Origin of the sequence: Amycolatopsis sp. lyj-84 (genome assembly GCF_046549075.1) — a bacterium.
Lineage (GTDB): Bacteria > Actinomycetota > Actinomycetes > Mycobacteriales > Pseudonocardiaceae > Amycolatopsis.
Genome location: NZ_JAJPWO010000008.1, coordinates 55824 through 167549, shown reverse-complemented (window position 1 = coordinate 167549; position 111726 = coordinate 55824). Strand labels below are relative to the sequence as shown.

Sequence of the window (111726 nt, the reverse complement as noted above, 5' to 3'; positions counted from 1 at the left end):
GCTGAGTCTTCCTCTCCAGAGACGCAATGAAGGGGACTTTCATAGCAAATTTCGCTATGAAAGTCCCCTTCATTGCATTTGAGGGAGCTACTACGCGGCGACGTGGCCGTGGTGGTCGTCAGCGTGGACGGAAGCCGTCAGGCTCCGCTGCTTGGACCGCTCGGCCGCGCGGACGGCCTTGGCCTTCGCGGCCTTGCCACCCGGGACACCGTTGATGTTCTCGGTGCTGGTCGCGTACACGCCCAGCGCCCAGGCGACGGCGTCGGAGTTGCGGTCGAGCGCGACGCGGTCGACGTTGCCGAGGTTGTCGCACTTCTGGTGGTAGCACTTGTCGTAAGGAACGTTGGCGCTACCGCCCCACTTGGCGGCCTGCGCCGCGGTCTTCACGCCTTCGGCACCGGTGAACAGGCCACCGGCCGGGATGCCGACCGCGATGAACTGGCCGTAGTCCGAACGACCGGTGAAGTCGGTGCCCTCGACCGGGACGCCCTTGCCCTTCTCGAGGTAGTCCACGAGGGTCTTCTCGAGCTGCGCGGAACCGTACGGGCCGGGGCCCGCGCCGGTGGCGTCGGAGTCGTCACCGTCGTAGGCGAAGTACGCCGCGTTCGGCGAGCCGATCATGTCGTAGTTCAGGTACAGCGCGACGTCGAGCTGCTGCTCGAAGCTCAGCGAGTTGACGTAGTGGGTCGAGCCGACGAGCCCGAACTCCTCCGCGCTCCACCAGCCGAAGCGGACGGCGTTGTTGGCCTTGGGCTTGCTGCCCAGCTGCAGCGCGGTCTCCAGCAGCGCGGCGGAACCGGTGCCGTTGTCGTTGATCCCGGGGCCCTCGGTGACGCTGTCGAGGTGGGCGCCGAGCATCACGACGTTGTCCTTGCGACCGGTCTTGGTCTCGGCGAGGACGTTGTAGCTGGTCCGCGCCTCCTGGAGGGCACGCAGGTCGAGGGTGACCGAGGCGCCGGCCTTGCCCGCGAGCACCTGGCCGTCGGCCTGGGTGATGCCACCGGTCGGGATCTTGCCCGCGGCCGGGTCGCCCAGGGTGCCGTTGACCGGGCCCGGGACGTTGTTGTAGACGATCGCGCCGACGGCACCGGCCTCGGCGGCGGTCGCCTGCTTCTGCGCGAAGGAGCAGCCACCGCGCTGGATCAGCGCGATCTTGCCGGTGACCCCACCGGCGTAGTCGGCCGCTTCACAACCACTGGTGTCGTCGACCGGGACCACCGCGAGCGGCGCGGTGATTCCACCCGCGGGCGTCGACGGGCTGTAGGACATGATGATGATCGGGACGTCGGCACCCGCGACCGTCAGCTTCTCCGCGAGGGTCTCCGCGTAGGTGAACGGGAACTCCTGGCGCGTGACCGTGAAGCCCGCCTGCTCCAGCTTCGTGGCCACGTACTCCGCGGACTTCTTGTGGCCCTCGGTGCTGGCCGCGCGACGGCCGCCGGTCGAATCCGAGATCCGCTGAAGCGCGATCAGGTGCCGGTTGACGTTGCCCACGTCGACCTTGTTGACGAGCTGCTTGGCCAGTGCGGGACCGTCGAGTTTCGGCGCGGCCGTCGCAGCGGGAGCCATTCCGACCGTGAGCGCGGCGGTCGCCATCACCACGATCGAGGGAACAATGCTTCTTCGCGAATATGACATGAGCGTCACCTTTGTGTGGTTTGCGTCATAGGTCAACCGACGTTCGGCGGACTTCCCATCACCGTTATAGGGTCGGTTGTATGTACGCGATCACCATCCGTGAGCCCGGCGATCCCGACGTTCTCGAATGGACCGAGGTCCCCGATCCGGTGGCGGGCGAAGGCGAAGTGGTTCTCGACGTCGCCGCGAGCGCCGTCAACCGCGCTGACCTGCTGCAACGCCAGGGTCATTACCCTCCTCCGCCGGGTGCGAGCGAAATCCTCGGGCTCGAATGTTCGGGCACGATCGCCGAAATCGGCGAAGGCGTCGAAGGATGGCAAATCGGCGACGAGGTTTGTGCTTTGCTCGCCGGTGGTGGCTATGGGGAAAAGGTCGCCGTCCCGGCGGGACAACTGCTTCCGCTTCCCGCCGAAGTCGAATTACTCGCGGCCGCCGGATTGCCCGAAGTCGCGTGCACGGTCTGGGCGAACGTGGTGATGCACGCCGGATTGTCCGAGGGCGAGGTCCTGCTCGTCCATGGCGGGGCGGGCGGGATCGGCACGCACGCGATCCAGGTCGCCAAGGCGCTCGGCGCGACGGTCGCGGTGACCGCGGGTTCGCCCGCGCGGCTGGAGAGCTGCCGCCAGCTCGGCGCCGACATCACGATCAACTACAAGGAGCAGGACTTCGTCGAGGTCCTGCGCGCCGAGACCGGCGGCGCGAACGTCGTCCTCGACAACATGGGCGCCAAGTACCTCGACCGCAACCTCGACGCGCTGGCCATGGACGGCAGGCTCGTGGTCATCGGCATGATGGGCGGGGTCAAGGGCGAGCTCAACATCGGCAAGCTGATGGGTAAACGCGCCAGCGTGTTCGGCGCCGGCCTGCGGTCGCGGCCGCTGGACCAGAAGGCCGCGATCGTTGCCGACGTCCGCGAGCGGCTGTGGCCGTTGGTGGGGCAGGGTTCGGTGAAGCCGATCGTCGGACAGGTCGTCCCGATGGCCGAGGCGGCCTCGGCGCACCGCGCGCTCGAAGAAGGCACGGTTTTCGGCAAGGTTCTTCTGGCTGCAAAATCCTGACGAGTCAGGCGCAGCCTGTCCGTTGAGGGTGGCGGCGGGGCGGGGTCCGGGCTCAGCGGATCTCTTCCAGCACCCGGACGAGCTGATTGACCTCGAAGACGTTCGAGTAGTGCGCGAGGCCGATCCGGACGGCGCCGCCGACTTCGGCGGCGCCCAGTGATCCGAAGACCCCGCTCGTGCCGTCGTCGGCGAAGGCGCAGAGCCCTTGGGACGCGAGGTACTCCGCGACCTCGGGCGACTTCTTGCCCGCGACGGCGAAGGCCAGCGCGGGGATCCGGCGCATGGCGTCGCCGATCACCATGACGTGCCTCAGCGAACGCAGCTCCGTGGACAGTTGCGCCAGAAGTCCCGCGTGGTACGACTTCGCCGATCCCAGCGACGTCACCAGCTTCTCGCGCCGCGAGCCCATCGCCGCGTCGTCCAACCCGGCCAGATAGTCGATCGACGCGATCAGGCCGGCCAGCAACGGATACGCGTGCGGCCCCAGTTCCATCCGGGCCGGTCCGCGCGCGGCCGGGTCGAGCGAGACCGACGGCAGGCGTTCGAGCAGTTCGGGATCGCGGAAGACCAGCGCCCCCACCGACGGCCCGCCCCAGGCCTGCGCCGAAACCACCATCACGTCGGCGCCGAGCGCATTGAGGTCCAGCGGCACGAACGGCGCCGCGTACGTCGCGTCGACGACGACCAGCGCGCCGACCCGTTTGGCGAACTCGATCACCGTCGGGACGTCGGGCCGGGTGCCGACCGAACCGGACGCCAGCGTGACCGCGACGGCCTTGGTGCGCGCGGAGACGAGGTTCTCGTACTGCCAAGCGGGCAGCTCGCAGGTCTCGATGTCGATCTCGCCCCAGCGCACGACCGCGCCGACCCGTTTCGCGGCGCGGCGCCACGGCGCGAGGTTGGCCTCCTCGTCGAGCCGGGAGACGACGACCTCGTCGCCGATCGTCCAGCGGTCGGCCATCGCGTCGACGAGACGGCGGATGAGGTCGGGCGCGTTGGGTCCGAGCACGACTCCGGCCGGGTCGGCGCCGACCAGGTCGGCGACCGCCCGGCGAGCGGCCGTGACAATGCTTTCCGCACGCTGTGAGGCCGGAAACGCTCCACCCGGCCCGGACACCGGAGCGCGCATGGCCGTGGATACGGCCGAAGCGACCTGTTCAGGTACGAGCATTCCGGCGGCGCCGTCGAAGTGAATCCAGCCGTCACCCAGCGCGGGAAACAACCCACGGATACGAGCGACGTCGAACGCCATGGGGACACCGTACGGACGTGCGGTTTGGCGCTTTACCCGGGGTTGGGTGCCCGACCACGGGGCGCGACGATTCCCGCTACGCTCGGAGACGGCATCGAAAACCGCGCTGCGCTTTGTGCCCGACGTAGGCCAGGATGGAGCACATGACCGACCCAGTTTCCCGCGAATCGACCACCCCCGGTGACGGCGGCGGAGACTCTTCACCGCACGTGGTGGTCGTCGGTCCCGACGGCGTCCCGGTCGGCACCGCGCGCCTCGCCGGCGGCTCCGAGCAGGCCGAAGGCGAGGAGTCGCTCGGCGACCTCGTCGAAGAGCCCGCCAAGGTGATGCGGATCGGCACGATGATCAAGCAGTTGCTGGAGGAGGTCCGCGCCGCACCGCTGGACGACGCCAGCCGCACGCGCGTGCGTGAGATCCACCAGACCTCGATCCGCGAGCTGGAGCAGGCGCTGGCGCCGGAACTGCAGGACGAACTCGAGCGGCTGGTGCGGCCGTTCACCGAGAACTCGACGCCTTCGGACGCCGAACTGCGGATCGCCCAGGCTCAGCTGGTCGGCTGGCTGGAAGGGCTGTTCAGCGGCATCCAGACCGCGCTGTTCGCGCAGCAGATGGCCGCGCGGGTGCAGCTGGAACAGATGCGGCGCGGGCTCCCGGCCGGTCCTTCCGCGGGTGGCGCCCTCGGCGGCCCCGGCGAGGCTCACGGGCCTGGCCAGTACCTCTGACAAGTGCAATGAAGGGGACTTTCCTTGCGAAATTTGCAAGGAAAGTCCCCTTCATTGCGGTCGGAGGGGTCAGCGCAGCGGGCGGAAGAACGCCCGCAGGTCCCCGATGAGCAGGTCCGGCACCTCCAGTCCCGGGAAGTGACCGCCGCGGTCCGGAGTGGACCAGTGCACGATGTTGTCGGTGCGCTCGGCGAGATGCCGGATCGGGAGGCCGGTGTCCTTCGGGAACACGGCCACCCCAGTGGGCACAGTGGACTTCGGCGGCTCCTCGCCCCAGGCCCCGCCCAGCGAGGAATAGATCCGCGAAGACGAGTTCGCCGTGCCGGTGAGCCAGTAGAGCATCACGTTGGTGAGCAGATCGTCGCGATCGATGGCGTCCTCGGGTACATCGCGCGAGTCCGAATAGGACTTGAACTTCTCCACGAGCCACCCGAGCTGCCCGGCCGGTGAGTCGGTGAGCCCGTAGGCAAGCGTTTGCGGCTTGGTCGCCTGGATCATCGCGTAGCCCAGCTCGCCGTACTGGAAGTCCCGCCCGCGCGCCAGCGCCGCCTCACCGCGCGCGAGTCCGTCGCCGGTGAGCCCTTCGAGATCGGCCTCCGACTCGGGCACCGCGCTCGGCAGCATCGTCAGATGCGCGCCGATCACCCGCTCCGGGCACCGGACGCCCACCTGCCGCGACACGATCGCGCCCCAGTCGCCGCCGTGCAGCCCGAACCGCTCGTACCCGAGCCGCGACATCAGCACCGGCCAGGCGTCGGCGATCCGGTCGGATCCCCAGTTCGCCTCGGTCGTCGGCCCGGAGAACCCGAAGCCGGGCAGCGACGGCACGACGACGTGGAACGCGTCCGCCGGGTCGCCGCCGTACGCGCGCGGATCGGACAGGGGCCCGATGACGTCGAGGAACTCCACGATGGACCCGGGCCAGCCGTGCGTCAGCATCAGCGGCTTCGCGTCCGGCTCGGGCGAGCGGGCGTGCAGGAAGTGGATGTCCGCGCCGTCGATACTCGTCATGAAGCCGGGGAAGCCGTTGAGGCGCTCCTCGTGCGCGCGCCAGTCGTAGCGGAGGCGCCAGTACTCGGCGAGCTCCTGGAGGTACCCGAGCGGCGTCCCGAGGCCCCAGCCGACGCCGTCGATCTCGTCCGGCCAGCGGGTGTTCGCGAGGCGGGCGGCTAGGTCGTCGAGGTCACGCTGGGGGACGGCGATCTTGAACGGCGAGATGGTCATACGGACGACGGTAGGGAGGATCGAGGACAGGAACGGTCCTCGATCTCACACCCGGTATTCCGGCGGAACCCAATCGGACATCAGGTCGGCGACGTCCTCGACCCATTCCTCTTCCGCTTCCCGGCTCTCCGCACGGAGGAACAAGATCGTGTCGATCAGCGCCTGATACAGCTTCGCTCGCGAGACACCCCGATCGAGCTCCGCGACGAGCGTGGGCCGAGTTCCCCACGGCTTCTGCTTCTCCGTGTACAACGCGAGGAGCCTGGCGCGAAAGTCCTCGCTGACCTCCACCGAGGGCAGGGAACGCTCCAGCCGGTCAAGCACACGGTCCACACCCTTGCCGTCCACGGCGGACGACGCCGTCTCCGAGAACCGCCGCCGCACCTCTTCGTCGCTCAACAGCGTCCGCAGCGTCTCAACGGCGTCGTCGGCCAGGGCCGCCGCGCTCCCCAGCCCGGCCGCCAGTCCGAGGTCCAAAGCTCCCCGGTAGCCCGTCTCCTGGTTGTCGACCAGCTTCACGACACCGGTCGGCACACCGAGACAGCACAGCTCCAGCAGCGTGACACCGGCCGCGCTCACCGCGACGTCCGTCTCCACCAGCAGGTCGAGCAGTCCCGGTCCTGGCGGCGCGATCCGGAATTCCTGGCCGGGCAGGGCCTCCGGCACGACGGGTTCACCGCGCACGAGGACATCGGCGACGAACGGCAGTCCCGTGTCGCGCAAGGCGTGCAGCAGCGCGCTGACCGTGCCCGCCCATTCGGTCCCGCCGCCGAGCACCACGGTCACGTGCGGCCGCTCGGCACCTTCACGACCGCGGCGCTTCTCGCGCGCGTCCCGGACGACGTCTCGCAGTGGCGCGTAGGCCACGCCCCGGAGCAGCTCGCCGGAACCGTCGTCGGGCCGCGGCGCGGGAGCGAAACCACAGTCGACGACGAGGTCCGCCGCGCGCCTGCCGAACACGTCGTCCTCGATGGACACCAGCAGCGCGCCCGCGGCGTTGACTTCCCGACGCTCCTCGCCGATGCCGTAATGGTCGATGAGCACCACGTCGAAGTCTTCGGCCAGCGCGGCGGTAACGGCGGAGTTGAGCACGGGAACGGACAGCTCGCCGAACCGGGCCGCCAGCCATTCGGCGTTGTCCACGAAACCCGAGAACGCGACTTCCCAGCCCCGCGCGACCGCGCGTTCGGCGTAGGCGACCATGCGCGAAACATGGCCCGCGCCGATCATCCCGGAGGCGTCGGCCCGCAGCACCAGCTTAGTCACCTGGCCACCTTCTTCTGCTCGACGTGCTCGTTGAGCTTCGCGAGGTCGGGCCGGGAGCGCAGCACGGCGACCACTTCGCGCCAGTCACCGACGCGGTCGCCCAGTTCGGCCACGACGCCCTCGATGACCGCCCAGTCCGCGGCGGTGTCCAAGGTCACGCGCAGGTCTTCGGCGGGCGGGCTGACCACGACGCCGGAGCACGAGTAGGTCTCCGGTCGCGAGTAGATGCCCGAAGTCACGTGTTCCCGATCCGCGCCGCGAGCGGTCTCGACCTGCTCGGCCAGCACTCCCGCGCGTACGAGTTCCGCGTCGAAGCCCCGGGGCAAGGTGCGCACCAGGGTCGTACTCAAGTAGTCCAGCGACGGCTGGGCGCGCCACAGCGTGACGAGCTGCCCGATCAGCGCCGGGTCCAGCAGCGGGCAGTCGGCGGTGAGCCGCACCACGGCGTCGGCCGGGTACGACTCGATGGCCACGGCGAAGCGCGCGAGGACGTCGTCGAGCGGCCCTCGGGCGACCAGGGCGCCGTGCCGGGCGGCTTCCTCGGCCACCGCGTCGTCCTCGGCTTCCGTGGAGGTCGCGACCACGACGTCGTCGATTCCCGGCGAACTCGCGGCGGCCCGGACGACCCAGCCCAGGACACTCCGGCCCGCCAACGGCCGGAGCACCTTGCCGGGCAGCCGGGTCGACGACGCGCGCGCCTGGATGACGGCGTTGACCACGTGGGCCCCGGGGTCTGGATCCATGGGTGACATGATGGCCTGCGGCAGTAGCACCGAAACGCGGAGGTCAACGATGTCCGAGCTGGATGGCTCCAGCATCCTGCTCACCGGCGGGACCGGTTCGTTCGGCAAGGCGTTCATCACCCACGCCCTGGCCGAGCTGAACCCGCGACGGCTGGTCGTGCTCTCCCGCGACGAGCTCAAGCAGTACGAAGCCCGGCAGCAGTTCGACAACGACCCGAGGCTGCGCTGGTTCATCGGCGACATCCGCGACCGCCGCCGCCTCGAGCGCGCGATGCACGGGGTCGACTACGTGGTGCACGCCGCCGCGCTCAAGCAGGTCGACACGGGTGAGTACAACCCGTTCGAATTCGTGCAGACCAACGTCGTCGGCTCGCAGAACGTCATCGAGGCCGCGATCGACACCGGGGTGAAGAAGGTCGTCGCGCTCTCGACCGACAAGGCGTCGAGCCCGATCAACCTCTACGGCGCCACCAAGCTGTGCGCCGACCGGATGTTCATCAGCGCGAACCACTACGCCGCGACGCATCCGACCAGGTTCTCCGTGGTCCGCTACGGCAACGTGATGGGCTCGCGCGGCAGCGTGATCCCGTTCTTCCGCGCGCTCGCGGCCAAGGGCGAGTCGCTGCCGATCACGCACAAGGAGATGACCCGCTTCTGGATCACGCTCCCGCAGGCCGTGCAGTTCGTGGTCGATTCCTTCGACCAGATGAACGGCGGCGAGCTGTACGTGCCGCGCATCCCGAGCATGCGGCTGGTCGAGCTCGCGCAGGCCATCGCACCCGGGGCGGCGATGCACGATGTCGGCATCCGGCCCGGCGAGAAGCTGCACGAAGAGATGATCGCCCCCGACGACGCCCGCCGGACCGTGCGGCTGACCGACCGGTACGTCGTCCAGCCGCACATCGCGGGCTGGGGCTACGAGCCGCCGTCGGACGGCCAGGCCGTGCCGGAGAACTTCGCGTACCGCTCGGACACCAACGACCTCTGGCTCGACGCCGACGAGCTGCGCGACCTGGTCGAGCAGTATGGCTGAGCAGTTCCTCCCGTACGGCCGTCAGTCCATTTCGGACGAGGACATCGCCGCGGTCACCGACGTGCTGCGCGGCGACTGGCTGACCACCGGTCCCGCCGTCACGCGCTTCGAGGAAGACCTCGCCGAGCACACCGGCGGCACGCCCGCCGTGGCCGTCACCTCGGGCACGGCGGCGCTGCACGTCGCGTACGCGGCGGCCGGGATCGGTCCCGGTGACGAGGTCGTCACCTCGCCGATGACGTTCGTCGCCACCGCCGCGATGGCCGCGCTGCTCGGCGGCAAGGTCGTCTTCGCCGACGTCGAAGCGGACACCGGCAACCTCGACCCGGCGGCGGCTTCGGCGGCCGTCACCTCGCGGACCAAGGTCGTCGCGGCCGTGGACTACGCCGGCCACCCGGCGGAACTGGGCGAACTCGGCCGGATCGCCCGCGACAACGGCGCACTGCTGCTGGAGGACGCGGCGCATTCGGTCGGCGGGAGCTGGCAGGGCAGGCCCGTCGGCTCGCTCGCCGACCTGACGACGTTCTCCTTTTTCCCGACCAAGAACCTCACCACGGCCGAAGGCGGCGCGGTGATCGCCGGTTCGGACGAGCTGCTGACGCGCGCCCGCGGGTTCCGCAACCACGGTCTGGTGCGGGACAAGGCGGCGCAGCGTTATCCGGACGAGGGCGCGTGGCACCAGGAGGTGCACGAGTTCGGCCTCAACTACCGGCTGCCGGATGTGTTGTGCGCCTTGGGAAGCAGCCAGCTGCGGCGGCTCGCCGAGTTCAAGAAGCGCCGCGCCGAGATCCACGCGCGTTACACCGCCGCACTGTCCTCTTTGGACGGCGTACTGACGCCGGCCGTCCGCGAGGGCGCGGATCCGGTGTGGCACCTGTACCCGCTGCGAGTCCTCGAAGGACGTCGCCGTGCGCTGTTCGATCACTTGCGCGGCAAGGGAATCGGCGTGCAGGTCAACTACATCCCCGTGTACTGGCACCCGGTTTTCGAGGACCTCGGGTACCGGCGGGGGCTGTGCCCGAACGCGGAGCTGTACTACAGCCAGGAACTTTCGCTGCCGCTGTTCCCGGCGTTGACCGACGCCGACGTGGACCGCGTCATCGACGAGGTCCACGCCTTCTTCGGCAGGGGCTGAAGGGGACCATAGCCGCGTAAGGCGCGGTGAAGGGCGCTTTCCTCGCATCGCATGCGGCGAAAGTCCCCTTCAGTCCTCCCTAGATCAGGCCCCAGGTGAGTGCGGTGCCCTTCGGGACATCGGAGGCGAAGGTGCGGCCGAGCACGTTCACGATCTCGGCCGGCGCCAGCCCACCCGCGGGCCGGATCGAGCGGACGTTCTCGCGCGTCACCGTGTCCCCGGCGCGCACGTCCTCGACGACGTAGAGGGAACGCCGGAACCGCAGGCCTTCCTTCTCGCTCTCGCGCGGCCCGATCACCGCCGCGCCCAGCGCCTCCCAGGCGCGGTGCGACTCGGTGACCAGCGCGGCCAGTTCGGCGGGTTCCAGGGAGAACTCCGAGTCGACGCCGCCGTCGGTCCTGGCCAGTGTCACGTGCTTCTCGATCGCGACGGCGCCGAGGGCGACGGCCGCCAGCGGGGCGCCGATACCGGGCGTGTGGTCGGACAGGCCGACGAGCGTTCCGGTCACCCCCGCCAGGACGGGCAGGCCGCGCAGGTTGCTCTCGGCGGGCGACGCCGGATAACTGGCGGTGCAGCCGAGCACGATCAGCTGGTCGTTGCCCGCCTCGCGCGCCGTCCGCACCGCGGCGTCGATCTCGGCGACGCTGGCCATCCCGGTCGAGATGATCAGCGGTTTGCCGGTCTTCGCGCACAGGTCGATCAGCGGCAGGTCGACGATCTCCGACGATGCGATCTTGTACGCGGGCGCGTCCAGCGACTCCAGCAGGTCGACCGCGGTGGGGTCGAACGGGCTGGAGAAGATCTCAAGACCGCGGGCACGGGCGCGCTCGAACAGCGGCTCGTGCCACTCCCACGGCGTGTGGGCGCGCTCGTAGAGCTTGTAGAGGTTCTCGCCGCCCCACAGCGAATGCGAATCGCCGATCCGGAAGTCCGGGGTGTCCACGTCGATGGTGATCGTGTCCGGGCGGTAGGTCTGCAGTTTGACCGCCTGCGCGCCGGTTTCGGCGATCGCGTCGACGATCTCCAGTGCCCGGCCGAGGTCACCGTTGTGGTTACCGGACATTTCGGCGATCACGAACGGCGGGTGCGCCGCCGAGAGGACGTGTGCGCCGATGCGCACCTCGCTGGCGGTCATCGGGGTGGGACTACCTCTTCTTCCTGGTCCGGCGGTCGGCGGCACGCAATTCGGTCCAGACGACCTCACGCGGCTCGCCGTCGACCTCCCGAACATACCTGCGTGTTTCGGTGAAGCCGAATCGCTTGTGCAGCTGCAGGACCTGCCGGTTGTCCGCGAGCGTCGCGCCACCCAGCAGGTTCAGGCCGAGAACGTCGAAGCCGTAGTCGACGGCCGCGCCCTCCAGCTTCAGCCAGGCCGGGAGGACCTCCCTGCCGAGCCCCTCGACATCCAGGTAGAAGTGCCATTCCGCGCTTCCCGCTTCGGCGTCGATGTCGCTGAACAGCACGACACCGGCGGGCAACCCGCCATGCCGGTAGACGAGCACGCGACGGCTCGGGTCCGCGCGAGCGGCCTCGAACCAGCCACGGTGTTCTTCGGCACCGATCTCGTGTGTGGTGAAGCTGACCCGCCGGACCGACGGATGGTTACGCCACCGCCGGATCCGCTCGAGGTCGCCTTCTCCGGCCTCGACCAGCGAGCCGGTCATTCGCCTGCCGGCACGGTGACGGTCTCCTCGATACGGCGCAACCGGTCCTCGTAGCGGGCGATCCCGGCCAGCCGGACGCGGATCTGGGCGTGCTGGCGCTGGATCTCCTGGATCAGGCTGCGCGCCTCGGCCAGTTCGGGCTTGTCGGCGTGCGCCGGCAGCGAGATCGACTCGCGCAGGTCCTCCAGCTGGGCCTCCTGGGCCGCGACGCTCGGGATCAGGCGGTCCAGCTCGGCGCGGGTCCAGCGCAGGTCGCCGCGCGCGTGCTCGAGGCCGCTTTCGGCGCCGTCGAGGCGGCGGCGGTGGTCCGCGGTGGCGTGTTCGAGTTCGTTGACGCGCCCGTTGAGGTCGCGGAGCCGCTCGTCGATCCGGAAGTCGATGAGCCGGGCGATCCGGCCGATCACGCCGCTGCGGAGTTTCTGCACTGCCATGGGTGGTTCCTTCTCGGGGTGGGCTGGTTGGGAGTTCAGCGCAGGAGTTCGGTTTCGCCGGTCTTCGTCCAGGAGTCCAGCAGCCTGCCCTCGGCGGCGATCCGGTGTTCGGGGCCGACGATGCAGGAGTCGCCCGCGGCGTGCTCCCAGTGGGTCTGGTTCGGGTCGTCGATGAACGAGAAACCGGAGATGATCAGGTTGGCGTGCGGGAACGACGTGCGCGCGATCCAGGCGGCCAGCGTCCCGGTGGTCGACCACAGGCCCTCTTCGCGGCTAGGCAGGCCGAGCGCGTCCGAAAGCGGCAGGACCACCTCGCGGTTCGGCACCGGCACGTAGCCGAGGTCACCGGGCCACCAGCCCGGGATGTCTTCGGGCTCCCAGTGCATCCGCCCCGGCTCGACCAGCAGGTACAGCCGCTTGCGGTAGTCGCGGAAGACGTGCTTGGTGGCGCGGACGGCGCGGTTGAAGACGACGACGTGCACCCGGCTGCCGACCGTCTCGGGTCCGCCCGGCTCGTCGACGACGAAGCCGTTGACCCGGATCACGAGGTCGCAGGCGTCGATGGCCTTCGCCCGCCGGGAGTCCGGCGACAGCGGCTGGTTCCCGACCACGGCCACCGAACGCGGCTCCGGCCGGTCGGCGTATGCGGCGAGCAGATTCACCATCAAGCTCGCGTCGCCGAGTGCAGCAGTCATGAGGGGAGAAAGTACCAGCACACGCACCGCATTCGGGTGCGAAGCCGACGGTAGCTTTCCGTGGTCGGACGGGGCGGCCCCGGCAGCGTCGGCCCCATCGGTACCCTCGTTCCCGTGCATGCCACCAGCACGGTTCACGCGGCCGACAGTGCTGCTCCGACCTCGGTTCCGCCGATTTCGGACAGCAAGACCTTCGCGCGCGCGTTCGCCGACATCAAGACCGGGTTCGCCGCCAAGGAGCTGTGGGGACACCTCGGCTGGCAGGACATCAAACAGCGCTATCGCCGCTCGGTGATCGGTCCGTTCTGGATCACCATCAGCCAGGGCGTCATCGCGCTCGGCCTCGGACTCCTGTACTCGCAGTTGTTCCACATGCCGACGGCGACGTTCCTGCCCTACATCAGCACCGGGTTCATCATCTGGGGCTTCATCAGCGGCTGCCTGTCCGAGGGCATGGAGACCTTCATCTCCAACGAGGGGCTGATCAAACAGCTCCCGGCGCCGCTGTCGGTCTATGTACTGCGGACGGTGTGGCGCCAGACTCTGATGCTGGTGCACAACCTGATCGTCTACGTGATCGTGATCGCGGTCTTCTTCACCTCGCTGAACCACCAGTACTCGCTGAACACCGGCAACTGTGACGGGAACTTCTCCGGCATCTGCCACCCGGGTATCGGCTGGTACTCCCTCACCGCGATCCCCGGTTTCTTCCTGCTCGCGCTCAACGCCGGCTGGGTCACCCTGCTGCTGGGCATCATCTCGACCCGCTACCGCGACATCCCGCAGGTGATCAACTCGATCATCCAGCTGCTCTTCTACATGACGCCGATCGTGTGGCCGATCGACCAGCTGATGGCGGGCGGCGCCCGGGTCGACACCTCGTGGGCGCTGCCGTTCGTCTACGGCAACCCGTTGTTCCACTTCATCCAGATCGTGCGCGCACCGATGATCGGACAAGCCGTCAGCCCCTACAGCTGGGTGATCGTCGGTGGCATCACCGTCATCGGCTGGGGTCTCGCGCTGGTCGCGATGCGTAATTACCGTTCCCGCGTCTCTTATTGGGTGTGACAGATGGTCAGCATTGATGTGCACAACGCCTACGTCGACTTCCCCATCTTCGACGCGAAGACCCGCTCGCTGAAGAAGCGGGTGCTGGGCAAGGTCGGCGGCAAGATCGGCACCGAAAGCAAGGTGCCGATCATCGAAGCCCTCCACGACGTGACGCTCTCGCTGAAACAGGGCGACCGCGTCGGCCTGGTCGGCCACAACGGCGCCGGGAAGTCGACGCTGCTGCGGCTGCTGTCCGGGATCTACGAGCCCACCCGCGGCTCGGCGAGGATCTCGGGCAAGATCGCGCCGGTCTTCGACCTCGGCATCGGCATGGACCCGGAGATCTCCGGGCTGGAGAACATCATCGTCCGCGGCCTGTTCCTCGGGATGACCGCGAAGGAGATGGAAGCGCGCGTCGACGACATCGCGGACTTCACCGAACTCGGCGACTACCTCCAGATGCCGCTGCGGACGTACTCCACGGGTATGCGCGTGCGGCTGGCGCTGGGCGTGGTCACCTCCATCGACCCGGAGATCCTGATCCTCGACGAGGGCATCGGCGCGGTCGACGCGGCGTTCCTCAACAAGGCCAAGGACCGGCTGAAGGACCTGGTGAAGCGGTCCGGCATCCTGGTGTTCGCCAGCCACTCGGACGAGTTCCTCTTCGAGCTCTGCGACTCCGCCATCTGGATGGACGAGGGGCACGTCAAGCAGCGCGGTTCGCTGCGCGAGGTGCTCACCGGCTACAAGGGCCGCGACCCGTTCGAGAACATGAGCCAGGAGACCCTGGAGCGGTTCGGCGTCGCACCCGAGCCCGTCTCGACGACGAACGGCGGCCAGGGATGACCAGCGAGACCAGGCAGTTGCCCGAAGGCGCCGTCGTCGGCGTCGTCGTCACGCGCCATCGGCGGGAACTGCTTTCGGACTCGCTCAAGGTGATCGCCGCGCAGACCCGGCCCATCGACCACCTCGTGGTGGTCGACAACGGGCCGGACCAGTCGGCGCGGGACATCGTCGAGGACTACCCGCTCCCCTTCACGTACCTGCCTTCGCACCGCAATCTCGGCGGCGCGGGCGGGTTCGCGCTCGGCATGCTGCACGCGCTTTCGCTGGGCGCGGACTGGATCTGGCTGGCCGACGACGACGGCCGCCCCGCCGACGAGAACGTCCTCGCGATCCTGCTGGACGAGGCCGAAAAGCGGAATCTGGCCGAGATCTCGCCGGTGGTGTCCAACATCGACGCGCCGGACAAGCTCGCGTTCCCGTTGCGGCGCGGGCTGACCTGGAAGCGTTCGTCGTCGGAGCTGGGCGTCGACTTCCTGCCCGGCATCGCCTCGCTGATGAACGGCGCGCTGTTCCGCGCGTCCACTTTGGACGTCGTCGGCGTGCCGGACCTGCGGCTGTTCTTCCGCGGCGACGAGGTCGAACTGCACCGGCGCCTGGTGCGTTCGGGACTGCCGTTCGGCACCTCGCTCAAGACCGCGTACCTGCACCCGGACGGCTCGGACGAGTTCAAGCCGATGCTGGGCGGCCGGTTCCACGCGCAGGATCCGGAGAACGAGGTCAAGCGCTACTACACCTACCGCAACCGCGGGTACCTGCTGTCGCAGCCGGGCATGCGCAAGATCGGCGCGCTCGAAGTGGTGCGGTTCGGGCTGTACTTCGTCGGTGTGAAGCGGGACCCGAAGGCGTTCCTGCAGTGGCTCAAGCTGGTGCGGCAGGGGCGCAAGGAGAAGTTCTTCCGCTTCTGAATCGCTCCCCCCAATGCTATGAAAGGCCCGTTACTTGCAAATTTTGCAAGTAACGGGCCTTTCATAGCGTTTACGGGAGGGGCAGGCGCTACTCGCCGATGACCGGCGGCGCGGTGCGCATGTCGGTCCCGAAGACCTCGTCCGGGTCGCCCTCGACGAGGTACGTCGGACGCTGGTGCTCGGTGTCCTCGTCCCCGTCCGCTTGCTGACCGCGGCCACCCATGCCGCCGCCCATACCCGGTCCGCCGCGGCCGCCGGCGCCACCGCCGAGACCGCCCATACCGCGTCCCGCCGCCGCTTCGGCCGCGCCGACACCGCCGGGGCGGGCCGCGCCGGACGCGGAACCCGAACCGGGCGTGGAGCCCGCGCCGCTGCCGGGGCCGAACCCGCTGCCGCCACCGCCACCGCGGCTGTTCCGGCCGTTGTACTCGGAGTCGCCCATCCCGCCGCCCATCATGGGCGCCATCGGCATGGGGCTCATCGGCATCGAGTTCATGTTCGAGTTGGGACCCGGCGTGGTGATCGGCGCCGGACCGCCCTGCAGGCCGGACGGCGTCGTGCCCGAGGGGATGCTGCCGGACCCCGTACTCGATCCGGGGCCCGGGAGGTTGCCGGAGCCCGGCGGGATGACCGAGCCGCCGCCACCACCGCCGCCCCCGCCACCACCGCCGCCGTTGTTACCGGGCGGAATGTAGGTGTTGCCGGGATTGCCGGGGCCGGGCTGGTTCGATCCCGGGGGCACGTCGTAGCGCAGGTGCCTGTCCCCCGGGGTCTCACTGTCCCCGCCGCCCACGCCGAACTTCGGCGGCTCGGCGAACGCCGGCTGCTTCGACGCGGCCTCGTACAGGGACTTGTCGTAGGCGTGCATGGCGGAGGCCGCCTCGGTGTGCGCGTCCTGGCTGTCCTTCTGCTTCTGGATGGACTTGTCGATGTTGTCGCCGAGGTTGAACGGGTTCGACGTCATCCAGCCGCCGACCTCGTCCTTCCAGTTGAAGGGGATCGGCGTGGGCATCACGTTCTTCACGTGGGAAGCCGCGGTGCCCTGGTCGTAGATCGTCTCGGACGCGAGCTTCGCGTTCTGGGAGTTCGTCTCGGACCACTTGCTGAGGCTCTTGAAGTAGCCCTGCGCGTTGCCCGCCGCGTCGCCTTCCCAGGTGCCCTGGGACGCCGTGACGGCCTTGTCCATCGTCGTCGAGAAGGTGTTGAACGCCTTGTGCAGGTCGTGATACGCCGTGGAGACCTCGGTGACCTGCTCGACGTTCAAGTCGCTCTTGACGAACTGTTCGAGCTTCTCGTGGTCGTAACCCTGGTAGTCCGCGTTCGACGGCTCCAGCCCCTCGACGTACTGGACTTCGCCGTTCTTGGTCAGCTGGTCGACGTTCTTGTCGCCGACCTCCTGGGACTGCTGGTGCGCCTTCCCGGAGGCCATGAACTGCTTGACCGCGCCGAACAGCCAGCCGTCACTGGGATCGACGCCCTCCTGGGCCTTCTGCTGGAAGTACGCGTCGCGTGCCGCGGGCGAAAGGTCGGAGACCTGCTTTTCGCTCAGGTTCGGTGTCTTCGTGGTCATCCTGATTCCCCCTTAGCTCTTCGGAAGCTTCGGTTCGACGATGTCGGCGACCTTCTCGGCGATCCCGCAGGCCTTCTCTGCGTCGTCGGCCGCGACCAAGACGTCGACCCGCGCCGACGCACCGAGTTCGAGCGCCATCAAGCACCCCGCCGGGGGCCTGGGCGCGAGAATCGCCTTGCGCCCGTTGACGTTGCCGGTGGTCTTGCCGGTGCCGGCGTCGCTCACCGTGTCGAGACCCTGTCTGTCACGGACGCCGATACCGATCGAGAGGGTTTCCGAGGCTGTCGCCGCCTCCTTGTTCAGCGTGCAGAGCCGGGCTCCGCCCGCGTTTTCGCTCGTCGGCGGCTTGAACGTCCCATAGGACGCCAGGTCCGTCGCGCCGACGAGTGAACACGGTTCGATCGACGCGGTGTCCGCGCCGGAAGTGGGCGCGGGGCTGGACGCGCTCGACGACCCGGGCGGGGCCGACGGCGCGGGACTGGCGCTCCCCGGCTTCTCGCTGGAGCACGCGGCCAGTACCAGGGCGGCCGCGGCGAGCGGCACCACGCAAAGCTTCTTCATAGTCCTCAGGCCTGAACCTTCTTGGTGGCGTCGATCGCCGACTCTTCGACACCCTTGTACAGTCCGGCGGCCCTGGCCAGCGCCTCGTCGGCGTCCTTGACCACCTGCTCGAACTGCCCGATGACCGCGCTCGCGGAGTTGGCCGACTGGGCGGCGCCCTTGTGGTCGTGAGCCGCGACGGCCTTGCCGTACGGGTGGCCACCCAGCTGCGGCGCGTCGTTCAGCGCCATGGTCTTGATCTTCAGCGCGCTGAGTTCCTCCGACATGTTCGCCAGAGCCTCGCGAAGCGGCTTGACACCCTCTTCGCTGATCTTGAAGCCACCGCTCTTGGCGGCCGAGACCAGCTTCTGGGTTTCGGCGCTGACCTTGGCGATCGCCTCCTGGTTCAGGCCGCCCTTGGCCACATAACCGGCTGCCGCTCCCATGGCGGCGCCGATCGAGTAGTCCGGTGCCGCCTGTCCGCCGTCCGCTTCGAAAGCCATCGTCCGCCCCACTGCATCGTCTGCTCGCCCGTGCGTACCGCCCGGCAGTCTACTAGCCGAACACTCAGCGCAACGAGGATCGAGCCTATTCGCCGATCACCGAAGACCGCGCCGGAACTGTGACGAAACGGGCGCCGACCCGGTTCCCGACGGTTCAGAACTGGCCTTCGAGCTGGGCGTACAGCTGCTGCGCGATCCTCGCGTTGTCGGCGGGAGCGTAGGTCAGCCAGCTTTGCCCGTCGGCCGCCTGCCGCGAGGTCATCATGAACCGGCCCGCTTCGGTGTCGAACCAGGCCAGCGGCGGGAACACGCTCCCGCCGCGGATGAACACGCTGAACTGGCCGACGCGCGTCTTCGCCTTCTCGAAGATCCGCTCCACCTGCCGCTGCTGCGGGTTCGACCCGTGCGCACGAGGTCCGCTCACACCGGCGAAAGGGTCGTAAGCGTCGTCGTTGCGGGGGCGCTTCGGCACGCTGACCGGCTTCGCGATGGTGACGGACTGGCCGGGGCCCGCCGGGGTGAGTGGCAGCAGGTCGACGATCGACGCGACGATCGCGGTCGGCCTGGTCTCCTCGAAGACGAGCAGGTTCTCTTCCTGGCGCGCGACGACCGCGAACTGGCCGTTCGTCGTGGCCCGCGCGAACAGCTGCTTGCCCTTGTCCATCTGCGCGACCGCCCAGACGGCGAGCTGCGGGTTGACGAACGTGGCGAGCGTGAGTTCGACGTCGGCGTCGAGCCTGCCGCCGCGCATCAGGCCTCGGCCTTCGAGATCGCGGAAGACGGCCTCGCGCACCATCGCGCGCTGGTCGGTCGTGGTGCCGATGTGCGGGACGTCGAACGGGACCGGCGCCGGGCCGAACCGGCCGTGTTCGAGCAGGATGTCCACCGCCGCCAGCGACAACGAAAACGAATGCGGCATCGCCATTTCCCCCCGCGGGTGTCTTGTTCGTCGGGTTGAACGTAGTCCACGCACCCGGTACGCCCGCAGCGAACCCGCTTGCCCGGCCGTGATCAAGGCTGGTGCCATGGGTTCATGGCAGACCAGAAACCCGCGCTCGTCCTCCACCTCGTCGCCGGCGGGGAGCCGCTCCTCTTCGCGCTCACGGCGGAAGAAACCGAACGGCTGACCAAGGACCTTTCGCATTTCGTCCGCACCGGTTCGGTCCAGACGATCCAGACCAGGGACGACTCCGAGGTGGCGATCAACTTCACCCACGTCGCCGCCGCCTACATCGACGATCTGAATCGCAAGACCCGGGTGTTCGGCCTGCACTAACGGGAGAAGAGGTCCAGCAGTCCCGCTTTGATCTCCGGGCGGCTGGCGGCGACCAGCAGGAAGGTGGCTTCCCGGACGAGCCGCTGGGGGTGTCGTCCGGCGAGTACCGACGTGCTGCCGTTGGCCGCGACGAGCGCGCCCGCGGCCCGGAACGCGAGTTCCGCGCCCGCCGCCCGGGCCGCGGGCAGTGACGGCGGATCGGCGAGACTCGCGTCGAGCCGTTCGCGGACGGTGTCGATCTCGGCCCTGATCCCGGCGGCGACGTCGGTCTTCCCGAGGTCTTCGAGCAGCCGCGCGGCCCGGGCGGCCAGCCCCAGCGGCGCGCAGCCGTTGAGGCGTGAGACGAAGGTGTTGCCCGCGATGAAGTCGGCGTACGGGACCTTGCCGTAGACCCGGTCGTCGGCGAGGAAGTAGCGGCTGAAGCCGAGATGCACGGTGGACGTGCCCTGCGCCGCGACGAGGTCGAGCGGCTGGACCTCCAGCTGCTCCCCCGCCACCGGGTCGATGATCGCGCTGACGATGGTGTCGCCGTCCCGGGCGCAGAGCTGGAGCAGGTCGATGATGCCCCAACCGCTGACGAACGGGGCCTCGCCGTCGAGGAGGTACCCGCCCTCGACACGTTCCGCACGCAGCCTCGGCGGGGTCGGGATCACCGCGGCGAACGAGGCGCCCGCCTTGAGCTCGCCGCTGATCAGCGCCGGGAGGTAGCGCTCGCGCAGGTCCGCGCGGTCGGTGAGGGACAGCCCGGCGACCAGGCCGTGATGCTGGACCCAGGTGAACATCGTGCTGAGGCAGCCGCCCGCCATGGCTTCGAGGATCTGGATCATCACCGGGAGGTCGAGGCCCGGGCCGCCGGTCTCCCTGGGCGCGGCGAGGCCGTAGAAACCTTCGGCCGCGAGAGCGTCGAAGTGACTCATGGGGACTTCGCCCTTGAGGTCGACTTCGGCGGCTGCGGGGAAGAGGAGTTCGTCGGCGAGGGTGCGGGCTCTAGCGGCCAGATCCGTCATGAAGTAAGGCTACCCTAACTCACGCTTCGGGGGTCCCGAACGCAATGAAAGGCCCGTTACTTGCAAAATTTGCAAGTAACGGGCCTTTCATAGCACTTCTTACAGCTCGTACAGGCGCTTCCAGTTGTCCCGCGAGGTCAGCTCGGGCATGGAGCGCTTGTACTGCTCCTGCACCGCCCCGCCTTCCTTGCGAAGCCGCTGGATGACCTTCGCGCCCTTACGGGCCAGGTCGAACATCTTCGCGCGGTCGTACGAGCGGACCCGCACGCCTTCCTGCGAAGCGTCGGTGACGACGGCCGTGTCGAAGGTCGCGACGTGCCACCAGTGGGCCTCGTCGATCGGGATCGCGCCGAGCGAGTGGCGGCTGCGGCCGAGCACCCGGTCGAGGACGCGCTTGATCAGCACCAGGCGCTGCATGCTGGGCCGCGGCGCGCTGTTGATGATGCCGATGTCGTTCGACGCGATGCCCGGGACGTCGGTGGCCTTGTGCCGCTTGGTCTCGGGGTACTCGTCGCGGATCCGGCGGATCTCCTTCATCGCGGCGACGCCGCCGTCACGCAGGACCTCCGGTCCCTCGAGGAAGTCCTCGACGGCCTTGATCAGCGTGGCGGACAGGCCGTACTGCATGCCGAGCAGGTACCGGACCAGCTGCGCGATGAGCACGCGCGAGAGCAGGTTCAGGTTGAACGGCGAGTGCAGGGCGGCGGTGATGATCGAGTTCCGCAGGTTGAAGTAGCGGTGCCACTCGTCCCAGTCCTTCCAGTGGAAGTCGGCGTGCCAGACGCCGGCGCCCGGAAGGGTGACCGTGGGGAAGCCGTGCGCGCGGGCGCGGTAGCTGTACTCCGCGTCGTCCCACTGGAAGAAGAACGGCAGCGGGTAGCCCGTGGCCTTGACGACCTCGTACGGGATCAAGCACGACCACCAGCCGTTGTACCCGGCGTCGAGGCGGCGTTCCTGGCGGTTCGGCTTGAGGGTCTCCTCGTCGACGCCGAGCAGGTCGGCGGTCGAGAGCGAGTGCGTGACCGGCTGGCCGGGCTCCAGCGTGTTCAGCCGGGCGTATTCGGCGCCGACGTGCAGCTGGTTCGGGTGCAGCAGGTTCAGCATCTGCCCGCCGACGATGACCGGGTTGACCGTGCGGTTGGAGAACGCGGTCATCCGGATCACCAGGTCCGGCTCGAGCAGCACGTCGTCGTCCATGAACAGGACGTTCGCGTGCTCGGTCTCGGTGTGCCCGGCGACCTCGTAGAGGCCGCGGGTGAAGCCGCCGGCGCCGCCGAGGTTCGGCTGCTTGATGTAGTGCAGCTTGTCGCCGAGGTCCTTCGCGACCTGCTCGAAGCCGTCGCGCGACTCGACGAGGTCGGTGCCCTGGTCGGCGACGTAGATCGCGTCGAGCGTCTCCAGCGAGGAGACGTCGGCGGCGAGCGCCTGCAGGTTCGACAGGCAGTCGTCGGCGCGGTTCATCGTGCAGATCGTCACCGCGGTCGGGCGGATCTTCTCCGGCGCTTCGACCGTCCAGCGGACGTTCTCGACACGCAGCGACTGGCCGCCCTCGGTCTCGAGGTCGAGCCAGAGCGCGCCACCGTCGTAGAACTTGTCGAGCTTCGCGGTGAGCGTCACCTTCTTCTGCTTCGCGCCCGCGACGATCTCGGCGGCGACAACGCGAGAGTCACCCTCGATGTCGGAAGCACCGACGGACAGCTGCCCGTCACCGGTGACGACGGCCTCGACCGCGACCTCGGTCACGTCGGTCCAGCGCTGCCAGTAGCTCGCGGGAAAGCGCCCGAAATAGGTGTTGCCGGACACCTTCGACGCCGGCTCGATGGCGATGCCCGCGCGTTCGCGCACGGCACTGCCCCATTCGAGCTCGGCGTAGAGGTCCTTGCTGACGATGGGGGCCGGGCCGGCGTAGAGCCCGCGCTGCGCGGTGAGACGGCCCTGCGGGGTGCGTTCCGCGAAGCGGGTGTCGTCGATAGTGCTCACCATGGCGCTCGGGGCCTCTCCGGTGACGGCGGCTTTACCGGGCATGAATCCTCAGTTCTCCTCTGTGCTTGTCAAGACCGGGCTGGTGGCGGTGCTGCGGGGCTCACGGAAAACGACCCACTTGAGCATGACGAAATTGATCACGGTCGCGGTTGCCTGCGAAACGACCCAACCGAAAGTGGCCTTCCAGGCCGACTCCGGCAGGACGTGCAGCATCGTGCGGTTGACGCCGACGGCGACGAGGAATGTCACGGCGTACAGGAGTACGAAGCTACCGATCTGACGTGCGCCTTCCTGGCGTCCACCGGCGAAGGTGAACTTGCGGTTCAGGAAGAAGGCTGTCGTGGTGCCCACGACGAAACTGAACGCGCGGGCGACGTCCACCCACGGCGTCGCGTCCATTCCCAGGGCACGGAGCCCCTGGTAGACGCCGAAATCGACCAGGGCGCAGAAGCCGCCGACGAGCGCGAAGCGGATGAGCTGCCCGAGCAGCCCAGGGGAGGACGGCGCTGCCGCCGTCGAACCGGCTTGCGGGTCGGTCGCCACCACTGCTCTACCTCATAAACTGCTGGGGCTGGTGCCCAAAGTGTAGAAGCGAGCACTTCAGGGTCACGTTCCGGGCAGTGTTCGGCGTGGTTACCCTGGTCGGCGTGACCCAAGCACCCAAGACACAGCGGCAGTCGCTCATGGGCTGGGCAAGGACGTCGCCGAGTATCGCGGACGTCCTGAGCACCCCCGACGTGGAGACCATCGCCCGCGCGGTGACGCAGGCCGGGGAACGCGGGGTCATCGCGCGCGGTCTCGGCCGGTCGTACGGCGACCCCGCGCAGAACGCGGGCGGCCTGGTCATCGACATGACCGCGCTGGACCGCATCCACTCGATCGACCCGGACTCCGGGATCGTGGACCTCGACGCGGGCGTCAGCCTCGACAAGCTGATGCGCGAGGGCCTCCCGTACGGCCTGTGGGTCCCGGTGCTGCCGGGCACGCGCCAGGTGACCATCGGCGGCGCGATCGCGAACGACATCCACGGCAAGAACCACCACTCGGCGGGCAGCTTCGGCAACCACGTCGTTTCGCTGGACCTCGTCACCGCGGACGGCCAGGTGCGCACGCTCACCCCGGAGGGCCCGGACTCGGAGCTCTTCTGGGCGACCGTCGCCGGCATCGGCCTGACCGGGATCATCGTCCGGGCCAAGATCCAGATGACGAAGACGGAGACGGCCTACTTCAAGGCCGACATCCAGCGCACGGCGAACCTCGACGAGACCCTCGCGCTGGTCACCGACGGCTCCGAGGACAACTACACGTACTCGTCCGGCTGGTTCGACTCGATCTCGCGAGGTGCGAAGCTCGGCCGCGCCGCCTTCCAGCGCGGTTCGCTCGCCAAGCTCGACGAACTGCCGCCCAAGCTGCGGGCCGACCCGCTCAGGTTCAACCCGGGCACCCTCGCGACCCTGCCGGACGTGTTCCCGAACGGGCTGGCGAACAAGCTGTCGTTCTCCATGGTCGGCGAGCTGTACTACCGCAAGACCGCGAAGAACGCGCGCGACCAGATCCAGAGCCTGACGGCGTTCTATCACCCGCTGGACCTGTTCGGCGAGTGGAACCGCGCGTACGGCACCAACGGCTTCCTGCAGTACCAGTTCAGCACGCCGCTGAACGCGCACGAACCGCTGCGCCGCATCATCCAGAAGGTCGCGGACTCCGGCCACGTGTCGTTCCTCAACGTGTTCAAGCAGATGGGCGAGGGCAACGCGGCGCCGCTGTCGTTCCCGCACCCCGGCTGGATGGTCTGCCTCGACTTCCCGATCAAGGCCGGGCTGAGCCGGTTCTGCCAGGAACTCGACGAAGACGTGCTCGCCATCGGCGGGCGTCTGTACACGGCGAAGGACTCGCGGACCTCCGCGGAGAACTTCGCGAAGATGTACCCGCGGCTCGAGGAATGGCGCAAGGTCCGCGCTTCCGTTGACCCCGAAGGCGTTTTCGCCTCTGACATGTCCCGAAGGTTGGAACTGTGATCGACGCTGTGGGCAACCCCCAGTCCCTGCTCCTGCTCGGCGGTACCTCCGACATCGCGCTCGCGATCGCGGAGAAGTACCTGGCCGAGCGCCCCCTCCGGGTCGTGCTGGCCGGACGTCAGTCGTCGCGGCTCGACGCGGCGGCCCAGCGCCTCAAGGACAAGGGCGCCGAAGTATCCACTGTGGATTTCGACGCCAAGGACATGGCCTCGCACCCGGCCGTGCTGGACAAGGCCTTCGAGGGCGGCGACATCGACGTCACCGTCGTCGCGTTCGGCCTGCTCGGCGACCAGGAAGAGCTGTGGCAGGACCACGCGAAGGCCGTCGAGGCCGCGACCGTGAACTACTCGGCCGCGGTGTCGGTGGGTGTCGCGCTGTCGAACAAGCTCAAGAAGCAGGGCCACGGCAAGGTCATCGCGCTGTCGTCGGTCGCCGGTGAGCGTGTCCGCCGCTCGAACTTCGTCTACGGCTCCTCCAAGGCCGGTTTCGACGGCTTCTACCTCGGCCTCGGCGAGGCCCTGTCCGAGTTCGGCGTGCAGATCACCGTCGTCCGCTCCGGCCAGGTCCGGACCAAGATGACCGAAGGCCTCAAGGACGCCCCGCTGACGGTGGACGCCGCACAGGTCGCCGAGACCGCGGTCAACGCCTCGCGCGCGGGCAAGGAACTGGTGTGGTCGCCCGCGCCGTTCCGCCTGGTCATGTCCGCCCTGCGGCACATCCCCCGGCCGATCTTCCGGAAACTGCCGATCTAGGGAACGAGCCCGCTGGTCCATTCGTCTCACCCGGGCACGGAGAAGATCCGTCCCCGGGTTGAGAGGAATCGATGGCTGACCAGGAAGCCAAGCTCGACGCGGCCATCCGGTCGTTTCAGGAGCAGGCCGCCAAAGCCGCGGAGCTGAAGGACAAGATCGCCGGGCTGCGCGGATCCGCGCGCAACGCCGACGGCTCGGTGACGGTCACCGTCGCCCCGTCGGGCGCGCTGCTGGGGCTCCAGCTGTCCCCCAAGGCGATGAACCGCACGCACACCGCGTTGCAGCAGGACATCCTGACCGCGATCAGGGAAGCGACGCAGCAGGCCGCGGCCGCGATGCAGCAGACCGTCCAGCCGATCCTCGGCGACCGCGCGGAACAGTTCAAAGAGGCGTTCAACGCCCACGTCGAACCGCTCGGGCCGAGTGCTCCCCCGCCCGCGGAATCCCTCGCCGGACCGGCGTCTCCCGTCCAGCAGCAGCCCGTCCGCACCCAGCGCCCGTCACGACCGGCGCCCAGTGACGACGAGGACTTCGGCGGCCCGATCCTGCGGAGGGACTCATGACCGGCTTCGGCGTCCAGACGGAAGCGCTCACCGCGCACGCGACGGGGTCCAAAGAGGCTTCGGGGAACTTCGGCAGCCTCGCGAGCCTGCTGGAGCAGGCCAGGGTCTCGGACGACTGCTTCGGCCCGCTCGGCGAGCTGATGGCGTTCAAGTACTTCGAGGGTCTGCAGGAGTGCCAGGACCTCGCCGAGCAGGCGAAGTCCTTCATGGACCAGATCGCCGACAAGACCACCACCGCGGCGAAGACCTACATCGACCACAACCAGGGCACCGCCGAGGTCATCACCGGACTCGGTGCCGGGCTGGACGACGGCGGCAGCGGGCCCGGCAGCCTGAGCGATCTCAACAGCGCCGGGGACTCGGGTCGCAAGGGCTACTGGGAGCAGAACGGCGGCTACGGCAGCTCGTGGATCAGCACGTCTTCGGACGTCGCCAGGGCGAGCAGTCCGCCGGACGTCGCGATCGCGGCCGTGCACGCGCGGATGGAACAGCTCCAGCTCGTGATGAGCCCCGGACAGTCCTTTTTGGACAACGGACTCGGCTTCCTGATCGGGATCGTGATCAGCCCGCTGGTCGAACTGGTGCTGGAGCCCGCGATCGGCGACCCCGAGCAGATGCGCAGCACCGCCAAAGGCTGGGAACAGACGGCGAAGTGGCTCGACGGCGTCGCCGAGCACGAGCAGAAGCGCGCCGAAGGCACCCAGGAGGCGTGGAAAGGCCAGGCGGGTGACGCGTTCCGCGGCCAGATGACCGAGTTCTCGGGCGGCGCCAAGGCGTTCGCGAACGACGTCCGAGGGCTGCAACAGATCCTGGAGATCGCCGCCGACCTGTTCGACGCGTTCGTCGAGATCGTCATCGACATCATCCAGGAACTGGTGATGGGCCTGATCATCGAGTGGCTGGCCGCGCTGGCCGCCTCGTGGATCACGGCGGGTGCCTCGGTCGGCGCGGCGGGCGCGGCCACGGCCGGTCAGGTCGCGGTGACCGGCGGACGGCTCGGGATGAAGGTCAAGCAGCTGCTGGGCAAGCTCAAGCCGCTCATCGAGAAGCTCGAAGACATCCTGAAAATGCTCCGCAACGGGCCGCTGAAGAAGGTCGTCGAGCGCGCCGAGGGCCTTCGTGACGGCAACTGGCTGCAGAAGCGGCTCGCCGACCAGATCGACAAGAACCCGCTGGCCAAGATCGTCACCAAGGCCAACCCGGCGACCGGGGCCTCCAAGACCGCGAACAAGTTCGCGGACCGGTTCGGCGTCGGCGGCGAGGGTTCGGACGCACTCACCACGAACCTCACCGAGGCCGGGCTGCGGGCGATGGGCATGAGCGGGACGACCAGCGTCGGCAAGGCCGCCTTCCGCGGCAGCGCGGGTAACCTGACCGAACTGGGCGTCGAGCAGGGCGTCAAGGCGGGCTACCACGAGTCGCAGGATTCGTCGTCCGAAGAAGAGCGCCGCGCGGCGACCGACAGAGGGTTCACGATCGAAGAATGAATCTCGGCTACCCGCTCGGGGCCGCGTCGCAGGCCCTTCCCTCGCTGCACCCGGGCGAACGGTTGCTGTGGGCCGCGTACGGCCGGACGCTGAACTACGACGTACGCGGCCTCGACCCGTGGGGTGTGCCGAAGAAGAGCGTGCTGGGCAAACTCGGCTCGGGCGCGGCGAACTTCGCGGGCGACATGGTCGGTGCGGCGCTGGGCGGGGGCGACGACGTCGGCAAGTCGAATCCGCCGGCACCCCAGGTCATCGTGGTCGGCGAGCAGGGCTCGCTGGCGCACGCGGCGGTGCGGGAGCTGTCCACCAGCGGCTCGCTTTCGCGGCTGTGGGCGCTGACCAGCGCGCGGCTGCTGGTGCTGGAGAAGTTCGTCCCGCCGGAGCCGCCCGAGCCCGCCGAGAAGTCGTTCATGTCGAAGGCGATCGGGTTCGGCAAGGGCGTGGTCAAGACCGGCAAGGAGATCGCCGCGATCATGACCACGAAGACCTACGGCGAGAACGCCGAGGGTGTCCCGATCGCGAGGCACGAAATGGTGCCGCGCGCCGAAATCCCGCGCGACCGGATCGCCGGATTCGCCGTGGCCGAGCACGGCAAGAAACGGCACCCCTGTCTCCGCGCGTCCTTTGTGGACGGATCGGGGATGGATTTCCTGTTCGACTGCGAGGATCCCCGGCAGTTCGCCTGGCTCCACTCGAGGACGGTGAGCTGATGGAACACACGCTTCCGATGGCGGAATCCGTCGACGAGGTCGTCGAACGGGAATTGCACCAGTACTGGCTCGCACCCGGCGAACGCCTGATCATCGGCTGCCCTCCCGCGCACGGATACGTGGGTCTGCTGCTGGACGGCGAGCTCACGCTGCCTTACGCACCCGCACGCGAAACCCCTGCGGTGACGGGGAAACCGCGCTGGCCGCTGCCCGCGCCGGACGTCCTCGAAGCCGACTGGACCGACGACCCGACGATCGCCTACTGGGCCGTCGCGCGGAGCGCGGACCAGACCGCCGTCCGGATCGCGGACCATCTCGCCGGTGGCCACGGCGAGGCGCGGTTGACGCTGTCCGACCGGCGGCTGGCCGTCGTGTACCCGGCGAAGATGCTGGAGGGCGAGGATGCCGCCGCCCAGCCGTTCCGGACCTTCGAGGAGATGCCGTCGGGCGTGGTGCGTTCGGTGTCCGCGCAGTACGTGGGGCGGAGTTTCCCGGCGCGGCCGGTGCTGCGGTTCGTCTTCGCCGACGGGTCCACGGTCCACCAGCGGGACCTGCTCGCCGTCACGAAGGCGACACGAGCCGACTCGCGCCGCTGACCCCCCGCGTTTAAACCTCTAGTTGCGGGACACTGGAGGTCATGGGGAGAAAGCGGCTCGACACGCATCAGGGCAGGCACCTCTTCGGCCAGGATCCCGAGTCCTACGACGCCGGACGCCCCGGCTACCCGGACCGTGTCTACGAAATCCTGACCGGAGACTGCGGCCTCGGCCCCGGCGCGCGGGTCGTCGAGATCGGACCGGCGACCGGCCTGGTCACGGCCCGGCTGCTCGCGCACCAGGCCACGGTCACCGCCGTCGAACCCAGTGCTCCCCTGGCCGACTTCCTCCGTGCCTCGCACCCGACCGAAGCCCTCGAAGTCGTCACCGCCCCCTTCGAGGACGCCGAACTCCCCGACGACGCCTACGACCTCGCGGTGGCGGCCACGTCCTTCCACTGGGTCGAGCCCGACGTCGGCGCCGCGAAGCTGCGTCGGATCGTCAAACCGGGTGGGCACATCGCGCTCTGGTGGATGATGTTCGAGGATCCGGCCCGGCCGCACGAGTTCGACACGGCCGCCGAGGAGATCCTCGGGATGTCACCGGGGACCGTGATGGATCCGGGCGGGCCTCCGTTCCAGCTGGACGTCGACGCGCACCGCGAGTACCTGACGGCGGCGGGATTCACCGGCTTCGAAAGCGAAGTGATCCGCTCCGAGACGCGGATGGACGCCGCCCGGCTGCGCACGTTGTACGCCTCGATGGCGCTCGTGCTCAGTCATCCGCCGGAAGAGCGCGTGCGCCTGCTCGACGCCATCGAGAACCTGGTCCTCGAACGGTTCGACGGTGAGGTCGTCCGCCCGTTCGTGACGGGGTTCTACCGCGCGGGCAACAGGTAGAGCTTCTGGGTGCCCATCCACGGCGAGTGGATGGTCCAGGTCGCCAGCGCGTCCGACGGCGGTGTCTTGCTGGTGGTGGCCAGCACCAGATCCGGGGTCGCGGGCGGGACGCTGTGGTCGAAGAACCGGAAGTTCGCCGCCAGCAGGGCCTTGCCGAGCTCGCCGCTGCGGTTCTTCGTCTCGATGATCGCCGGGTCGACCGAGCCGCGGTCGGAGAACTGGTCGACGATGTCGCAGCCGCAGGCATAGGCGAGCGCGCCGACCTCACCGGCGCTTTCCACCTTGCGCCCCTTGGTCAGTTCGCCCAGCTGCGAACCGATCTCGCGGTACTCGTCGGACGCGGCGTGGTTGCTGGTGATGGGCGCGAACCGGCGCGGCAGTTCGGGAGTCGCGTAGGCGACGGCGCTCACGAAGAGGAACGCGCCGGCGAGGATCCCGGCGCCGAGGCGGGCCCGGCCGGGTATCGCGCAGGCACCGGCGGCGAGGAAGACCGTCGCGCCGATGATGCTCGGCGCGTAATACCAGTGGTACGGCGGGACGTTCAGCCAGCAGTAGGCCAGATAGTGGGCCGCACAGGCGATCGCGAGCGTCGCGAACGGCGCCAAGCGCTTCGCCCGTTCCGAACCGCGCCGGTAGTGAAATGTCCACAGTAGACCGGCGAGTCCGCCGATCACGAGCGGCAGAAAGGAAAGTGTCGCCTCCAGCGGGAAATTGCGCCAGTACAGCAGCGGGCCGTTGGTGAAGCTGAACGGTCCCCACGAGCGCTGCATGATCTTGATGACCAGGGTGTCCGGCACCGCCGAGCCCAGCACCAGCCAGCTGAACAGGAACCACGGCAGCATCACCGCGAGCGCGGCGAACGTCATGCGCCAGATGCCCGTCCAGAATTCGCGGCGGGCGAGGAACAGGACGAACGCGATCAGCAGCAGGTCGATCCGGATCAGCGCGATCAGGCCGATCACCGCACCCGCGGCGGCGGGACGGCGTTCGTGCAGGAACACCATCAGCCAGACGACGGCCGTCGACCCGAGGGCGACTTCGAGGCCGACCGACGACAGCAGCAGCGGGTTCACCAGCAGGAGGCCCAGCGCCAGCGGGGCGAAACCGCCGGGAAGGCCGGTCGCGGCGCCGATGCGGCGCAGGCCGAGGACGAGCGCCACCTGACTCGCGACGAAGACGATCCCGGCGGCGAAGACGGCATCGCGGACGACGAAGGTGACGAACGCCAGCACGAGGACGTTCAGCGGCGACGTCGCGGTGTTGGCGGTGCCGTCTTCGATCAGGCCCCAGTGGCCGTGGAAGGCGAGGTTCTTCGCATACGAAAGCGTGATGTACGTGTCGTCGATCAAATGCCCGCTGACCAGCACGAACACCAGGGCCGAAGCCACCGCCGCCCCGGCGGGCAGCACCCAGGGGCGGGTAAGGACGGCGGCTCCCGGCAGCGCACCGGAAGTCTGGGGAAGTTCAGCGGAGGCGCTTCGCATCACGAACACCGTACACGGTGTCGTGATGATTCCGTTATCTACCCGCCGTGGGGCCCGTCACGCCACCCGCGGTCGCCGGGGCCGTCACGGAAGTCCCGGTGCGCCCCGGGACCACCCGGACCACGGTGTTCGCGGGAAATCCCCGGCCGGTCGTCATGCCTGCCGACGGCGAGGCCGACGGCGGTGCCGATGACCCCACCGCCGAGCAGGAAGCCGATCAGGCCGACCGCGACCAGCTGCGTCGCGCGATGTCCCACGAAACGGCGGAAGCCGCCCTTCGCGGGCGGAGCCTGCTGCGGTGGCACCCAACCGGGCGGCGGCCCGGCGGGGGCGGCGGCAGGGGTTTCGGCAGGGGTCTCGGCCGTGGTTTCGGCAGAGGGTTCGACGGGTTTCTTCGCGGTCTCGTCACCGACCGCGGGCTGCTCGACCGTTTTGTCCTCGTCACCGGACGGCCGCTGCGGGTCGCTCATCTTCGCTCCTCAGTCGATGGGAGCGGGCTTCGTACCCGCTCCCATCACCGAGGATGCGTGCGCAACCTGTGGATGCGCTGTGCCCCAGCTGTCGAATCAGAGATAGAACGACAGGAACAGCGTGACCACCCAGCTCGCGCCGAGCACCTGGAGCACGCGGTCCTTGAGCGCGATCTCCTCCGGCTCGCCCGCGTTGCCGCCGTCGACGTCGACGGCGTAGCGCAGGACGGCGACCACGAACGGGACCATCGAGACGACCGCCCAGACCGAGTCGTGCTCGACCTGGCGGATCTCGAACGCCCACAGGCAGTAGGACATGATCAGGATCGCCGCGGACGTCGCCCAGACGAACCGCAGGTAACTCGCCGAGTACTTCTTGAGCGAAGAGCGGATCTTCGCCCCGGTGCGCTCGAAGAGCATGATCTCGGCGTAGCGCTTGCCCGCCACCATGAACAGCGAGCCGAACGCGGTGACCAGCAGGAACCACTGCGAAAGCGCGATACCCGCGGCCACACCACCGGCGATCGACCGCATCAGGAAGCCCGAGCCGACGATGGCCAGGTCGACCACCGGCTGGTGCTTGAGCCCGAAGCAGTAGCCGAGCTGGACGGCTTCGTAGACCGCCAGCACGACCGCGAGCTGCCAGCTGGCGAAGAACGAGATGCCGAGGCCGGCGGCGAAGAAGAAGCCCGCCGCGACGAAGGCCACCGGCACCGGCACGATCCCGGCCGCGATCGGCCGGTTCCGCTTGGTCGGGTGGGCCTTGTCCGCTTCGACGTCGATCGCGTCGTTGATGAGATAGACCGAGGAGGCCACCAGCGAGAACGCCGCGAAGGCGATCAGCGCGGCGATCAGCAGGCCGGTCCGGTCCGTCGACTTCGAAAAGGCGAAGAACGGTGCGGCGAACACCAGCACGTTCTTCACCCACTGGCGCGGGCGTGCCGTCTTGATGATGCCGCCGACGAGACCGCCGGCGACCTTCTTCGGTGCGGCGGCCTCGGCCACGGGATCTACGTCGTCAGGCTTGGAATCGGCCTTCTCGGTCGTTTCACTCATCGTCGCTTCAGCTTCCTACGTATCAAGCCGCCGACTACGCCCCCAAGGGCCGCTCCGGCCAGAACGTCGGTCGGGTAGTGGACGCCGAGCACGAGCCGGGAGGCCAGCATCGGCGGTACCAGGGCCGGGACCAGGTTACGCCCGGTCAATCCGGAGTAGAGCACCGCCGCCGCCGTAGTCGAGGTCGCGTGCGAGGACGGGAAGCTCAGCTTGCTCGGCGTGGAGACCAGGACCTCGACGCTCGGGTGGTCCGGTCGCGGCCGCCTGACCACGCGTTTCACCGCGATGGACGCGGCGTGCGCGCCGACGACGCCGACCGCGGCGACCAGCCAGTCCTTGCGGCGCTTCTTGTCCACCGCGGCCCCGACGAGGCCCAGCGCGAACCATCCCGCGCTGTGCTCGCCGAAGTGCGAAAGACCCCGTGCCGCCTTCACCGTGACGTCACTCTTGAGGACGCCCTGTGCCTTCGCGAGAACCGCCACCTCGCCGGTGGGTGCGCCCTTCTCAAGCATCGAGGGACCCGTCGAGAGGCGCGCCATCGGTCAGGTGCGGCGCGATCTTGTTCTCGAACGCGGTCAGCGCCGAGCCGATGGCCATGTGCATGTCGAGGTACTTGTAGGTACCGAGACGGCCACCGAACAGCACGTTCTTCTCCCGGGCCTCGGTCTTCGCCAGCTCGCGGTAGGCCTCGAGCTTCTCGCGGTTCTCCGGGGTGTTGATCGGGTAGTACGGCTCGTCGGCCTCACCGGCGAACCGGGAGTACTCGCGGAACACGACCGTCTTGTCGTTCGGGTAGTGCTTGCGCTCCGGGTGGAAGTGCCGGAACTCGATGATCCGGGTGTAGGGCACTTCTTCGTCGTTGTAGTTGACCACCGAGGTGCCCTGGAAGTCACCGGTCTCGACGACCTCGGACTCGAAGTCCACCGTGCGCCAGGTGAACCGGCCGGCGGAGTACTCGAAGTAGCGGTCCAGCGGGCCCGTGTAGACGGTCGGGGTGCCGGCGGGGATGTGCTCGCGGACGTCGAAGTAGTCGACGTTCAGCCGCACCTCGATGTTCTCGTGCTCGGCCATCTTCTCGAGCCACGCGGTGTAGCCGTCGACCGGCAGGCCCTCGTAGGTGTCGTTGAAGTACCGGTTGTCGAAGGTGTAGCGGACCGGGAGCCGGGTGATGATGTCGGCGCCGAGGTTCTTCGGGTCGTTCTCCCACTGCTTGGCCGTGTAGCCGCGGATGAACGCCTCGTACAGCGGGCGGCCGACCAGCGAGATCGCCTTCTCTTCGAGGTTCTGCGCGTTCGCGGTCTCGAACTCCGACGACTGCTTGGCGATCAGCTCACGGGCCTCGTCCGGCGTGTGCGACTTGCCGAAGAACTCGTTGATCAGGCCGAGGTTCATCGGGAAGGAGTAGACCTGGTCCTTGACCTTGGCGAAGACCCGGTGCTGGTAGCCGGTGAACTCGGTGAAACGGTTGACGTACTCCCACACGCGCTTGTTCGAGGTGTGGAACAGGTGCGCACCGTAGCGGTGCACCTCGATCCCGGTCTCGGGCTCGGCCTCGGAGTAGGCGTTACCACCGAGGTGGTGGCGCCGCTCCAGCACGAGGACCTTCTTGCCGAGCTCGGCCGCGGCCCGTTCGGCCACGGTCAGCCCGAAGAAACCGGACCCGACCACGATGAGGTCGTAGCCGGCGAAATCGGCTTCAGTAATCTTGTCGGGGTTCGTGTGCGCGCTCACGGGCGTCGAGGGTACGCAGGTCGCCTCGGTGCTCTGCATCCGAGCACCGGTTTCCACCTTCGACAGACACATTTTAGGAAGCAGTGCCTACTCCGGACACCTTCTGGTCCTACTTCGGTGCGACCCTCACTTACCTGGCCGTACTGGCGATCCCCGGCGGTCTCGTCGGCCGGGCCGCCGGTCTGCGCGGCTGGGCCCTGGCGGGGCTGGCCCCGCTGTTGTCCTACACGGTAACCGGCCTGGCCGGTCCGTGGCTGGCACTCGCGGGCGTGTCGTACAACCCCCTGACCGTGGCAGGCGTCACTGCCGTGCTCGCCGGGATCGGCTTCGGTCTCAGAAAGCTGGGTCAGAGCCGCGGCTGGATCACCCCGGGCGCCGAGGAACCGCCGACGAAGTGGCACCCGCGGGCGCACTACGCCGTCGCGGCCTGCGTGGCGCTGGCCGTGGGGATCTCGATCCTCGTCGTGCTTTCGGCCCGCGGCGGGACGACGGCGGTGTTCCAGCGCTGGGACACCGTGTTCCACGCGAACGGCATCCGCTACATCGCCGAGACCGGCGACGGCTCGCTGACCGGCATGGGCACCATCAACTGGTACCCGGACGGCTCGTTCTACCCGAACGCGTATCACCTGGTCGGCTCGCTCGTGTACTCGATCTCGGGCACGACGATCCCGGTCACGCTGAACGCCATCACCATGCCGGTCGCCGGGATCTTCGCGCTGTCGATGGTCGCCCTGATCCGCCAGCTCGGCGGGCGGGCGGTGTTCGCGGGCTGCACGGCCCTGGTGGCCGCCGCGGCCACGACCGGCGCGTACGAGTCGGTGTCCAGCGGGCTGCTGCCGTTCGCGCTGGGGATCGTCCTGACGCCGCTGGCGGTCGTCGCGCTGGCCCGGTTCCTCGCGCGACCCGGCCTCGACACCGGCTTCGTGCTCGCGCTGACCGCTGTCGGCCTGCTCGCGGCGCACTCGTCGGCACTGTTCGGCGCGCTGCTGTTCGCCTTCCCGCTGGTGGTGCAGCGCTGGTACCGCGCGCTGCGGCACAAACCGCTCGACGGTGTGCCCGAGGGCCGTGCGGGCTGGCGGATCATCGGCGGCGACGTCGTCAAGATGGTGCCGGTGATGGTGGGGAGCGCGCTGCTCGCGGCGCCGCACATCCTCGGCGCCCTGAAATTCACTTCGGGTTCATATCCGTACTACGCCTGGGGCTCGGAACTGCCGGTGGTGAAGTCGCTGGGGCTGCTGGTGACCTTCCGGCAGGTGCTGAGCGCGCCGCAGGTGTGGCTGACGGTGCTGCTGGTCATCGGCGTCCTGAGCCTGTTCCGGCTCGGCCGGATGCGCTGGATCGGGCTCGCCGCGCTGGGCTTCTCCGCGCTGTTCGTCCTGGTCGCGTCGTTCGGCGCCGAACCGTGGGTGATCTCGCTGTCGCGGCCGTGGTGGAACGACCGGTACCGGCTGATGGCGCTCGCCGCGATCCCGCTCTGCCTGCTGGCCGGGCACGGGATGGCGGAGCTGCAACGCTGGTTCGCGAAGTGGGCGAGCGGCCGGTCCTGGGTGAAGAGCCGCCCCGCGCTGCCCGCCCGGCTCGGACTGGCGACCGCGGTGTTCATCGTGGCCGCGTCGGCCGTGCTGACCAAGGGCTTCTACACCGAGTCGAACGCGCACGCGGTGTCGTTCCTGTACTACAACGGGCCCGAGGGCGAGGTCACGCCGCCGGTCAGCGCCGACGAACTGGCCGCGATGGACGCGCTCACCAAGATGAACGTCGGACCCGACGAGAAGGTGCTCAACGAGCGCTTCGACGGGACGGCCTGGCTGTACGCGATCACCGGCATCCACCCGGTCGCCGGGCACTACGACCCGGGTGTGCCGCCGCCGGACGCGAAGTACCTGGCGCTGCACTTCCGGGATTACGACACCGACCCCGAGGTGCAGGCGGCGGTGAAGCGGCTGAACATCAAGCACGTGCTGATCGGGAGCACGCCGATCAAGATCGGTGAGCCGCCGGCGCCGGGGCTGCGGGATCTGGACGGGCTGAACTTCCTGCGCAAGGACTTCGGCAACGCCGGCGCGTCGATCTACACCCTGACCCGCTGACACCCCGCTCCCCGCGCTCCGCTCCCTGCCCTCCGCCCTCCGCTCCCCGCGCTCCGCGCTGACGCCACCCAGGCTCACGCGCCCGACGCTCCACACACGCAATGAAAGGCCCGTTACTTGCAAAATTTGCAAGTAACGGGCCTTTCATAGCGTTCGGGAGGCTCAACGCGAGACAGGACCGGAGGAGACGGGACCCAACGGTCTCCCCAAGGGCGCCCCGCGCCCGACGGAGACTTCACCGTCGCGCGCCCTCTTTCGGCCGAAGGCCACGGAAACATTTTGCGGGGCGCCTACCCCGAAAACGCGAGCCTCACGACAATCTGCGCCCCGCGAAATTTTTCCGTCAGCGCGCGACAGACAAAACTCGCGTGGTCGCGGACTGCCCCCGCCGCGACCACGCGAGCCTTAGTCCCCCATTCACCCCCGGGGTGACCCATGAGGGGTAGCCGCCCGGCGGCCACACCCACTCGCTGTACTCATCCCTCAGACGGCCGTTGGGCGGAACCGGTTTACCCGGCCCGCCAACGTCACCCGATCGGCCTAAGCGCTCCGGCCTTGGAGTACCGGGAGTACGTCGCTGACGACCTCCTCGAGTGTCGACTCGCGGCCGACGTAGTAGTCGCTGGACCGCGGCCAGTGCGTGACGATGTCGGTGAAGCCGAGTTCCCTGGCCCGCCCGGCCGCGTCGGTGAACGCGCCGACGCTGGAGAGGGAGAAGACCGGCGCCGAGTCGAGGCTCAGGAACCGCTGCACGCTCGCCTTGTCCCGGCCGACGGCCTCGAGGCGCTCGTCGAAGGTCTTCACGAGTCCCGCGACGCCCTTCCACCATTCGTCCTGGGTCTCGGACTTGACGCCGGTGGTGGCCCAGCCCGCGCCGAACCGTGCGGCGAGCGTCATCGTGCGGGGGCCGTTCGCGGCCACCAGGAACGGCAGCCTCGGCCGCTGCACGCACCCGGGCAGGTTCCGCGCGCCCTTGGCCCGGTAGTACTCGCCCTCGAAGTCGAAGCCGTCGGTCATCAGCAGGCCGTCGAGCGCTTCGACGAACTCGGTGAAGCGGTCCGTGCGTTCCTTGACCGACAGTTCCGGACCGTCGAGGACGGCGGCGTCGTAGTTGGTGTGCGGGACGCCGGCGCCCACACCGAGGATGAAACGGCCGTCGGAGATGTCGTCGAGGGTGGTCAGCTCGCGGGTGAACGGCACGGGGTGCCGCGCGACCGGCGACGCCACGAAGGTGCCCAGTCTGATCTTCGACGTCACCGTCGCGGCCGCCGTCAACGTTGGCATCGCACTGAACCACGGGCCGTCGACGAGAGTCCGCCAGCCGAGGTGGTCGTACGTCCAAGCGTGGTCGAAGCCGTATTCCTCGGCGGCCCGCCATTTCGGCTCGGCCGCCCACCAACGATCTTCCGGAAGGATCACGATGCCTACGCGCACAGTCGCCGAACCTAGCGGTGTCCGTCGGCCCGTCGCCCGATGGGCGGATGTTCGGGGACAATGTGACGGTGGAGAAACCCCTTCTGATCGCGTCCGATGTCGACGGCACCCTGCTCGGCCCGATGGAGGCCCTGACCGAACGCACGATCGACACCGTCCGGCGCGTCACCGAAGCCGGAGTCCCTTTCGTGCTGGTCAGCGGGCGGCCGCCGCGCTGGATCGCGCCGATCGCGAACCCGCTGAACCTGACCGGCTACGCGGTCTGCGCGAACGGCGCGGTGCTGTACGAGGTCGGGACGGACCGGATCGTCGCCGTCCACGGCATGCTCGAACCCACGCTGCTGCACGACGCGGTGAGTGCTCTTGATCACGCTCTTCCCGGCTGCCGGTACGCCGCGGAGCGGATCGGCGAGTCCGCGCTCGACCCGGAAATGCGCAATTTCGTGATCGAACCGGACTACCACAACCCGTGGGGCGACAACGAGGGCACGCAGGCGCCGAGGGCCGAGGTGCTCGGGCATCCGGCGATCAAGCTGATGATCAGCAAGCGCGGGATGACCTCCGAGGAGATGGCGCTGGCTGCCCGCGAAGTGCTCGACGGCGCTGTCGACATCACCTACTCGACGAACTCCGGCCTGATCGAGGTCTCCGCGCGCGGCATCACGAAGGCGACCGGGCTGGCCGAGGTCTCCGAGCGGCTGGGCGTTCCGGCCGAGCGGGTGATCGCGTTCGGGGACATGCCCAACGACGTCGAGATGCTCGGCTGGGCCGGGCACGGGGTGGCGATGGCCAACGGACACCGCCTCGTCCTGGACGTCGCCGACGAGGTGACCGCCCCGAACTCCGAGGACGGCGTCGCCCAGGTGCTCGAGCGCTGGTTTTAGCGGCCTTCGCGGTCGAGCTTGGCGGCCTCTTCCGGGGTCGGCGCGGTGCCGCCGAGGTGCGCGGGAAGCCACCAGCGCTCGTCGTCGGCACCCGGCTTCTCCGGGTAGCCCGCCTGGACGCGGTCCACGAGCGCCGACATCCGCACGCGAAGGTCCTTCGAGAGGACTTCGGCGTCTTCTTCGGCCTTCGGGTGCATCGGCTCGCCGACGAGGATCGAGATCGGGACGTGGCGTTTGGTGAGGTCCTTCGGGTGGCCCTTGGTCCACAGCCGCTGCGTTCCCCACAGCGCCATCGGCACGACCGGGACACCGGCTTCGGCGGCCATCCGGACGGCGCCGGACTTGATGTCCTTCACGGTGAACGACCGGCTGATCGTGGCTTCGGGGAACACCCCGACGACCTCTCCGGCCTTCAGGCGCTCGACGGCTTCGCGGTACGACGCGAGACCCGCGCCGCGGTCGACGGAGATGTGGTGCATGCCGCGCATCAGCGGTCCGGCGATCCGGTTGCTGAAGATCTCCTTCTTCGCCATGAACCTGACCAGGCGTTTCGCCGGCTGCGCGCCGAGCCCGCAGAAGATGAAGTCGAGGTAGCTCACGTGGTTGCAGGCGATGACGGCACCGCCGGTGGCCGGGATGTGCTCGGTCCCCTCCACCCGGATGCGGTTGTCCAGCACCCGGAACATCAGCTTCGCCGCCATGATGACGGGCGGGTAAACGAGATCGGCCATTCGCCCAGGTTACGCTACCGTAGGGTAACCAACCTACGGTCGCGTAGGTCACAGGCGGGCTTCCGCACCATCACCCCAGGTCACTGCCCTAAAATGCGCTCGTGACGCACGAAACCACCGAAATCACGCTCATGCCGAGGGGCAGACCCGGCGCTCAGCGTCTCTGGGCCTACCTCGCGCTGAGCACGGTTTCCCTGATCAATCTGATCTCGTTCATGCCGAAGTTCCCCAAGCCGCACGAGCTGGCCTGGGGCGACGCGGTGAACTACTACCGGATGTCAGAGCAGACCGGCGCGGCCGTCGAAAACCCGTTCGCGCTGCGCATGCTGAGCCCCTGGATCGTCCACCGCGGCAATCTGCTGACCGGGCTCTCCCTCGACGTCCTCTGGGTCGCCTTCACCTTCGTGGTCACGCTGGCCACGATCCTCGTCTTCTTCGAGTTCCTGCGCTCGTACCTGAAGCTCCAGCTGTTCACCTCGGTACTCGCCGCCGTCGCGCTGGCCTGCACGTTCTGGTACGCGCCGTACGCCTTCAGCAACCCGTGGCTGGTCGACCCGCTCAACAACCTCCTCTACCTGCTCGCGATCTGGTTCATCCTCAAGCGCAAGCTGATCCCGTTCGCGATCGTCATCGTGCTGGGCGCGATCAACAAGGAGACGACCCTCCTTCTGGCCCCGCTGTACCCGCTGATCGCGTGGACGCGAGGCCGTTCCTTCCGCGACCGTGATGTCCTGGGGGGCATCGGCGTGTTCGTGGTCGCCGTCGGCATCTACATCGGCTACCGGCTCTGGGCGCAGAACCTCATCGGCGGCGACTACGGCTTCGGCGCGGGACAGTCCAACAGCGGCCTGCTCGACAACATCCGCTTCGCGCTCAACGCGAGCAAGGGCACCGGCCAGGTCGAGTTGTTCAGCACGTTCCACTTCTTCTGGCTGATCTTCGGCTACGGCCTTTACCAGCAGTACCGCCGCCACGGGCTGCGCGCGGAACTGCTGATCGCCAGCGTCTGGCTGTTCGCCTGCTGCCTGGCCGGACGGCTGGTCGCGACGGACACCGCGCGGGTGTTCGTGATGATGGCGCCGCTGATCCTCGCGCTCACCGCGGTCGTGCTCGACCAGCAGCGCGGTGAAGGACGGCGGCTCTGGGTCGGCGCGCTGTTCTTCCTGTATGTCGCGGTGAACCTGCGGTTCGTCGGCGGGGCGGCGGTGTTCTGGGTCGACGCCGTCGCCCTACTGATCTTCGCCGCCTTGGTGTCGTTCCCGAAGACACCGAGCTGGCCGCGAGCCAAGATCTTCAACGGCTTCCAGCCGCATCAAGGGACCCTGGAAGTGGGGGACGTCAAGTCCTCCTGACGCGCGAAGGTCACCAGCGCCAGGACGACACCGAGCAGCGTGCAGTACAACGCGATCACCTGGTGCTTGACGTTCTCCAGGCCGTCGCCGAGCGCGGCCAGCGCGAACTGCCCGGCGGCGACGGCCAGCAGGAAGCCCAGCGCGACGCCCACCGCGTCGCGCCGGGTCTTCCAGCCACGCCACGCGAGCAGGGACCAGATCGGCAGTAACGCGAAGAAACCCAGTGGCGCCAAGAGTTTCGTGATGGTCGACGCCACCGGGACGCGGTATTCCTGCGCCTCCGGCGCGAAACCGGCCGACTGGTCGAAGCTGCCGAGGTAGGGCGGCCGCGCGGTGAGCAGATCGCCCGCCGCGCGGTCCAGGATTCCGATGGTGCGCCAGGGATGCGTCGCGAAGTATTCGACGACGTTGCGCCTGCTGATCTGTTCGCGGTACTTCGGGTACTCGGGATCCATCGTGGCGGGCCGGGCGTGCCACCAGCCGTTGCCCGCGTACTGGCCGAACGAGGCGGGCAGTCCCAAGGCGGCGAGATCGGCCCCGGTGTCGTGCCGACCGTCCACAATGGTCAAGAAGATCGTGTTGAACATGTTGATCTCGCGTGAATCGTCACCCGGACGCGCGGCGAGAGAGCCATCGGGCAGCTTCGCGGGCTCGACGGTCTGCTGCGCGTAGGCCGTACCTCCGGCGAGCGCGCCGATGACGAACACCACGGGGAGCCAGCGCTTGAGGCCGCGGACGCCGTCCGGGCGGACGAGCAGCGCGGCGAGCGCGAGCACCGGCAGGATCATCAACGTCTGGACCTTGGCGTTGACCGCGATGACGCCGCCGAAGAGCAGCACCGCCAGGCCCGCGTAGCGCCACCAACCAGGCCTCGCGGCCACCAGCAAGCCGCCGACTGCGAGCAAGAGACCGAGGAACGCGGCACCTTCACCGAGCACGGAAGCGAAGTAGCCGAAGAACGCGGAATCCGCGACGACCAGCAACAGCCCCGCGGTCGCGAAGCCGCGGACACGGCGTGAGTACGGCAGTCCGACGACGATCAGCGCGACCGCCGCGGCGGCGAGGACGCTGGTCAGCACGCCGAGGACGACCAGGCTGAGCGTCGATTCGAGGCCGAGCAGGCCGCCGATCGACCGCGCGATCCGGGCGAACCAGCTCTGGGTCAGGAGATACGTGGCGTCGCATTCGCCTGCCGGAACGGTGTAGGCGAGGTGCACGAACTGCTCGGGCTTGCCCTTCCACGGGATGCCCGCGCCACACAGCACGCGGAAGCCGTCACCGTTGTCGGACATCGCGACCGGCCGCGGCACGAGGAAGCGGACGAGCAGCACGGTGAGCGCGACGGCGAACACGCCGAAGCCGAACAGGCGCGAAGGTGCTTCAAGCGCTGCTGGTCGGCTCGGAAGGACGCGTTCGTCGACACTCACGAAGGGCACGGTACGTGGCGGAAATCGGGTGAGAAGTCGAGGGCCGTCGTGACGGACCGCTCGACGTCGGCCCGCAGGAACACGGTGAGCCAGGACGAAGTTCCTTCACGCGCGAAGGTCGCGACGCGGTACCTCTCCGAGTACGCCGGGTCGATCACGCAGGACTGCTTCGCCGCGTAGCCGTTGTCGGTGATGACGGCGATCGTCGGGCGCCGCTGGGAGACGACGGCTTCGCCCGCTTCTTCGGTCTGACCGCGGACGCCGACGATCTGCAACTGCGTCCCGGCGTGGTACGACAGCACTCCGGGCGCGGACGTGCTCACGACCGAACCGGGCGGCAGGTAGGCGTCGAGCCAGCGGCCGATCTCCTCCATCTGGGCGCCGTGGTCGTGCCAAGCGCGCACGCGAGTCAGCATGTCCGGGCTGAACACCGACACCAGCACGGCGAGCCCGGACAACGCCACCGCGGCGGCGGGCATCAGCCGCTGGACCGGTGGACGCGGCCGGGGGCTCGGTTTCGTGACCGCGGTGAGCACGCCGTAGACCGACACCGCCGCCACCGACAGCAGTGGCGGGATCGGCGCCAGCAGACGCCAGGCGGGCCCGGCGTCGCCGCCGAAGAAGACCACGAACCCGGCGAAAGCGACGGCGGTGACGAGCATCAGCCAGGTCAGCGATCTGGCCTCGGCCTCGTGCGGCGTCCGGCAGGTGCGGCGCAGGAGCAACGCCCCCGCCGCGACCAGGCCGAGCAGCAGGAAGCCCTGGTGGACCACCGAAAATCCGGAGAGATAGTGCCATCCGCGGTCGACCCGCGCCGAGACATCGATGTCGAAGGGGATGACGACCGACGACGGGAGGACATGGTCGTAGTAGGTCACCCGCCACGCCGTCCACGGCGCGGCGAAGACGAGCCCGCCGAGCAGCCAGCCCGCCGGCGACCACCAGGTGTACCGGCCGCGCAGCGCGGCGATGACCAGCCAGCAGCCGACCAGCACCGCGAGCAACGTCCCCGACGGTCGCGTCATCATCGCGAAGGCGACGAGTACACCCGCGACGACCGGGCGCCGGGCCGCGAGCGAGGCGAAGACGCCGAACAGGAGCAGCACGAACAACGGTGTCTCGGTGCCGGATCCGCCGTACGCGGCGAGCCCTCCGGCACCCGCGACGAGCACCGCGGCGGCCACTCCGTAGGCCGGGCGAGGCTCACCGGCGGCCCGCGCGACCACCCGGTTCACCGTCACGTGCGCGAGCAGCACGGCGCCGAGGGTGGCGAGGATCCCGAGGACGATCGCGGAGGTCTCGATATCGGCCCCGAAAGCGGCCTTCGGCAAGGCGATCGCGATCATCCAGAGGAAATTCGCGTACCCCTCGATCCGCTCGCCGGTGTTGAACACCGGACCATTGCCGTCGGCGATGTTCTGGGCGTAGCGGAAAGTGATGTACGCGTCTTCCGCGATGGTCGAAAACACCAGCTGGTGCACCAGCGAGAAACCGAGGGTCAGCGTCAGCGCGGCGGCACGCCAGTTCTTGTCGGCACTGATCTTGGGCCAGGCCACGAGGACGAAAGCGGCGACCACGAACCAGGCGCCGACGAGCGCGACCACCACCTGATCCCCACCCTTCCGGGCCGAGCCACTCCCCTGACAAAAGACTACGGTCAAGTATCGATCACCGCGCCAAGGTGTTTCTTTCGGCGCAGTTAGTTGACACGAATGGGTGAGTTGAGTTTGCGCGGAGTAGGCGTCGTTCCGCCGTTTTCCCCGACGGGATGTGACTCCTTCGGGTAACGGCCCCCGGCGGTTAATCTGGCTTCCCATTCCGTTCCGCACCTCGGGGGTTCCGTGCGGATTCCCCACCCCGAGGAAACCTGTGCCCACCCAGACCTCCCTGTCGGCCGACGTCGTCACGGTGTGCGTCGCACTGCTCGTCATCGCCCTTCCCGGCCTGCTCACAGGTCTCGCCGCCGGTCTGCGCGGCTGGGTGCTCGCGGGCATGACGCCGTTGCTCAGTTACGCCATCGGTGGACTCGCCGGGCCGTGGACGGCCGCCCTCGGGCTCCCGTTCGGCCCGGTGACGTACGCGGTGGCGACGGCCTTGTTCGCCGGAATCGCCTACGGTCTGCGACGGCTCACTCTGCGCCGGTGGCCGCCTGAGCCGGAGGAACCGCTGTGGGGACGGGCAGGGCACCTCGCCGTCGGGGCCTGTCTGCTGCTCGCGGCCGCCGTCGGGATGTACGCCGTGGTGCGCGGGATGGGCAGGCTGGACGCCATCCCGCAGGGCTTCGACGCCGTCTATCACGCGAACGGCGTGCGGCAGATCGCCGAAACCGGGGACGGCAGCCTGTTCGGCACCGGCGAGGTCAACTGGTACGGCGACGCGGCGCCGGTCTTCTACCCCAACGCGTATCACCTGCTCGCGTCCGTGGTGTACCTGCTCAGCCCGGCGACCATCCCGCTGACCCTGGACGTGAACACCGCCCTGCTGCCCGCGCTGCTCGCGTTGTCGCTGATCACGATGGTGCGCGTGTTCCGGGGCCGGGCGGTGCTCGCGGGCGCGGTCGCGCTCGTCTCGATCGCGCCGGTGATGGGCCTGTACGAATCGATGAGCAGGGGACCTTTGCTGCCGTTCCTGCTCGGCCTGGCGCTGACCCCGCTGGCCGCCGTCGCGGTGAAGCGGTACCTCGACCGTCCGGCGCCCGACACCGGCTTCGTCCTGGTGATCAGCGCCGTCGGCCTGCTGTGCGTGCACTCGTCGGCGTTGTTCGGCGCGATGCTGTTCGCCGGTCCGCTGCTGCTGCAGCGCTGGGTCGCGCCCGGTGAACGGTGGCCGCGGATCGTGCGGGACCTGCGCGCGCTGGCGATCGTCGGCGCGATCGCGGTCGTCGTGGCGGGGCTGCAGCTGTTCGGCGCGATCGGCCTCGCGAACGGCGAGGTGCCCTACCGCAGCTGGCCGGTGGAATGGCGGGCGACGACGGCGCTCGGCGCGCTGCTGGGCTTCCAGCACCACGAGCCCTATCCGCAGGTGTGGCTTTCGGCCGCGCTGCTGGCCGGGTTCATCTTCTTCGCGCGGGCGGGCGCGCTGCGCTGGATCGGTGTGACGGCGCTGATCACCGGGCTCGCCTACATCGCGGTGACGTCGTCGGAGCAGCCGGTCGTGCTGGCGCTGTCCCGGCCGTGGTGGAACGACCCGTACCGGTTCATGTCGATGGCCGCGATCCCCCTGTCGATCATCGCGGCGCACGGGCTCGCCGAGACGCAGGCGTGGCTGCGGGACACCGTGGTGCACCGCAAGGTGCCCGCGTTCGTCGTCGCGGTGGCGGTGTTCGGCGGGTTCGCTTTCTTGAGCAACGGTTTTTACGCGCGGTCCAACGCGGAGAAGATCGCGTCCGGCTACGCGAACACGCCCGGCATCAACACGCACAAACTGCCGGTGAGCCCGGACGAAGCCGCCGCGATGGAGAAGCTCGCCGAGTTCGCGAAGCCCGGTGAGCGTGCGGTGAACGACCGTCTGGACGGGACGGTGTGGACCTACGCGCTCTCCGGCGTCCGGACGACCTCGGGGCATTTCGACGAGACGCTGTCGCCGTCGGACGCGCGGCTGCTGGAGTGGCACTTCCGCGAGTACCCGTCGAACGCCGAGGTGCGGGCGGCCGTGCGGCGGCTGAACGTGCGCTGGGTGATCCTCGGGCAGTACGGCTACCCGCCGGGCGCCCAGCGCCAGGCCGGGCTGCGCGATCTGGACGGCCTGAGCTTCGTGACCGAGGTCTACCGGAACCCGGACGCGGTGATCTACCGGTTGAACCCCTGACCGCGTTTAGTCCTCTGGTTGCGGTCCCGAGTGGCGATTCGGGTTCTGGTGGACCGGTATTGCTACCCACTGGGCCGGGCTTTGCCTCGGAGCTTGCTTGGGCTTGATCAACGGAGGATTGGGGACGTTGAGTGTCTCCGATCTTCCGTTGATCAAGGTCCGAGGCCGGGGTGACCTGGTGACGGTGAAGGAATTGGGACACTCAACGTCCCGATTCCTTCACCGTCACCGTCGACGCCCGCGCAAGGACCGCAACTAGAGGACTAAACGCGGGGAGTGGCGAGGCGCGCGGAGAGGGCGGCGGCGCCGGCGGTGATCAGGTCGGCGACCGTGAACATGACCCGCGAGGCGATGGCGAAAGCGGTCGCCTGGCCGACAGTGAGGCCCGAAGCGGTCAGCACGGCGACCTGCGCGACCTCGCGGACACCGACCCCGCTGGGCAGGATGAACGCGAACGTCCCGACGGTCATCGCGACGGCCATCGCGCCGACGCACAGCACGAAGCCGCTGAAGCCCGGCGTGCCGACGGAGTTCGCCAGCAGCCACAGGTGCACGCCCTGCAGCGCCCACGCCGCCGTCGACGAGCCGAAGACCTTCCCGACGACCGACCAGCTCAGCCGGTGGTCGAGCGGCGGGCGGCGCAGGATGCGCAGCACGAGCGACGTGCCCCAGGTGAGCACCTTCGGGTGCAGCATCGCGAGGCCGACCGGGATGAGCACGAACAGCCACATCGCGCGCGGGCTGTTGCTGAAGACCGCGGGGGCCGCGAGCAGCGAGACGACCAGCGCGGACACCACGCCGACGCCGAGCTGGATCAGCGAACCGGTGAAGATCCGGGCCCTGGCGAGCCCGGCCTTGCGGCCCAGTTCCATCTGCAGCAGATACGCCCACACCGAACCCGGCACGTACTTGCCGAGCGAGCCGACGAGGCAGATCTGCGCGCCGCGGGCGTAGCCGATCGGCTTGCCGAGGTCGTCGACCATGACCTGCCAGCCGTAGGTCGACACCATGATGGCGGCGATCAGCGCGAGCAGGCTCAGCGTGGAGGATTCCCAGGCGACGTCGGACAACGTCCGCCAGAATTCACCCCAATTGGCGACAAGTGTCTTCGCTGCGAAAGCGACGACCAGGAGGATGGCGACCCAGCGGACGACGTCGAGGATCTTCGCCTTCGTGGATTTCGGTTGCTTTACCGCAACCGGGGATTCCCCCTCCGGCGTTTCGACTGTCGTCACTGAACCTCCTTGCTTGGCCTCTTTCGCCGCTGGTCAGGCCTGTACGGTCACCAAGCGGCTGAACTCGGTCAGCAGATCGTAGCCGTCCCAAATCGCGGAGAACGTCAGGGCCGATCCGAAGGGAACGACACGGTCGACGCCGCGGCCCGCCAATTCCGTCACGAATTGCGTCAATTCTTCTTTGCTGAAGCCGAATTGACCGACGGTTTGATCTTTGCGGAGCACGATCGGGACGAGGTCGGAAAGCGTGTCGACCCGCGCGTTGGCGAAAGTGCCGGCGCCGAGCCATTCGCGCGGGAGGATCGCGGGGTCGGCCAGCTCGAGCGTCGCGATGCCGTTGCCCTGGAACTCGATGCCGTTGACGAGCCCGTCGACGGCCGCGCCGTACGCCGAAACCCGCTTCTGGACGGCCATCGCGGGCTCGGTGACGTGCTGTTTCTTCGCCAGGACCTCGGCGAGCAGCTTCCGGAACTCCTGCCCTGCTTCGCGAGCGCCCGCTTCGTCGCCGACCCAGAACACCGCGCGCGGCGACGAGCAGGCGGCCTGGTCGAACCAGTACGAGTCGTTGTAGAAGCCTTCGGCGGCACCGCGGCGCTCGGTCTCGGAGGCCTCGTGCCAGCCGCGCACCGAAGCGACGGCGAACGAAGACCGGTCCGGGAAGGTCAGGTCGCGCGCGTGCGGCGCCAGCGGGTACTTGCGCAGCGCCGCGACCGAGGCGTCGCCGCCCCAGATGACCCGCAGGTCCGCGGCGACCGAGAGCGCACCGCTGATCGCGTCGCTGCGGTCGTAAGTGATCATGCGCTGCGTCGCGGTGATCGCGGCGGCGGTGTCGGCGTCCACTTCGGACAGTGCGGCGTTCAGCGCCTCCAGCACCGTTTCGGCGGCGCCGGCCGAACGCGAGGACACGCGGACGACGTTGTGGTTGCCCGCGAGTGCCGAAAGCGCCCACGAGTACACGAAGATCGTGTCGACGTTGGCGGGCGGCACGTGGAACACGAGGCCGCGCGGGAAGCGCAGCGCGTCGCCGGAAGTCTCCAAAGTGGACAGAGCCTTGGCGATCTCTCCCTTGCGCAGGAAGAAACCGAGCGAGGCCAGCTCGGGGAAACGGCGGGCAGTCGCGGGTGCGAGCAGCTTGCGCGCGAACTTCGTCAGGAACTCGACGACGCGCGGGTCGCCCACGCGAAGCCGTCCGCCGACGGGCTCGGCACGCAGCTCTTCGACGAGCTTGTCGACCTCGATGGCGTCCGAAAGCGGGAAACGCTGGTTGAGACTCATGCCGCCGCTCCCTGGAAGGTGTCCGAGCAACCGCGGGCCTCGGCCTTGGGCAGCCTGCCCATGACCGAGAAGTGCTTGCCCGGCCAGTCGCCGTCGTCGATTCCGTTGTAGACACCGAGGTCCTCGGTGAGCAGGACGTGCCCAGGATACGAGTGCGGCAGCGTGCTGACGACCTCGATCACGCCGGGCTCGCCGACCGGCTGCTCTTCCCAGGTTTCCGGGTTCCGGATCACGACGTCCGCGAAGTCGGGGCAGTACAACGAGTTCCCGGAAGGTCCTTCGAGGAACACGGTGCCGATCTGCTCGATCATCCCGTAGTAGTTGTGGATCCGGGTGAGCCCGGTGTCCTCTTTGAAGCGACGGCGGAACTCGGTGTTGTCGACCGCGCGGTCGATCAGCTTCTTCCAGCCGCCCGAGTGGATCAGGATCCCGTTCGACAGGTCGAGCTTGTGCTCGCGCGCGACCTCGTAGAGGTACTGCCACACCATGAAGGTGAAGCCGAAGATCAGGAACGGCTTGTCGCCGTAGGTCGCGAGGAAGGTCTTGACCGCCTCGACGTCCGGCTCGTCGTTCTCGTCGAGCACGTAGGTGTGCTTGCGGCCGAAGTTGGCCATGCCCAGCACTCCGGCGCCGCGCGCGGAGAACGAGCGGCGGTTCTTGATGATGCCGATCGTGTCGACCATCAGCATCGGCAGCCGCTCACCGCCGAGGACCTCCTGCAGCGTCGCGCCGAGCTGTTTGGTCTGCGCGCCGGCGGCGGCCTTGTCCAGGTAGATCCGCGACGCGCCCGCGCCGGTGGTCCCCGAGGACGTCAGCGTCTTGAAGATCTCGGACTCCGGAATGGACCGGAGGTCGTGCGTCTTGAACATCCGCACCGGCAGCCACGGCAGGTCCGCGATGGACGCGAACGCAGCGTCCCGCGCGATGCCCAGCGACGAAAGGATCCGGTCGTACCCTTCGGAGTTCTCGCGGTGGTGCGCGGTGAGCTCGGCGAGCTGCGGAAGCAACGACTTCTCACGCTCAGCTTGGGACAACGTGAACACACTCATGCTGTTTCCTCCGCGAGTTTGCGCGCGACCGCGATCGTGTCGACAGGGCGAGACATGGCCTCACACGTCACCTGCCCGGGAAAAGCGCCCTGCCGCCCCGATAGCGGGGCCTGACGGCCAGCGCGCGCTCTGTGGTCGGCTCGTGTGCCGCGGCTACTCATACCTGGGCCTCCAGCGACCGGTAGTCGATCTTGCCGCTGGCCAGCAGCGGCACGGTGTCGCATGCGCGGACGTCGAACCCGCTGGTGTGCAGGTGGAGCCGCTCGGACAGCGCCTTCGCGGCGTCCTTGCACATATCTTTGTCGGCCCCCTCCGCGAACAGGACGACCTTGTCCCCGGCCGGGACGGCGGCCACGACGTCGATCCCCACCGAAGCAGAACGCACGGCCTGCTCGAGATCATCCAGGCTGACCCGGTTGCCGAAGACCTTGCCGATCCGCTTGAGCCGTCCGGTGATGTAGAGGAACCCGTCCTCGTCGAGATAGCCGAGGTCGCCGGTGGGCAGCACGCCGCCCCATTCGTCGCCCGCGGCCAGCCCGGCCTCGTCGTCGGCGTAACCCATCATCACGTTGGGGCCGCGGTACACGACCTCGCCGACGATCTTCGGGTGCTTGGTCTCGGAGCCGTCCTCACGCCGGACGGCGAACGAGCCGCCGGGCAGCGCGGGCCCGGCGGAACCGAGCTTTTCCGCGAGCCGCTCCGCCGGGACGGTGGTCATCCGCGGCGCGGCCTCGGTCTGGCCGTACATCACGAACATCCGCCCGCCGACCGCGCGGATCTTGTCGTTGAACTGGGCGACGAGGTCGTCGCGGAGCTTGCCGCCCGCCTGGGTCAGCGTGCGCAGCGTCGGGTACTTCGCCGGATCGAACTTGAGGCGCCGCAGCATCTCGTAGTGGTACGGGACCCCGGCGAGCGACGTCACCTCGTACTCGTTGACCGCGTCCCAGAAGCCGCGCCCGAGCACGCCGGAGGGCTCGATGACCACGGTCGCGCCGCGGACGAGGTGGGAGTTCAGCACGGACAGGCCGTAGCTGTAGTGCAGCGGGAGGCTGGTCGGCGCGACCTCGTCGCGGTCGATGCCGAGCACCTGCGCGATCGCGTCGGCGTTGGCGAACACCGCACCACGGGAGAGCCGGACCAGCTTCGGGTTGCCGGTGGAACCGCTGGTCGGCAGGAGGACGGCCAGGTGGGGATGCGGCTCGACCCCTTCGGCGGACTCCCGGACCCAGTGCCCGTCGGAGACGCCGTAACCCTCGGGTGCGGGCGCGTCCGGCGCGGACAGCACGGCAGCCGGTCGGAAGCGCTCGATGAGCCCCGCCAGGACGTCGGCGTCGAGCGCCGGGTCGATCAGCGCGATCGCGCGGCCCGCCTCGAACGCACCGAGGTAGTTCAGCACGCTGGGCAGGTCCACCGACATCCGCGCGAACAGCGCACCGGGCGGCAGCAGCGACAACGCGGCCCCGACGCGGGTGACCTCGGTGTCGAGTTCCTCGCCCGCGAGCGTCTTGCCGCTCGTGACGTCGATGAGCCGTGCACCCACACCCAAAAGGGTCATTACAGAACAAGTCCTCCGTCGATGCCCAGCACCTGCCCGGTGATGAACGAAGCGTCATCACTGACCAGGAACCGGATCGCGTTCGCCACGTCCTCGGGCGTCCCGAGCCGTCCGAGGGGGGTCTTGCCGATGTTCTCGGCCTTGGCGTCCTCGGTCAGCCCCGAGGTCAGGTCGGTGTCGATGACGCCGGGCGCCACCGCGTTGACCCGGATCCCGGACCGGCCGAGTTCCTTCGCGGCCGAACGCGCGATGTTCGCCACCGCCGCCTTCGAGGCCGCGTACACCGTCTGACCGGCGCTTCCGTGCTCGCCGACGATCGAGGCCAGCACCACGATGGCGCCGCTCTTCTTGCGCATCATCGCCCTGGCCGCGGCCTGGACGGTGTGCAGCGTTCCGGCGACGTTCGTGCTCAGCGTGGTGTCGACCAGTTCCTCACGGATCATGCCGAGGAGCGCGTCCTCCATGATCCCGGCGTTGGCGACCACGATGTCGAGCTTGCCGTGCTCCTTGGCCACGCCGCGGACCACCGTCGACACGGCCTTGGCGTCGGTGACGTCCAGCGCGAGGCCGCTCGCGGCCCCCGCCGCCGCGGCCGCTTCCTTGGCCTTGGCCTCGTCACGACCGGTCAGCACGACGGTGGCGCCCGCTTCGGCAAGCGCCCGCGCGGTGGCCAGCCCGATCCCCCGGGTACCCCCGGTGACCAGGGCGACCTTGCCTTCGAGCATCACTTGGACTGGAGGTCGGTCACCATGTCGACGGCGACCTTGAAGCTGGACATGTCGATCACCTGGTCGGTGTCGAATTCCACCTCGAACTCGTCCTCGATGGCCGCGACCAGCGCCATGTGACCGACCGAGTCCCAGGCTTCGATGTCGCGGTACTTCAGGTTTTCGACGTCGACCTCGCCATCGAGGTCCAGCGCCTCGACGAAGACCTCACGCAGCTTGCCGGCGACTTCCGCCATCTTGTGACTCCTACTCACTCGCGCGGACGGGCGTCCCACGCCTTCACCAAGGTAGAGAGGTCGCCGGGCAGCCGGTCGGCCAGCCCGTCCTCAGGGAGACCGCCCTTACCCTTCAGCCACGGTCCCAGTGCCTCGATGGTGGCCTCGTCCAGCCCGCGGCGGGACAGCCCGACGGTATTGACGCCCGTCACCCGTGCGGGGTTGCCGACGGCGATGGTGAACGCGCCCACCTCCTTGCGGACCGCGGAGCTCATCCCGACCATCGCGCCGGGACCGATCACGACCCGCTGGTGCAGGATCGCGCCCATGCCGAGGTTCGCCCCGGACCAGATGTGGCAGTGGCCACCGGTGATCACGTTCGACGCGACCGTGACGGCGTCCTCGACCAGGCAGTCGTGGGCGATGTGGGAGCCGCGGAGGAAGTACCCGCCGTCGCCGATGGTGGTCGTGCGCCAGGTGCCCTGGTGGACGCTGACGTACTCGCGGATCCGGTTGCGGCTGCCGATGACGACGCCGTGCCCGTCGTGATCGGGATCACCGTTCGGCGCGGAGTCCCAGGCGGCGGGGTGCTCACGGCCGCGGTCCTCGCCGGGGGTCCCGATGGTCACGTGCGGGCCGATCCAGTTGCCGTCGCCGATCCGCGCCGGGCCCACGATGACCGTGAACGGTCCGATGACGTTGTCGTCACCGAGCTCGACACCCTCGCCGATGACTGCTGTCGGGTGGATGCGGTTCACCACGTGAGATCCGTTCGTTGTGGCTGGGAGGCAGCCTGGGGTAATGGGCGCTTCGGCGGTCCCGGTAACGTGTGGCCCGCGCCAGAGAGGGCGGCCGGGCGCAGAACCGGCGGCTCACTGTACCGGACGCACCAGAACGCCCAGTCGAGAGAGACTTGCAGATGATCCCCATTACCGTGGTCGACGTCCGTGACGCGGAGGACCTCGTCGTCGAGGTGCTGCGATCCGGCGCCATCGCACAGGGACCGATGGTCAAGCGCTTCGAGGATGCGTTCGCGAGCGTTTCCGGCACGAAGCACGCGATCGCCGTCAACAACGGCACCACCGCGCTGGTCGCCGCCATCCAGGCGCTCGACCTCAAGCCGGGCGACGAGGTCGTCACCTCGCCGTTCACCTTCGTGGCGACGCTGAACGCGATCCTGGAGGCGGGCGCGACCGTCCGCTTCGCCGACATCCGCCGCGACGACTTCGCGATCGACCCGGACGCCGTCGCCGCCGCGATCACCGACCGCACCAAGGTCCTGATGCCCGTGCACCTCTACGGGCAGACAGCGGACATGGGCAAGCTCGCGCCGCTGGCCGCCGAGCACGGCCTCAAGGTGATCGAGGACTCCGCGCAGGCCGTCGGGGCCTCGTTCGAGGGCAAGCAGGCCGGATCCTTCGGGATCGGCTGTTTCTCCTTGTACGCCACCAAGAACATCACCACCGCCGAGGGCGGCGTCATCACCACGGATGACGACAAGCTGGCCGACGCGCTGCGCGTGCTGCGCAACCAGGGCATGCGCGCCCGCTACCAGTACGAGGTCGCCGGGCACAACTACCGGATGACCGACCTGCACGCCGCCGTCGGCATCCCGCAGCTGGAGAAGCTGGACCAGCTCACCGCCGCCCGCCAGGCCAACGCGAAGCGCCTCTCCGAAGGCCTCGCCGGCACGCCGGGTCTGGACATCCCGCAGGTCCTTCCGGGCCGCGAACACGTGTGGCACCAGTACACCGTGCTGGTCGGCCCGCACGCCTTCCTCTCGCGCGACGAACTCGCCGCCGCCCTCACCGAACGCGGCATCGGCAACGGGATCTACTACCCGAAGATCGTCTTCGACTACGACTGCTACCGGAACAACCCGCTGATCCCCGACGCGAAGGTCGAGGACTTCCCGGTGGCCGCTTCCGTTGCCGCGCAGGCGCTTTCGCTGCCCGTGCACCCGCACCTCTCCGAGTCCGACCTGGACACCATCATCGAAACGGTTCGCGAGGTGCTCGGCGCATGACCACCCACAAGATCGCCCTCATCGGCACCGGCAACATGGGCTCGCTGCACGCCCGTGTCCTTGCCGCGAACGAGCGCGTGGACCTCGTCCGCGTGATCGACCCGCGCGAAGAGGCGGGCCGCAAGGTCGCCGAGCGCTACGAAACCCAGTGGACGCCCGAAATCGGCTCGCTGTCCGATGTGGACGCCGTCGTGCTCGCTTCGGCCACCGAGGCGCATTACGAGCTGGCGCAGGAGATCCTGGGCCAGGGCAAGCCGTTGCTGGTCGAGAAGCCGGTCTGCAACAGCCTGGAATTCTCCAAGGAGATCGTCGGCCTTTCGGCGAAGAAGGACGTCCCGCTGATGTGCGGGCTCCTGGAGCGCTACAACCCGGCCGTGATGACCGCGCGGGCGCTGGTCAACGAGCCGATCCACCTGATGGCCCGCCGCCACGGCCCGTACGCGCCGCGTATCAAGACCGGTGTCGCGTGGGACCTGCTGGTGCACGACGTCGACCTGGCGATCCAGTTCTTCGGCGGCGCGACCCCGCAGCGGGTCGCGTCCGGAGCGGGCTACTTCCACCCGAACTCGGTCGAGGGCGCCGAAGACACCATCGAGACGGTGCTGTCGTTCGAGTCCGGCCTTGCCACGGTTTCCGCTTCCCGCCTCGGCCAGCGCAAGGTCCGCTCGCTGTGGGTGTCCGAACTGGACCGCATGATCGAGATCGACCTGCTCCGCCGCGACGTCACCATCTACCGGCACGTCTCGCACGACTCGGTCACCGAGGACGGCCTCGGTTACCGGCAGCAGACTGTCATCGAGATCCCGGAACTGGTCACCGCGCGCGAGCCGCTGGCGACCCAGCTGGACCGGTTCCTCGAACTGCTCGAAGGCAAGATAGACGCCGACACCGAGCGCGACCTGATCCTGCCTTCGCACGCCGTCGTCGACCAGGTGCTGACCCAGGCCGCCGCCTGACCTCCTCGGGGACCCGTCCCGGCTGGGCACGACTACCATCCGCGAGTGCCTAAGACCCTGAAGCGTGCGACGACCGTTCTGGCCCTGGCGGCCTTGACGTGGATCATCACCTCGGGGCTGTTCTCGATCCTCGCCGTCATGCAAGCCGCGGACGGGTCTCGCTTCCGTCCGGAGGATTCGGATCCGCCGGTCATCGTCTGGTTCCTCGTGCTCGGCGTCGTCCAGATGGCGCTGTGCGTGGTGACCCGGGCGGGCCGGAACTGGGCACGGGTGGCCGTCACCGTTTCGGCGAGCCTCATGAGCCTCATCATGCTGATCACCGTGATCGCCGCGGTGGTCGACTATCTGTACGCGACAGGGCGCGCCACCACGGTGGGCGGCGAAGTACAGGTGTCAGGCCTGGGGATCGTCCTCGTCGTGATCGACGCGGTAACCCTCGCGGGGACGGTGCTCGGCATCGCCGGGTTGTACCGGTCCTCGGTCAATGCCTATTTCTCCGAAATCCGGCGACCACACCTCGGCTCGGGTGAAGATCGGACGCTCACTTGACAAGGCGCTGGCCCCTCGCGTCGTAGGCGACGAGCGGGGTCAGCACGCCCGTCGACTCCACGTCCGACGGGGAGAACCAGAAGATCATGACCGACGGGTCCCCGCTCCAGGGCACCACGTTCGCCTCGACCGGCTTTCCCCGGACCGTGCTGGTGATCCGCGTCGCCGGACCGGCGAAGTAGCCGAACACGGGCACGAAGGTGTTCTGGAGGATGTCGCCGCCGTCCACCGCGTGGAAGCCGAAAGACCGGTCGGACCCCTTGAACTCGTTGCTGCCCAGGAGCGCTTCGTAGCTGCCGTCGACGTTCCGGTAGGCGACCTGCAAGCCGAACTCGACGCCCGGCAGAGCCGCCTCGTCGATCGCGAAGGCATAGATCACCAGCTCACGGCCATCCTCGCCCTTAATCCCGAGCGAGGTGGTCTCGCCAAGCGGTGCCGGGCTCGGCGCAGGGTCGGTGACCGCCGGTAGCGACGTCACCGGCGGCTGTGCGGACGTGGTGGTGCTCGCGGCGGGTGGCAGCGGGCGCTGCGAGGGTTCCTTCAACGCGACAGCGCCGACGATGACCAGCACCGTCACCACCGCGGCGGCCACGCCACCCGCGCCGGTCGCGAGACGGCGACGGCGGCGGATGCGCCTGCCCTTGGTCATGATCGCGCCGAGGTCGGGCTCGGCGAACTCCTCGGCAGGCGGTTCCCGCAGTGCCGAGCGCAGCGACTCGAGGTCGGTCATCGTCCCAGCCCGCCGATCAGTTCCGTTCCGTCCTCCGCGGTGATCCGCAGCTTGGTGAGGGCGCGGGAGTTCGTGCTCTTCACGGTGCCCACCGAGACACCCAGCTCGCCGGCCACATCGGACTCCTTCAGATCGAAGAAGTGCCGGAGCACCACGACGGCTCTCTCCCGGTCTGTGAGCGTACGCAACGCGTCAAGCAGCCATTTCCGCTGGACAACGGCCCCGGCGACGTCCGCGCCGCTCGGCCGCTCGGGAACCTCCTCGGTCGCGTTCTCGCGAATGGGCCGCCGCCAGCCGTCGATGATGTGGTTGACGAGGACCTGCCGCGCGTAGGCATAGGCGTCCTTGCGGCGTACCCGCGACCAGGCCGCGTACGTCTTGGCGAGCGCCGTCTGGGCGGCGTCCTCGGCCTGATGGCGGTCACTGGTCAGCAGGTAAGCCGCGTGCTGCAGACGGTTCGACGAGTTCCGAACGAACTCGACGAACTCGTCATCGCCGCGAGCCACCCTGGTCCTCATCTCAGTTCGACGGTTGACCACCTGAAAGGTTGCCTCAACCTTTTCGGGCGGTCTCCCGTAGAGGTCTATGAATGATCTTCGACCACGGGGAGGCAGGGCAAAGAAGATCACCCGGGAAGTGGATGTCTCAGTCGTTCTTGCGCCGGACGAAGCGGAGCGCGACGACCAGCCCGGCGACGACCACGGCGACCGCGAGGACGATCCACACCCAGGTCGGCACCAGGTTGTCGGGAGTGGTCTCCTCCGCGGCCGGAGCGGGGGCGGCGCTCGCCGCGGGCGCCGCGCTGCTGGCCGGGGCCTGGCTGCTCGTCGGCGCGCTGCTGGACGACGGCGGCGCGACCGGGGCGGTGAGGTTGAACTTCACCGAGCCGCTCGCGGCGTGCGTGTCCTCGAAGGTCACCTTGTAGCGGAGGGTGTACTCGCCGGCCGGCCCGACCGCCTGCACCGGCGCCGTGACGACCATCCCGGCGACCTCAGCCCGGCCGACCGTCCACGACGCGTTCTCGGGCCCGGTGATCTGGATGGGGTCGTCGGCGAGAGTGACCGGGCCGGAGAAGGTCAGTTTGATCTGCGTCGGCGGCGTCGCCAGCGAAGCGCCCCGGGCCGGGTCGCTGCTCTTCAGCTCCGAGTGGGCCAGCGCCGGGGTCGCGACGCCCAGCAGGGCGATGCCCGCGACCAGTAGCGACGCGCCGAACCGGTTGAACCTCATCTGACACCCTCCTCGCCGGGGAACTCCCCGTCGAGCCTAGTAGTCGGGCTCGAGAGGGCGACGGTTCCCGGTGGGCCTGCTCGTGAGCGGCAAGGCGGGTGATGGGGTGGCGCTCCGGGTGAGGGGTGTGTGGAAATAGGGACGTTGAGTGTCCCTATTTCCACACAGTCCCGCGGCGCTGCGAGTGCCGCGCCCTGAGGGCGTCGAGATCCAAAGCGAGCTGGGTGCCGTCGAAGTCGAGATGACCTCGCCGGTGTCCTCACCGAAGCTCTCGTAAGCCATTTCCACAGTACGCACGAGCACTCTTCGAAGTTGCCCTAACGCAAGAACCATCACGGAAATCCCCGATGTTTCCGCAGGTCAGCTACATTTCGAGGATGAAAAGGACCTGGGGGCTCTTGTTCGTCGGCATGCTCTTTTTCGTCACCTCTTGTAGCGGCGAGCCGGCGCCGCCGCCGTCCCCGTCGGCCCCGTGGCCCACCTCGGTGAGCAAACCCGCGAGCACCACTCCCACGACACCGCCACCACCCGCCTCGCCCGCCATGATCAGGGAGGCCTGTCCGTTCCTCCCGCTCACCGAGGTCCACCAGATCATGGGCACCGCGGAGTTGGGCCAGGGCAAGAGCCAGCAGGAGGCAGAGGTAGAGGAAGGGGACGGCATCACCAAGTACGCGTGCCTGTACAACGGCGTGAACGGCCTGTACTTGTACGTCGTTCCGGAGAAGGAACAGTCGGTGCCGTCGATGGTGACGCAGACCAAGAAGCAGTGCGTAAAGCCGCCGACGATGTTGCCGGGCATCGGCGATGCGGCCTGGTACTGCGAAGTGGAGGGCGACTTCATGTCGACGGTGGTCTACAAACGCGGACACGGCCAGATCAGGTTCGCGCTGGTTTACCTCATCGGCGAAACCCGGTCCGACGTCTACAAGACGATGGCCGAACGGCTGGCCGAGCGGCTCTGACCGGTCACGAAGAATTGGCTGGTCGACCAGCATTGTGAACAGCTAGGTTCACGCCGTGCACAGATCGAGGGGGACCCTCACCACCGCATTCCTGCTGTTCGCCGTCACGGCTTGCTCGAGCGGCGCCGCGACCGAGCCCACGCCGGCAGCGCCCGCGTCGTCGGCCGCGCCGACGTCCTCGGCGCGGCCGTCCAGCAGCACGCCACCCAGCCCCAGTACCACTCCACCGGCACCACTCGCCAAGATCACCGCGGCCTGCCCTGTCCTGAGCCCGACCGAGTTCCTTCAAGTGATCGGGAGATCAGACGATCTGGTCGCCAACGAGGGCGAAGCCGAACGGGTCGGCACCGGCAAGGCCTACCGGTGCGCTTTCGAGGACCCCAAAGGGAAATACGGGAAATCGGCGGAGCTCTTCGTCGCGGCCATCCCCGGGAACCAGCCGCCTCGCGCGACGATCGACAAGCTCGCGAAGGAATGCAAGCAGCCGATCACGCAGCTTCCGGGTATCGGTGAGCAGGCCTTGTGGTGTTCGATCCCCACCGACGGGCCGGATCTCAACATCCTGGTGACCGCAGGGAAACGCAGCCATGGCGAAACGCGGGTCGCGACGCTGTACATGTACAGCACCAGGAGTGACGTCTACGCGACGCTGGCGAAAATGCTGGCCGACAGGCTGTGATCAGGGGCGCTGCGCGTGGCGGGTGGTCAGCGCGTCGAGGTCGAGGGTGAGCGGGGTGCCGTCGAAGTCGAGATCGACCTTGCCGGTGTGCTCACCGAAGTTCTCGTACTCACCGTCGACCAGACGGTAGGTGACCATGCTCGCCGGGTCGTCGAGGTCGACGATCCAGTAGCGCTCGATGCCGACCTCGGCGTACTCGGAGAACTTGGTGACCCGGTCGGTGCGGACGGTGCCCTCGGACAGGACCTCGATGACCAACCGCGCCGCGTCGGCCGGAACACGAGCGGGACTGCTTTCCATGATCTCTGTTCTGGCCACCACCACGTCGGGTACCCGGACGGTGAGCGGGGCGGTGCCGATGATCATCTCGGCCTCGCTCCAGGCGCTGAATCCGGCGGGCAGCTGGTCATGGAGCAGAAAACCCAGACGCGTGACGGCCCACTGATGGACCAGCAACGGACGCGGCGACGCGACGAAGACCCCTTCGACGACTTCAGCGCGGTGCTCCGGGTCTTCCGGTAGCGCGGCCAAGTCGTCGAGGGTCACGAGGCGGTGATGCCAGTGCACGACACTCATCGAACTCCTCCTTCGCCCGTGATCGCCAGACCATCTCCCACGGTTTCACCAGAACCGTACCATCACACACGGTAGCGAACGAACACTCTACGAGTTGCCCGTACGCAAGAATCACTCCGGAAATCCCCGTTGTTTCCGCAGGTCCGCTACATTTCACCGATGAGAAGAACCTGGGGGCTCTTGTCCGTCGGCACGCTCCTTTTCCTCACCGCCTGTAGCGGTGAGCCCGCTCCGGCGCCGCCACCGGCCCCGCCATCGACGTCAGCGAGCAAAGCCACGAGCACCACGCCGACGACGCCTCCACCGCCCGCCTCACCTGCCAAGATCACCGCGGCCTGCCCGTTCCTGCCGCTCACCGAGGTCCAGCAGATCATGGGCGACGCGATCTATGGCTCGAAAGAGGGGCAGCAGGAAGCCGCGGTGAAGGAAAAGGACGGCATCACCGACTACGCGTGCCACTACAACCGCTCGGACGGCTTCTACCTGAGCGTCGTCGCGGAGCAGGGCTGGTCGGTGCCGTCGATGGCGGCGGAGACCAAGAAGGAGTGCACGAAACCGCCGACGCCGTTGCCGGATATCGGCGAGACGGCGTGGTTCTGCGACGGCAAGGACCAGCGGGTGACGACCGTGGTCTACAAACGCGCCCACGGTCAGATCCGGGTCGCGCTGGTCGACCTTTCCGGCCCGACCCGTTCCGACGTCTACGAGACGATCGCCAAGAGGCTGGCGGAACGCCTCTGACTACTCCGTGAAGTCGCCCGCCGGGGCACCCCAGGACGACGACGTGTCCCCGCGTTCTTCCGCCAGCGCGCGCCGCCGCGCGTTCTCGCCGCGCACACGCTCCACTTCGGACTGGATGTACTCGTCGTCGTAACGCTGGAACACGCGCGCCGGGTTGCCCGCGACCAGGGTGCGCGGCGGGACGTCCTTGGCGACCACGGAATTCGGCTGCACGGTGGCGAAATCGCCGATCGTCACGCCCGCCATGATCACCACGAGGCCGCCGATGAAGCAGCCCTTGCCGATCTTCACCGGTTTGCGCTCGATGAGGTCGCTGCCGGAGTGGTTCTGCAGCGTCATGTTCGCGAGCCAGCTGGAATGCGTGAAGATCAGCGTATTCAGGCCGATGCTGGTGTGCTCGCCGATCTCCAGCCCGCCGCTCGCGTCGAGCGCGGCGCCCTCACCGATCCAGCAGTGTTCGCCGATCTTCAGGTTCTCGGGGCTGATGATCTTGACGCGCTCACGCACCCGCGTCGACTCGGGCAGTCCGTAGAAACGAGCGCGCTCGGCGTCGTTCATGTACTGCGAAACGAGTTCGGTCAGGATCTGCGGACGCAGCCGGTTGCTGCGCTCGTCATCGAAGAACATCGGCCTCGGTCACCAGTTTCTCGAAGGTGCGCAGGTGCTCCTCGGCGACGACGTCGAGGCCGAAGTTGGCCCGCACCATCGAGCTTTCCCGCTGTGCCACCGAAGCCCGCTTCTCCGGGTCGTCGAGCAGTTCGATGACGGTGTTCGCCACCGCCTCGCTGTCGTCCGGCCGCACCAGCAGGATGTTCTCGCCGTTGCGCAGTTCGATGCCGGGGTAGTTGTCCTCGGTGACCGACGCGATGGTCGCGGTGCCCGAGAGCATCGCCTCCAGCGACGCGGTGCCGCAGCCGCCGTTGAGGTCGTGCGTGACGATGTCGGCCGCCGCGAAGTACGAAGGCACATCGGCCTTCGGCACGGCGCCGGTGACGATGATGGCGTCCGCGACACCGAGTTCTTCCGCCCGCTTCAGGAAGACGTCGTGGTACACGCGGCCGACGACGACCACCTTCACGCCGGGGTGCTTGTCCAAAATGGACGGCAGCGCCTCGACCAGCGGGAGCCGGTTGCGCAGCGGGATCACGTGCCCGAGCGAGACGATCACCGGACCGTCGCCCAGGTCGTGCTCCGCGCGGACGTCCTTCGTCAACGGCTTCTCGAAGTTCCCGGTGTCGACGGCGATCGGGAAGTAGTCCGAGTTCTCGTCGCTCGTGCCGTAGCGCTCGACGCAGTAGTCCACGCCGAGTTTGTCGAGGATGACGTACCGCGGCTTGAGGTACCGCAGGATCGGGTTCACCAGCACGGTGTCCAGGAACCGGAAAACGCCGCCGTACAGCTTGTTGTCGCTGATCAGCAGGGTGTGGATGGTCAGCAGCATCGGCAGCTTGTGCCGCCGCGCATACCGCCCGGCCAGCCACGACAGGTCGAAGAACTGCCCGTGCAGGTGGATCGCGTCCGGTTTGAACTCGTCCAGCAGCTTCCGCAGCCGCCGCCAGTTCCCCGGCCGCAGCGAGGCGAAGCTCATGTCGAAGTCGATCGACAGGCCCAGCTGCGGCATCTTCACCGCGGGCAGGCGGACGACGCGATAGCCGTCCTTCGTCTCGTCGGCCGGGGCGTCGGCGTAGGCCGCGGTGATCGCGAGCACCTCGTGCCCGCGCGCCGCGTACTGCTCGGCCAGGGACGCCGCCATGTGCGCGCTTCCGCCCACCCTCGGCGGGAAGAAGTTGTTGACGACAGCGATGCGCATCGCGCGGCTCTCCCCTGGCCCGGCAGTCATTCCGAAGCCTTGACCAGCTCGTACATGCCCTCTTCCACGGAGATCTTCGGCTCCCAGCCGAGGACCTCGCGGGCACGGGTGATGTCCGCGGCACGCCGCGAAACGAGCACGTCGCGCTCGTTGAACAGCGGCTCGACGTTGACGCCGACGGCGTCGATGAGGATCTTCGCGAGCGTCGCGATCGAGGTGTCGATCCCGGTGCCGATGTTGATCGGCACGTTCGCCTCGTCCGACTCCAGCGCCGCGACGACGGCGCGGGCCAGGTCCGTGACGTGCACGAAGTCCATCGACTGGTCGCCGCGGCCGTCGATGATCGGCGGCTGGCCGGCGCGCAGGCGCTGGATGAAGTGGTTGATCACCGACGTGTAGTAGGCCTCGATCTTCTGGCCGGGGCCGTACACGTTGAAGAACCGCAGCGCGTTCCAGGACAGGCCCTTGGTGCGCTCGTAGAAGCCGAGCATGTCCTCGCCCGCGCGCTTCGAGATGCAGTACGGCGTGAGCGGCTTGAGCTCGTCGTCCTCGTGCATCGGCAGCCGCTTCGGGTCGCCGTAGACGGACGCGGTCGACGCGAACACGACCCGCTCGACACCTTCGTCCGCAGCGGCGGCGAAGACGTTGTGGTTGCCGACCATGTTGATGTCGATGGACTCGTGCGGGTCGGCGACCGACTTGTTGATCGACACGGTGGCGAAGTGGATCACGTGCGTGCAGCCGCGCATGGCCTCACGCACGGCGCCGCCGTAGCGCACGTCCTTCTCGACCAGTTCGACCTTGCCGGTGGCGACGAACTCGTTGATCCTGGCGCGGTCGCCACGCGTCATGTTGTCGAAGACGCGGACGGTGTAGCCGCCGTCGATCAGCATCGGGATGACGTGCGCGGCGATGAAACCGCCGCCCCCGGTGAAGAGGACCTTCTTGTCGGGCATTTCTCTCCTAGCTCGGCAGTGCGGCGCTGACGGTCCCGATGACCCGGTCGACCTGGTCATCGGTGAGGTTGGCGTGCATCGGGATGGCGAGATGACGGGCGAAGAGGTCCGCCGATACCGGCAAGGTCTGCTTCTTGCCGTAGATGGGCTGGAGGTGCGAGGCGTAGGTGCCGAAGTTGCACTGCACGCCCTGCTCCCGGATCCGCAGCGCGAGCGCGTCGCGGTCGATCTCCGGGGCCACGGTGAGGATGTAGGCCTGCCACGGGTGTTCGCGGTCGGGCAGTTCCACGGGGACGTCGAGACCGGGCAGGTTTTCGAACGCCTCGTGGTAGCGCTTGGCCACCGAACGGCGGGCCGAGAGCAGGTCCGGGAGCCTGTCCAGCTGGACGTTCATGATCGCGGCCTGCACGTCCGAGAGCCGGAAGTTGTAGCCCAGCTCGTGGAACTCCGGGATCGGCAGCGCGCCGGAACCCTCGCGGGTGATGGCGGGCTCGATGCCGTAGGTGTGCAGCTTGCGCGCGTGCGCGATGAGGTCTTCGCGGTCCGAGACCAGCGCGCCGCCTTCGCCCGCGGTGATGCCCTTGCGGCCGTGGAAGGAGAACGCGGCCAGGTCGGCGAGGCTGCCGGCGGGGCGGGTCTTGTACGTCGCGCCCGCGGCGCAGGCGGCGTCTTCGAAGAGCCACAGGCCGTGCTTGTCGGCGATCGCGCGGTACTCGTCGAAATCGCCGGGCTGCCCGGCGACGTCGACGGCGAGGATGCCGACGGTGCGCGGGGTGATCAGGGCTTCGATCGACGCCGGGTCGGCGCTCCACACGTCCGGGCGAATGTCGGCGAACACCGGGGTCGCGCCCGCCTGGAGCACGGCGTGGCCGGTGGCGGGGAACGTGTAGTCCCCGACGATGATCTCGTCGCCCGGCTTCACGCCGAGTACACGCAGACCGAGGAAGAGTGCGGAGCCACAGTTGCTGGTGGTCAGCGCGTGCGCGGTGCCGACGGTCTTCGCGAAGCGTTCCTCGAAGCGGCGGCACGCGGGGCCGGCACCGGCCAGCCAGCCGGACCGGAACACCTCCGCCACGGCGGCGAGTTCTTCTTCGCCGACGGTCGGCTGACCGAGGACCACGGGTTCGTGCTCAGACATTCCTCTTTACCCTCTCCCGTAGCCCTCTCCCATTGCGTGGGGACCCGGCGAAGTGTATAGACGCCATTCGGCCGATCTCGGGCGGGCTGGATCCGCCCAGGTCAACACACGGTCACCCTCGAACGCCCTACTCTGGCCCCCATGCGATTCGGCGTTCTGGGGGCGACGGAGGTGCGCCGCGAGGACGGCACCGTCGTCCCGGTCGGCGGGCCCAGGGTCCGGACGCTGTTCGCGTTGCTCGCGCTGGAGGCGGGCCGGGTCGTCCCGCCCGAGCGGCTCATCGACGGTCTCTACGGCGAGCAGCCGCCGGACGGCGCCGCGAACGCGCTGCAATCGCAGGTCTCGCGGCTGCGCGGGGCGCTGAAGGACCTCGCGCCCGTCGAGTTCAGCCCGGCGGGTTACCGGCTGGCCGTGGACCCCGACGACGTCGACGCGCTCCGGTTCGAGCGGCTCGCCGCCGAAGGCCGACGCACTCTCGCGACGGGAGACGCCGCGAAGGCGGCGGAACTGCTTCGCGACGCTCTCGCTCTCTGGCGGGGTCCGGCGTTCGCGGACATCACCGACGCGCCGTTCCGCGATCCGCAAGTCACCAGGCTGAACGAGCTGAGGACGTCCGCGGTCGAGGATCGCGTCGAGGCCGAGCTCAAGATGGGAAGGCACGAAGACGTCCTCGCCGAGCTTCGCGAGGTCATCGCAGCCCAACCGCTGCGAGAACGGCCGCGAGCACTGGTGATCCGCGCGCTGCACGCCGCGGGACGCCAGGCCGACGCGCTCACCGCGTTCGAGGACGCCCGCCGCGTCCTGGCCGACGAACTCGGCGCCGACCCCGGACCGGACCTCGCCGCCGCGCATCTGGCGGTCCTGCGCGGCGAGACGCCGAAGGCCAAGACCACGACCGCGCCGCTCCCCGCGCAGCTCACCACCTTCATCGGCCGCGAGGGCGACCTCCGGCACGTGCTCGGCCAGCTGGACCTCTCGCGGCTGGTGACGCTGACCGGGCCTGGCGGGAGCGGCAAGACACGGCTGGCCATCGAGACCGCCGCCGCGACGGACCTCCCGGTGGTCTTCGTCGAACTCGCGCCCTACACCGAGGACGCCGACGTCGCCCATGCCGTGCTGACCGCACTCGGCCTGCGGACGGTCCCGATCGGGGCGGCCACCGCCCCCGTGGAGCACGCGCCGCTGGAGCGGCTGATCGACGCCCTGGCGGACAGGGCGCTCCTGCTGGTGCTCGACAACTGCGAGCACCTGGTCGGCGCCGCCGCGAAACTGACCGCCCGGCTGCTCGGCGCGGCCCCGGCGCTGCGCGTGCTCGCCACCAGCCGGGAGCCGCTGGGCATCACCGGCGAGGTCGTCACCCCCGTGCCGCGGCTCGCCGTGCCGCCGCCGGGCACGCCGCCCGGCCGGTCGCTGGAGTTCGCCGCCATCCGGTTGTTCGCCGACCGGGCTCAGGCCAACGACCCGGGATTCGCCGTCGACGACACCACCGCGGGCGACGTCCAGCGCATCTGTGCCGCGCTCGACGGGCTGCCGCTGGCCATCGAACTCGCCGCGGCGCGCGTGCGGACACTGTCCGCCGGTGAGATCGCCGCGAGGCTGGATGACCGCTTCAAGCTGCTCTCGCGGGGCAGCCGGGTCGCCGAGGACCGGCATCGCACCCTGCGCGGCGTCGTCGAATGGAGCTGGGACCTGCTCGACGAGGACGAACGCCTGCTCGGCAGGCGCCTGACCGTCTTCGCGGGTGGCACGACCCTCGCCGACGCCGAAGCGGTCTGCGCCGTGCCGGACATCGAGGACCTGCTTCCGTCCCTTGTGGACAGATCGCTCGTCGAACGCGGCGGGAACCGGTATCGGATGCTCGAAACCATCCGGGCGTTCTTCGCCGAGAAGCTCACCGAAGCGGACGAGGCCGAGCAGCTGCGGCGCGCGCACGCCGAACACTTCCTCGCCCTCGTCGAAGAGGCGGACCCGCTCCTGCGCACCGGTGACCAGCTCGTCTGGCTCGACCGTCTCGACGACGCCTACGACGATCTCCTGGCCGCGCTGCGCTGGGCGGCCGAAGCCGACATCCGGATCGCTCTGCGGCTTTCGGCCTCACTGGTGACGTACTGGTGGATGCGCGGACGCCGGTTCGAGGGCTCGACGCTGAGCATGGAGGTGGTCAAGCGGCTCGGCCCGCGGCCGCCGGACGGCCTCGAAGAGGAGTACCAGCTCTCCGTGCTCAACGCCACCGCCGGACTTCGCGGTCACGAGGCCCTGGAACGGCACGTTCCGGCGGTGAACGACCTCGTGCGGAACCTGGCCAAGGCGCCCCGGAATCCGGCGCTGCTCCTGCTGATGGGAGTGGTGACCGGTCCGCCCGGTGACGACGACGCGCTGATCAAACGCAGTCAGGCCCTCCTGGCGCACAGCGACGCTTGGAGCCTGGCGCTCGCGCCGACCGGCTACGGGCTCCGTGCGCTGATGCGAGGCGAACTCGAGACGGCGGAAGGGTTCCTGCGCGCCGGGGAGAAGGCGTTCCGGGAGCTCGGGGAGCGCTGGGGCCTTTCGATGGTCCTCGATCACCTGTCACAGATCTTGGTCTGGACGGACCGTCAGGCCGAGGCCCTCGAAACGATGAACGAAGCGCTCCGGTTGATGCGGGAACTCGGCGCGTCCGACGACGACGCGGATCTGCTGTGCCGTCGCGGCGCCAGCAAACTACTCCACGGCGACGCGGCGGGGGCGCGGGCGGATTTCGACCTCGCCATCGCGATCGCGCGCCGCTCGGGGATGCCGGAAAGCCGGGCCACCGGGTACATCGGGCTCGCGTTCCTCGCCCGGCACGAAGGCGATCTGCCCGCGGCTCGCGCACTGAGCGAACTCGCGCTTTCGGAATGCCCCGGCGGTTCGTTCGCGGCCGAGGGGGTCCGCGCCGGGGCGATGATCTCGCTGGGCTGGGTCGCGGCCGCCGAAGGTGACGCCGACCAGGCCGAGGAACTCCACCGGCTGGCGCTCGTCTCGGCGGACAGCTGGCATGACAGCACCACCATGGCCTGCGCCGTCGAAGGCCTCGCCGGGGTCGCGCTGCTCCGGGGCGACCCCGAGCGGGCGGCGGTCCTGATCGGCGCCGCGGTGACCGTGCGGGGCACCGCGTACGCCGTCGATCTGGACGCCGCCCTGCTCCGGACGACCGTGCGGGAGCGGCTCGGTGCCGGCTTCGACCGGTCGTACCGCCAAGGGCTCGGCATGCGCGGCGCCGCTCAATTGACGGGGTTCTGAGTACCGGTCAAGAAGATCCCCTGCGGCGCGAAGCGGCCGACGGCCTCGGCGAGCAGGCGCGGGTCGAGTTCGCTGTCCTGGACCGCGACGTACAGCGGTGCCGCGTTGACCGGGATCGCGCCGAGCCGGGTCATCCCGGGGCCGACCGGGTCGGTGGTCAGGCGGGTGACGTCACGCCACGGGATGACGGTCCGCTCGATCCGGACGCCGACCGCGTCCAGTTCGAAGAGCACCCACTGCTGGTCGTGCAGCGACCGCACGTAGGCGATGGTGCCGCAGCCGACGGCGATCAGGACGACGCGCAGCGCGCCGGGCGCCTCGATCGAGCCGAGCAGGGCGGCGATCGCGAAGAAGGCCACCAGGAGCCCGGTGAGTTTCGCGGCGCCGATCAGGCCCGCGTTCGGCTTGTGCACCCGGAACCGCACGTTCCGCATCAGGTGTTTGGTGAGCACGCCGCCACCGACGGCGGCGGCCAGCGCGATCAGTGTCACCGCCAGCGAGACCGGCGAGAACTCCATGAGGACGTTGTAACCGGCGATCAGGGCGACGAATCCGCCCGCGACGGTCAGCATCAGCGCGAGCTTGCCCTTGCGGACGTCCCGCTCGCGGCGGTCGAGCGAGGCCTGGTCCGGGGTGGCGAGGAAGCCGCCGTCGATGTTCCTCATCGGGCATCACGCTGCGTCGCGGCGGCGCGGCGCTCGCGCTGACGGCGGTCGAGGACGTACAGCAGGGCACCGGCGCCGGCGCTCAACGCGGCGTAGAACAGGTCTTGCAGGCCGTCCTCCGGGTAGCCGGTGGAGAACTCGGCCATCGCGAGCACGACGAAGAGGACGGTGATCACGCCTCCGGCGATGACGTACACCTTGTTGCTGAGCATCGGTTCCCTCGTTTCCGTTGTCGGTGAGGCAACTTTGGCGCGGGGCACATGACATTCCGATGACAGGCGCTGCCAGTGCTGCCAAGCACAGACAGGCGGTCAGCGCGTGGTGCGCGGACGGTCAGCGGCGGCGGACACGCTCCCGGCCATGACTTATCTCGCGGGATCTCCCGAAGACTTCCTCGCCGTGCGGCAGCTGACGTTGCGCGGCACCCAGGCCGAGATCGGCCACGCGCTCGCGGCCGAGATGAAGGCGCGGACCGACTGGACGCCGCCACCGGTCGATCCGATCGTGGCCAAGGCGCGGCGTGTCTGGTTCGAGCGGAACTGGCCGCAGTACGCGGCGCGGACGGCCGGGTTCGCCGAGGCCTACGGGCTCCCGGCCGACGCGGCGGTGTCCTTCGACAACGCCAGCGCCCTGCCCGCCGGGTCGGGCTGTTCGGCGCTGTGGACGGGGAGTGTGCTCGGCCGGAACTACGACTTCTTCACCTTGAGCTGGAGCCAGCTGGGCGCGGTGATGGCGGGTGCGGAGCCCGTCGACGACGGGACGGTGCCGATGGCGTCACGCCCTTACGTCCTGACCACGATCCCCGACGACGGCATCGCCTCGACGTCGCTCTCCATGTCCACAGTGGACGGTGCGATGGAAGGCGTCAACGAGGCCGGGCTCGTCGTCTCCTTGCTGATGGCCGACCTCGAGGCGGCCACGCCGCTGGAGCACGACCCTGGCCCGCAGGCCGGCCTCTCGGTGCCCCAGGTCTGCCGGTACCTGCTGGACACGTGCGAGAACGTCGACGAGGCCAAGGAAGCGCTGATGCTCGCCAAGCAGTACTCGCACGGCGCGCCCTGTCACTACATCGTCGCCGACGCCTCCGGCCGCGGCTTCGTCTACGAACGCGGCGCGCACGACATCGAGTACTTCGTCGAGGTCGCGGACGGGCCGCTGTGCGTCACGAACCATCCGCTGCACCGCTACCCGGACATCGACGCGCTGCCGGAGGACACCCCGGAGACCATGCTCACCTACCAGCGGCTCCGCACCCTCACCAAGGAGGCGGGGGCCGGGCCGCGTGACGCGCTCGACGCGGTGTCCGTCGCGATCGAGCCGGGCGCGCCGTGGCGGACGTTGTGGCGCAGCGTCCTCGACCCGGCGTCCCGCACCATGAGCACCCGGTTCTACCTCGGCGACGGAGAGCACGGCACCGCGCGTCACTCGCCGGAATTCACCTTCGGGGTGTCGCGGTGAGCATCGGCAAGGGCCGCAAGATCGGCACCATCGCGGTCTGCGTACTGGCACAACTGCTGATCGCGATCGACCTGACCGTGCTGCACCTGGTGCTGCCGTCGCTTTCGGAGCAGATGCACCCGTCGACGACGGAAATGCTGTGGATCGCCGACGCGTACGGTTTCGCGCTCGCCGGGCTGCTGATCACGATGGGGAACATCGGTGACCGGGTCGGCCGCAAGAAACTGCTGCTGATCGGGGCATCGCTGTTCGGCGTCGCTTCGGTGATCACGGCGTACGCGCCGACGGCGGAGCTCCTGATCGCCGCCCGCGCGCTGCTCGGGATCGCCGCCGCGACGCTGATGCCGTCGACGTTGTCGATCATCCGGAACGTGTTCACCGGCAAGGAACGCGCGGCCGCGATCGGCGTTTCGAGCGGGCTGACCATCCTCGGTTTCGGCATGGGCCCGCTCGTCGGCGGTGTCCTGCTGGAGCACTTCTGGTGGGGTTCGGTGTTCCTGGTCAACGTGCCGGTGGTGATCGTCATGGTGATCGCGGGCGCGCTGATCCTGCCCGAGTCGAAGAACCCGGCGCCGGGCCGGATCGACGTGCCCAGCGTGCTGCTGTCCGTCGTGGGCATGGTCGGGATCGTCTACACGATCAAGGAAGTCGCGTACCAGGGCTGGGGGCACTGGGACGTCGCGGTCGCGACGGTGCTCGGCCTGGGCTGTGTGCTCGCGTTCGTCCTGCGGCAGCCGAGGCTGGCCGAACCGCTGATGGACCTGAAACTGTTCGCGCAGCGGGCGTTCTCGGCGACCGTCGGCACCACCATCCTGGCGATGTTCGCGCAGCTCGCGGTCTCGCTGATGTTCGCGCAGTACCTGCAGCTGGTGGTGGGCTGGTCGCCACTGAAATCCGGGCTCGCCGGGCTGCCGGGGATGGGCGGCGCGATCGTCGGCGGCGTTTTCGCGCCACTGGCGATCAAGGCCTTCGGCCGGGCGGTCACGATCGCGCTGGGCTGTGCTCTGTCGGCGGTCGGCTTCGCGCTGTACTCGGGTATCGGCGTGACGATCGTCTACACCGACCTGCTCGCCGCGATGATCATCTTCGGCGTCGGGCTGGCGCTGATCCTCGCCGTCGCGACGGACACGGTGCTCGGCGTGGTGCCGAAGGCGAGGGCGGGCGCGGCGTCGGCGATCTCCGAGACGGCGACCGAACTCGGCGGGGCGCTGGGGATCGCCGTCCTCGGCAGTGCGCTCGGCGCGCTGTACCGGAGCGAACTCGTCATCCCGGCGGGTGTGCCGCCCGAGGCGATCTCGGACACCCTCGGCGGCGCCGTCCAGTACGCGGCGCAGTTGCCGCCCGAGCAGGGGGCGTTGATCCTCGGCAACGCGAAACTCGCGTTCGTCGACGGGTTGCAGGTGACGATGGTGTGCTCGGCGGCGCTGATGGCGCTGCTGGCGGTCAGCGCGTTGTTCACGCTGCGCGGCGTGCCGAAGGTCCTTGAGGACCCGGAGGACGAGCCTGCGCCGGTTCCGGTCGCGACGGGCTGAAGGGGCCCTTCCCCGCATAAGACGTCGCGAAGGGCGCTTTCCCCGCATCCGATGCGGGGAAAGCGTCCTTCAGCTCCTCGGTCCGGCGAGCGGCACGGCGTGTTTGTCGCCCGACCGCACCATGGCCAGCAACGGTTTCGCGGCCACGCCCAGCACCCGCGCCGCGAAGGTGCGGCCATTGCGGCGCGCGATGTCCGGGCCGAAGGCGTCCATCAGCGCGACGAGCCCGGGCAGGGGCCGCACGAACAGCGTCACTTCGGTGATGAGCCCGTCCTCGCGGAGCTTCAGCACCGCGGCTTCTTCGATCTCCTCCGCGCCGATGCGTGCGGTGTAGACGACGACCCGCGTCGAGGCGTCGCCCGTGTCGGTGTGGAAGCTGACGTCACGCAGATGCGAGTAGGCGACTTCCAGCAGCGGCCGGAGTTCTTCGTGCCCGGTGAACCGGACGCGGCTGGTCAGCGGCGAGTGCACGACCGCGTCCGGCGCGAAGGCGCTCAGCGCGAGTTCCACGTCTTGGGTCTCGAGGGCCCGGCGGTACCGCTCGGTGGTGTCGATGCTCATGTGTCCTCCTGGATAAGGGCTCCCAGACCGCGCCACAACAGATCCGTCGTGAGCGCGACGACTTGCTCCCGCGGGATGTCGCGGTTGCTCCACCACCAGGTGGCGATGGCGTTCAGCGCGCTCTTCGCCGCTTCGGCGAGCGCTTCGTTCGCGCGGTCGCGCGGCAGGTCCGCGGTCAGCGCCAGGCCGGGGACCTGGGCGAACACCTCGGTCAGCTGCCCGGTGGCCCTGGCCTGCCCGCGCCGGTGAGCCTCGGCGACACCCTCGTCGGACGGCGTTTCGGCGAAGATCATCCGCCAACCGCGTTCGTTCGTCTCCATCCACGCGAAGATCGCCGCCACCCTGGTACGCAGCAGCTCCTCCGCGGTGCCCGACGGCGGCAGCCCGCCCCAGCCGGCCAGCAGACTGTCCACTTCGGACTCCAGCAGGCCGGCGTACAGCCGGGCCTTGGACGGGAAATGGTCGTAGAGCACGGGTGTGCTGATCCCGGCCGCCGTCGCGACCTCGCGCATCCCCGCCGCGTCGTAGCCGGACGCGGCGAACACCCGCGCCGCCGCGGCCAGGATCCGCTCCCGGCGTTCTTCCCTGCTCAACCGCTTACCTGACATCGGTCAGGTACGCTACCACGCTACCTGACAGCTGTCAGGTAGCGTTCCGGGTAACCTGGTCGATCGTGCGCACAGTCGTAGTCATCGGGGGCGGAATCGTCGGGCTCGCCACCGCCTGGGAGCTGACCAAACGTGGCCTGGACGTCACGGTGCTCGAGAAGGAGGACCGCTGGGCGGCCCACCAGACCGGGCACAACTCGAACGTCGTGCACGCGGGGCTCTACTACAAGCCGGGTTCCTTCAAGGCCAGGATGTCCACCGCGGGCAACCGGTCCATTGTGGACTTCGCACGGCAGTACGGGGTGCCGGTGGAGGTCTGCGGCAAACTCGTCGTCGCCACCTCCGAAGCGGAGCTTCCGGCGCTGAAGGTGCTCGCCGAACGGGCCGAAGCCAACGGCGTCCCGGCCAAGCTGATCACCCCGAGCGAAGCCCGCGAGTACGAACCCGAGGTCTCGTGCGTCGCCGCGCTGCGCGTGGAGTCCACCGGCATCATCGATTTCCCGGCCGTGTGCACCGCGCTCGTGCGGCTGCTCGACGAATCCGACGCCGACCTCCGCCTCGGCACGCCCGCGCTGGGGATCCGCGCGGGCAGCACCGGCGGCGTCGAGGTGGCGACCGGCGACGACGTGATCCACGCGGACGCGCTCGTCAACTGCGCGGGCCTGCACGCCGACCGCGTCGCGCGGCTCGCCGGGCTCACCCCGAGCGCGCGGATCGTGCCGTTCCGCGGCGAGTACTACGAACTGAAGCCCGAACGCCGCCATCTGGTGCGCGGCCTGATCTACCCGGTCCCGGACGCGTCGCTGCCGTTCCTCGGCGTGCACCTGACCCGCATGCTCGACGGCAGCGTGCACGCCGGCCCCAACGCCGTGCTCGCGCTGCGCCGCGAGGGCTACACCTGGCGCGACGTCTCCGCGAAGGACCTCGCCGAAGTCGCCCGCTTCCCCGGCGTCTGGCGGCTCGCGCGCAAGTACGCGTACCCGACCGGGCTCGACGAGGTCCGCCGGTCGTTCTCCCGCCGCCGCTTCGCCGAAAGCCTCGCGCGGCTCGTGCCCGCCGTCACCGAGGACGACATCGTGCGGCACGGCTCCGGCGTCCGGGCACAGGCGCTGCGCCCGGACGGCGCCCTCGTCGACGACTTCCTGATCGAGACCGCGCGGAACCAGGTGCACGTCCTCAACGCACCCTCACCGGCGGCGACCAGCGCACTGGAGATCGCGAAGCACATCGCCGACGAGGTGTCCGACTAAGCGGCGGGCGCGTTCGCGGTCACGAGCGGCATCACGGTCTGCGGGATCTCGCAGGCCTTGGCATTGTCGCTGAGGTCGCCGGTGTCGAGCTTGATCGACGAGGTCTCCGTGATCGGGAAGAGCGCGACGCAGATCGGGCTGTCCGGAGCGGAGTAGACGATCCATTTCCGCCCGTTGACCATCTGCTCGGCGGGGGTGCCTTCCAGCCCGGGCACGTCCTCGGTCCTGGTCGCCGTGTAGACCCAGAGGTCGAGCGCCTTCTTGCCCTTGTCTCCGTCCGTGTCGTCCCACTGGCAGCCGTTCTTGGGATCCCGCGATGAGCCGTTCATCGGCCGCGCGGGCAAGAGGTTGAGCGGGGCCACCTGCTCGGGCTTGAGCAGGGTGCACGGGTCGACGTTCACCAGCGGACCGGACGGCTCGACCGGCTTCTGCCCCGGCGGCGCGGTGATCTCCGGGCTCGGCTGCCCACCGGGCAGATGCGAGGCGACCGCGGGGAGCGCGGCCTTCGCCAGGTCACAGGCCTTGGAGTTGTCGCTGCCGGGGGCATCACTGGAGACCTCGACGAACGTTTTCGCGTCCAGTTCCGTGGTCAGCGAGCAGTAGCTCGGCCCGAGGATGGTCGCGTACCGCGTCCAGGTGAACCCGCCGACGCCGAACTTCTCCCCGGGCAGCGCGCCCGCGTAGTAGTCCTCCGCCGAGAGGTCCTTGCTCTGCGAGACCTCCAGCGCGACGCCGTCCGGCGCGTCCTCCAGTTCGGGGAACCGGCAGACCGCGGCGATCTTCTGCTCGGGTTTCGCCGGGCGTTCCTTGCCCGGATACGTGACGCCCAGCGCGGCCGCCTGCTCCGGCGTCAGCAGCGCGCACGGCTCGGCCTTCGTGATGACCGGCCCCTGTCCCGGGACCGGCGAGGCCGACCCGCCGATCGTCGACGTGCAGGCGCCGAGCGCCAGCACCGCCAGCCCGATCGCGAGCGAATTCCGATACCGCATGCGTCCCTCCTCCGGTCCCTACTTCGATGCGGGTGTGAGGACCTCGGTTCCGCCGAGGAAGGGGCGAAGCGCTTCCGGCACCCGGACCGAACCGTCTTCGAGCTGGTGGTTCTCCAGGATCGCGACGATCCACCGCGTGGTGGCGAGCGTGCCGTTCAGCGTGGCGACGGTCTGCGGGCGGCCGTCGTCGTCGCGGTAGCGGATGCCGAGGCGGCGGGCCTGGAACGTCGTGCAGTTCGACGTCGACGTCAGCTCGCGGTAGGTCTCCTGCGACGGCACCCACGCCTCGCAGTCGAACTTCCGGTACGCGGACGTGCCGAGGTCGCCGGTGGCGGTGTCGATCACCCGGTACGGGACCTCGATCTTGGCGAGCATCTGCTCTTCCCAGTCCAGCAGGCGCGCGTGCTCGGCTTCGGCGTCCTCGGGACGCGTGTAGACGAACATCTCGACCTTGTCGAACTGGTGGACGCGGATGATGCCGCGGGTGTCCTTGCCGTACGAACCGGCCTCGCGGCGGTAGCAGGACGACCAGCCCGCGTAGCGCTTCGGGCCCTTCGCCAGGTCCAGGATCTCGTCGGCGTGGTAGCCGGCGAGCGGGACCTCGGAGGTGCCGACGAGGTACAGGTCGTCGTCGCGCAGCCGGTAGACCTCCGACGAGTGCGCACCGAGGAAGCCGGTGCCCGCCATGATCTCCGGCCGGACGAGGCTCGGCGTGATCATCGGCGTGAACCCGTTCGCCGTCGCCTGCGCGACGGCCATGTTCAGCAGGCCGAGCTGCAGCTGGGCGCCGATGCCGGTGAGGAAGTAGAACCGCGAGCCCGAGACCTTCGCGCCGCGCTCCATGTCGAGCGCGCCGAGGCCCTCGCAGAGTTCGAGGTGGTCCTTGGGCGTGAAGTCGAACTTCTTCGGCTCGCCGACGTGCTTGAGCACGACGTAGTCGTCCTCGCCGCCTTCGGGGGCTTCGGGGTGGACCAGGTTCGGCACCAGGCGGTGCAGCTGCTCGAACTCCTCCGACGCCTCGGTCTGCTCGACCTCGGCGGCCTTCACCTGGGCGGCGAGTCCCTTCGCCTTGGCGAGCAGTTCGGCCCGTTCCTCGCCCTGCGCCTTCGGGACGAGCTTGCCCAGCGACTTCTGCTCGGCACGCAGCGTGTTGGCGGCGGCGATCGAAGACCGGCGGCGGGAGTCGAGGGAGAGCAGCTTGTCGACCACTCCTTCGTCCTCGCCACGGGCGCGCTGCGAAGCGCGCACGACGTCCGGGTCATCGCGCAGAGTCCTGGGGTCAATCACGATTGCAGAGGTTAGTCCTAGCGCCGAGCGCCCTTCGAGGCAGTTTCCCCGTACAGACTGTGCGGGCCGCCGCGGATAACCCGACAGTCTGATCGTTGTCGCCCGTTTCGGGCCCTCCCCATACTGAGATCTCCCTGCTGCGGACGGAGAAAACGCGATGACCGATGCGGACCTGCTGGCGCGGCACAAGGCGGTACTGCCGTCCTGGCTGGCGCTCTACTACGACGAGCCGATCGAGATCGTGCACGCGCAGGACCGCCGGGTCATCGACTCGACCGGGCGGAGCTACCTCGACTTCTTCGCGGGCATCCTGACGAACTCGATGGGCTACGACGTCTCGGCGATCAGCGACGCCGTGCGCAAGCAACTCGACACGGGGATCCTGCACACCTCGACGCTGTACCTGATCCGCTCGCAGGTCGAACTGGCCGAGCGCATCGCGAAGCTCTCCGGCATCCCCGACGCGAAGGTGTTCTTCACCAACTCCGGGACCGAGGCCAACGACACCGCGCTGATGCTCGCCACCCAGTACCGGCGCAGCAACCAGGTGCTGGCGATGCGGAACTCGTACCACGGGCGGTCGTTCGCGACGGTCGGCATCACGGGCAACCGCGGCTGGTCGGCGTCGTCGCTCAGCCCGGTGAAGGTGAGCTACGTCCACGGCGGCTACCGGTACCGCAGCCCGTTCCGGGCGCTTTCGGACACGGAGTACATCGACGCGTGCGTCGCGGACCTGGTCGACGTCCTGGAGACGGGCACCTCGGGCGACGTCGCCTGCATGATCGCCGAGCCGATCCAGGGCGTCGGCGGGTTCAGCTCACCGCCGGACGGCCTGTTCAAGGCGATGAAGGAGGTCCTCGACCAGTACGGGATCCTGTTCATCTCCGACGAGGTCCAGACCGGCTGGGGACGGACCGGGGAACACTACTGGGGGATCCAGGCGCATGACGTCGTCCCCGACGCGATGACCTTCGCGAAGGGCCTCGGCAACGGCCTCGCGATCGGCGGTCTCGTGGCCCGCGGCGACCTCGTCGACTGCCTGACCGCGAACTCGATCTCGACCTTCGGCGGCAACCCGGTCGCGATGGCGGGCGCGGCGGCGGTCCTCGACCACATCGCCGACCACGACCTCCAGGCCAACGCACTCGCCCGGGGCAACGAGCTGCTGTCCGGCCTGCGCGCTTCGGGGCATCCGCTGATCGGGGACGTCCGCGGCAAGGGCCTGATGATCGGCGTCGAACTGGTCGAACCGGGCGGCATGGAGCCGGACACCCAGGCCGCGGCGCGGATGATGGAGGAGACCAAGGCGCGCGGGCTGCTGATCGGCAAGGGCGGGCTGCACGGCAACGTGCTGCGGATCGCGCCGCCGATGACGCTCACCGCCGACGAGGCCGCGGAGGGCCTGGGGATCATCGTGGACGCACTAGCCGCCGCCATCTCCTGACCCGCGTGCAATGAAGGGGACTTTCATTGCAAATTTTGCAATGAAAGTCCCCTTCATAGCGCTTCAGGAACGGACAAAACGGGCGATAACCTCGCCCAGCCGTACGCCGGCGTCCTCCTGCAGGAAGTGGCCGGCGCCGGTGATCGTCGGATGCTCGAGTTCGCGGGCGCCGCGCATCGAGCCCCGCAGTTCGAGGCCCCACGGCGCGGTGATCGGGTCGCCGTCGGAGAACGAGACCAGGAACGGCTTGTTCAGTTCGGCGAGCACCTTCAGCGCGGCCCGGTTGGCGGCCGAGGCCGGATCGTCCGGGGTGACCGGCACCAGTGACGGCATCGCGCGCGGCGCGGCCTTGTACATCTCGTTCGGGAAGGGCGCGTCGTAGGCGGCGCGGACCTCCTCGGACAGCTTGGTCTGGCAGCCCGACTGGACGAACCGGCCGACGTCGAGGACCTGGGCGTTCTCGACGGTGTCGCGGAACTTGTGCCAGATCTCCGGCATGTCGGTGTCGCCACTGGGGAGGCCGGTGTTGGCCGCGACGACCCGGGAGAAGCGATCGGGGTTTTCGGCGACCAGCCGCAGGCCGATCAGGCCGCCCCAGTCCTGGCCGACCAGGGTGACCTCGGTGAGGTCGAGCACGTCGAAGGCGAACGCGCGCATCCACTCGACGTGCCGCTGGTAGGTGTGGTCGACCATGTCGCCGGGTTTGTCGGATCGGCCGAAGCCGACCAGGTCGGGCGCGATGGCGCGCAGTCCGGCGTCGGCGAGCACCGGGATGACCTTGCGATAGAGGTAGGACCAGGTGGGCTCGCCGTGCAACAGGAGAACGGGCGGCCCATCCGCGGGTCCGGCCTCCACGTAACCCACTCTGATCACGCCGCCGTGAAGGTCGACGAGTTCCGCGTAGCGCGGTTCGAAATCGAAATCGGGCAGGTCCGAGAACCGGTCGTCCGGTGTCCTCAAAAGGCGCACGACACCCACGTTAGTGGGAATCGTGCGCCTATGCCGGTTTCGTGAGGTCAGGAGATGCCGACGGCCACGACCAGGCCGAGGGCGAGGTGCGCGGCGGCGACCACGACGCTGACCGGGGCGAACTTCTCGCTCTCGATGGTCGAGCGGACGTCGATGCGGGTCGCCCACTCCAGCAGCCGGACGGCCAGCACCTGCACCACGATGCCGAGCAGGCCGTAGACCAGCGAGGTGATGAGGCCCTCGGTCAGGTCGCTGGCGGAGTTCGCGATCGCCACGACGACGATGAACGCCATCGACAGCAGGCCCGACGCGGTCACGATGACCGCGTTCGGCAGGCCGCGGCTGACCAGCTGGGCCAGCTTGCCGGGCGTGGTCCAGTCGATCGCCCAGAACCCGGCGAACATCAGCAGCAGGCCGACGACGCCGTACAGCAGGATCGCGCCGATCCCTCGCACGAGGTCGGAGCCGAACGTGTCGGACAGCGCAAGGGTGGTCGTCACAGGGTTCTCCAGAGGTGCAAGTCGAGAATGTCAGGTTTGTGCGGTTGCTTCTATCACGTCTCGACGATGCGGTGCGGGACGAATGCCGCACCGTCGTCCGTAACGAGACCTGCGGTTTCGCGGATCCCGAGGCCGGCGGCGTGGTCCCCGACGATCCACGCGCCGAGCGCGGGCCGGTACCCCTGGAACTCCGGGAGCGGGTCGAACGCCTGGTAGACGTAGCCTTCGGCGCCGTAGACGCCGTCGGTCTGCGTCTCGTACCCGGTGGCGACGATCTGCACGTTCGCGCCCTCGCGGCCGAGTTTCGGCTTGCGGACGTACTCGGTCAGCAGACCGGGGTCGTCGGCGAAGGCGGGCAGCAGGTTCGGGTGGCCCGGGTAGTTCTCCCACAGGATCGCGAGCAGCGTCTTGTTGGAGAGGATCATCTTCCACAGCGGCTCGACCCAGAGCGTGCGAGGCATCGTCTCGACGGCGAAGCGGCCGAACTCCTCGTCGACCACCCATTCCCACGGGTAGAGCTTCACCACGGTCGCCATCTGCGCCTCTTCGAGGTCGACGAACCGCTTGAGCACCGGGTCCCAGCCGATCTCCTCGATCGACAGGCCGACGGTGTCGAGCCCGGCCTCGGCCGCGGTCTCCTGCAGGTACGCCGTCGTCACGTGGTCCTCACCGGACGGATCGGCGGACGACCAGGTGAAGTGCAGTTCGTTCGAAGGCAGCTTCTCGGCGAGCTCGCCCCAGCGCTCGACCAGCTTCTCGTGGATCGAGTTCCACTGGTCGTCCTCGGGGAAGACCGCGGTCTTCCAGTGCCACTGCAGCACCGCGGCCTCGAGCAGCGAGGTCGGGGTGTCGGCGTTGTATTCGAGCAGCTTCGCCGGGCTCTTGCCGTCGTAGCGCAGGTCGAACCGGCCGTAGACGTGCGGATCCTGCCGCTTCCACGACTCGGCGATATGCGGCCAGACCCACTCGGGGATGCCGAAGCGGTGGTACTGCTCGGTGGTGATCACGTTGTCGACGGCTTCGAGGCACATCGAGTGCAGCAGTTCCACGTCCGCCTCGACGGACAGGATCTCGTCCATCTCGAAGACGTAGTGGACCGACTCGTCCCAGTACGGCCTGGACTTGCCGGCGCCGTCACGAGCGGGGGTGCCGAAGACCAGCCCCTGCTCCTCGACGATTTTCTGCCAGTCCCGCCGGGGCGGCTTGGAATCCCGATACAACTACGAGCCCCCGCTCTTGCCGGTACCGCCGGAGGTACCGCTCTTGCCGCTGATGCCGAACCCGCCGCGCTGGACGGACTTGCCCGATTTGGTGCTGACGTTCGCCCCCGACGGCGCGGTGTACGAACCACCGGACACCCGCTGCCCGATCGCGCCCGAGCCGCCGTAGTTGTAGCGGTAGCTGTTGTAACCGCCACCGACGATCGGGAGGAAGAAGAAGCCGCCGCCGGTGTAACCGCCGTGCGTCCGCACGTAGTTCTCGTCGCAGTTCTGATCGTCGTTGACGATGTCCGTGTCCTTGGCGGCGCAGACCGCCGTGACCTCTTCGGGCTTCGCGACGGTGTAGAACGTCGCGATCAAGCCGACCAGCCCGACGGTCACACCTGTGCCGATCAGGATCTTCTTCTTGGTCGAAGACTTCTTCTCGGCGGCGCGCGCGGCTTCGGCGTCGAGCACCTCTTGACGCTCCTGCTCGGCCAGCGCCTGCTGCCGTGCCCGCTGCTCGGCCAACGACGGTTGCCGCGCCTGCGTGCTGTCGTCCTGGAACCGCATCGAACCGCGCTTCGGCGGTTCCTGGGGCCGCTCCGCCCCCTGGTTGTCATCCTGCGTCATCGAAGCTCCGTAATCGCCCGCCGGCCCGAACCCGTGTCCAACACTAACCACCCGGTATGCGCACCTTACGTGCGGCGCGGGCATCATGGAGTGGATGTCTCAACAGGCCGAGCGGTTCCGTTATCCGCGAAACGCGCTGAGCACCCTGCGCACCCGGCTCGTCATGGCCGGTGTGTTCGTGGGCGCGATCATCGCGCTTTCGCTGAGTGTGGCGTTCTCGTGGAACGTGGGCCCGGAGGGCGGTGCGGGCGGCGGCGCCCCCAAACTGTCACCCGCGGCGGTCGAAGCGTTCCAATCTCCCCCAGGCACCTGCCTGACCTGGAACAACCCGGATGCCAACGACGCGCGGCGCGTGCCCTGCGCGGAGTCCCATCTGTTCGAGGTCACCAGCATCGTCGACATCGGCGCGCAGTACCCGGCGGGCGTGCCGAGCCCGAACCTGGAGCAGTGGCAGGAGATCTCCCGGTCACGCTGCACTGTCGACGTCAAGCCGTACCTCGGCCGCACGCTGGATCCGTACGGCAAGTTGAGCATGAACCTGCTCCGGCCGACTCCCGCACAGTGGGAGGACGGCGACCGGCAGCTGCGGTGCGGCCTGCAATGGGCTGGTCAGGGCGGCAAGCTGCAACCGACCAAGGGACTGGCGAAGGAGCAGGACCAGTCCGCGGTGTGGGAGCCCGGCACCTGCCTCGCGCTGCTCAACAACAGCTTCGGCGACCCGATCGACTGCGCCCAGCCGCACTCCTACGAGATGATCGCGACACTCGACCTCAAGACGAAGTTCAAGGACGGCTACCCGTCACAGGAACAGCAGAACACCTGGTTGGACACCGAATGCTCGACGGCCGCGCAGGACTACACCGGCAACGCGGACCTGGCGGCGAAGAAGCTCATCATCGGCTGGGACGTCCGTGAGCAGGAGAGCTGGGACGCCGGGTCGACGCTGGTGAACTGCAAGGTGGCGGCGCCCCTGCCGGACAACAAGGGGCTCGCGCCCGTCACCGGGAGCGTCAAGGTCGGCAACGGCGAGGCCCCGCCCTCTTCCGACGGCGGCGCCCCGCCGGCGTCGTCTTCGGCCCCGAAGACCGGCGGGTGATCGCGTGCCCGTCGAGATGACGCAGCAGCGCTTCGAGGAGCTGGTTTCGGAGGCGCTGGACGAGCTTCCGCCCGAATTCGCGGACGCGATGGACAACGTCGTGGTCCTCGTCGAGGAGTTCAACGAGGAGTCGCCCACGATCCTCGGGCTCTACCACGGGGTCGCGCTGACCGAGCGGACCCACGAGTACGGCGGGGTGCTGCCGGACCGGATCTCGATCTACCGGCGGCCGCTGCTGCAGATGTGCGACACCGAGGAGGATGTCGTCGAGGAGGTTCTGATCACGGTGGTCCACGAGGTCGGCCACCATTTCGGCATCGACGACGCGCGCCTGCACGAACTCGGCTGGGGCTGAACCGCGGGACAGGCGATAGCAAAGGTCCCTTGCTCCTTCCCGGCGGATTCCGCGCCGGAAGCGGCATGGTCGGTGATTTTTGTGCGTCGGGCACCAAGGGTTCTTCGGATTCTTAACTGGGCGTAACAAGCCAGCCACTTTGGGCGACAACCCCGCTAAACTTTTCGACACGTTGTCGTCGGCCGGCGCCGGCGAAAGCCTGGGGAGGCGTGCATGGCCGAGACGACGACGGGCAGGAGGGGCGACCGGCGCTTGCGCTGGTTGCTCGCGTCCAGTGCGGCGTCGAACCTCGGCGACGGGATCGGCAAGGTCGCGTTCCCGCTGCTCGCGGTCACCCTGACCCGCGATCCGCTGCTCATCGCCGGCCTCTCGGCGACCCAGTTCCTGCCGTGGCTGCTGTTCGCGCTCCCGGCGGGCGCGCTCCTGGACCGGATCGACCGGCGGCGCGCGATGATCCTCGCGAACAGCGCCCGCGCGGTGGTCGTCGGCGGCATGGCCGCCCTGGTCGCGGCAGGCGGGGTGACGATCTGGGTGGTCTACGCCGCCGCCCTGCTCATCGGCGTCGCGGAGGTCGTCGCCGACAGCGCCGCGAACGTGCTCATCCCGGCGGTCGTCGACAAGGGTTCCCTCGACAGCGCGAACAGCAAGCTCCAGGCCTGCGAGATCGTCGGCCAGACCTTCCTCGGCGGGCCTGTCGGCAGCGCCACCTTCGCGCTCTTCGCGACGTTCCCGTTCCTGCTCAACTCGGTGGGCTTCGCGATCGCGGCGGTCGTGCTGATCGGGCTCGCCGGGAGCTACCGGGCTCGTCCTTCCGCCGACCAGGGCGCCCGCGCGGACCTTCGCACCGAGCTGGCGGAGGGTTTCCGCTGGTTGAAGCACAACAGGCTGATGATGCGCCTGGTCGTCGTCGCCGGGTTGATCAGCCTGGTCAGCGAACTCGCGCAGGCGCAGCTGGTGCTGTACGCGATCGAGCACCTGCGCCTCAGCGAAGCGGCCTTCGGGCTCTTCGCGTTCGTCGGAGGCATCGGCGGCCTGCTGGGCGCGGGCATCGCCCCGCGACTGGTGAAGACGTTCAGCCGCCGCGCGGTGCTCCTCGGGGGCACCGCCTGCTGTGGCGTGGCGTTCACCGGCATGGGGCTGACGAGTTCGCCGGTGGCCGGGGCGGCGCTGTTCGGCCTGTTCGCGGCGGCCGTCGTCTCGGTGAACATCGTGCTGGGGACGGCGAGGCACACGCTCGTCCCCGGTGAACTGCTCGGCAGGGTCCTCGGCGTGTGGCGCACCGTCGTCTGGGGCGCGATCCCGGTCGGCGCCCTGCTCGGCGGGGTCCTCACCCACGCCCTCGGATCCCCGGCCCGGACGTTCCTCACGTCCGGGCTTCTGCTGTTCGGTGTGGCCGGTTTCGCGTTCGTCTCGTCACGGCAAGGCGCGTTCGATGACGAATCGGCCACGGAGGTGCGGGTTCTCCACCAAGACCAGTGAAAACAAAGGCCTTTGGTGCTGAAATAGCCCATCACCCGTGCTGGTGAGGGAGGTCCGCGATGCAGCAGACACTGGTGCCGGAGGCCGGCGTGGGGACGACAGAACCTTCCAGACGCCCGCAAGTGCTCACGGCTGTCGCCGGTTTCGTGATCGGCGCCGGCGTGATGGGCATGCTGTGGGCTCTGTCGAGCGTCAACGCGGGAGCGCTGGAAGACGCGCAGGAGGCGTGCAACGCACTGGCCAGGGTCGGCACGATCCCGGACACCACCGGCGCCGCGCCCGGCGAGCGGACCGTGGCGGTGCTGGCCCCCGAGATCCTGCACCGGATGACGGCCGCCCGCGAACTCTCCGCCGCGGCGGCCGCCGCCAACGACACCTACCGGCCGCTGGCCGAGCACATCGACGGGGTCAGCCGGATGGTGTTCAGCCTGCACTTCAACCAGATCTCCGGCCAGCGGCATCTGGCGCAGGCCGAACAGCTCTGCACCCAGCTCTAGGTCATGCTCCCTTGTGGACCGTCTTGACGGTCAGCTGGTTGCCGGGGATCTTCCCCGCACAGCCGAGCCCCGGCACCGACACGAAGTTCGAAGCCGTCTCCTGCGGCAGGTACACCCGCAGCCCTCGGGTCTCGGTGGGCTTGCAGGCCGCCTCGTCGTAGTTGCGGACGTTCACGAAGCCCATGTCGGCGGACGCGCTGTCGCCGTTGTTCAGCTGGACCGGCTCGCCCTTGGCGCCGTCGCGGAACGCGGCCTCACCGACCTGGTGGCCGTCCGCGCCGGTCACGTAGGAGACGCCGGGGAAGCCCTGGATGGTGCACGCGTGCCCGCTCGTGTTGGTGATGACGAGCTTCCGGTACACGGTCCCCGCGGCCGCGTCGCCGCCGCCGACGGACAGTTTGACGTCGCCCGCCTTGCAGAGCCCGTCGCTCTTCTGCGCCGGGGCGGGTGCCTGGGCGGGCTGCGAAGCGGGTGCCGGACTCGACGAGCTCGCACTGGGCGCGACGGAGGTCTCCGGTGCCGAACTGGACGGCGACGCGGACGAACTCTGCGCGACGGGTGCGGTTTCCGAACCGCAGGCGCTGAGCAGCAGGAGCCCGGCGGTACCCGCGATGAGACCGCCGATGGAGATCATCTTCGAACGAACCATGGTCATTCGCCTCCCTGTAGCCGGGTGACCCACCACTGAAGTAGACGTGTTGTCCGCTGCGGAGGTTGCGCTCCTGCGGTTAATTCCCCACAAGGTGTTAATTGATCTCGTGGGGGTATTCCCCGGCGGGAGCGGAGGCAAACGCGGGAGGGTCAGCGGTCGACGGGGGCTTCCGCCCAGGTGAGGCAGGTCCAGCCGTCGGAGGTCGCGACGAGTTCGACGACGCCGGTGTTCGGGATGAGGCCCTGGTTGGCGACCTCGGCGGTGACGTTCCCGGCGAGCCACTCGCCGCCCAGCCGGATCGCGCCACCGTGGCTCACCAGCACCACCGTGCCGTCGGGGTCGGCCTGCTCGTGCTTGGCGCGCAGCCGGGCGACCGCGTCGAGCATCCGGGTGCGGACCTGCGCGCCGGTCTCACCGCCGGGGATCGGCGGGTCGAGTTCACCGAGGGTCCACCGGCGCACGACGCTCATGTACGTCGTGATCGAGTCCTTGTCGGTCTTGCCTTCGAGGTCGCCGGCGGCGACCTCGTGCACGCCGTCGACGACCTGGACGTCGATGCCGAGCTTGGCGGCCAGCGGCGCGGCGGTCTGCTGGGCACGGACCGCCTGCGAGGCGTAGACCGCGACGACCGGCTCGCCGTCCAGCCGCGACGCGAGCTGCCGGGCCTGCTCGCGCCCCAGTTCGGTGAGCGGCGGACCGGGCAGCGCGGTGTCGAGCGCGCCCCGGACGTTGCCGTCGGTCTGGCCGTGACGGACGAGGAGGAGTTTCACGCCTGTGCTCCCTTCCTGACCGAAGCGACCCAGTCGATCGCGTCGGTGAAATCCTCGTTGGCGGCGCCCGGCTCGATCTCGGTCGTGCCGTTGTCCGCCCGCGGGTGGGAGCCGAGGAACCGCACGTTGCGGCACCGGCGGCGCAACGCGGCCAGCACGTCCCCGATCCGGGGCTCGGTCACATGTCCCTCGAAGTCGATGAAGAAGCGGTACTCGCCGAAGTTGTTCCTGGTCGGACGGGCGTCCAGCTTGGTCAGGTTGATCCCGCGGACCGCCAGTTCGGTGAGCAGTTCGGCCAGTGCGCCGGTGCGGTTCGTCGCGGCGGCGACGATCGACGTGCGGTCGGCCCCGGTCGGCTCCGGCAGCTCGCCGGGTGCTCGGACCAGCAGGAACCTGGTCTTGGCGTCGCGGACGTCGGCGACCTCGGTGGCCAGCACCTCCAGCGGGTAGTGCTCGACGGCGACCGGCGCGGTGACGGCCGCGTCGAACTCGCCCGCGTCGACCGCGACCGCGGCCGCGGCGGTGGACGACGTCGCGACCGGATGCGCGCCGGGCAGGTTCGCCTCGACCCAGTGACGGACCTGGGCGAGCGCGTGCGGATGGCTCGCCACGGTGCGGATCTCGGTCGTCCCCGGCCGGGTCAGCACGCTGAAGTGGACCGGCAGCAAGACCTCGGCCACCGCGACGAGCGGCTCGGCCTCGCTCAGGCTGTCGAGGGTGGCGGTGACCGCGCCCTCCACGGAGTTCTCGATCGGCACGCAGGCCGCGTCGGCCCGTCCGGCGCGGACCGCGGCCAGCGCCGCCGGGATGGTCTCCGCGGGGATCAGCTCCTCGCCGGGGGCGAGCCGGCGCGCGGCCTGTTCGGTGAAGGTTCCCTGGGGGCCGAAGTAAGCGATCCGTGACACCCCGCCAGATTACGCACGCCGCGCAGGGACTTTCACTCGGACAGCCGGTACGCGCACCGGTTACGCCGGGTGGCTTTTTTTGCCATGCTTAGCGCGTGACCGCCGAACCGGGCACGCACACCGGCCACGAGGATGCCGACTCCTCCTTTGCCCCCTTGCCGGACCATCCCACCCCGGAGCTGGTGCTGTGCGCCGTCGATGACCTGCTCGCGCAAGCCTGGACCACCGTCGCGGACACGGTGGACGGACGGGTCTTCGTGCACCGCGGGTCGGTGCTCGACGTCGTCGCCCAGGCCGTCGTCAGCCCCGCGAACTCCTACGGCTGGATGCGGGGCGGCATCGACGCCGTCTACGCCCGCGCCTACCCGGGCGTCGAGCAGAACGTGCGCAGCGCCGTCCTCGCCTACCACGGCGGGGAGCTCCCGATCGGCGAAGCCGTGATCGTGCCCACCGGCGAGGCCGAGCCCGCCTGGCTGATCAGCGCGCCGACGATGCGGGAACCCGGCGAACGCCTCCCCCGCGACACCGTGCACCCGTACCTGGCCGCCCGGGCCGTGTTCCAGCAGTGGCGCGACGGCAGGCTCGACCAGGGCCGGGTCCGTGATCTGGTGCACACGATCGCGATGCCGGGACTCGGTACCGGCGTCGGCGGGGTCGCTCCCGCCTCGTGCGCCCGGCAGGTCGCCGCGGCGTGGGACGAGGTCTTCGCCCCCGGCCGTCCCCGTAACGGACGGTAACGCCCCGAAGCGGGCTACATCACATCGCAGCGCGTTCACGAGCCGTAAGCCCTACCGTTAAAGCGGCTTCATCCGGTTCGAGGCACGCTTTCCCGCCGAGAACTCGTCTACACGGTTTTGTACGGCGCCAGCGCTGGCGACGGGCGAGGAGTGTGCGATGCCGCGGGTCCGTGAGCTCAGTCCCTACGTCGAGCTGCACCGTGAGCAGTGGCGCGAGTTGCGCAGGTCGACGCCCCTGCCGCTGACGGCCGCGGAACTGCTGCGGCTGCGCGGTCTCGGCGAACAGGTCGATCTCGCGGAAGTCGCCGAGGTCTACCTGCCGCTCTCCCGGCTGATCAATCTCCAGGTCGCCGCCCGGCAACGGCTGTACGAAGCCACCACCACCTTTCTCGGTGAAGACAGTCGGGGCACCAAGGTGCCGTACGTCATCGGAATCGCCGGAAGCGTCGCCGTCGGCAAGTCGACCACCGCGCGCATCCTGCGCACCCTGCTCGCCCGCTGGCCGGATCACCCCAGGGTCGACCTGGTCACCACAGACGGATTCCTCCACCCGCGGGCGGAACTGGTCCGGCGCGGGATCATGCACCGCAAGGGTTTCCCGGAGAGCTACGACCGGCGGGCCCTGCTGCGGTTCGTCACCGACGTGAAGTCCGGGGCGGAACGGGTCAGCGCGCCGGTGTACTCGCACCTCGCCTACGACATCCTTCCCGGCGAGGAACAGGTCGTTCAGCAACCCGACATCCTGATCCTCGAAGGACTGAACGTCCTCCAGCCGGGCCCCCGGCTCACCGTCTCCGATCTGTTCGATTTCTCGATCTACGTGGACGCGCCGACGACCGACATCGAGCGCTGGTACGTCGAGCGCTTCCTCAAACTGCGGCACACCGCGTTCGCGGACCCCGCGTCGCACTTCCACCACTTCGCCGGTCTCCCGGACGACGAGGCACGCGCCGAGGCGCGCCACCTGTGGCGCACGATCAACGAGCCGAACCTGATGGAGAACATCAAGCCGACGCGGCCTCGCGCGACCCTCGTCCTCCGCAAGGACGCCGACCACACGATCAACCGGGTCCGGCTGCGCAAGCTCTGAGCCGGTCGGGGTGCGCCGGTGACCTGGGTGGGTGAGGTAGCCGCGTGCGTGTTCGTGAGCGGGGCCGGTGACGGGATGAAGGGGCCACTCACGACCGACCGGACCCAGCGCTGTCCGAGCCCGAACGGGAACGCTGCGTAACCGGGCACGCGCGGAATCTCTACTCACGGCGAGCGTTCACGGCGACATCCAAGATCACTTCGCCGGAAGCCGATCACACGGGCGGATTCCGGCTGTTCCCTCACAAGTACCAGCCTTCGCACCACCGGCGAGCCGGCAGTGGCGACCGGTCGCGCACCGCGACCGGTGGGTGAATTTCCTCGGCCGATCGGCCGATCCACGCTCAGTACGTGTAACCGGTTGGCCGATACCGGCTACAGCCCCCCGAGGCGACCCTTGTGTCAGGGGTTCACGAGGTCTCGAAAAGGACCTTGAGCAGGGAGGAGGCTCACGATGTTCTCGATCATCCTGACCTGGGTCGGCTCGATTCTCGGACTCGCACTCCTGGTGGCCATGGCCGCCGGCGCCTTCGTCGTCGACTTCGACGACGCCCGCGGGGACCGCCGCCGGAAGAAGTCGCAAGTCACGGAGAGCAAGAGCACCCCGGCGGCACCGCTGGGCTGAGCACCACCGATCCAGGCGTCCGGACGTCTGGATCGTGTTTTTCGGCAACTCAGTCGAACGGGTTGTGCACCTGCGCGCCGAGTCCGGCCATGTCGGCCAGGTTCCGGGTGACCAGGGTCAGCTCGTGGATCCGGGCGGTCGCGGCGATCAGCCCGTCGACGGACGGCACTTTCCGCGGCGCGTGCTGGCGGCCCCATTCGGCCGCGATTTCGGCGGTCACCGGAAGGATCCGTTCCGAGAACTGCGCGGTGAGCCCGGCCAGCCAGTCGGCGAGCGCGTCCGCCCGCTCCCGGTCTTGATCCCCTCGATGCCTGAGTTTGTGGATTCCCCTCTCGATCTCCCCCACCGTCAGCACGCTCAAATAGAGCCTGCTCGACGACACCCCGCCCCACCACCGGGCGAAACCCGGGTTCTGCGTGCGGCGCCGGGCCTCGGACACGATGTTCGTGTCCAGCAGAAAGCTCACCCGCTCACCTCCGTGACATCCCTCGGCAGGTCCTCCGCGCGTTCGGCGGCGATCTCCTCCAGCACGTCGGCCAGCGCCTCCCCGTATTCGGGATGGTGCTGCTCACCGGAGAGCACGAGTTTGAAATCGACGGCTTCACCGCCTCCGGCCAGCCTGCGGTAATCCATGATGTCCAGCACCACGGCCACCTCCTCCCCGTGTTTGGTGACGAACTGCGGCCCCTCGGCCGCGGCCCGGCGCAGCAGCTCGCTCAGCCGCTGCTTGGCGTCCTGCACTTGCCAGGTTGCTGCTTCCATCTAGACAGACTAGACGGATTGGGGGGGGATGGCAAGGAGGTGGCGGGTGGGGACGGGCCGTCAGGCGAGGTCGCCGAGCGCCTTCCGGTAGTCGTCGACGTCGTAGTCCATCTCGTGCTCGCCGGCTTCGCTCAGCTGCGCGGACAGCGCGTCGACGAGGCGATCGAAGATCTCGTCGCGCTCCTGCCCGGTCTCGCTCAGCCGCCGGACGGCCTGCCAGACCTCGGCGGGCTCGTCGTCCCAGAGCTGGTCGACGATCGTGGTCTTGAGCGCGAGCCGCATCCTCGGCTCGCCGTCGAAGGTCTCCTCGGCCAGCGCCTCGTGGTACTCGGGGTGCTCGCCGATCACCAGCAGGCGGCGCTGTTCGGGGTCGACGGGCTCGAGTTCCAGCTCCTCGTCGCCGATCTCCGTGTAGACGGTCGGGACGGCGAACATCCGGCGCTCGAGGGCCTCGGCGAGTTCGGCCGGGTCTTCGATGCCCTCGGAGCCGTCGAAGTAGACGTCGAGCGTGGAGTCCTCGTCCTGCGCGAACTCCTCCAGGAATTCGGTCGCGCTCTCCAGCAGCGCCACGCGGGCGGCCTCGGGCAGTCCGGCGCGGTCGGCGGCCCAGGTGACCCAGCCGAGCAGGGCGGGCTCCAGCGCGTCCTCGTACGCCTCGTCGACCTCGAACTCGCCGTCCAGCAGTGATTCGAGGAACCGGGCGAGCTTCTCTGGTCCGACCCGCAGCGGGCTGCCCGGCTCGGTCTCGCAGCCGTAGTCGACGAGCAGGCGCGCGTAGAACCTCGTCGCCTCGGTGTCCTCGACGAGCCCGGATCCGATGAAGTCGGCGACGACCTCGTCGCGGACCTGCTCGGGCCATTCGGTGATCTCGGGCGAGGGCTCGGCGGCGGGCAGCGCCCGGATCCAGCCCAGCGCGATCGCGTGGAACCGCGCGTAGTCCTCGCTGACGTCGGGCTCCTCGACGACGTCCGTCGCGGCCAGCCCGTCCGCGAGCACCTGGTGGGCGCGCTCGGGCAGCACCTGCTCCAGCGTGACCAGCTCCGGGTCGTCGGCGGCCTGCTGCCGCATCTCGGCCAGCACGTCCTGCGGCTTGTCGACCACGACGACGTCGCGGATCCGGCCACCCTCGGTGAAGTCGACCAGCGCGAGCAGCCCGTGCTCCGCGCCGCCGCGGGAGAAGACGCAGAGAAGGGAGGACTCGTCACCGAAGACGTCCCCGGTCCGCCAGCAGTCCCCGACGGTCACCGCGGCCAGGTCCGCCGCCCACTCCGGCTCCGGGATCCCGCGGCCCAGCACGGTGTTCAGCGCCGAGGCGGCCGCCTCGCGCTCCTCTTCGGTCTCGGCGAACACCCGCATCCCGGCGAGCAGCGCGGCCGCGGCGGGGGTGATCTTCCGCTCGGCGAACGCGATGAGCTCCAGGCCCAGCGGCTGCTCGCCCTCCTCGACCTCGATCTCCCACCACTGACCGAGCACCTCGGAGGTCAGCAGTTCGACGTCGAGCACCTCGGGTTCGGCACCGAGGGTCGAGAAGTCCCGCAGGACGTCCTTGAAGAGGCCCGTCACACTCGGAGTGGAGGGCTGGGCTGCCTTCTTGCGGGCACGACTCACCGGACTCATGGCGACATGTTTTCACGCGGACCCGATCGGGCTCGTCGCGGTGGTCCTGGGCGCGCAACGCGGGGTCCCGGTCGCGGGGAGGGCGCGGGCGGACACCGGTTCAGGACCACCGCGACTTCGTCGGCCCACCAGTGTGGCTCGACCTTCTCCGCCGGGTTTCCTCGGTTCACTTCGAATAACGACCGGCGGTGGAAGCGGTTACGCCCGAATCGTTTTCGGAATCGCGATCCTCGCCGCCTTGATCTCGGCGATCAACCGCGTCTTGCGTTTGTGTATTTCCACCAACGTGCCGAGGTACGAGCTGAATTCCTCAGCCGTACCAGCCTTTTTGTGCACCGCGCGGAGTTTGCGCAGCTGCCGGGCCGCCTCGCGGTAGGAGTTCGGATCTTTATGCGTGATCAATTCTTCGACATGGTCCCGGTATATGGGAACGGTTTCGGCCGGATGGGCTACGGAACGCGAATCCGCGAGTTCGACGCGCACCGGTAAAGAGGCTTCGAAACGCACCGCCGCCCGCCACGCCTCGTCGGCCCGGTCCTCCCCGAGCAGCGCGCGGACGAGTTCGTCCGCGGCCTCCGTGCTCTCGGCGGCGAGTTCGCGCAACCTGGCCAGCGCGGTCTTCCGCTGCGCGACCCACCGTCCCGTTTCCAGCGACTCCTGACGCAGCGCGAGATACGTCGCACTGCCGGGACTCTCGTCGAAATCCTTGCGAGACAAGGGAACCGGCTCCTCTTCGACCGGAGGCGCCTCTTCCTTCTTGTCGTGGGTGAGCGCCCGCGCCGCGTGCGCGATGGCCTCACTGTGCCGTCCCGCCGCGCGCAGGACGCGCACGATCTTGAGGCTGACGTCGACCCGCGGCGGCTTGGCGGCGAGGATCGCGACGAGCGCGTCGACGTCGCCGGACACCTCCGCGAGCTCTTCGCGCAGCCGCTCGGCCGTCTCGCGTTTCACCCCGGACGGATGCTCCGCGAGCACATCGTCCACAGTGGACTTTATCCGGGCGATCCCCTTGTCCCCCAACGCCGAGGCGAAGTCGGCCAACTCGATGACCGGCCATCCCGGACCGTCGAACTCCACCTCGAGGATCCAGGCGGCCAGGCTCTCGGGGTCCGGCGGGCGCGCGGCGCAGGCCCGCGCGTACAGCTCGACGGCCCGGTCCAACCGGTCCGTGACCTCGCCCGAGGCGTCGTCGATCTGCTCCAGCATCTCGCTGATGTCGTCGACCGTCCGGCGGGCGAGCGGGGCGAGATCGGCCCGGCTGCCGGCGTCGAGGAGCCGCTGAAGGGTGTCGAGAACGGAGCCGACTTTCGCCGCGTACTCGACGTTGCCCGCCATCACGGCGGTGTCGAGGAGGCGGTGCGCCTCGGCGAGGTCACTCCCCTGGGTGACGAATCGGCTTTCCAGCGCTTGTCGTAACACAGGGTCACGCTCGGCATGGGCATGAAGCAGGTCCGCCAGCGTCTCCGCGTCCAAGGTGCGCAGGTAGGGGCGCAGATCCGTCGTGGAACTCACCCGGACAAGTCTGCCCGACCGGTTCGCCGACGCGTGTGGGCCAACAGCGTGCTCTTTCCGGCGTAATCGCTCACCAGGTGTGACCAGGTCAGCGGCGTCGCTTCGACACGCGAAGGGCAGCGGATGACCGGGATCGGGAGCCGCCGGGCGAGCAGCATCACGATCGCCATCACCACCCCCGCGAGCAGCGAGATCGACGCGGCGGCGGCGAGTGCGCCGCTCAGCACCCTGCGGCCGCCGTCGATCGCGAGCTGCGCGGAGTACTCGATCTGGCGGGCGGCGAGGTCGCCGAGGGAGCGGCCGACGACGCCGGCCGCGACGCGCCAGGCGTCCTGCCCGACGGGCGGCGGCGTGGCCGCGCTCAACGCGGTTTCGACCGCGCCGAACCGGCTCCAGTCCTCGCTGCCGATGAGCTCCCGGTAAATCCGGCGACTACTTTCCGTCAGCTTTCCGGCGACGGCGTCGAGCCTGGACCGGTAGGCGCCGACCGCCGCGGCGTAGTCGAGGCGGCCCTCGTCGTCGATCCCGGCGACCGCGAGGGAGTCGCTGCGGTCCAATCCTTCGACGGCGGTGAGCAGCTCGACGGCGATCGTCTGCTGGTAGCCGACCTCGGCGTCGGGAGCGGCCCGCGCGATCTCACGCAGGGAGGAGAGCGAGGTGTCGATGCGATCGGCGTACGCGGCGTAGATGGCGGAACGGCTGCCCGGCGCCTTCAACGCGACTGCCCGGTCTCTCTGCAGCAACGCGATCACCCGGCTCGCGTCGGCCATGACGATCGCTCCGTTTTCGGCGTCGTCGCGGTCCTGAATGGCCTGTTGGACGAGGAATCCGCCGATGAACAACGCGACGAGGACCAAGGCCGCGCTCGGCACGAAGGCGATGGAGAGCATGCGAGAGCGAAGGCTTCGCTGGTACGTCAAGGCTTTCCTTCCGGATCGGGTCCCCGACGCGGAGCGACGCTATGCAAGTTGCAAATTGCACGTCAACGCCCGTCCGCCATACGGCGGTTAGCGCACCGTGACGATCTGGTAGGCACGGCACGTGACACTCGACGATCTCAACCAGCGCCTCCGCGACTTCGCCGCAGCCCGGTCCTGGGAACCGTTCCATACTCCGAAGAACCTGGTCATGGCTCTATCCGGCGAAGTCGGCGAGCTGACTTCGCTGTTCCAGTGGCTCACTCCGGAGGAGTCCGCGAAGTGGCGTTCCGACCCTGAACTGGCGCACAACGTCGTCGACGAAATCGCCGACGTGACGCTGTACCTTCTGCAGCTGGCGAACAGTCTGGACATCGATCTGATCGAAGCGGCCAACGCGAAGATCGACCGGAACGAGCACCGCTTCCCGGCGCCCGGGAGTTAGGCCCTGACGGCGATCTGCCAGCCGCCGAGCAGCCCGCCGACGCCCAGGACACCGACGAAGATGCCCGCGGCGAGCCCCGCTCCGCCGAACAGCGCGAGCACCGTGATGAACATGAGCAGCATTCCGAGCCCCATCAGGACCCGTCCGGCCCAGAGCAGCACGGACGGCGTCCGCGGCGGAGGCGTGAAGACGCCGGTCCGCCTGTCATGGGCGGGCCAGTGCGCCGGAGGCGCGGGGACCGGAATCGAAGCGGGGACCGGGACAGGCGCGGTCGACGGCTGGGGAACGAGACCCAGCGCTTGGCGTGCCTCGGCGATTCCGAGCACCCTCGCACCGAGTTCGCCCGCCCTGGCGATCCGCGGCTCGGCAGGCGGAACCCCGGAGCCCACGACGAGGTGGGTCACCGACGCGGTGAGCTTCTTCGCGAGTTGGAGCCCCGCGTCGAGTACCGCGGCGCGCAAGCCGTCCTCCGCCAGCCCGTCGCCGAGAACGAGGACGCGGCGGCGCCCACCGGACGAGGTCGCGGTGGCCTGGAGTCCGTGCAGCACCTCCGGCACTCTCAGTGCCGCCGCGACGGTGCGCAGATCCCGCTCTTCCTCGGTGGTGATGACGCCGTCGCTCTCGGCGAGCTCACGCATCGCGCGGACGAACCCGGTGTGCACCCGATGCAGATCCGCGTCCGACATCCCCGCCGCCGAAGCCGCGGCGACGAGGGCCCTCGCTTCGGCGTCCGAGATGTGCCTGTCGGCCAAGGCGTTCCCGAGCAGTTCGACGTAGGCGTCCCGCAGCGGGCCGGGCGGGCCGAAAACAGCCTCGGGTACCCGATCCACGAAGTCCGCCATCCAGGTGCCGCCGCTCGGCACCGCCGCACGGCGGGGCGAGAGGCGTGCGGCCGGCGCGAATCGCGGTAGTTCCGGGAACACCGGCGGGGACGCGAACCTGAGGCCGTGCGTGGTCACCAGGGTCGTCACGATCCGCGCGCACACGTACGCGTCGGCGAGTGCCGTGTGCGCCGCGAACTCGCCGACACCGACCGCCTCGGCGACCGTGGCCAGGCGGTAGTTCGGCAGCCGGAGCGAGCGTCGCGCCGCGGCCAGCGTGCACACGCCCGGCATGGGCGGGACCCGGGCGCCCAGCCTGCCGAATTCCCCGCCGAGGAACCGCGCCTCGAAGGGCAGGTTGTGCGCGACCAGGACACTGCCCTGGCAGAGATCGAGGAAATCGCCCAGCACCTCGCCGAGGTACGGAGCGTTGTCGAGTTCGCGGCGGGTGATCCGGTGCACGTGGGCCGGACCGGGGTCCACGCCGCGGCCGGGATTGACCAGCGTCGAGAACTCGCGCAGGACCGTGCCGTCCGCGCGGACACGCACGGCCGCGACCTCGACCACGTGTCCCGGATGCAGGCCGGTGGTCTCGAAATCGATGGCGGTGAACTCCGTCGTGCCCACGGCGAACCGGCCGTCTCCGGTCAACACGAGGTTTTCGACTGTCTCCGCCATTTCGTTTCCTTTTCTCGAAGCATCTACCGGTGGATCGCGACGCCGTCGCCCGCGTAACGCCCGAACGCCGACGGTGACCTGTTCGTGGCCGCTTCGTGACGAAATATCCGGGCTTGTAACGACATTCGGTGGATGAACGACAAAAACCGGCAAAGCCCACCCGAGGCAAGAATTCCGAGGACGCCCATGCACACCGATCCCACCGAACGGCCTTCTCGTGAGAAGCGGATGCCTCGCTGGATGATGATCGTTCTCTCCGCCTTTTCGGTCCTCTTCGTACTCGGCGCCGTCTTCGGCAAAACACCGCAGCCACAACAGGAACCACCTGCCGCCGCGGCCGTTCGCGTCGAACAGACGCCGAGCCCGACGACGTCTTCGTCCACCGCGCCGAATACGTACCGGGTGGCCGAGGTGGTGGATGCCAGCACAATCAAGGTGACCGGCCCCGGTGGCGGGAAAATCATCCATGTTCTCGGTTTGGCGACCCCTCCGAGCACCAATGGATGTTTCGCCACGGAAACCGTCACGTGGGCAAAGAACACACTTGCGGGACAGGAAGTCGTCATTCAAGCCGTGTCCGATGACGCCGGTGTCGCGCTGGCTTCGGTCAGCATGGTGAACGGTGGCGATTACTCCACCACCGCGCTCAAAGCGGGATACGCGAAATACGCGAGCAAGGCTGTCGAGAAGACGGTCGGTGTCGCGCTCCAGGCCGCGGAAGCCGCCGCGCGGACGGCCGGGAACGGGCTCTGGGGTCCCCCGTGCCTCGGCAAGATCGACACGCCGCCCACTTCCGTCGCGCCACCGCAGCAGCCCGTCGCGGCGCCGCCGACGACCACTCGGGCCGAGCCCACCACGAAGAAGACCACCCCTCCGCCCGCGGCGGAGGAACCGGACCCGCCCAAGGCCGCTTACTACCCGAACTGCGCCGCCGCGCGCGCGGCAGGCGCGGCGCCGTTGTACGCGGGCCAGCCCGGGTACAGCCGCAAACTCGACCGGGACGGCGACGGCGTGGCCTGCGAGTAGCCGTTTCCCCCGCGCCCGGTTAGCCGCCTTTCGGGTCTTGTGACGTCTTTCGCGAGCCGAAACACTGTGCCGACGTCCCTGGAGGTGGCCCTTGTCGCGTTCGGCTCGCACCGTGGTCCTGGCACTGATGCTTTCCCTGAGCGCGGTCGCCGCGCCGGCGTACGCGGCGCCACCGCCGTCGACACCGCATCGGGACCCCGGCAACGGGCCGGAACGCAACGACGTCGCCGCGACCGACCCGGCGATGGGTGCCGCGCGGGCAGCGGCGGGCGAGAACGTCGCGGGCGACCATTCCGGTTATCCGCGCAAGACCAAGCTGCGGGTGTACCCGGAGAACACGGCCGACAAGTCGATCAAACTCGGGCTCGCGCCGTATCACGCGATCGCGCCGAAGCTGAACGCGCTGCAGGCGCGCGGCAACCGGGTCTCGGTCGAGATCGCCGGGCAGTCGGGCCTCGGCCGTGACCTCTACCTGGTGACGGTCACCGCGCCGGAAAGCCCGTTCGAGACGCGGCGGCAGGACGCGTGGCGGTCGCTGATCGAGAACGACCCCGCCCGCGCCGCGCGCGACCCGTTCCTGCGCCACGGTTACAAGGCGCCGGTGTGGATCAACAACAACATCCACGGCAACGAATGGGAAGGCACCGACGGCGCGCTTCGCGTCATCGAGAAGCTGGCGACGTCGAACGATCCCAAGACCGCCGAACTGCTGAAGCGGAACCGCTTCTACTTCAACGTCACGGCCAATCCGGACGGCCGGGTCGCCGGCACGCGGCAGACGTCGCAGGGTTTCGATCCCAACCGCGACTTCGTCACCTCGTCGCAGCCGGAAGTGCGGGCGATGCGCGGGATCGCCATCGGCAAGCAGCCGCTGATGATGCTGGACGAACACGGCTACGTCGAGAACACGCTCATCGAGCCGACCACTCCGCCGCACGGCCAGAACTACGACTTCGACCTCTACATCAAGCACGGGTACGCCAACGGTCTCGGCATGGAGAAGGCCGTCCAGGCGCTGGGACGACCGGAGACGGCGAAGCCGGAGATCCCGTTCCGCGACTACGACCCCGGCAGCTGGGACGGCTGGGCGCCGATCTACACGGCCCAGTACGCGATGTACCACGGCGCGGTGTCGTTCACGATCGAGATCCCGATGCGGGTCAACAACGCGGACTACGAAACGCAGCCCGTCGCGGAACTCCGGCGGCGCTCGGTGATCAACACCGAGGTCGTCGAGGCCACCATCGGCAGCACGCTGACCTACGTCGACCGCAACCGCGGTGAGCTGATCGCGAACCAGATCGAGATGTTCCGCCGCGGCGGCGCGGGCGAGGCGCAGCGCGAGATCCCCGACGGGTTCGTGCCCGGTTTCGGGCCGGAAGACCGCTACCGCACCGAATTCCCGCGCGCGTACGTCATCCCCGCGGGCGCGGACCAGCGCTCGGGTTCCGCGGCTTCGCGGCTCGTCGACCATCTGGTGGCCAACGACGTCCGCGTGCGGCAGGCCGAACGCCCGTTCTCGCTGGGTGGGCGCCGGTACCCGGCCGGTTCGTACCTCGTGGACATGCACCAGCCGAAACGCGGGCTGGCGAACGTGATGCTGGAACAGGGCAGCGACATCTCGGCGAAGGTGCCGGTCATGTACGACATCTCCGGCTGGAGCCACCGCCTGCTGTGGGGCGCGTCGGTCGACATCGTCAAGCAGGGGAGGCTCGACGTCCGGGCGCACGACGTCACCGCCGCGTCGCCCACCGGCGGCATCGACGCCGCGCCCGGCCGGGACCTCGCGCTGAAGCTCGTCGACGGCAAGGACGTCAGCGCCGTCAACGACCTGCTGAACCGCGGCTTCGCACTGGGACGCGCGGAGGACGGCGCGATCGTCGTCCCGGCGTCGGCGCGACCGGCCGCCGCCGAGGTGGCGGACCGCTACGGCGTCCGGTTCACCGAGGCTCGCGGCACGGCGAGCCCGCTGAGCCGTAAGACGATCGCGGGAGCCGTCGGCCCGGACGAGTTGAAGGCGTTGCGGGACATGGGCTTCGACGTCCGGCCGGTGTCGGCGGCGGTGCTCAACGCCGGTTTCGACTGGTCCAAGGTGGACCTGTTGTTCGTCTCTTCGGGACTGCGGTACACCGACCTCACCCCGGCCGCGAAGGACGCTCTGAAGGCCTTCTTGGCCCGCGGCGGCGTGATCACCCGTGGTGCCACGGGCGCGCGTTTCAACACTGACGTGGGACTTCTCGAAGCGCGTCCGGTGGCGGGCTGGGAGGACGGCAACGGCGTCGTTTCGGTCGTCAACGGGACCGGTCCGGTGGGGACCGGCGCGCTGCCGGCCTCGTTCGTCTACGGGCCGTTCTGGTTCACCGATCTCGGCTCCTCGGTCCGGGTCGAGCAGCGCTACGCGAGCGGGAATCCGCTGGTCGCGGGGCATTGGCGGACCCGGGACGACGGCACCGGCGGGCCGCTGCAAGCGGCGGGACAGGCAGCCGTCGTCTCCGGCACTTCGGGGCTCGGCGGGAAGGTGGTGCTGTTCGGCACCGAGCCACTGTTCCGCGATCACCCGAAGGGCTTGTATTCGCAGGTGGCCAAGGCGGTTTACTGGGCGGCAGGCTGATCTAGACGGTCTACGCTTTACGGCCATGTCCCCCGTTTCCCGTGGCCGGAAGCCGAAGAAGGCCAAGAAGAACAAGAAGCAGGCGACAAAGCCGAAGGTGCCGTTGACCGCCGAACCGGAGCCCTTGCCGGACTGGTTCGAGGCGGGAGTCGAGAACATTCTCGGCGGCATCGATGGGCTGATGGCCTGCAAGACGGCTCGCGACCTCGAGCAGGCGACCTGCGAACTGCTCGGGGCCGAACTGATGCGCGCCATCGACGACGCCAACAGCGGCCTCGACTTCGACCTGTTCTTCGCCGCTCTGGTCGCCGAGGTGGCCGCCTCGGCGAAGGCCGGGCCGACGGAAGCGCTGTGGCGACTGCTGCACGGCCTGCTCGCGATCGCGGCTCCCGGCGTGGTGCCGACGCTGCGGTCCACGATCGCCCGCATCGAGTCCGAGAGTCTGTCGGACTGGCCGCGATCCCTCGCGAACATCAAGGCGACCGGCGAGGTCTGGGAGATGCTCGACGTCTACGGCACCCGCCTCGCGGTGATCGCGGCGTACACCTATCCCGGCGTATACCTGTTCGACGTCGACATGTCAGGGATCCCCGCCCTGACCGACGGGCGCGTCTACGACGACGTCGAGCAAGCCACCGAGGCGTGGCGGAAAAAACTCGGCGACGAAGCGGGCGACGCGGAGCCGAAGGCGGTGACCGACACCGAACGGCTCGCCGGCCTGGTCAGCTGCGACTTCGAAGTCATCGGCTTCGAGTCACGCGACGCGCTCGACAACTGGCATCGCGCGCAACGCCGGTTCGAGGATCTCGAAACGGTGCTGAAGAAGCGCAACCTGCCGCTCCCGCCGTACCGATCGCTCTTCGACGACCCCGACCCGGCCGAAATGGCCAGTCTGTTCGTCGAGTGGCACGGCGAGCGCTACGGCGGCGAACCCGATCCCGAGACCGTGGAAGACCTGGCGGTCGAATGGATGGAGGGCCTGGTGCCGGACACCCGGTTCGCCGTTTCCCCCGGCCGGATCGGCTACTACCTGGACGTGATCGGCGACTGGCGGGACCCGGTGGCGATGGCCCTGCTGCGGAAGTGGGCGTGCTGGCTGGCCGAGCGAGCCGAACTGCCGTCTCCGCTGGTGGAGCGGGTGGTCGCCAAGGCGACGAAGTAACGTGGGGGTATGCCGATCCAGGTGCTGCTCATCGACGACCACGAGGTGGTGAGGCGCGGCCTGCGTGACCTCCTCTCCGACGAGCCCGACATCGAGGTGGTCGCCGAGGCGAGCGGGGTCGACGAGGCCCTGGCCGTGGCGATGCACGTCGAGCCGGACGTCGCGGTGGTCGACGTGCGGCTCGGGGACGGTGACGGCATCGCGCTCTGCCGCGAACTGCGCTCGAAGCCGAACGCGCCGCAGTGCCTGATGCTGACCGCGTTCGACGACGAGGAGGCCATGGTCGGCGCGATCATGGCCGGCGCGGCCGGGTACCTGCTGAAACAGGTCCGCGGCCAGGACGTCGTCAACGCGGTCCGCGAGGTCGCGGCGGGCCGGTCGCTGCTCGATCCGCTGTCGACGGCGCGGGTGCTGGACAAGCTGCGGCATCCGCCCGAGGACGAACTCGGCTCCCTCACCGAACGCGAGCGTGAGGTGCTGGACCTGATCGGGCAGGGCATGTCCAACCGCGAGATCGCGGAACGCCTGTTCCTCGCCGAGAAGACGGTGAAGAACTACGTGACGTCCGTCCTCGCGAAGCTGGGCATGCAGCGGCGCACGCAGGCCGCGGCGTGGATCGCACGCCGCGACCGCTAGCGCCTCAGGGGTGCACGGTGTCGCGCTGGTCCGGGATGACCGTGCCGTCGTCGCGCAGCACCGGGCCGTGCGTGCCGTCGGCGTTCTCGTACGCCGTCGTCGAGCACGGGTAGGTGCGGTTCAACGCGGGGAAGGGCTCGATGAACATCGGGTTCACCGCCCACTTCCCGTCCGCGTTGTCGTAGGCGCGGCACATCAGCTCGTCCTTGTTGCGGTTGAGCGTGACGCGGACTCCGGTCGCGTCACGCAGCATCGTGACGTCGGTGGTCGCGTCGCCGCCGGCGAGCGCCTGCCGCTTGGCCGCCGGTGCCGCTTCCATCGCCTTCGCGCCGCGGATCCCGAGGATCCGCTCGTTGATGAAGCAGCGCTTGCCGTCGATGTAGGTCATGATCTCGTCGGCGCCGTCCGCGTGCCCGCCGCAGCCTTCGAGGTGCCCGTTGATCCGGCCGTTCGTGGTCTGCGAGTAGATCCCCAGCGTGCGGCTCGGCGGGATGCCGATCGCCGAACCCCAGACGTCCGCGAACTCCTTCGGCGAGGCGGAAACGACCCACGTCGAGAAGCCCGCCTTGTTCAGCGTCGCGACCAGGTCCTTGATCTCCGGGTAGTACCGGATCCACGCGACCTGGGTGCTCGATCCGACCTTCTGGGTCGCTCCGACCGGCGCCAGCAGTGCCGCCGCCCTGGCCTGCCGGGCGATCGCGCGGACCTCGTCCGGCCGGTAGCCCGCGTTGATCTGCGCGACCCAGGCGTAGGCCGCCTCCATGTAGCGCCGGTTGTTCCCCGCGAAGACCTCTTCGCCGGTGCTCGTTTTCGCGTTCTTCCGCACCGACAGGAGCTCGTCGGCGCAGGCGAGGTTCTTGCTGGTCGGCAGCGGTTTCCCGGCCGGGGTGGCGGTGCCGCAAGCCTTGCCGAGCGCGTCCGCCCCGGCGTCGGTCATGAACCGGCTGGTCGTGCGCCAGTCCTTGTTCCGCGGCTGCAGGACCTTGTCGTGCCGGATCATCCAGAAGACGGTCTGGTCGGAGATGTCGTTCTTGATGACCGTGTTGTCCCAGTCGAACACCGCCACCGGCCGCTCGCCGTGCTTCCCGCCGCAGCGGCCGCGTTCGTCGATGACCTTCTGGATCTTCGCGGCGTTGTCGCCGTACCAGTGATCGGCCAGCCGTAGCTGAGGGCAACGGGACTCGGTCGCGGCCGCCGACGTGCCGGGTAAGGCCACCGGAACGACCGCGACGGCGGCGGCAAGGGCCACGGCTCGCAGGAACCTCGGCATGTGATCTCCCCACGTCTTCGTCGACAGTTCGGGGAGATCCTGTCATTTTCCGGCGAGAGTCACGACCTGCCGGTTGTGAAAGTAGTCATCCTCACGAAGCACCGTGACGCTGCCGGGCGAAGCATGGAAGTCGACGTACCCGGCCGACTCGAGCGGCATCCGGATCCACGCCGCGACGACGAAGGTCAGCGCGCCGCCGTGCGTCACGATGATCCGGTGCTCGCGGGGGCTTTCCAGGATCGAGTCCATCGCCGCGTAGACCCGCGCGGCCATCGCGCCCTTGGTTTCGGCGCCCGGGATCCCCTCGTCGTGCCCCAGCCGTTCGCCGGTCGGCGGCGGCGGGACGAACCGGCGGTCCAGCCACTCTTGCGGCTTGCCCCCGGCCTCCCCGTACGACTTCTCGCGCAGCCGCCGGTCCAGGACCGGTGTCACGCCGAACCGTTCGCCGATCAGTTCCGCCGTCCGCGCGGTGCGGCGCAGGTCCGAGGAGTGGATCTCCACGCCGTCCGGCACCTTCGCGCGCAGCGACTCCGCGATCGCGACGGCCGCGCGCTCGCCGCCGGGGGTGAGTTCGGCGTCGAACCAGCCGCCGACCAGGCGATCGACGTGATGAGTGGACTCCGGATGAGTGACGACGTGGACCGTGCGCATCCCTCGAATCTAAGCGCGGGTCAGTTTCGCGTAGGCGACGACGTTGTCGAGGTAGTTGCCGGTCGAGGAATCGAAGTCCCCGCCGCAGGTGATCAGGCGCAGTTCCGGTCCGGTCGTGTCGCCGTAGACCTTCTCCGTGGGGAAGGACGCCTTCGGATGCCGCTCGACGGCGTAGACGGTGAACACCGCGGTGACCCCGTCCTTGCGATGCACGACGGCTTCGTCGCCGGTCTTCAGTTCCTTGAGCCGGACGAAGACACCGGGGACCTTCTTGTAGTCGACATGCCCGGCGAGGACGGCGGGCCCGATCTCGCCGGGTGCCGGGCCGCCGGTGAACCAGCCGGTGGTGATCGCGTCGTTCGGCACCTGCAGGGTGCCGTCACCGGCCAGGCCGAGGTCGACGATCTCGCCGGTGCGGACCCCGATCGCCGGGATTTCGAGCGTCGCCGGTTTCGCGGGTCCGAGCGGCGGGGCGGTGACGGCCGGAGCCGCCGCCGAAGACACCGTGGAGGGTGCCGCCGGCGACGCGACCTTGCCCGTCGGCGGGACGGCGCAGGCGGTCAGCGCGGCCGCGAGCACCACCCCGAGGAGCGTGCCGATGACCAGCGGAAACGGCCACCGGCGCCAAGAAGCCCTGGTCATCGCTCGGCACGCCGCCGGAGGACGAGGGACGCGCCCGCGGCCGACACGGTCAGCAGGGCCGTGCCGGTGAGCGCGACCGCGCCGATCTCCAGGAGACCGCCGTTGACTTCGGCGGTTTCCTCACCGCCGCCGGTCGCGACGCCGCCGACAGGCTTGACTTTCACCTGACCGGATTTCGCGGGCTCGCCGAACCGGGATTCGCAGGCGTACCCGTCGTCGTCACCGTCGAGCCGGTGCGGGTCACGCGGGTTCCTCTTGAGCTCGGCCTGCGCCGCGGCCTGGGACGGGAAATCGGCACAGTCCTTGTCCGCGGATTTCGCACTACCCGGCACCGGTTTCGTTTCCGTCGCGAGGGGCGGAACGGTGGGCGTGATCGTTTCCGTCGGCGTCGTTCCCCGCTTCGGTAACGTTTCGCACGCGATTCCGTCCTTGTCCCGATCGAGCCCATGCGGATCCGATCGATCTTTGTCGAGTACGGCCTGCGCTTCTTCCTGGAACTGGAAGCTCCCGCAGTCCAGATCGGCGGCCGCGGGCGCGTCCGACAGTGCGAACGCGACGGAAGCGGGACCGAACAAGGAGAAACCGGCGAGGATCACGGCCGTGCCGAGGGCGCGACGAACCGAGGACATGGGGGTCCTTTCGATGGGAATTCGCGCTCCGAGCGCGTTCGATACCCTTACAATCGCGCGCTGAACCAGGCTGTTACGGATTAATCGGAAAACGCGAATCGTCACTCTAACGAGCGACAGAGACCGTTAATTTCACACGGTTTGGTCGAGCGGAACGTCGAAAGCGACCAAAGTGCCCAGACTCGGCGACGAATTGATCGAAAACCGCCCGCCGGACGTCGTCGCGCGTTCGTCGAGATGACGGAGACCGCGTTTGGCGACCCCCTGCGGGACACCGGATCCGTTGTCCCGCACGCGGAGTTTGACGCCTTCCACATCGCGGCTGAGCGTCACGCGGGTCTCGCTCGCCCCGGAGTGCCTGACCACATTGGACAGTGCTTCGCGAAGCGCGGCACGGATGTGATCCGCCTGCTCGGCGGGGATGTCGGCCAGTTCTCCGGACAGTTCGAGGGTCGGCGGGTAGCCGAGGAGTTCGCCCGCGATGCGCACCTCGCCGCGCGCGGACTCGGCGAGGTCGGTGGCGGTGATCGTCTCGTTCGCGGGTTCCGGGCTGCGCAGGGCGCGCACGGTACCGCGGATCTCTTCGATGGTCTGGTCGAGCTGGTCGATCGCCTCGGACAGCCGCACGCCGTCGGCCTGCGCGAACCGCTTCCGCATGTTCTTGCGGACGCGGTCGAGTTGCATGCCCGCGCCGTAGAGCCGCTGCACGATGACGTCGTGCAGTTCGCGCGCGATCCGTTCGCGCTCTTGGTAAAGGGTCACGCGGTGCCGGGCGTTGGCACCTTCCGCCAACGCGAGGACCACGCCCGCCTGCGCCGCGAAGGCGGTGAGCACCTCGACCGTGCTGGCGGAGAACGGGGCGCCGCCATGGCGGCGGTACACGGTGAGCGCGCCGAGAACGCGGCCGCCCGCGCCGAACGCCGACGCCGCGAAGGGACCGAAGCCCTGCAGTTCCGGCGGCACGAACGGCGCCGTGCGGGGATCGACGGTGAAGTCCTCGCTGACCACCGGTTCACCGCCGCGGGCGACCTGTCCGGCGGCGGAATCCGCGGCGAAAGCCAGTCCCCGCAGGCCCTTCGTGCTGACTCCGTGCACGGCCTCGACGACGACCTGGCCGTCGTCCGCGCGCACCATGACGAGACCGAGGTCGGCCTCGGCCAGTTCGACGGCGCGGGCGACCACGGTCTCCAGCACGTCACCCGGGTCGTCGCCGGACAGGGCGGTGCCGGTGATCTCGGTGGCGGCGGACAAAGCGCGCGCGGCAAGGGTGGGATCCATGAGCGCTATCGACATTAGTCCGCTCCGGCCAGTACGCGCGCTGTGACGCGACCCTCTCGTACCTCGAGGACCAAGTCGGCGCCGTCCGCCTCGGCCGCGTTGTGCGTGACGTGCACGACGGTCTTCCCGGCGAGCGCCTCGCCGAGCCGTTCGCGGACGGTGCGCGCGGTCGGTTCGTCGAGATGCGCGGTGGGCTCGTCGAGGAGAACGAGATCGGCCCGGGCGGCGCCGAGCATGGCGCGCGCGAGCGCCACCCGCTGCGCCTGCCCGCCCGACAGCCCGGCGCCCGCGCTGTCCAGCATCGTGCCGAGCTCGACGTCCTCGAGAACGGCTTGGTACAAGGCTTTCCGCAGGTCGTCCTCGGACGCCGTCGGCTGGGCCAGGCGCAGGTTCTCGGCGACGGTGGTCGAGACGAGCATCGGTTCTTGCGGCGCCCACGCGACGTTCTCGGGAGCGTCGACGTCACCCTTGCTCGGCTTGAGGAAACCGAGCAGGGCCGCGACGAGTGTCGACTTCCCGGCGCCGCTCGGGCCGATGACGGCGACGTGCGTGCCGGGTGCGATGTCGAGGTCGACACCGGTGAGGACCGGGTGCTCGGTACCGGGCCAGCCGAGGTCGGCGTTCCGGATCCGCACGCCGCCGACGCCATGAAAGTCACCTTCCTTGCGAATTTCGCAATGAAGGGGACTTTCATGGCACTCGGCGAGGCGCAGACGGGCCTGGCGCAGGGTGTCCCAGTGCTGCGCGGCCGGCGGAAGAAGGGAGAGAACCTCCGCCAGCGCGAGCGGCACCAGGGCGACCACCGGGGCGAGGACCGGGTTCAGCGCGCCGGCGGCGACGGCGCTCACGGCGAACCCGGTGCTCACGACGGTGGCGGCACCCGTCGCCAGGATGATCAGGGCGTCGGCCGCGCCGGCGCCGAAGGCCTGTCGCCGCGCTTCGGCGGTCAGCGCGTCGTCGGTCGTGGCGATCCGGCGACGTCGCTCTTTGGCGGTCCCGTACGCGATCGACTCGGCGGCGGCTTCGACCAGGCTCAGCACCTGCGCCGACACCGAACGCCGTCCGGCCGCCAGCGCGCTGGTCGCCCGGCGTTCCGCCCGGAGCGCGAGCAGCGGCGCGAACGCGCTCACCAGCACGGCCGCGGCCAGCGCGAGTCCGGCTTCGGGCAGGACGGCGGCCTGCACCGCGACGGCGCCCGCGGCCACCAGCGCGACCACGATCAGCGGCGTGATCACCCGGGGCAGCAGATCGCGCACGGTGTCGGTGTCGCCGACCAGCCGTCGCTGCTCCTCACCTGCCCGAAGCGCCCGAGCGGGTCCGAGCCGCACCAACGACTCCCAAAGCCGGACCCGCAGGCTTCCGGCGATCCGGAACGCGGCGTCGTGCGTGACCAGCCGTTCGAGGTACCGCAGGCCCGCGCGGCCGAGCCCGAACGTCCGCACGCCGACGATCATCACCGTCAGGGTCAGGATCGGCGGCTGCTGCGAGGCCTTGGCGATGAGCCAGCCCGAGAGCGCGGTCAGCGCGACCCCGGCGAGCAGGGCCGCGGCGCCGAGCAGCGCTCCGCCGAAGAACCTCGGCTGCAGCAAAGCGCGCCACGGCACCGGCTTGGCCGCCGTCGGTGCCTCCGTCATGACGACTTCCGCCACCGGACCGGTCGACATGTCGACACCCGGCGTGCGTTCGTGCGCGGCGATGATCGCGGCGGCGCCGTTGTCGACGGCCTTGGCGACGGCGGCCATCACCAGCCCGGCGTTGACCTCGTCGAGGTGGGCGGTGGGCTCGTCGAGCAGGAGCAGCCACGCGCCCGACCGGATCCGCACCAGCGCCCGCGCCGCCGCGACTCGCTGACGTTGTCCTTGCGACAGCTTCGAAACCGGCCGATCGGCCAGACCGGTCAGCCCGAGTTCGCCGAGGATGTCTTCGGCGCCGACCTCGTCGCGGACCGTGCCCCCGCCGAACACCGGCGACTGCGGCACCCAGGCGACGTTCTCACGCCAGTGGTCGAGGTCGGCGTCGGCGAGATCGGTGCCGCCGACGGTGATCGTCCCGTCTTGGGCTTGCACGAAACCGAGCAATACGGCCAACGTCGTCGACTTGCCGCCGCCGCTGGGCGCGCGCAACCAGGTCAGTTCACCGGGCCGGACGGAGAACGTCTCGCCGTCGGGCGCGAATCCGCCACGCCTCGCGACGCGCAGTCCGCCGACGTGGATCTCGCCCTTGGCCGGTGTCCCGGATCCTCGGGGCGGCAAAGGTTCCGCGAGTACGTCCGCGACGCGGCGCACGGCCTCGACGCCGTCTTCGCTGGCGTGGAACGCGGCGCCGACCGCGCGCAGCGGCTGGTAGCACTCCGGCACGAGGATCAGCACGCCGAGCCCGATGGCCAGCGGCAGTTCGCCGGAGACCAGCCGGACGCCGATGACGACCGCGACCAGCGCGACCGAAAGCGTCGCGATCAGTTCCAGCGCGAACGCCGACGCGAACGCGACCTTCAGGGTTTTGAGCGTCGTGCGGCGATGCCGTTCGGAGATCTTCCGGACCGTCTCGGCCTGCGCCTCGGCGCGGCGGAACGCGCTGAGGATCGGCAGCGCGCGGACGAGTTCCAGCAGATGTCCCGACAGCCGCTGCTCGGCGTCGGCGGCTTCGGCGACCCGCTCGGCGGTGTGTTTGCCGATCAGGATGGCGAACAGGGGCACCAGCGGCACGGTGATCACGACGAGTGCGGCCGAAGGCCAGTCCGCGACCAGGATCGCGGCGCCGGCGGCGAGCGGCACGATCGCGGCGGTCACCAGTGCCGGGAGGTACTGGGTGAAGTAGGCGTCGAGCGCGTCGAGTCCCTTGGTGGTCAACGACGTCAGCTCGCCGTGGCCGCGGCGAGCGATCCATTCCGGGCCGAGTTTCAAGGCGTGGTCGAGGGCTTTGGCGCGCAGCTCTTCCTTCGCCCGGGCCGCCGCGCGAACGGAGACTGCCCGCACCGCCCAGCCGGTCAACGCGCGCCCTGCGACGAGCGCGAGCAGCACGGCCAGCTGGGCGGTGCGGTCCCCCGGTATTCCGCGGACGACCGCGGAGAGGACGTCGGCCAGCAGGAACGCCTGTCCCACCAGCACTACCGCGTTGACGAAGGACAGTGCCCCACTGAGGATCAACGCCCGGCGCGCCGCCTTCGAAAGCGGAGCGAGCGCGCCGAGCGGACCCTTTCCCGGTCGCGCTGGGTCCATTGTGGACTCCTTGGCGGAAAGGGTGTCGCGGCCGGGAAGTTCGGTCATGGTGCGTGTACCGGTGGGATGTGGCGGGTGCCGATGCGCTTGCGGAACACCCAGTACGTCCAGCCCTGGTAGATCAGGACGGCGGGGGCGCCGAACAGCGCGACCCACGTCATCACGGTCAGGGTGTACGGGCTCGATGCCTCGCCCGCGATCGTCAGCGTGTTCGCGGCGTCCACAGTGGACGGAAGGACGTTCGGGTACAGCGCGACGAAGATCGCGACGGCGGAAGCCGCGATGACGCCGCCGAGCGCGGCGAACGCCTGCCCTTCCCGGCCCGCGCGGATGCGGAACCAGGCGAGGACCGCGGCGACGACGGCGATGCCGATCAGGAGCAGCGTCCACAGGTCACCCGAACGCAGTTGCACGACGACGAGGAACGCGAGCAACGGCAGCAGGGCGACCGGGAGCAGGCGGGTGGCCAGGTTCCGCGCCCGGTGGCGGAGGTCGCCCTCGGTTTTGAGCGCGAGGAACGCGGCGCCGTGGACCAGCGAGAACCCGACGACCGCGACCGCGCCGAGCAGTGTTTCGAACCGGACGGCGGCGAACGCGCCGCCGACCCGGTTGCCGTCGGCGTCGAGCGGGAGGCCGAGGACGGTGGTCGCGAGGAGCAGGCCGACCCCGAACGGCGGGATCCACGAACCGATCCCGATGACGCGGTCCCAGTTGCGGCGCCAGCGGTCGGAGTCGACCTTGCCGCGGTATTCGAACGCGACGCCGCGGCCGATGAGGGCGAGCAGTACGACCAGGAGCGGGAGGTACGCGGCCGAGAACAGCGACGCGTACCAGCCTGGGAACGCGGCGAACATCGCGCCGCCCGCGACGATCAGCCAGACCTCGTTGCCGTCCCAGACCGGGCCGATCGTGTTGACCATTACGCGGCGCTCGGTGTTGTCCTTCGCGAGGGCGGGCATGAGCATGCCGACGCCGAAGTCGAAGCCTTCGAGGAAGAGGTAGCCGAGCCAGAACAGGGCGATGACGCAGAACCAGATCGTTTCGAGGGTCATCGGGCGCTCACTTTCCTGGGCCTGGGCTGAAGGACGCTTTCGCCGCATGCGACGCGGTGAAGGGAGCCTTCGTGGCGTGCGATGCGGGTAAGGGGCCCTTCAGCCCAGTGCCCGCCGATCGCGTACCTGTTCGCGTGCCCGGTCCGGACGTTGCGGTGCTCCGAGCCGCTGCGCGCCGGGCCGCTCTGCCTCGGGTTGCCCTGCCCGTGGTCGCCCTGCCCGTAGTCGTCCTGCCCTGCCGACTCCGCGCGGCGTGTCGCGAAAGCCACTTTCGGGACATCCAGCGTCGCGAAAGTGGCTTTCGCGACACGTCCTAGCACTCCGAGGCGACCGTTCCGGCGCTTCCACCCCTGATCGCCCTGAGTTATCCACAACCACTCAAGTTGTCCACAGATCGGCTGTGGGTAACCCGCCTGAGCGATACCCCCGATACGCTGGGTGCGGGGCCGTCCCCCGGGAAGGGCGGGGGGCTGGGTAGGTGACGTAAAGAGGCGATCAGTAGGCGAAGGCGAGGGCGTCGTCATCGCTGTCACCGCCTTCGGGATCGTCGTTCTTGCTGGTCGAGGCCGGTTTCTTGGGGGGCATGACGGCGTCGACACCGCCGCGGACGTACTTGCGCATCAGGAAGACTTCGACGACGCCCAGGACCGCGTAAACGGTCGTCAGAGCAATGAGTGACGTCCATACCTCGCCTGTGGACAACTTCGAGACCGCTTGCGCGGTGAACATCCACACTCCGTCGACACCGGTCGGATTCGGCACCACCACGAACGGCTGACGACCCATCTCGGTGAAGATCCAGCCGGCGCTGTTACCGATGAACGGCGTCGCGATCCCGCCGAGCACGAGCCACGGGAACCATCGCTGTCCGGGGATGCGCCCGCGCCGGGTCAGCCACAGCGCGAGTAGCCCGATCCCGGCCGACATCGCGCCGAAGCCGATCATCGCGCGGAAGCCCCAGTAGGTCACCGGCAGGTTGGGCACGTAGTCGATCGGCTTGCCCGCGAGCGAACCGAGCTGCGGGTCGTCCGGGTAGTTCGTGCCGTACTTCGCCTGGTACTCGGTCACCAGGTTCTCCACGCCCTTGACCTCGGTCGTGAAGTCGTTGTGCGCCAAGAAGGAGAGCAGCGCAGGCACGTTGAACGTCTTGACGTCCTCACAGTTCGAGCCGCTCACGTCACCGATCGCGATGATCGAGAAGCTCGCAGGTTTCTCCGTGTGGCACAACGCTTCCGCCGACGCCATCTTCATCGGCTGCTGCTCGAACATCAGCTTGCCCTGCATGTCACCGGTGATCGCCAGCACCGCGAACGCCACCACCCCGGTCCAGCCGCCGAGGCGCAACGACGAACGCCACACCGCGCGGTGCTCGTCGTCCTCCGAACGCTTGCGCCACAACTGCCAGCCCGCGACACCGACCAGGAACGCCGCGGCCACCGAGAAAGCACCCGCGAGCGTGTGCGGGATCGCGGCCAGCGCGGTGTTGTTCGTCAGCACCGCCCAGATCGAGTTCATCGTCGGCTTCCCGTCGACGAATTCGACCCCGACCGGATGCTGCATCCACGAGTTCGCCGCCAGGATGAAGTACGCGGAAGCCACGGTGGCCAGGGAGTACGCCCAGGCGCACGCCAGGTGGACCTTCTTCGGCAGCTTGTCCCAGCCGAAGATCCACAGCCCGAGGAAGGTCGACTCGACGAAGAACGCGACGAGCCCTTCCATCGCCAGCGGCGCACCGAACACGTCGCCGACGAACCGCGAGTACGCGCTCCAGTTCATCCCGAACTGGAACTCCTGCACGATCCCGGTGACCACGCCCATCGCGAAGTTGACCAGCAGGAGTTTCCCCCAGAACTTGG

At 69.0% G+C, this 111726-nt stretch carries 112 protein-coding genes and 1 pseudogene (2 of these 113 running past the window's edge); 43 read left to right on the top strand and 70 right to left on the bottom strand.

The features are described 5' to 3' along the window. Window positions 1–5: the 3' end of a neutral zinc metallopeptidase gene (locus tag ACLJRM_RS24615; protein WP_101611818.1), read on the top strand. It extends 922 nt beyond the left edge of the window; only the last 5 of its 927 coding nucleotides appear in the window; the start codon falls outside the window, past its left edge; the stop codon is at window positions 3–5. 85 nt (window positions 6–90) lie between these two features. On the opposite strand, the gene ACLJRM_RS24610 is transcribed toward ACLJRM_RS24615, so the two are convergent. Then, window positions 91–1638, bottom strand: coding sequence for a M28 family metallopeptidase (locus ACLJRM_RS24610; RefSeq protein WP_199192948.1), 1548 nt, complete (start codon window positions 1636–1638; stop codon window positions 91–93). 80 nt (window positions 1639–1718) lie between these two features. Between ACLJRM_RS24610 and ACLJRM_RS24605 the strand changes: the two genes are divergently transcribed. Next, window positions 1719–2696 carry an NAD(P)H-quinone oxidoreductase gene (locus tag ACLJRM_RS24605; RefSeq protein WP_410664398.1) on the top strand — a complete coding sequence of 326 codons (978 nt, stop codon included), beginning with the start codon at window positions 1719–1721 and terminating at the stop codon, window positions 2694–2696. A gap of 52 nt (window positions 2697–2748) precedes the next feature. Here the strand turns inward: ACLJRM_RS24605 and ACLJRM_RS24600 are convergent, their stop codons facing one another. Further along, window positions 2749–3948, bottom strand: coding sequence for a cysteine desulfurase-like protein (locus ACLJRM_RS24600; RefSeq protein ID WP_101611815.1), 1200 nt, complete (start codon window positions 3946–3948; stop codon window positions 2749–2751). A 134-nt stretch (window positions 3949–4082) separates the two neighbouring features. Between ACLJRM_RS24600 and ACLJRM_RS24595 the strand changes: the two genes are divergently transcribed. Next, window positions 4083–4670 (top strand): bacterial proteasome activator family protein, encoded by a 588-nt coding sequence (locus tag ACLJRM_RS24595; protein ID WP_101611814.1) that lies wholly within the window; start codon window positions 4083–4085, stop codon window positions 4668–4670. Window positions 4671–4739: 69 nt separating this feature from the next. Here ACLJRM_RS24595 and ACLJRM_RS24590 read toward each other — a convergent pair whose 3' ends face one another. The 3 genes and pseudogenes from ACLJRM_RS24590 to ACLJRM_RS24580 form a co-directional block, all read right to left on the bottom strand. Continuing rightward, on the bottom strand, window positions 4740–5894 hold the full coding sequence (locus ACLJRM_RS24590) for an epoxide hydrolase family protein (RefSeq protein WP_410664397.1): 1155 nt from the start codon (window positions 5892–5894) through the stop codon (window positions 4740–4742). A gap of 306 nt (window positions 5895–6200) precedes the next feature. Further along, a pseudogene (locus ACLJRM_RS24585) lies at window positions 6201–7160 on the bottom strand (spore coat protein); the annotation flags it as partial. Beyond that, window positions 7157–7903: a cytidylyltransferase domain-containing protein gene (locus tag ACLJRM_RS24580; RefSeq protein ID WP_410664396.1), complete on the bottom strand. Its 747-nt coding sequence runs from the start codon at window positions 7901–7903 to the stop codon at window positions 7157–7159. The pseudogene ACLJRM_RS24585 and the gene ACLJRM_RS24580, both read right to left, overlap by 4 nt. A gap of 49 nt (window positions 7904–7952) precedes the next feature. Here ACLJRM_RS24580 and pseB point away from each other — a divergent pair, with 49 nt between their 5' ends. Both pseB and ACLJRM_RS24570 read left to right on the top strand, forming a co-directional pair. Then, window positions 7953–8936, top strand: coding sequence for a UDP-N-acetylglucosamine 4,6-dehydratase (inverting) (gene pseB / locus ACLJRM_RS24575; RefSeq protein WP_410664395.1), 984 nt, complete (start codon window positions 7953–7955; stop codon window positions 8934–8936). Next, window positions 8929–10071: a DegT/DnrJ/EryC1/StrS family aminotransferase gene (locus tag ACLJRM_RS24570; protein ID WP_410664394.1), complete on the top strand. Its 1143-nt coding sequence runs from the start codon at window positions 8929–8931 to the stop codon at window positions 10069–10071. The genes pseB and ACLJRM_RS24570 overlap by 8 nt, the downstream gene beginning before the upstream one ends. 79 nt (window positions 10072–10150) lie before the next feature. Here the strand turns inward: ACLJRM_RS24570 and pseI are convergent, their stop codons facing one another. Genes pseI through ACLJRM_RS24550 form a run of 4 tightly spaced genes read right to left on the bottom strand, consistent with a single transcriptional unit; the run spans window position 10151 to window position 12831 of the window. Beyond that, window positions 10151–11206 carry a pseudaminic acid synthase gene (pseI, locus tag ACLJRM_RS24565; RefSeq protein WP_410664393.1) on the bottom strand — a complete coding sequence of 352 codons (1056 nt, stop codon included), beginning with the start codon at window positions 11204–11206 and terminating at the stop codon, window positions 10151–10153. 10 nt (window positions 11207–11216) lie between these two features. Then, window positions 11217–11735 (bottom strand): GNAT family N-acetyltransferase, encoded by a 519-nt coding sequence (locus ACLJRM_RS24560; protein WP_410664392.1) that lies wholly within the window; start codon window positions 11733–11735, stop codon window positions 11217–11219. Continuing rightward, entirely contained in the window at window positions 11732–12166 is a 435-nt protein-coding gene (locus ACLJRM_RS24555) for a hypothetical protein (protein WP_410601770.1), read from the bottom strand. Before ACLJRM_RS24555 ends, ACLJRM_RS24560 begins: the two co-directional genes overlap by 4 nt. Window positions 12167–12201: 35 nt before the next feature. Continuing rightward, the gene (locus ACLJRM_RS24550; RefSeq protein WP_410601925.1) at window positions 12202–12831 is read right to left on the bottom strand and encodes a hypothetical protein; all 630 of its coding nucleotides are present in this window, start codon (window positions 12829–12831) and stop codon (window positions 12202–12204) included. A gap of 144 nt (window positions 12832–12975) precedes the next feature. On the opposite strand from ACLJRM_RS24550, the gene ACLJRM_RS24545 reads away from it, so the two are divergent. Genes ACLJRM_RS24545 through ACLJRM_RS24535 form a run of 3 tightly spaced genes read left to right on the top strand, consistent with a single transcriptional unit; the run spans window position 12976 to window position 15662 of the window. After that, on the top strand, window positions 12976–13929 hold the full coding sequence (locus tag ACLJRM_RS24545) for an ABC transporter permease (RefSeq protein WP_410601769.1): 954 nt from the start codon (window positions 12976–12978) through the stop codon (window positions 13927–13929). Window positions 13930–13932: 3 nt separating this feature from the next. After that, window positions 13933–14757: an ABC transporter ATP-binding protein gene (locus ACLJRM_RS24540; protein WP_410601768.1), complete on the top strand. Its 825-nt coding sequence runs from the start codon at window positions 13933–13935 to the stop codon at window positions 14755–14757. Then, a complete protein-coding gene (locus ACLJRM_RS24535) occupies window positions 14754–15662 on the top strand; it encodes a glycosyltransferase (RefSeq protein ID WP_101611807.1) in 909 nt (302 codons plus the stop codon). Before ACLJRM_RS24540 ends, ACLJRM_RS24535 begins: the two co-directional genes overlap by 4 nt. An 88-nt stretch (window positions 15663–15750) precedes the next feature. Here ACLJRM_RS24535 and ACLJRM_RS24530 read toward each other — a convergent pair whose 3' ends face one another. From ACLJRM_RS24530 to ACLJRM_RS24515, 4 genes are all read right to left on the bottom strand, one after another. Next, window positions 15751–17232 (bottom strand): hypothetical protein, encoded by a 1482-nt coding sequence (locus tag ACLJRM_RS24530; protein WP_410664391.1) that lies wholly within the window; start codon window positions 17230–17232, stop codon window positions 15751–15753. A gap of 12 nt (window positions 17233–17244) precedes the next feature. Next, window positions 17245–17793, bottom strand: a complete 549-nt coding sequence (locus tag ACLJRM_RS24525; RefSeq protein WP_410664390.1) for a DUF3558 family protein — start codon at window positions 17791–17793, stop codon at window positions 17245–17247. A gap of 5 nt (window positions 17794–17798) precedes the next feature. Continuing rightward, complete coding sequence (locus ACLJRM_RS24520; protein WP_233223064.1) at window positions 17799–18275, bottom strand: hypothetical protein; 477 nt, start codon at window positions 18273–18275, stop codon at window positions 17799–17801. Between the two features lie 154 nt (window positions 18276–18429). After that, window positions 18430–19194, bottom strand: coding sequence for an ESX secretion-associated protein EspG (locus tag ACLJRM_RS24515; protein ID WP_410664389.1), 765 nt, complete (start codon window positions 19192–19194; stop codon window positions 18430–18432). Between the two features lie 114 nt (window positions 19195–19308). Between ACLJRM_RS24515 and ACLJRM_RS24510 the strand changes: the two genes are divergently transcribed. Next, window positions 19309–19551, top strand: coding sequence for a hypothetical protein (locus ACLJRM_RS24510; protein ID WP_101611802.1), 243 nt, complete (start codon window positions 19309–19311; stop codon window positions 19549–19551). Here the strand turns inward: ACLJRM_RS24510 and ACLJRM_RS24505 are convergent. The 3 genes from ACLJRM_RS24505 to ACLJRM_RS24495 form a co-directional block, all read right to left on the bottom strand. After that, a complete protein-coding gene (locus ACLJRM_RS24505; RefSeq protein WP_410664388.1) occupies window positions 19548–20558 on the bottom strand; it encodes an acyl-CoA dehydrogenase family protein in 1011 nt (336 codons plus the stop codon). The two genes, ACLJRM_RS24510 and ACLJRM_RS24505, sit on opposite strands and share 4 nt — an antisense overlap. A gap of 99 nt (window positions 20559–20657) precedes the next feature. Beyond that, complete coding sequence (locus ACLJRM_RS24500) at window positions 20658–22583, bottom strand: glycosyltransferase (protein WP_101611800.1); 1926 nt, start codon at window positions 22581–22583, stop codon at window positions 20658–20660. 6 nt (window positions 22584–22589) lie between these two features. After that, window positions 22590–23087 carry a GtrA family protein gene (locus tag ACLJRM_RS24495; RefSeq protein ID WP_410664387.1) on the bottom strand — a complete coding sequence of 166 codons (498 nt, stop codon included), beginning with the start codon at window positions 23085–23087 and terminating at the stop codon, window positions 22590–22592. 101 nt (window positions 23088–23188) lie between these two features. On the opposite strand from ACLJRM_RS24495, the gene ACLJRM_RS24490 reads away from it, so the two are divergent. The 7 genes from ACLJRM_RS24490 to ACLJRM_RS24460 all read left to right on the top strand — a co-directional run bounded on the left by ACLJRM_RS24490 (window position 23189) and on the right by ACLJRM_RS24460 (window position 29506). Next, the gene (locus ACLJRM_RS24490) at window positions 23189–24559 is read left to right on the top strand and encodes an FAD-binding protein (RefSeq protein ID WP_101613656.1); all 1371 of its coding nucleotides are present in this window, start codon (window positions 23189–23191) and stop codon (window positions 24557–24559) included. Then, window positions 24556–25311: a decaprenylphospho-beta-D-erythro-pentofuranosid-2-ulose 2-reductase gene (locus ACLJRM_RS24485; RefSeq protein ID WP_101611798.1), complete on the top strand. Its 756-nt coding sequence runs from the start codon at window positions 24556–24558 to the stop codon at window positions 25309–25311. The genes ACLJRM_RS24490 and ACLJRM_RS24485 overlap by 4 nt, the downstream gene beginning before the upstream one ends. 71 nt (window positions 25312–25382) lie before the next feature. After that, the gene (locus tag ACLJRM_RS24480; protein ID WP_410601761.1) at window positions 25383–25874 is read left to right on the top strand and encodes a YbaB/EbfC family nucleoid-associated protein; all 492 of its coding nucleotides are present in this window, start codon (window positions 25383–25385) and stop codon (window positions 25872–25874) included. Then, a complete protein-coding gene (locus tag ACLJRM_RS24475) occupies window positions 25871–27361 on the top strand; it encodes a WXG100 family type VII secretion target (protein ID WP_101611796.1) in 1491 nt (496 codons plus the stop codon). Before ACLJRM_RS24480 ends, ACLJRM_RS24475 begins: the two co-directional genes overlap by 4 nt. After that, window positions 27358–28071, top strand: coding sequence for a hypothetical protein (locus ACLJRM_RS24470; RefSeq protein WP_410664386.1), 714 nt, complete (start codon window positions 27358–27360; stop codon window positions 28069–28071). The genes ACLJRM_RS24475 and ACLJRM_RS24470 overlap by 4 nt, the downstream gene beginning before the upstream one ends. Next, on the top strand, window positions 28071–28667 hold the full coding sequence (locus tag ACLJRM_RS24465) for a hypothetical protein (RefSeq protein WP_410664385.1): 597 nt from the start codon (window positions 28071–28073) through the stop codon (window positions 28665–28667). Before ACLJRM_RS24470 ends, ACLJRM_RS24465 begins: the two co-directional genes overlap by 1 nt. Window positions 28668–28708: 41 nt before the next feature. After that, complete coding sequence (locus tag ACLJRM_RS24460) at window positions 28709–29506, top strand: class I SAM-dependent methyltransferase (RefSeq protein ID WP_410601758.1); 798 nt, start codon at window positions 28709–28711, stop codon at window positions 29504–29506. Here ACLJRM_RS24460 and ACLJRM_RS24455 read toward each other — a convergent pair. The 5 genes from ACLJRM_RS24455 to glf all read right to left on the bottom strand — a co-directional run bounded on the left by ACLJRM_RS24455 (window position 29485) and on the right by glf (window position 34247). Then, window positions 29485–30990: a hypothetical protein gene (locus ACLJRM_RS24455; RefSeq protein WP_410664384.1), complete on the bottom strand. Its 1506-nt coding sequence runs from the start codon at window positions 30988–30990 to the stop codon at window positions 29485–29487. The genes ACLJRM_RS24460 and ACLJRM_RS24455 overlap by 22 nt on opposite strands. Window positions 30991–31028: 38 nt before the next feature. Further along, on the bottom strand, window positions 31029–31460 hold the full coding sequence (locus tag ACLJRM_RS24450) for a hypothetical protein (RefSeq protein ID WP_410664383.1): 432 nt from the start codon (window positions 31458–31460) through the stop codon (window positions 31029–31031). Between the two features lie 96 nt (window positions 31461–31556). Further along, window positions 31557–32516, bottom strand: coding sequence for a decaprenyl-phosphate phosphoribosyltransferase (locus tag ACLJRM_RS24445; RefSeq protein WP_410601755.1), 960 nt, complete (start codon window positions 32514–32516; stop codon window positions 31557–31559). Then, the gene (locus tag ACLJRM_RS24440; protein ID WP_026467226.1) at window positions 32513–33028 is read right to left on the bottom strand and encodes a phosphatase PAP2 family protein; all 516 of its coding nucleotides are present in this window, start codon (window positions 33026–33028) and stop codon (window positions 32513–32515) included. The genes ACLJRM_RS24445 and ACLJRM_RS24440 overlap by 4 nt, the downstream gene beginning before the upstream one ends. Beyond that, the gene (glf, locus tag ACLJRM_RS24435) at window positions 33021–34247 is read right to left on the bottom strand and encodes a UDP-galactopyranose mutase (RefSeq protein WP_410601754.1); all 1227 of its coding nucleotides are present in this window, start codon (window positions 34245–34247) and stop codon (window positions 33021–33023) included. Before glf ends, ACLJRM_RS24440 begins: the two co-directional genes overlap by 8 nt. 83 nt (window positions 34248–34330) lie before the next feature. Between glf and ACLJRM_RS24430 the strand changes: the two genes are divergently transcribed. Continuing rightward, complete coding sequence (locus ACLJRM_RS24430) at window positions 34331–36340, top strand: DUF6541 family protein (RefSeq protein ID WP_101611789.1); 2010 nt, start codon at window positions 34331–34333, stop codon at window positions 36338–36340. A 540-nt stretch (window positions 36341–36880) separates the two neighbouring features. On the opposite strand, the gene ACLJRM_RS24425 is transcribed toward ACLJRM_RS24430, so the two are convergent. Further along, window positions 36881–37774, bottom strand: coding sequence for an LLM class flavin-dependent oxidoreductase (locus ACLJRM_RS24425; protein WP_410601751.1), 894 nt, complete (start codon window positions 37772–37774; stop codon window positions 36881–36883). A gap of 83 nt (window positions 37775–37857) precedes the next feature. On the opposite strand from ACLJRM_RS24425, the gene ACLJRM_RS24420 reads away from it, so the two are divergent. After that, entirely contained in the window at window positions 37858–38658 is an 801-nt protein-coding gene (locus ACLJRM_RS24420; RefSeq protein ID WP_410601924.1) for an HAD family hydrolase, read from the top strand. Here the strand turns inward: ACLJRM_RS24420 and ACLJRM_RS24415 are convergent. Continuing rightward, window positions 38655–39389, bottom strand: coding sequence for a lysophospholipid acyltransferase family protein (locus tag ACLJRM_RS24415; RefSeq protein WP_101611787.1), 735 nt, complete (start codon window positions 39387–39389; stop codon window positions 38655–38657). The genes ACLJRM_RS24420 and ACLJRM_RS24415 overlap by 4 nt on opposite strands. Window positions 39390–39490: 101 nt before the next feature. Between ACLJRM_RS24415 and ACLJRM_RS24410 the strand changes: the two genes are divergently transcribed. Further along, window positions 39491–40741, top strand: coding sequence for a hypothetical protein (locus ACLJRM_RS24410; RefSeq protein WP_410664382.1), 1251 nt, complete (start codon window positions 39491–39493; stop codon window positions 40739–40741). Here ACLJRM_RS24410 and ACLJRM_RS24405 read toward each other — a convergent pair. Next, window positions 40702–42168 carry a hypothetical protein gene (locus tag ACLJRM_RS24405; protein ID WP_410601749.1) on the bottom strand — a complete coding sequence of 489 codons (1467 nt, stop codon included), beginning with the start codon at window positions 42166–42168 and terminating at the stop codon, window positions 40702–40704. The two genes, ACLJRM_RS24410 and ACLJRM_RS24405, sit on opposite strands and share 40 nt — an antisense overlap. Further along, window positions 42165–43775: a hypothetical protein gene (locus ACLJRM_RS24400; protein ID WP_410664381.1), complete on the bottom strand. Its 1611-nt coding sequence runs from the start codon at window positions 43773–43775 to the stop codon at window positions 42165–42167. The genes ACLJRM_RS24405 and ACLJRM_RS24400 overlap by 4 nt, the downstream gene beginning before the upstream one ends. 262 nt (window positions 43776–44037) lie before the next feature. Here ACLJRM_RS24400 and ACLJRM_RS24395 point away from each other — a divergent pair, with 262 nt between their 5' ends. Beyond that, a complete protein-coding gene (locus ACLJRM_RS24395) occupies window positions 44038–45975 on the top strand; it encodes a DUF6541 family protein (protein ID WP_410664380.1) in 1938 nt (645 codons plus the stop codon). Between the two features lie 263 nt (window positions 45976–46238). Here the strand turns inward: ACLJRM_RS24395 and ACLJRM_RS24390 are convergent, their stop codons facing one another. The 7 genes from ACLJRM_RS24390 to ACLJRM_RS24360 all read right to left on the bottom strand — a co-directional run bounded on the left by ACLJRM_RS24390 (window position 46239) and on the right by ACLJRM_RS24360 (window position 52793). After that, window positions 46239–47210: a lysylphosphatidylglycerol synthase transmembrane domain-containing protein gene (locus ACLJRM_RS24390; RefSeq protein WP_410664379.1), complete on the bottom strand. Its 972-nt coding sequence runs from the start codon at window positions 47208–47210 to the stop codon at window positions 46239–46241. A gap of 33 nt (window positions 47211–47243) precedes the next feature. Next, complete coding sequence (locus ACLJRM_RS24385) at window positions 47244–48485, bottom strand: acyl-CoA reductase (protein WP_410664378.1); 1242 nt, start codon at window positions 48483–48485, stop codon at window positions 47244–47246. Next, the gene (locus ACLJRM_RS24380) at window positions 48482–49534 is read right to left on the bottom strand and encodes an acyl-protein synthetase (protein ID WP_101611781.1); all 1053 of its coding nucleotides are present in this window, start codon (window positions 49532–49534) and stop codon (window positions 48482–48484) included. Before ACLJRM_RS24380 ends, ACLJRM_RS24385 begins: the two co-directional genes overlap by 4 nt. A gap of 157 nt (window positions 49535–49691) precedes the next feature. Further along, on the bottom strand, window positions 49692–51089 hold the full coding sequence (locus tag ACLJRM_RS24375) for an AMP-binding protein (RefSeq protein WP_101611780.1): 1398 nt from the start codon (window positions 51087–51089) through the stop codon (window positions 49692–49694). Then, a complete protein-coding gene (locus ACLJRM_RS24370; RefSeq protein WP_174720491.1) occupies window positions 51089–51814 on the bottom strand; it encodes an SDR family NAD(P)-dependent oxidoreductase in 726 nt (241 codons plus the stop codon). Before ACLJRM_RS24370 ends, ACLJRM_RS24375 begins: the two co-directional genes overlap by 1 nt. Continuing rightward, the gene (locus tag ACLJRM_RS24365; protein ID WP_101611778.1) at window positions 51814–52053 is read right to left on the bottom strand and encodes an acyl carrier protein; all 240 of its coding nucleotides are present in this window, start codon (window positions 52051–52053) and stop codon (window positions 51814–51816) included. The genes ACLJRM_RS24370 and ACLJRM_RS24365 overlap by 1 nt, the downstream gene beginning before the upstream one ends. Window positions 52054–52067: 14 nt before the next feature. After that, a complete protein-coding gene (locus ACLJRM_RS24360) occupies window positions 52068–52793 on the bottom strand; it encodes a UDP-N-acetylglucosamine acyltransferase (RefSeq protein ID WP_101611777.1) in 726 nt (241 codons plus the stop codon). A gap of 158 nt (window positions 52794–52951) precedes the next feature. Between ACLJRM_RS24360 and ACLJRM_RS24355 the strand changes: the two genes are divergently transcribed. From ACLJRM_RS24355 to ACLJRM_RS24345, 3 genes are read left to right on the top strand one after another with little or no spacing between them, the layout of a single operon-like run. After that, entirely contained in the window at window positions 52952–54058 is a 1107-nt protein-coding gene (locus tag ACLJRM_RS24355) for a DegT/DnrJ/EryC1/StrS family aminotransferase (protein ID WP_101611776.1), read from the top strand. Next, complete coding sequence (locus ACLJRM_RS24350) at window positions 54055–55014, top strand: Gfo/Idh/MocA family protein (protein WP_101611775.1); 960 nt, start codon at window positions 54055–54057, stop codon at window positions 55012–55014. The genes ACLJRM_RS24355 and ACLJRM_RS24350 overlap by 4 nt, the downstream gene beginning before the upstream one ends. Before the next feature lie 45 nt (window positions 55015–55059). Next, window positions 55060–55563 (top strand): hypothetical protein, encoded by a 504-nt coding sequence (locus ACLJRM_RS24345; RefSeq protein ID WP_146044305.1) that lies wholly within the window; start codon window positions 55060–55062, stop codon window positions 55561–55563. Here the strand turns inward: ACLJRM_RS24345 and ACLJRM_RS24340 are convergent. The 4 genes from ACLJRM_RS24340 to ACLJRM_RS24325 form a co-directional block, all read right to left on the bottom strand. Beyond that, a complete protein-coding gene (locus ACLJRM_RS24340) occupies window positions 55556–56293 on the bottom strand; it encodes a hypothetical protein (protein WP_410664377.1) in 738 nt (245 codons plus the stop codon). The genes ACLJRM_RS24345 and ACLJRM_RS24340 overlap by 8 nt on opposite strands. After that, a complete protein-coding gene (locus ACLJRM_RS24335; RefSeq protein ID WP_101611772.1) occupies window positions 56290–56799 on the bottom strand; it encodes a SigE family RNA polymerase sigma factor in 510 nt (169 codons plus the stop codon). The genes ACLJRM_RS24340 and ACLJRM_RS24335 overlap by 4 nt, the downstream gene beginning before the upstream one ends. Before the next feature lie 139 nt (window positions 56800–56938). Continuing rightward, window positions 56939–57520 carry a copper resistance protein CopC gene (locus ACLJRM_RS24330; protein ID WP_101611771.1) on the bottom strand — a complete coding sequence of 194 codons (582 nt, stop codon included), beginning with the start codon at window positions 57518–57520 and terminating at the stop codon, window positions 56939–56941. Window positions 57521–57884: 364 nt separating this feature from the next. Beyond that, window positions 57885–58097, bottom strand: a complete 213-nt coding sequence (locus ACLJRM_RS24325; RefSeq protein ID WP_410664376.1) for a hypothetical protein — start codon at window positions 58095–58097, stop codon at window positions 57885–57887. A gap of 16 nt (window positions 58098–58113) precedes the next feature. On the opposite strand from ACLJRM_RS24325, the gene ACLJRM_RS24320 reads away from it, so the two are divergent. Beyond that, entirely contained in the window at window positions 58114–58482 is a 369-nt protein-coding gene (locus ACLJRM_RS24320; RefSeq protein WP_410664375.1) for a hypothetical protein, read from the top strand. A gap of 48 nt (window positions 58483–58530) precedes the next feature. Here ACLJRM_RS24320 and ACLJRM_RS24315 read toward each other — a convergent pair whose 3' ends face one another. After that, window positions 58531–58731 (bottom strand): hypothetical protein, encoded by a 201-nt coding sequence (locus ACLJRM_RS24315; RefSeq protein WP_410601732.1) that lies wholly within the window; start codon window positions 58729–58731, stop codon window positions 58531–58533. Window positions 58732–58771: 40 nt separating this feature from the next. On the opposite strand from ACLJRM_RS24315, the gene ACLJRM_RS24310 reads away from it, so the two are divergent. After that, window positions 58772–59161, top strand: a complete 390-nt coding sequence (locus ACLJRM_RS24310) for a hypothetical protein (protein ID WP_101611767.1) — start codon at window positions 58772–58774, stop codon at window positions 59159–59161. On the opposite strand, the gene ACLJRM_RS24305 is transcribed toward ACLJRM_RS24310, so the two are convergent. Continuing rightward, complete coding sequence (locus ACLJRM_RS24305; protein ID WP_410664374.1) at window positions 59162–59737, bottom strand: Uma2 family endonuclease; 576 nt, start codon at window positions 59735–59737, stop codon at window positions 59162–59164. 159 nt (window positions 59738–59896) lie between these two features. Between ACLJRM_RS24305 and ACLJRM_RS24300 the strand changes: the two genes are divergently transcribed. After that, entirely contained in the window at window positions 59897–60478 is a 582-nt protein-coding gene (locus ACLJRM_RS24300; RefSeq protein ID WP_410664373.1) for a hypothetical protein, read from the top strand. Here ACLJRM_RS24300 and ACLJRM_RS24295 read toward each other — a convergent pair whose 3' ends face one another. From ACLJRM_RS24295 to ACLJRM_RS24280, 4 genes are read right to left on the bottom strand one after another with little or no spacing between them, the layout of a single operon-like run. Continuing rightward, the gene (locus ACLJRM_RS24295; protein ID WP_101611763.1) at window positions 60479–61105 is read right to left on the bottom strand and encodes an acyltransferase; all 627 of its coding nucleotides are present in this window, start codon (window positions 61103–61105) and stop codon (window positions 60479–60481) included. Then, window positions 61092–62288, bottom strand: a complete 1197-nt coding sequence (locus tag ACLJRM_RS24290; protein ID WP_101611762.1) for a glycosyltransferase family 4 protein — start codon at window positions 62286–62288, stop codon at window positions 61092–61094. Before ACLJRM_RS24290 ends, ACLJRM_RS24295 begins: the two co-directional genes overlap by 14 nt. 26 nt (window positions 62289–62314) lie before the next feature. Beyond that, the gene (locus ACLJRM_RS24285) at window positions 62315–63244 is read right to left on the bottom strand and encodes an NAD-dependent epimerase/dehydratase family protein (RefSeq protein ID WP_101611761.1); all 930 of its coding nucleotides are present in this window, start codon (window positions 63242–63244) and stop codon (window positions 62315–62317) included. A 7-nt stretch (window positions 63245–63251) separates the two neighbouring features. Further along, window positions 63252–64382: a DegT/DnrJ/EryC1/StrS family aminotransferase gene (locus ACLJRM_RS24280; RefSeq protein ID WP_101611760.1), complete on the bottom strand. Its 1131-nt coding sequence runs from the start codon at window positions 64380–64382 to the stop codon at window positions 63252–63254. A 141-nt stretch (window positions 64383–64523) separates the two neighbouring features. On the opposite strand from ACLJRM_RS24280, the gene ACLJRM_RS24275 reads away from it, so the two are divergent. Further along, on the top strand, window positions 64524–67643 hold the full coding sequence (locus tag ACLJRM_RS24275) for a BTAD domain-containing putative transcriptional regulator (protein ID WP_410664372.1): 3120 nt from the start codon (window positions 64524–64526) through the stop codon (window positions 67641–67643). Here the strand turns inward: ACLJRM_RS24275 and ACLJRM_RS24270 are convergent. After that, complete coding sequence (locus ACLJRM_RS24270) at window positions 67625–68308, bottom strand: hypothetical protein (RefSeq protein WP_410664371.1); 684 nt, start codon at window positions 68306–68308, stop codon at window positions 67625–67627. The two genes, ACLJRM_RS24275 and ACLJRM_RS24270, sit on opposite strands and share 19 nt — an antisense overlap. Then, window positions 68305–68520 (bottom strand): hypothetical protein, encoded by a 216-nt coding sequence (locus ACLJRM_RS24265; RefSeq protein ID WP_410664370.1) that lies wholly within the window; start codon window positions 68518–68520, stop codon window positions 68305–68307. The genes ACLJRM_RS24270 and ACLJRM_RS24265 overlap by 4 nt, the downstream gene beginning before the upstream one ends. A 148-nt stretch (window positions 68521–68668) precedes the next feature. Between ACLJRM_RS24265 and ACLJRM_RS24260 the strand changes: the two genes are divergently transcribed. Together ACLJRM_RS24260 and ACLJRM_RS24255 are read left to right on the top strand one after the other, a co-directional pair. Then, window positions 68669–69766, top strand: coding sequence for a C45 family autoproteolytic acyltransferase/hydolase (locus tag ACLJRM_RS24260; RefSeq protein WP_410664369.1), 1098 nt, complete (start codon window positions 68669–68671; stop codon window positions 69764–69766). Beyond that, window positions 69763–71298, top strand: a complete 1536-nt coding sequence (locus tag ACLJRM_RS24255; RefSeq protein ID WP_410664368.1) for an MFS transporter — start codon at window positions 69763–69765, stop codon at window positions 71296–71298. Before ACLJRM_RS24260 ends, ACLJRM_RS24255 begins: the two co-directional genes overlap by 4 nt. Before the next feature lie 69 nt (window positions 71299–71367). On the opposite strand, the gene ACLJRM_RS24250 is transcribed toward ACLJRM_RS24255, so the two are convergent. Together ACLJRM_RS24250 and ACLJRM_RS24245 are read right to left on the bottom strand one after the other, a co-directional pair. Further along, complete coding sequence (locus tag ACLJRM_RS24250) at window positions 71368–71859, bottom strand: nuclear transport factor 2 family protein (RefSeq protein ID WP_101611754.1); 492 nt, start codon at window positions 71857–71859, stop codon at window positions 71368–71370. Then, on the bottom strand, window positions 71856–72452 hold the full coding sequence (locus ACLJRM_RS24245; protein WP_101611753.1) for a TetR/AcrR family transcriptional regulator: 597 nt from the start codon (window positions 72450–72452) through the stop codon (window positions 71856–71858). The genes ACLJRM_RS24250 and ACLJRM_RS24245 overlap by 4 nt, the downstream gene beginning before the upstream one ends. 8 nt (window positions 72453–72460) lie before the next feature. Here ACLJRM_RS24245 and lhgO point away from each other — a divergent pair, with 8 nt between their 5' ends. Continuing rightward, window positions 72461–73717, top strand: a complete 1257-nt coding sequence (lhgO, locus tag ACLJRM_RS24240; RefSeq protein ID WP_410664533.1) for an L-2-hydroxyglutarate oxidase — start codon at window positions 72461–72463, stop codon at window positions 73715–73717. Here the strand turns inward: lhgO and ACLJRM_RS24235 are convergent. Then, window positions 73714–74706, bottom strand: a complete 993-nt coding sequence (locus ACLJRM_RS24235) for a DUF3558 family protein (RefSeq protein WP_410664367.1) — start codon at window positions 74704–74706, stop codon at window positions 73714–73716. The two genes, lhgO and ACLJRM_RS24235, sit on opposite strands and share 4 nt — an antisense overlap. A gap of 18 nt (window positions 74707–74724) precedes the next feature. Further along, window positions 74725–75993, bottom strand: a complete 1269-nt coding sequence (serS, locus tag ACLJRM_RS24230; RefSeq protein WP_101611750.1) for a serine--tRNA ligase — start codon at window positions 75991–75993, stop codon at window positions 74725–74727. Between the two features lie 157 nt (window positions 75994–76150). Between serS and ACLJRM_RS24225 the strand changes: the two genes are divergently transcribed. Beyond that, entirely contained in the window at window positions 76151–77437 is a 1287-nt protein-coding gene (locus ACLJRM_RS24225; RefSeq protein ID WP_410664366.1) for an aspartate aminotransferase family protein, read from the top strand. 63 nt (window positions 77438–77500) lie between these two features. Here the strand turns inward: ACLJRM_RS24225 and ACLJRM_RS24220 are convergent, their stop codons facing one another. Genes ACLJRM_RS24220 through ACLJRM_RS24205 form a run of 4 tightly spaced genes read right to left on the bottom strand, consistent with a single transcriptional unit; the run spans window position 77501 to window position 80738 of the window. After that, entirely contained in the window at window positions 77501–78406 is a 906-nt protein-coding gene (locus ACLJRM_RS24220) for a haloalkane dehalogenase (protein WP_174720490.1), read from the bottom strand. 47 nt (window positions 78407–78453) lie between these two features. Further along, window positions 78454–78906: a DUF350 domain-containing protein gene (locus ACLJRM_RS24215; RefSeq protein WP_101611747.1), complete on the bottom strand. Its 453-nt coding sequence runs from the start codon at window positions 78904–78906 to the stop codon at window positions 78454–78456. Between the two features lie 53 nt (window positions 78907–78959). After that, window positions 78960–80126, bottom strand: coding sequence for a glutathionylspermidine synthase family protein (locus ACLJRM_RS24210; protein ID WP_410664365.1), 1167 nt, complete (start codon window positions 80124–80126; stop codon window positions 78960–78962). Continuing rightward, window positions 80127–80738: a hypothetical protein gene (locus ACLJRM_RS24205; protein ID WP_410664364.1), complete on the bottom strand. Its 612-nt coding sequence runs from the start codon at window positions 80736–80738 to the stop codon at window positions 80127–80129. 94 nt (window positions 80739–80832) lie between these two features. On the opposite strand from ACLJRM_RS24205, the gene ACLJRM_RS24200 reads away from it, so the two are divergent. The 4 genes from ACLJRM_RS24200 to ACLJRM_RS24185 all read left to right on the top strand — a co-directional run bounded on the left by ACLJRM_RS24200 (window position 80833) and on the right by ACLJRM_RS24185 (window position 84165). After that, entirely contained in the window at window positions 80833–81834 is a 1002-nt protein-coding gene (locus ACLJRM_RS24200) for a septum formation family protein (RefSeq protein ID WP_101613651.1), read from the top strand. Window positions 81835–81838: 4 nt separating this feature from the next. Beyond that, the gene (locus ACLJRM_RS24195; protein ID WP_007030570.1) at window positions 81839–82189 is read left to right on the top strand and encodes a metallopeptidase family protein; all 351 of its coding nucleotides are present in this window, start codon (window positions 81839–81841) and stop codon (window positions 82187–82189) included. 213 nt (window positions 82190–82402) lie between these two features. Further along, window positions 82403–83668, top strand: a complete 1266-nt coding sequence (locus tag ACLJRM_RS24190; protein WP_101611745.1) for an MFS transporter — start codon at window positions 82403–82405, stop codon at window positions 83666–83668. Between the two features lie 59 nt (window positions 83669–83727). Further along, window positions 83728–84165: a hypothetical protein gene (locus ACLJRM_RS24185; RefSeq protein ID WP_410664363.1), complete on the top strand. Its 438-nt coding sequence runs from the start codon at window positions 83728–83730 to the stop codon at window positions 84163–84165. A 1-nt stretch (window position 84166) separates the two neighbouring features. Here ACLJRM_RS24185 and ACLJRM_RS24180 read toward each other — a convergent pair whose 3' ends face one another. The 3 genes from ACLJRM_RS24180 to pheA form a co-directional block, all read right to left on the bottom strand. Further along, on the bottom strand, window positions 84167–84820 hold the full coding sequence (locus tag ACLJRM_RS24180) for a DUF4232 domain-containing protein (protein ID WP_101611743.1): 654 nt from the start codon (window positions 84818–84820) through the stop codon (window positions 84167–84169). A 146-nt stretch (window positions 84821–84966) separates the two neighbouring features. Further along, window positions 84967–85587, bottom strand: a complete 621-nt coding sequence (locus tag ACLJRM_RS24175) for a histidine phosphatase family protein (protein ID WP_101611742.1) — start codon at window positions 85585–85587, stop codon at window positions 84967–84969. Continuing rightward, a complete protein-coding gene (gene pheA, locus ACLJRM_RS24170; protein WP_101611741.1) occupies window positions 85584–86492 on the bottom strand; it encodes a prephenate dehydratase in 909 nt (302 codons plus the stop codon). Before pheA ends, ACLJRM_RS24175 begins: the two co-directional genes overlap by 4 nt. A 95-nt stretch (window positions 86493–86587) precedes the next feature. Here pheA and ACLJRM_RS24165 point away from each other — a divergent pair, with 95 nt between their 5' ends. The 3 genes from ACLJRM_RS24165 (at window position 86588) to ACLJRM_RS24155 (ending at window position 88943) form a co-directional block, all read left to right on the top strand. Continuing rightward, window positions 86588–87229, top strand: coding sequence for a macro domain-containing protein (locus ACLJRM_RS24165; RefSeq protein WP_410664362.1), 642 nt, complete (start codon window positions 86588–86590; stop codon window positions 87227–87229). A gap of 157 nt (window positions 87230–87386) precedes the next feature. Beyond that, window positions 87387–88319 carry a type I pantothenate kinase gene (coaA, locus tag ACLJRM_RS24160; protein WP_101611740.1) on the top strand — a complete coding sequence of 311 codons (933 nt, stop codon included), beginning with the start codon at window positions 87387–87389 and terminating at the stop codon, window positions 88317–88319. Between the two features lie 453 nt (window positions 88320–88772). Beyond that, window positions 88773–88943 carry a hypothetical protein gene (locus tag ACLJRM_RS24155; RefSeq protein WP_168214462.1) on the top strand — a complete coding sequence of 57 codons (171 nt, stop codon included), beginning with the start codon at window positions 88773–88775 and terminating at the stop codon, window positions 88941–88943. Window positions 88944–88992: 49 nt separating this feature from the next. On the opposite strand, the gene ACLJRM_RS24150 is transcribed toward ACLJRM_RS24155, so the two are convergent. The 5 genes from ACLJRM_RS24150 to ACLJRM_RS24130 all read right to left on the bottom strand — a co-directional run bounded on the left by ACLJRM_RS24150 (window position 88993) and on the right by ACLJRM_RS24130 (window position 93724). Further along, window positions 88993–89409, bottom strand: a complete 417-nt coding sequence (locus tag ACLJRM_RS24150; RefSeq protein WP_101611739.1) for a type II toxin-antitoxin system VapC family toxin — start codon at window positions 89407–89409, stop codon at window positions 88993–88995. Beyond that, on the bottom strand, window positions 89406–89705 hold the full coding sequence (locus ACLJRM_RS24145) for a type II toxin-antitoxin system Phd/YefM family antitoxin (RefSeq protein ID WP_233223062.1): 300 nt from the start codon (window positions 89703–89705) through the stop codon (window positions 89406–89408). Before ACLJRM_RS24145 ends, ACLJRM_RS24150 begins: the two co-directional genes overlap by 4 nt. 60 nt (window positions 89706–89765) lie before the next feature. Further along, window positions 89766–91322, bottom strand: a complete 1557-nt coding sequence (locus ACLJRM_RS24140) for a DUF1841 family protein (protein ID WP_101611737.1) — start codon at window positions 91320–91322, stop codon at window positions 89766–89768. Window positions 91323–91520: 198 nt separating this feature from the next. Further along, the gene (locus ACLJRM_RS24135) at window positions 91521–92834 is read right to left on the bottom strand and encodes a hypothetical protein (RefSeq protein ID WP_410664361.1); all 1314 of its coding nucleotides are present in this window, start codon (window positions 92832–92834) and stop codon (window positions 91521–91523) included. Then, window positions 92831–93724 (bottom strand): nitrate- and nitrite sensing domain-containing protein, encoded by an 894-nt coding sequence (locus ACLJRM_RS24130; RefSeq protein WP_410664360.1) that lies wholly within the window; start codon window positions 93722–93724, stop codon window positions 92831–92833. Before ACLJRM_RS24130 ends, ACLJRM_RS24135 begins: the two co-directional genes overlap by 4 nt. 151 nt (window positions 93725–93875) lie before the next feature. On the opposite strand from ACLJRM_RS24130, the gene ACLJRM_RS24125 reads away from it, so the two are divergent. Beyond that, a complete protein-coding gene (locus ACLJRM_RS24125; protein ID WP_410664359.1) occupies window positions 93876–94196 on the top strand; it encodes a nucleotide pyrophosphohydrolase in 321 nt (106 codons plus the stop codon). Here ACLJRM_RS24125 and ACLJRM_RS24120 read toward each other — a convergent pair. Further along, on the bottom strand, window positions 94193–95695 hold the full coding sequence (locus tag ACLJRM_RS24120; RefSeq protein ID WP_410664358.1) for an exonuclease domain-containing protein: 1503 nt from the start codon (window positions 95693–95695) through the stop codon (window positions 94193–94195). The genes ACLJRM_RS24125 and ACLJRM_RS24120 overlap by 4 nt on opposite strands. 23 nt (window positions 95696–95718) lie before the next feature. Further along, entirely contained in the window at window positions 95719–96222 is a 504-nt protein-coding gene (locus tag ACLJRM_RS24115; RefSeq protein ID WP_410664541.1) for a hypothetical protein, read from the bottom strand. On the opposite strand from ACLJRM_RS24115, the gene ACLJRM_RS24110 reads away from it, so the two are divergent. The 4 genes from ACLJRM_RS24110 to ACLJRM_RS24095 all read left to right on the top strand — a co-directional run bounded on the left by ACLJRM_RS24110 (window position 96107) and on the right by ACLJRM_RS24095 (window position 101130). Beyond that, complete coding sequence (locus tag ACLJRM_RS24110; protein ID WP_410664532.1) at window positions 96107–96721, top strand: excalibur calcium-binding domain-containing protein; 615 nt, start codon at window positions 96107–96109, stop codon at window positions 96719–96721. The two genes, ACLJRM_RS24115 and ACLJRM_RS24110, sit on opposite strands and share 116 nt — an antisense overlap. 112 nt (window positions 96722–96833) lie before the next feature. Next, the gene (locus tag ACLJRM_RS24105; RefSeq protein ID WP_410664357.1) at window positions 96834–99332 is read left to right on the top strand and encodes a M14 family zinc carboxypeptidase; all 2499 of its coding nucleotides are present in this window, start codon (window positions 96834–96836) and stop codon (window positions 99330–99332) included. Window positions 99333–99357: 25 nt separating this feature from the next. Then, on the top strand, window positions 99358–100494 hold the full coding sequence (locus ACLJRM_RS24100) for a hypothetical protein (RefSeq protein WP_101611731.1): 1137 nt from the start codon (window positions 99358–99360) through the stop codon (window positions 100492–100494). Window positions 100495–100503: 9 nt separating this feature from the next. Beyond that, on the top strand, window positions 100504–101130 hold the full coding sequence (locus ACLJRM_RS24095) for a response regulator (RefSeq protein ID WP_101611730.1): 627 nt from the start codon (window positions 100504–100506) through the stop codon (window positions 101128–101130). Window positions 101131–101134: 4 nt separating this feature from the next. On the opposite strand, the gene ACLJRM_RS24090 is transcribed toward ACLJRM_RS24095, so the two are convergent. The 8 genes from ACLJRM_RS24090 to ACLJRM_RS24055 all read right to left on the bottom strand — a co-directional run. Continuing rightward, window positions 101135–102400: a haloacid dehalogenase-like hydrolase gene (locus tag ACLJRM_RS24090; RefSeq protein ID WP_410664356.1), complete on the bottom strand. Its 1266-nt coding sequence runs from the start codon at window positions 102398–102400 to the stop codon at window positions 101135–101137. A 42-nt stretch (window positions 102401–102442) separates the two neighbouring features. Then, window positions 102443–103051, bottom strand: a complete 609-nt coding sequence (locus tag ACLJRM_RS24085) for a histidine phosphatase family protein (RefSeq protein WP_410664355.1) — start codon at window positions 103049–103051, stop codon at window positions 102443–102445. Window positions 103052–103060: 9 nt separating this feature from the next. Next, window positions 103061–103693, bottom strand: coding sequence for a class F sortase (locus ACLJRM_RS24080; RefSeq protein WP_101611727.1), 633 nt, complete (start codon window positions 103691–103693; stop codon window positions 103061–103063). Next, entirely contained in the window at window positions 103690–104322 is a 633-nt protein-coding gene (locus ACLJRM_RS24075; RefSeq protein WP_101611726.1) for an excalibur calcium-binding domain-containing protein, read from the bottom strand. The genes ACLJRM_RS24080 and ACLJRM_RS24075 overlap by 4 nt, the downstream gene beginning before the upstream one ends. Window positions 104323–104454: 132 nt before the next feature. Next, window positions 104455–105600: a GAF domain-containing sensor histidine kinase gene (locus tag ACLJRM_RS24070; protein ID WP_101611725.1), complete on the bottom strand. Its 1146-nt coding sequence runs from the start codon at window positions 105598–105600 to the stop codon at window positions 104455–104457. A gap of 14 nt (window positions 105601–105614) precedes the next feature. Further along, a complete protein-coding gene (gene cydC, locus ACLJRM_RS24065) occupies window positions 105615–108866 on the bottom strand; it encodes a thiol reductant ABC exporter subunit CydC (protein WP_410664354.1) in 3252 nt (1083 codons plus the stop codon). Next, window positions 108863–109870, bottom strand: a complete 1008-nt coding sequence (gene cydB, locus ACLJRM_RS24060) for a cytochrome d ubiquinol oxidase subunit II (protein WP_101611723.1) — start codon at window positions 109868–109870, stop codon at window positions 108863–108865. The genes cydC and cydB overlap by 4 nt, the downstream gene beginning before the upstream one ends. A 495-nt stretch (window positions 109871–110365) precedes the next feature. Further along, window positions 110366–111726 carry the 3' portion of a cytochrome ubiquinol oxidase subunit I gene (locus ACLJRM_RS24055; protein WP_101611722.1) on the bottom strand. Its footprint extends 151 nt past the window's final position, so only the last 1361 of its 1512 coding nucleotides appear in the window; its start codon lies beyond the right edge, outside the window — the gene reads right to left on this strand; it ends in the stop codon at window positions 110366–110368.

Coding starts and splice junctions, on each gene's coding strand:
- ACLJRM_RS24610 (WP_199192948.1), bottom strand. CDS start 1,638: ATGTCATATTCGCGAAGAAGCATTGTTCCCTCGATCGTGGTGATGGCG.
- ACLJRM_RS24605 (WP_410664398.1), top strand. CDS start 1,719: ATGTACGCGATCACCATCCGTGAGCCCGGCGATCCCGACGTTCTCGAA.
- ACLJRM_RS24600 (WP_101611815.1), bottom strand. CDS start 3,948: ATGGCGTTCGACGTCGCTCGTATCCGTGGGTTGTTTCCCGCGCTGGGT.
- ACLJRM_RS24595 (WP_101611814.1), top strand. CDS start 4,083: ATGGAGCACATGACCGACCCAGTTTCCCGCGAATCGACCACCCCCGGT.
- ACLJRM_RS24590 (WP_410664397.1), bottom strand. CDS start 5,894: ATGACCATCTCGCCGTTCAAGATCGCCGTCCCCCAGCGTGACCTCGAC.
- ACLJRM_RS24580 (WP_410664396.1), bottom strand. CDS start 7,903: ATGGATCCAGACCCCGGGGCCCACGTGGTCAACGCCGTCATCCAGGCG.
- pseB (WP_410664395.1), top strand. CDS start 7,953: ATGTCCGAGCTGGATGGCTCCAGCATCCTGCTCACCGGCGGGACCGGT.
- ACLJRM_RS24570 (WP_410664394.1), top strand. CDS start 8,929: ATGGCTGAGCAGTTCCTCCCGTACGGCCGTCAGTCCATTTCGGACGAG.
- pseI (WP_410664393.1), bottom strand. CDS start 11,206: ATGACCGCCAGCGAGGTGCGCATCGGCGCACACGTCCTCTCGGCGGCG.
- ACLJRM_RS24560 (WP_410664392.1), bottom strand. CDS start 11,735: ATGACCGGCTCGCTGGTCGAGGCCGGAGAAGGCGACCTCGAGCGGATC.
- ACLJRM_RS24555 (WP_410601770.1), bottom strand. CDS start 12,166: ATGGCAGTGCAGAAACTCCGCAGCGGCGTGATCGGCCGGATCGCCCGG.
- ACLJRM_RS24550 (WP_410601925.1), bottom strand. CDS start 12,831: ATGGTGAATCTGCTCGCCGCATACGCCGACCGGCCGGAGCCGCGTTCG.
- ACLJRM_RS24540 (WP_410601768.1), top strand. CDS start 13,933: ATGGTCAGCATTGATGTGCACAACGCCTACGTCGACTTCCCCATCTTC.
- ACLJRM_RS24535 (WP_101611807.1), top strand. CDS start 14,754: ATGACCAGCGAGACCAGGCAGTTGCCCGAAGGCGCCGTCGTCGGCGTC.
- ACLJRM_RS24530 (WP_410664391.1), bottom strand. CDS start 17,232: ATGACCACGAAGACACCGAACCTGAGCGAAAAGCAGGTCTCCGACCTT.
- ACLJRM_RS24525 (WP_410664390.1), bottom strand. CDS start 17,793: ATGAAGAAGCTTTGCGTGGTGCCGCTCGCCGCGGCCGCCCTGGTACTG.
- ACLJRM_RS24520 (WP_233223064.1), bottom strand. CDS start 18,275: ATGGCTTTCGAAGCGGACGGCGGACAGGCGGCACCGGACTACTCGATC.
- ACLJRM_RS24515 (WP_410664389.1), bottom strand. CDS start 19,194: ATGCCGCATTCGTTTTCGTTGTCGCTGGCGGCGGTGGACATCCTGCTC.
- ACLJRM_RS24510 (WP_101611802.1), top strand. CDS start 19,309: ATGGCAGACCAGAAACCCGCGCTCGTCCTCCACCTCGTCGCCGGCGGG.
- ACLJRM_RS24505 (WP_410664388.1), bottom strand. CDS start 20,558: ATGACGGATCTGGCCGCTAGAGCCCGCACCCTCGCCGACGAACTCCTC.
- ACLJRM_RS24500 (WP_101611800.1), bottom strand. CDS start 22,583: ATGCCCGGTAAAGCCGCCGTCACCGGAGAGGCCCCGAGCGCCATGGTG.
- ACLJRM_RS24480 (WP_410601761.1), top strand. CDS start 25,383: ATGGCTGACCAGGAAGCCAAGCTCGACGCGGCCATCCGGTCGTTTCAG.
- ACLJRM_RS24475 (WP_101611796.1), top strand. CDS start 25,871: ATGACCGGCTTCGGCGTCCAGACGGAAGCGCTCACCGCGCACGCGACG.
- ACLJRM_RS24470 (WP_410664386.1), top strand. CDS start 27,358: ATGAATCTCGGCTACCCGCTCGGGGCCGCGTCGCAGGCCCTTCCCTCG.
- ACLJRM_RS24465 (WP_410664385.1), top strand. CDS start 28,071: ATGGAACACACGCTTCCGATGGCGGAATCCGTCGACGAGGTCGTCGAA.
- ACLJRM_RS24460 (WP_410601758.1), top strand. CDS start 28,709: ATGGGGAGAAAGCGGCTCGACACGCATCAGGGCAGGCACCTCTTCGGC.
- ACLJRM_RS24455 (WP_410664384.1), bottom strand. CDS start 30,990: ATGCGAAGCGCCTCCGCTGAACTTCCCCAGACTTCCGGTGCGCTGCCG.
- ACLJRM_RS24450 (WP_410664383.1), bottom strand. CDS start 31,460: ATGAGCGACCCGCAGCGGCCGTCCGGTGACGAGGACAAAACGGTCGAG.
- ACLJRM_RS24445 (WP_410601755.1), bottom strand. CDS start 32,516: ATGAGTGAAACGACCGAGAAGGCCGATTCCAAGCCTGACGACGTAGAT.
- ACLJRM_RS24440 (WP_026467226.1), bottom strand. CDS start 33,028: ATGCTTGAGAAGGGCGCACCCACCGGCGAGGTGGCGGTTCTCGCGAAG.
- ACLJRM_RS24415 (WP_101611787.1), bottom strand. CDS start 39,389: ATGGCCGATCTCGTTTACCCGCCCGTCATCATGGCGGCGAAGCTGATG.
- ACLJRM_RS24385 (WP_410664378.1), bottom strand. CDS start 48,485: ATGAGTCTCAACCAGCGTTTCCCGCTTTCGGACGCCATCGAGGTCGAC.
- ACLJRM_RS24380 (WP_101611781.1), bottom strand. CDS start 49,534: ATGAGTGTGTTCACGTTGTCCCAAGCTGAGCGTGAGAAGTCGTTGCTT.
- ACLJRM_RS24375 (WP_101611780.1), bottom strand. CDS start 51,089: ATGACCCTTTTGGGTGTGGGTGCACGGCTCATCGACGTCACGAGCGGC.
- ACLJRM_RS24370 (WP_174720491.1), bottom strand. CDS start 51,814: ATGCTCGAAGGCAAGGTCGCCCTGGTCACCGGGGGTACCCGGGGGATC.
- ACLJRM_RS24365 (WP_101611778.1), bottom strand. CDS start 52,053: ATGGCGGAAGTCGCCGGCAAGCTGCGTGAGGTCTTCGTCGAGGCGCTG.
- ACLJRM_RS24355 (WP_101611776.1), top strand. CDS start 52,952: ATGATCCCCATTACCGTGGTCGACGTCCGTGACGCGGAGGACCTCGTC.
- ACLJRM_RS24350 (WP_101611775.1), top strand. CDS start 54,055: ATGACCACCCACAAGATCGCCCTCATCGGCACCGGCAACATGGGCTCG.
- ACLJRM_RS24340 (WP_410664377.1), bottom strand. CDS start 56,293: ATGACCGACCTCGAGTCGCTGCGCTCGGCACTGCGGGAACCGCCTGCC.
- ACLJRM_RS24330 (WP_101611771.1), bottom strand. CDS start 57,520: ATGAGGTTCAACCGGTTCGGCGCGTCGCTACTGGTCGCGGGCATCGCC.
- ACLJRM_RS24320 (WP_410664375.1), top strand. CDS start 58,114: ATGGGCACCGCGGAGTTGGGCCAGGGCAAGAGCCAGCAGGAGGCAGAG.
- ACLJRM_RS24305 (WP_410664374.1), bottom strand. CDS start 59,737: ATGAGTGTCGTGCACTGGCATCACCGCCTCGTGACCCTCGACGACTTG.
- ACLJRM_RS24300 (WP_410664373.1), top strand. CDS start 59,897: ATGAGAAGAACCTGGGGGCTCTTGTCCGTCGGCACGCTCCTTTTCCTC.
- ACLJRM_RS24295 (WP_101611763.1), bottom strand. CDS start 61,105: ATGTTCTTCGATGACGAGCGCAGCAACCGGCTGCGTCCGCAGATCCTG.
- ACLJRM_RS24290 (WP_101611762.1), bottom strand. CDS start 62,288: ATGCGCATCGCTGTCGTCAACAACTTCTTCCCGCCGAGGGTGGGCGGA.
- ACLJRM_RS24285 (WP_101611761.1), bottom strand. CDS start 63,244: ATGCCCGACAAGAAGGTCCTCTTCACCGGGGGCGGCGGTTTCATCGCC.
- ACLJRM_RS24280 (WP_101611760.1), bottom strand. CDS start 64,382: ATGTCTGAGCACGAACCCGTGGTCCTCGGTCAGCCGACCGTCGGCGAA.
- ACLJRM_RS24275 (WP_410664372.1), top strand. CDS start 64,524: ATGCGATTCGGCGTTCTGGGGGCGACGGAGGTGCGCCGCGAGGACGGC.
- ACLJRM_RS24270 (WP_410664371.1), bottom strand. CDS start 68,308: ATGAGGAACATCGACGGCGGCTTCCTCGCCACCCCGGACCAGGCCTCG.
- ACLJRM_RS24265 (WP_410664370.1), bottom strand. CDS start 68,520: ATGCTCAGCAACAAGGTGTACGTCATCGCCGGAGGCGTGATCACCGTC.
- ACLJRM_RS24260 (WP_410664369.1), top strand. CDS start 68,669: ATGACTTATCTCGCGGGATCTCCCGAAGACTTCCTCGCCGTGCGGCAG.
- ACLJRM_RS24250 (WP_101611754.1), bottom strand. CDS start 71,859: ATGAGCATCGACACCACCGAGCGGTACCGCCGGGCCCTCGAGACCCAA.
- ACLJRM_RS24235 (WP_410664367.1), bottom strand. CDS start 74,706: ATGCGGTATCGGAATTCGCTCGCGATCGGGCTGGCGGTGCTGGCGCTC.
- ACLJRM_RS24225 (WP_410664366.1), top strand. CDS start 76,151: ATGACCGATGCGGACCTGCTGGCGCGGCACAAGGCGGTACTGCCGTCC.
- ACLJRM_RS24205 (WP_410664364.1), bottom strand. CDS start 80,738: ATGACGCAGGATGACAACCAGGGGGCGGAGCGGCCCCAGGAACCGCCG.
- ACLJRM_RS24200 (WP_101613651.1), top strand. CDS start 80,833: ATGTCTCAACAGGCCGAGCGGTTCCGTTATCCGCGAAACGCGCTGAGC.
- ACLJRM_RS24190 (WP_101611745.1), top strand. CDS start 82,403: ATGGCCGAGACGACGACGGGCAGGAGGGGCGACCGGCGCTTGCGCTGG.
- ACLJRM_RS24185 (WP_410664363.1), top strand. CDS start 83,728: ATGCAGCAGACACTGGTGCCGGAGGCCGGCGTGGGGACGACAGAACCT.
- ACLJRM_RS24180 (WP_101611743.1), bottom strand. CDS start 84,820: ATGACCATGGTTCGTTCGAAGATGATCTCCATCGGCGGTCTCATCGCG.
- coaA (WP_101611740.1), top strand. CDS start 87,387: ATGCCGCGGGTCCGTGAGCTCAGTCCCTACGTCGAGCTGCACCGTGAG.
- ACLJRM_RS24155 (WP_168214462.1), top strand. CDS start 88,773: ATGTTCTCGATCATCCTGACCTGGGTCGGCTCGATTCTCGGACTCGCA.
- ACLJRM_RS24145 (WP_233223062.1), bottom strand. CDS start 89,705: ATGGAAGCAGCAACCTGGCAAGTGCAGGACGCCAAGCAGCGGCTGAGC.
- ACLJRM_RS24140 (WP_101611737.1), bottom strand. CDS start 91,322: ATGAGTCCGGTGAGTCGTGCCCGCAAGAAGGCAGCCCAGCCCTCCACT.
- ACLJRM_RS24130 (WP_410664360.1), bottom strand. CDS start 93,724: ATGCTCTCCATCGCCTTCGTGCCGAGCGCGGCCTTGGTCCTCGTCGCG.
- ACLJRM_RS24120 (WP_410664358.1), bottom strand. CDS start 95,695: ATGGCGGAGACAGTCGAAAACCTCGTGTTGACCGGAGACGGCCGGTTC.
- ACLJRM_RS24100 (WP_101611731.1), top strand. CDS start 99,358: ATGTCCCCCGTTTCCCGTGGCCGGAAGCCGAAGAAGGCCAAGAAGAAC.
- ACLJRM_RS24095 (WP_101611730.1), top strand. CDS start 100,504: ATGCCGATCCAGGTGCTGCTCATCGACGACCACGAGGTGGTGAGGCGC.
- ACLJRM_RS24090 (WP_410664356.1), bottom strand. CDS start 102,400: ATGCCGAGGTTCCTGCGAGCCGTGGCCCTTGCCGCCGCCGTCGCGGTC.
- ACLJRM_RS24085 (WP_410664355.1), bottom strand. CDS start 103,051: ATGCGCACGGTCCACGTCGTCACTCATCCGGAGTCCACTCATCACGTC.
- ACLJRM_RS24080 (WP_101611727.1), bottom strand. CDS start 103,693: ATGACCAGGGCTTCTTGGCGCCGGTGGCCGTTTCCGCTGGTCATCGGC.
- ACLJRM_RS24075 (WP_101611726.1), bottom strand. CDS start 104,322: ATGTCCTCGGTTCGTCGCGCCCTCGGCACGGCCGTGATCCTCGCCGGT.
- ACLJRM_RS24070 (WP_101611725.1), bottom strand. CDS start 105,600: ATGGATCCCACCCTTGCCGCGCGCGCTTTGTCCGCCGCCACCGAGATC.
- cydC (WP_410664354.1), bottom strand. CDS start 108,866: ATGACCGAACTTCCCGGCCGCGACACCCTTTCCGCCAAGGAGTCCACA.
- cydB (WP_101611723.1), bottom strand. CDS start 109,870: ATGACCCTCGAAACGATCTGGTTCTGCGTCATCGCCCTGTTCTGGCTC.